This window comes from Shewanella sp. WXL01, assembly GCF_012263345.1.
Classification (GTDB): domain Bacteria; phylum Pseudomonadota; class Gammaproteobacteria; order Enterobacterales; family Shewanellaceae; genus Shewanella; species Shewanella maritima.
Genome location: NZ_JAAIKQ010000009.1, coordinates 1 through 115,343, shown reverse-complemented (window position 1 = coordinate 115,343; position 115,343 = coordinate 1). Strand labels below are relative to the sequence as shown.

The window sequence follows — 115,343 nt, the reverse complement described above, 5'->3', positions numbered from 1 at the left end:
GTTGGTCCTAGAGTAGCTGTAAAGTAGCAGCGAAATAGGAACAAGCATTTCTTGCTTGCCTAGAAAGCTCTCATCACAAATCACTCATAAAAAAGGCGCCATCGGCGCCTTTTTCAATTAATATCCGCGAATTAACCTTGCGGTGCAACGCGCTCAACTTTTTGTACCCAGCCCTCAGGTGCTGCCATCAAGCCTTTTTGCATATCAGTATAAACCTGATAGATACGCTTAATTCGTGGGCCAACACTGCCATCACCAACGGTCACGATACGGCCATCTTCGAAGATATACGAGCTCACTGGAGAAACCACAGCTGCAGTGCCAAAACCGCCAGCTTCAACAATCTCACCAGCTTCAATATCAGCGATAAACTTATCGAGCATGACTGTTTCCTGGCGCACTTCGCAGCCAAGTTGCTCACCAAGCTCCATGATAGATTGCGAGGTAATAGATTTTAAAATGGTGTCAGTAAACTCAGGAATAATGACAGTGCCATCTTTTAAGATGTGGAAGTGATTCATCGCGCCCACTTCTTCAATCTGAGTATTGGTTGAGTCCAAATACAATACCTGCGCTGCGCCGTACTCTGCAGCAGCCTTGCCAGCACGTAGTGATGCCGCATAGTTACCGGCAGCTTTAGAAGCGCCCGTGCCACCAGAAACAGCGCGGTGGAACTCAGTGCTGATAAGTAAGCGAATGCCTTCATTAACGCCATCAGCTGAGTAATACGCGCCAGATGGACTTAACATGACGCAGAAGGTGTACTGCTCACTTGGGCTAACAGATAGACGATCTTCTGTTGCAAAGATGAATGGGCGAATGTACAAGCATGCACCGTCTTGCTCTGGGAACCATAAGCGATCAACATCAATCAAAGCATTGATGGCATCCACTTGTAATTGCTCGTCAATATTCGGAATACATACGATATCTGCCGAGCGATTCATACGCTGAGCATTTTTGTTTAGGCGGAAGGTATAGATTTCGCCGTCATCATGCTTAAAGGCTTTTGCACCTTCAAAAATTGATTGGCCATAATGCAATGTCATTGCCCCTGGCGCCATTTCAAATGGTCCATAAGGCACAATACGCGGGTCGACCCACTCACCGTCACGATAATCCATCAAAAACATGTGATCAGTTCTAAGCTTACCAAAGCCAACATTACCTTCTGGCTTGAATTGCTCAGTGCGGCGCTCTGAAGCGGGTTTTAAATTATATTTTATTTCCATTGCATACCACCTTTAAAACAGAGCTTGCAGACTATGGAGGCTAGCTAACAAAGTCAAGTTGTCGTGTTTAATCTTCAACTAAAATACGTCAATTGAAATGAACAAGCACCCAGATTCTACTCAAGTCGCTAATGCTGATTACTTGAACGAGCTTGCACTTACATATACCCAAACAACCTCAAGATGCATGTTCAGCGAGAATAGATTGGTTTTCAGGCTCGGCGAGGATTTGATACATAGTTACTCTAGGTTAATAATCAGCAGCAAAGCATGAAAGACAATCAAAATCGCCGTTTGGGAGCGACTCATTAGGCCCATTTCTTTGTTGAAACGCCTAGAAAGAGAATGCCATTACGTCGACTTTTCGCCTCGAACTGAACCGAATGAGATGCTCTGCACCCTGTATATCGAAGTTGCTTGGGTATAAAGTCATTATTTTAGATTAATTTATCGTCACTTAACGTTTTCTGCTGTTCCTATCAGGGCTGGCACTGATAGAATCAAGGCTCCACCATGAAACTGACAGGACGCGCCATGAGCCTTGAACTATTGTCCCAACTGGAAAGCAAGATCCAAGCAACACTTGAAAGTGTAGAGCTACTAAAAATGGAGCTCGAAGAAGAGAAACAAAAGAACGAACAGCTTACTGCTAAAAATGAGCAGCTTCAGCAAGATCTAAACTCATGGAATGACAAGGTGAACGGCCTTGTTGGATTGCTAAATAGCGAAACCTAATTAGCTGATTTCTAGCACTTGTGTCATACCCTCAGCTACTGAAATAGCGTGAGTAGTCAAAGCAACGACTGAGTGCCTAGCTAACCCTTTGCAGTGAGGGCGAGATTAATATAAAAAGAGCAGGCAATGGCCTGCTCTTTTTATATTTACGAATTGTTATTTATGAAGACTAACATGCTAAAAGCTGCGTGAAGCTCTCATATTATCTAAGCAGGGCCCGGACTCACCTTTTGCGACTCAAGTAGCGAGTTAAGCTCAGAAATAGCTTTTCTTACCTGTGGCAGACTACGTTTAGGCATCAAAAAGCGCCCATTTGAAAACTCAAGTTGACCGAGATCCTTGACCCAAATCACCCCAGTTAAGAAAATTCTGACATGCTTAGCGATGAGTTTAGGAGAATAAACGGGAAACATGCGCATACTGCCTCCGGCTGTATAATTGTTCTATGTTTTTCCAATACTCAAATTAGACAGTATTGGTTTTCACAAGTTTCACGAAGCTTACGACTTTTTTATGAATTTGAGCTTAATCACAAGGCGACAATAAAATGTCACTTGCCAAAAAATTGACACACTGTTACTATCTGTATCGTTACTCAGGGTAAAAACCGAGTCAATTGACTCTATTCCGTATCGCTTCGGCATACGGTTTTTTTTTTCCTAATGATTTATATCTAACTAAATCATTGATCTAGTCTCAAGATATTAGGCTCCACCACTCCATCTGCCTATTAGCATAACTTACTAAGACTATTCCAAAGTCGTAACGACTATAAACAACAATTAATGTTTGAGGCGATAAAAAAAGCAGCCATTTGGCTGCTTTTAATTAGTTAGATATCACTACTTGAGACTACTTGTTCTCAGCTAGGTAGTATGCAATCGCTAACAGCTCGTCGTAACTTTTCACTGCACCGGTTTCAACACGGTACTTACCATTAACCACTAAAGCCGGTACGCCACGAATTTGCGCGTTTTCAGTTTCCCGCTTCATTTTCGACATCTGCGCTTTCACCATGAAAGAGTCCGCTGCTGCATCGAAGTCTTTACCGTCAACACCGTAAGCGATAAATAGTTTACGAATATCGTCACGTGTAACAAAACGCTGCTTCTTATCGTGAATAGCCTGGAACAGTGCGTGTTCAATCTTCTTTTCCACTTTAAGCTGATGCGCTACTGCGAAAGCACGAGACATTTCAATACCCATGTCACGACCAATAAACTCAACGTGATTTTGATTGAACTTCACACCTTTAGGCAGAGTTTTCTCAATTGTTGGGATAACGTTTTTAGCAAAGTTGTAGCAGTGACCACAGTAGAAAGAGAAAAACTCAGTAATTTCAGGCTTGCTTGAACCTGGGCCATTGTTAATGACGGTGTAATGTACACCTTCTTCGTACTGAGCGGCATTGGCAGCTAGTGGCGCGAATAATAGTGCAGCCATGACCAATAAAACTTTTTTCATTTTAGTTCCTTAGTGTGTTCTACTGTTCGATTAGTAGCGGTTCGTGACTGTATCATAATAGAGCCGAGTCACTGAGCTCAATCGCTTTTTAAGAGTATTTGTAACAAAATACCCGCTTGCGGTTAAGTAAATTTTTATTAACCCTTTCATTGCAAGTTAGCAACTGAGCTCTACAAATTTGCGATTAGTATAAGGTTAAACATGGCTCCTGCAGTGCACTTAATTGCTCTTTAAAAGCCAGTGTTTGCTGTTCCCAGTATTTGACATCACCGAACCAGGGGAAGTTCATTGGAAATGCAGGATCTTGCCAACGTTTAGCCAGCCAAGCGTTGTAGTTAAGCATTCGCAAAGCCCTTAGCGGTTCAATCAGTGCTAATTCACGTTTATCAAAGTCGCTAAATTCTTGATAACCTTCAAGCAGAATATCTAACTGCAATGTTTGCTGCTGCCTATCACCCGTTAACATCATCCATAAATCTTGTACTGCTGGGCCTTGCTTGGCGTCATCAAGGTCAACAAAGCCTGGGCCGTCTGGGGTCCACAAAATATTGCCAGGATGTAAGTCACCGTGTAGGCGTAATGTCGTGCCTTGATAATTACGCCACTGCTGCTGAGTCAACTCAAGCACCTGATCTGTTACCGTAAAAAATGCCTGTTGCATGGCTTTGGCAACCATGTTCGATTGCTTTAAATATTCAAGCGGCTGCACACCTAAAATTTCAGGTGTCAGTGACTCGCGATAGTTAAATGGATTTTGCGCGCCGTATTGATGAATACGACCAATAAAGCGCCCTACTGATTCGAGCTGGTCAAGGTTATCCACTTCAAATGAGCGGCCGCCAATCGATGGGAACAAGGTAAATCGGTAACCTTGATAATGGTGCAATGTCTTGCCATCAACGCTAACCGGCACAGCGATAGGAACTTCGTTATCTGCCAGTGCCTGAGTATATTGATGTTCTTCTAATATTTGCTCGTCGCTCCAACGCTGCGGGCGATAAAACTTCACCACATAGCGATTACCGCGATCGCAACGAAACTGGTAAACCCGATTCTCGTAGCTATTAAGCGCCAATAATCCTGTTTCGGGATAAATATAGAGACTCTCAATGGCATCTAAAATCAAGTCAGGAGTGAGCGCCTGAAAATCAAAAGCGGCTGTCGATTCAGCCGTATTTGCACCGTTTCTTTCGGTCATAGTGTTATCTTCAATCATGCTATGATTTGACCTCAACTAGGCTTTCATCTCTAACAAGTAGGGTTGCAGCAAGCTCGCGAGGTAACTTACTACTTCAAAGTCTTGCTCACGCTCTGCTTTGAGCCAGCACACATTACCATAAAACTCGTATTCTAACGTTAGCGCGCAAGATTCAAAATCTAAACGCCATTGATGTCTGTCTGCACCCCATTGGCGCTGGAGGATTTGGCAATCAAGCGCTTTTGCCAGCGGCTCAGCAAATTGCTCAAAGCGATCGAAATCGACATCGGCTTCTAAAATCAAACTTTGGCTATCGGTATCTAGCTTTAATGCGTGAATGGTTAACATATGTGGTAGTTACATCTTAATTAATCTAGAGATGCTCAAGTGAGAAGCACCTCGGGGTAAAAACATCGGCGTTAAGTAGTGCTAACTACTGCAAGACAAAATCAGCCCTTCGCCCCACTGTGGCGGTCGCTGAGCAAAATGTTCAAACTCAGCCCGCTCGGTAAATGGCGTGGCTAATGCTCGCTGCAGTTGTTTTAGCTTACGGTTATCACCATGCTGCTCAATATCAATAATGGCTTCTTGGGCTAAATAGTTACGTAAAATATAGGCGGGGTTGCAGTTATCTCGCGCCTGTTGCCACAAAGCTAAATCATCCACGCAGCCTACTCGTTTTTGATAGGCTTGATACCAATCATCAAATCCAGCGAGATCAACAAAGTCATCCCTAAGACTGCTGTGCTGACTAGCTATATCAAGCTTGCCAAACTGACGAAACGCTAAGGTGTAATCAAGATGATTACGCTCAAGTAGCTCAGTAAATTGACCGATTAATTTTAAATCTTCGCTTTGCTGCTTTGTAAGCTCACTGCTTTTGCTGCTAGCGTTTTCAGAATTAGCATCACTGCCACCATCTAAGCCACTGAAGCCAAACTTATTCCCCATCAGCGCAAGATAGTGTTTCACTAACTCTGCTTGATAGGTGTTAAGGGCGGCGACTAAATCATCTGAGGTTAAGTCGTCTGAGCTAATGAGTGGTGTCAGTGCCTGAGCAAGGCGCTGCAGGTTCCACAGCCCAATGCCTGGCTGCTGACCAAACGCATAGCGTCCATTATGGTCGGAGTGATTACAAATAAAGTCTTCTTTGAAAGTGTCGAGAAATGAAAACGGTCCAAAGTCAAAACTGTCGCCAATAATCGACATATTGTCGGTATTCATGACCCCGTGAGCAAAACCGACAGATTGCCAATGAGCTATCATTTTTGCTGTTAGCGCGACAACTTCATTAAACCATTGCACGTAGCCTGCTCTATCACAGCTTAAGTGGGGAAAGTGCTGCTTAATAGTGAAGTCCACCAGCTGCTTTAACTTGGTGGCACTACCCTGCTCGCTATGACAAAAATACTCAAAGTGACCGAAACGAATATGAGTTTTGGCCAGCCTTACCGTTATTGCCGCGGTTTCTTGATCTTCACGATAAACAGGTAGGTCTGAACCAATTACCGCCAGCGCACGAGTCGTGGGTACGTTTAAAGCCGCTAACGCCTCGGAAATTAAGAACTCGCGCACAGCAGAGCGCATTACCGCGCGTCCGTCGCCATGGCGCGAATAAGGCGTCGGGCCGCCACCTTTTATAGCTACATCCCAAGCGCCAGCATCACCGAGTGCTTCACCTAGTATGATGGAGCGCCCATCGCCTAATCTCGGCGTATAACCGCCAAATTGGTGACCGCTGTAGACCTGAGCATAATAACTCGCGCCTGGGGCCGCGATATTGCCAGACAGTTGCATCAATAAGTCATCATCCGCAACTGGGTTACCAATCAACTTGGCAGCCTCCGCGCTCCAGCCTAACCAATGTGGATTAGAAATCGACGTGGGATAAACTTGCGAGTAGAAGCCTTCAAGCTGCTCAAAAAAATCTTGTTTAAATTCCATCAAACGCACTCGCTTCAACTAGCTGCTGACAGCGCATGTTACCTGAGTCATCGGTTTGACATTGATGGCCACACACATAGGCTTGCTCTAGAGGCAGCTTACTCATTTTCAGCTTAACTAAACCTCGGCCTTTGGCCTGACATTGCTCGACAGTATCGTAATAGCCAGCGATAAATTTTTGCTCAAGATACTGAGCTGGCGCTTGCTGCTCATCACCAGCATAAAACAATGTCCATTCAGGAGTGCGAATACAGCCAGATAAACTCACAAGCCCTGCGATAACAACACCAAGGGTTAACTTTGATAACCATTGCGTTCGAGCATTGTCTGGTGTACTTGCAAACTGCTTCATAAACTTATCACCTTGTCGCATTTTTAGAGCTACTGAATTGTCATGGTGCAGATTATACGTAACACATATCAATAAACTGCAAATAAAAAACGCGAACCTAATGTTCGCGTTTTAGGGTTAGGTATTATCATACCTTATAGGTCAACTATTGTTGCATGAAACTCTGTAAATACTTGCGTCTTGCCCTAGAGTTGGTGCGACCTCAGCTAAGCACCCGCTTTAGCCTGAGCTTTTTCAATACGATTAATTCGACCTTCAAAGCCCGTTACTGTGCCATCGGTTAACTTATGGCTTAGTGCTTGCTGACAAACCTCAATCGCCTGGGAAAATTTAGCGGTATCAGTGAGTAGTGTCGCTAAGTGCATATGTACTAAGGATTTAGTATCTGCTTTATCACCGGCTTTATTAAGCTGGTCGTAGCTATCGATATAACCCTGAGCTAAGTCTGCACCAAACTGGCAATAATCAGCTTGCTTACGCATTTTATAGCAATGGGCGATTACGCTCGCTAAAGCTTGTTGTTGAGCTTCCGTGCCAGACTCAGCCTGCTGATACTGGGCAAAGGTTGCATTAAACGCATCACTCGCCCAATCGCCAGGGGTAGCAAGTGCATTGGTCTGGGTTTGTGGCTCTGGCTCTGGCTCTGGCTCTGGCTCTGGCTCTGGCTCTGGCTCTGGCTCTGGCTCTGGCTCTGGCTCTGGCTCTGGCTCTGGCTCTGGCTCTGCAGATTTAACCACATCCTCTGACGTTGCAACGTCTTGTTCTACTGCATGTTCAACAGAATCAGATTCAGCAGGTTCAGATTCCAGCTCAACCGCTTTATGCTCAGTTGCAGGTGCTTTTGGCGCCATTGGCGCTGGCTTGTCTTGTTGCTCTTGCTCTGCCACTTTTTTGGTGCGCTTAAATAGGTAAAACGCCACCACAACCAGAACAAGGATAAAAATAAATTTCATTGTTTCACCAATTCATCCAGATTGATTTGATTCTAAGACCCTAACCATAACGCTCGGTAATTAAGCACGTATTATTAATCTCGCGATGATAAGCATTACCAATGAATATCAACGTATCCGTTAGGCAGATGTTTTTTTAATCAAGCAACTCAGTTTTAAAGCATTTGCGGCTACTAAATCAAGTATTTACCCCCAACAACCAAGGAATTTACTTAAATACAGTGATCTAGCCCCTATCAGTAACACTTTAAGTGCTTTTGTGCGTTAGCTCATAAATCTACAAGGTTTAATTTGAGGCGACGATTTATCCCGCATAAACTGACAATAACCTAGTACTACGCTAGGTTATTTACAGAACGGTTCAACGACATTCTGATGAATAACCAGCATATCAAGTACTAGCATGTATGAGAGGTAGATGATGGCAGACACACAAGTACTTAGCGGCAAATTACTTTATGAATTCAATACCATTTCAGCGATGGTAGAGATTTACTGCAAGGCCCATCATAAAACCAACTCCAAATCAGGTGTGTGCGAGCAATGTCAGGACTTTTTAGCCTACGCAAATACCCGTTTAGATCGCTGCCCTTACGGGCAAGATAAACCTACTTGCAATAAATGTCCGGTACACTGCTACAAGCCACATATGAAACAAATGGCCAAAGAAATCATGATTTACTCAGGTCCTCGTATGTTGCTACCCCACCCAATCATGGCAATTAAGCATCTGCTCGCAGAACGCAAACCAGCACCTGGTAAACCACCAGCAGGCCAGTCTAATCGCCACATTCGCAAAGCAAGTCAGGCCTAGGCAAGTTTCATCATTAAGGTAATTGTCTTAAAGCTTAAGTTGCCAGCATAGAGTTGTTATTTCCCTTAGCCAATTTATGGTATCTTGAAGCAAACTATTCACAACGAGGTTGTTATGACACGAATCGTTAAACTTATCTCAGCGGCAGTGTTGATGACTGTTGCTGTATTTAGCTCTTACACCTGGGCAGACGACTATAGCGATGCCTTAAAGAACTTCAAAAAAGCAGAAGAATCACGCGAGTTTTTTGGTAACGCATATGGCTATGCCATCTTCCCAACAGTAGGTAAAGGCGGCTTCGGAATTGGCGCGGCTTACGGTAAAGGCCGGGTTTATCGTGGCGGTACACATACGGGCGACTCTACGCTGTCGCAAGTTTCTATTGGTTTTCAGTTAGGCGGACAGGCCTATAGCGAAATCATCTTCTTTAAAAACGCTGAGGCATACAATGACTTCACCAGCGGCAGCTTTGAGTTTAGTGCCCAGGCTTCAGCGGTAGCGATTAACGTTGGTGCTAGCGCTCAGGCGGGCACAACCGGTAACTCAGCAGGCGCAGGGCAAGCGGGTAGCAATCACAATGCTGCCGCGCAATATGTCAACGGCATGGCAATTTTTACCGCAGCTAAAGGCGGCCTAATGTATGAAGCTGCACTTGCAGGACAATCATTTACCTTTGACGCTAAATAACCTGATCACGGGATAACAAACCGAACTCCCGCAACTAAACGAGCAAAACAAGAGGCGACTCATTGAGTCGCCTTGTTATTTCTGCTTACTACCAAGTAGCTAACTACTCATGTCCCCAAGGTGTCGGCGGCGTGGAAACAGGCTTAGTTAAATCAAACTCGACTTTAAAATTTCTATTCTCACGAGTTAGTTGATAGGTAAATACCTTGTCATTAATGCCCATGTGCCACACATTGGTCACCGACTGAGTTAAACCGTTTTCTTTAAAGTTGTTGATTGAATAATCATCGACTGGAAATGACTGCCAGCTAGCACTTCCGCTATCAGCTGTGTCACCACCATACATAGTCACTTTATCTTCACTACCATCTTTGTGGCGGTGATCATGCTTTAGCTGTAAGCCTGATTCAGTTTTGGTTAACACCCAAGTGCGCGAGTGATCTTCCCCCACATGAAACGGCACTTTGATTTGCTTGTCACCACATTCACGTACATGCATCACCAAATAGTTGTTGGCGAAATCTGCATCAGCAGCATCGGTAGACACAACTTTGCCAGCATAGGCTTTACCACAATGCTTAGCAATCGCCGCCATAAACGCATCTTGCTCACTTGATTGTGCTAAAGCTTGAGTCGGTAATAATGCGCTCACCAATAGTGCAGCACCTGTCGCTGCGGTTAAAGTTTGACTGAATGTCATGACACTTCCTTGAAGTAGTTATACCAATTAGCACAAATATGTGAGCATTCTTACTGGTTAAAATCGCTTATAACTTCGTTATAAATTTTGTAGGTAGAATAATAGCTAGCTGCAATTTCTGCCTTGTTCTAAGCGATTTTTCCTGCGTAATCTCTGATCACTAACTTATCCCAATTGATATTATTCTAATTATTGGTTGCAGCATAATGGCACAAGATTAACCATGACTGAAAGTCGTTACTGCACAAACGACGATAAAAAATGAGAACAAAGAGTAAATTTGAGCGGAAGCATAAAAAAGGCCTGTAAATACGATAAGTAGTTACAGGCCTCTTGAAATGTGCGCTAATAAGATTATTTAGTCGCTCTACGTTTGGCACTAGCACCAGAGCTGTATTTGGATTTTGTCGCCCAGCCATTGCCAGCTTTACCTGACCCTTTGCTTTTATTGCTTGATCCGCCTTTACCGCTAGCACCTTGCCCATTGCTTTTGGCAGGAGAGCCCTTGCCATGTGAGCTTTTGGTATGTGACCCCTTGGCATTTGAACTTTTGCCGTTACTCGCTTTACCTTGACCTTTACGATCATCAAATTGGTTATCACTAAAGCGAGTTAAGCCTTTCTTAGCACCTTTAGCCGACCCAGCTTTAGCTGATGACTTAGGTTTTTGCCCCCACTTCGCGCGATTTTGTTCGTTACGAGTTTCAGGCGGCACCAGATGTTGCGGGCCATTACCGATTAAATGGGCTTTACCCATATTGGTCAACGCCTCACGGATCATCGGCCAACCTGCTGGGTCGTGGTAGCGCAGTAAGAACTTATGTAGTTTACGCTGACGTCCTTTTTTCGGCACACTGACTTGCTCACTGTCATGCTTAACATTACGCAGTGAGTTTAATTCAGTGTGATAAATGGTGGTGGCATTGGCCATTGGCGATGGGTAGAAGTTTTGCACCTGATCAAGCTTGAACTTTTCACTCTTAAGCCACAGCGCCAAATTCACCATGTCTTCATCGGTCGTACCAGGATGAGCAGAGATAAAATACGGAATTAAGAATTGCTCTTTACCCGCTTCCTTAGAGAACTTATCAAATAACTCTTTAAAGCGATCATAAGTGCCCATCCCCGGCTTCATCATCTTAGATAATGGGCCTTCTTCGGTATGCTCTGGGGCAATTTTTAAATAACCACCAACATGATGACGCGCAAGCTCACGCACATAATCAGGATCTTCAGTGGCTAAGTCGTAACGCACACCCGATGCAATAAGCACTTTCTTAATACCCGGCACGTCACGCGCAGCGCGATACAAGTCAATGGTGTGCTTATGGTCGGTATCAAGGTGACCACAAATTGATGGGTAAACACAAGATAAACGGCGGCAAGTAGTTTCAGCCTTTTCACTTGAACAGCCTAAGCGATACATGTTGGCCGTTGGGCCCCCAAGATCAGAAATCACCCCAGTAAAACCTGGCACTTTATCTTGAATATCTTTGATTTCTTTAATAATCGATTCTTGTGAGCGGCTTTGAATAATCCGTCCTTCATGCTCAGTGATTGAACAGAACGAGCAACCGCCAAAGCAGCCACGCATAATGTTTATCGAGGTTTTGATCATGTCGTAGGCAGGGATCTTTTCCTTACCATAACTTGGGTGCGGCACACGCTGGTAGGCTAAATCAAATACCGCGTCCATTTCATCGGTATTTAACGGCCATGCAGGCGGATTAACCCAAACGCCGCGATGCTGGTCGTGCGGCTGGAACAAAGCACGAGCACAGCCAGGGTTTTGCTCCTGATGCAAAATCCTCGAGGCATGGGCATATAAGTACTTATCGTCTTTTACCTTGTCATAAGCAGGCAATAGCACATAGGTTTTCTCCCAAGGCTTAGGCCGATGCGGCTGCACACTAATGGCTTTAGGCGCATCATTATCAAAAATCTTTTTATCCGTTGGCCCAGATAGCTTTTCACAGCCCACATCATCTGCGCCATAAGGGTTGGGAATGGGGTCAATCTTATGCAGCTGGTCAATTTTACGCGAGTCGACACCTTTCCACTCAGGCAGTGCTTCGCGGCGCATGACAGTTGTACCGCGCACATCTTGCATCTGTTTAATGCTCTCGCCCTTACCTAAGCGGTGAGCAATTTCCACAAGTGGACGCTCTGCATTACCGTAAACCAAGATGTCTGCTTTGGAGTCTGATATGACACTTTTACGCACTTTATCAGACCAGTAATCATAGTGAGCGATACGGCGCAAACTCGCCTCGATACCACCAATCACCACTGGCACTTCTTTAAAGGCTTCTTTACAGCGCTGGGTGTAAACGGTTACCGCACGGTCGGGGCGTTTACCGCCTATATTGCCTGGAGTATATGCATCGTCATGACGCAGCTTGCGATCAGCCGTGTAGCGGTTGATCATTGAGTCCATATTGCCCGCAGTTACACCAAAGAACAGGTTCGGGCGACCAAGGCGCATAAAGTCTTGCTTACTAGACCAATCCGGCTGAGAAATTATCCCCACTCTAAAACCTTGCGCTTCAAGCAAACGGCCAATCACTGCCATGCCAAAGCTTGGATGATCGACATAAGCATCACCGGTAACAAGAATAATGTCGCAGCTATCCCAGCCTAATTTTTTCATCTCTTTTACAGACATAGGCAAGAAAGGCGCAGCGTTAACGCTATGCGCCCAATACTTGGGATACTTAAATAATGTCGACTCAACTTGCATGAAATAACCTACCGCTGACACATGCTGTAAAAACAGCCAATCTAACAAACAGCGCGCGAGTATATAACTTAGCTAACAAATAAGCGAATTAGATTGCAGCGCTTAACCGCAGCACCTGTGCCTGCAAAGCTAATCCAATACGTGACCAAGATAGAAACCAACGTTAACACCCGCTAGCGCCAACACCACAATCCAGGTCAGCGCCATGCCATAGTAACGCCCCCAATGAATGCCGCCGTTACTCTTCACTAACCCATAAGGATGAATAATACGCGCAAACAACCAAACACAACCTAATAGGTGTAACCAAAGTATAGAAAGCCCATTGGCTTCTGCTAGCACAATGAGTAGCAGCACGATGGGCGCATTTTCAATCAGATTTGCCTGAGTGCGGATAGCAATCGACAACTCCCTATGCTCACCATCACCAATCCCTACTCTATGTTTGCGGCGCATCTTAATCACATATAAAGACAGCGCAATAATTAACAGCGCTGTAAGCGACACATATAACCCACTAACTAAAAATGACATACTCTTCCTTTGTTATTGTTCTAATACCAAATAGCTAACAGCACTTTCTCAAAGGTTGAAAACACGCTTGCTTGATTGGCATAACTCCCGTTTCTTAACTATCGTGACAACTAGCGAGCAAATAATCTACAGTTTTTGGTCAAATTATCTATTTATCGACTATAAACAAATGCAGGATTCAGATAGAATCGCCGCCAAGATTTAACCCTATCGTCATCACATCACAATAAGAGTGTAAAACGCCAAGTGGACAATCAGGACTTTCTCGTAAAACGCAGATTTATCATTAAATTAGGTAAAGCGTTGCACAAGTTTGGTACGCCAGCATATCGACTAGAATCTCACCTGCAGTCGGTATCTAGCACCCTAGGTATTGAGGGTTATTTTCTGATCTCGCCAACTTCGATGACATTCGTGCTGCAACATGACACCGAGCAAGAATATAACCACGTCGCTAGGGTAAAACCGGGCGAGCTTGACCTAGGCTCACTTGCCCGCGCTTTCGATCTTGTTGAAGAGGTTAGCTCGGGTCAGCGCTCAGTTGATGAAGCCCTTGAGCGCTTAGATGAAATTATCAACAAGCCGAACCCTTATGGCCATGGTCTTAGCTTGCTCGCCTTTGGTGCTGGCTCCGGCGCCTTTGCCATGTTGATGGGCACAGGCTGGCATGATGTTATCTGGTCAGGACTATTAGGTCTAATGGTGTATGGACTGGTGTTTTGGGCAGAGCGCTCCAAGCGCGTGGCGGAAATGCTTGAGCCATTGTCAGCAATTGTTTGTGCCATTACCGCCTGTGGTATTGCGACTTTTGACCCCAGCATTAACATTCCTGTTGTTATTTTATCTGGCATCATCATCTTTATTCCGGGCCTCGCGCTAACGCTAGGGCTTGCAGAGCTGGCCTCACGAGATTTGATCTCCGGCACCGCGCGAATTATGGACGCCGCCATGTTGCTGTTTAAGCTCTATTTTGGTGCGATTCTCGGCATGACGATCGGTTACGCCATATTCGGCAAAGTGCCATTTGTAGAGCCGCAAAAGCTGCCAACCTGGGCCATGTGGAGCGCAGTACCTATCCTGTCTATGTCGCTGGTAATTTTGTTTAAAGCGCGCCTTAAAGACTCTCCTTGGGGCATTTTTGCCGGCATTGTCGCCTTCTTCTCAGCTATGCTTGGCGGCATCTATTTAGGTGAATCGATTGGTATTTTTGTCGGCGCATTAGCTGTGGGGATTTATTCCAACCTGTATGCGCGCTGGATGAAGGCACCCGTCTCAATAGCACTGCTGCAAGGTATCGTAATTCTAGTGCCAGGCAGTAAAACCTATATTGGCCTAAACGCTTTGGTGTCTGGCGAGGTGATGCTTAATCAAATCCATATTGGCGCACAAATTTTCCTGATTTTCATGTCACTGGTGGCTGGACTTATCTTCGCCAACGTCGTGGTACCACCGCGTAAAACCCTGTAGTCGCCCTAACTAAAGCAAGCCTAGCGCTAACCAATCCAATTTAGCAATTGCTTATAAGTCATTGAGCCAATTAAGTTTGGCTCAAGCGACTATACTTAACTCAACCACTTATATTGCTTGACTCAAACCATTTTCACGTGTGTTATTAATGAACACCTTTTAAGCGTGTAATGGAATAACGACAATAATAAAAGGATGAGTAATGCTTCGATTAATTGCCCAATTAAGCTGTTTGGCTCTAGGTTTTAGCCAGCTTTCTGTGAAGGCTAACGACGCACAAACACAAGCAAAAACTCAACCTGACGACCTAATAAAATCCAAGGTTGGCAATATTATTGTGGTTAGCCACCCTATTTTTGACCTGTCAGATCCCGACACGTTTTTCATCCACGAATGGGCTAATTTCCTTCATATCAACACTCTTGAAAGCACGACTCTAGCCAACCTGCCCTTTGAAGAGGGAGATGAGGTTAACCAAAGACAAATTGAAGAAGCCCAAAGGCTATTGCGAGCAGAGGCATATATTCGTGACGCCAAAGTCACTATGAGTGATGTGGATGATCCTGATGCTGAAGAGTCAGCCAAGGCGCAAAAACAAGTCGTGGTAGAAACCTGGGATAACTGGTCGCTATTACCCACAGCCAGTTTTGGTACTAGTGGCGGAGAGACCAAATTCTCAATTGGGATCAAGGAAGACAACCTTCTCGGCACAGGTATTGCCACTCGCATTAAGTACAAATCTAACGCTGACCGCACTGGTTACTTGTTTTCTGCCAAAGCACCATTTCGCTGGATAAAACACGCTAAAGTCGGCTTTAACTTTCAAGATAACAGCGACGGTACCTCCACCCACTTCACCTTTAACAAGCCGTTTTATGCCCTCGACACTCAGTACATGTATGGCGGGCAAGTGTTCGACAACACACAAACCGATACCGTTAGGCAAAATGGTGTCGAAGTGAATCAATTTGAGCACCAGCAGCAATACCTAGATGCCAAGTTTGGCTACTTATTACAAAAGAGTCAGCAAGACTTACACAGACTATCGTTTGGTGTCACCTACGATAAAAACACTTTTAGCAATCTAGAAACTCTGCCTGATAGTGAGCTACCGAAAGATCGTGATTTTGCCTATCCTTGGATGGGCTATGAATATATTGAAGATGACTTTAAAGTCTTGAATAACATTTACCTTATTAACAATAACGAGGACTTCAATTTAGGTTGGTATCACTACTTTCGCTTAGGGTTAGAGCTAAATGATACCCGCAAAGACAACCAGCCTGGCTACCATCTTAACTGGTATTCCAGTAAAGGTTATGCCAGTGGCGATCACCTACTACTTAGCTCACTAAATGCTGAAGCTGTGCTGCAAACCACCCAAGATGATTACTACAAGCTGATTTTAAAGAGTGAGTATTTTTATCAAATCAACCCTAAGTGGACCGCTTACGCCAAAGCCAAATTGGCTAGCTCGCAAAATAACTTCCTCGACGAGACTTTCGCCCTAGGAGACGATACAGGTATTCGCGGCTATCCAAATGATTACCAGCATGGCGACAATCAATGGGCATTAACAGGGGAAATTCGTAACTATCCCAACATCAATCTCTGGCAGCTAGCAAGCTTAGGTTGGGCGGTGTTTACCGATGTAGGGCAAGCATTTGGCGGCACAGATGAAAACAATGAAATTAATGATGTGATTGGCAGTATTGGTATTGGCGCCCGTATTTACTCATCTAAATCCAGCTATGGCAACATCGCCCATATCGACTTTGCCAGACCATTCACCCAAGGTGAGCAGATCAACAGCTGGGAGTTTCGCTTCCAGGTGCGTAACCATTTCTAATAGAATCTAACAGCATTAGCTAAAGCCCTTATACAAACAAAGCGTCATTTCAATCAGCTTTATTAAGGGCTATAGCGCTACCATCACAGCGCACTTGATGATAGCTGCAGCAGTAACAGATCAAGACATGAAAGCACTAGCCTTTGAGCGCCTTAGCCGCAACCGCTAGTTCAGTGGCGATGGCATCATCTTTAATTGACTGAGTAGCCACATCAAAGTTGTCGTAAAAACTTGGCAAAGAAATGCTCGCTTTAACATCAGCAGCAAAATAAGGGGCTGAAGTCGTCGCGGCATCTAGCACGGATTTAGCACCACCAGGCCCAGGCGAAGTCGCAAGCAGCAGTGTTGGTTTACCTTGATACACCTTCATATCAATGCGCGATGTCCAATCAAATAGGTTTTTATACGCCGCAGTATATGAACCATTATGTTCGGCAAAGCTGATCACCAACGCATCGGCCTCACTAATTTTGTCGTAAAAGGCTTGGGCTAACGCTGGTTTTCCTAGCTCTTTCTCTCTATCTTCACTAAACAGTGGGATTTCAAAATCGTTGATATCCAGTACCTCAACCTCGGCACCTTCAACTAAATTTGCAGCATAAGTTGCAAAGGTTTTATTAATTGACTGACGGCTGCTGCTGGCAGCAAAAGCTAAAATTTTCATGGCGTGTCCTTATCTGTAACGGTTAACCCTAAGCTCTTATCACCTGAGTCTTAGTAGCCTGAGTAACCAAGGCTGGTAACACCCAAACGGGCTGGAGTTGAATCGATATGTGTCTACTTTAACCACAATTATCGCGCTGATTAACCCAGTGATAAGAAAATAATTATTTCCATTTAACTAACAATGACTCACAATAAGTTAAGTTTATTTCCATACATTGCTATCTGAACAAACGAGAAGCTGTACCTGAAAGCTTGGTAAAACGGGGTTAATTAGAATGCAAGAAACGCAATTATTTGATGGCATGGTTATTTTTACCAAGATAGTCGAATTACAAAGCTTCTCTGCTGCCGCAGAAGCCACCGGACACTCAACCTCACATATCAGCAAAACCTTCAATAAGCTGGAGCAAAGAATTGGCACCCGCCTGCTCAACCGCACGACTCGCTCGCAAAGCTTAACCCCTGAAGGTGAGGTGTTTTATCGCCAATGCCAGCAAATGGTTAATGATGCCAAAACAGCGCTAGGGATGTTAGACAACAAGCTGCAACAACCTAGCGGCAAGCTTAAGATTAGTTGCCCAGTGTCACTGGGACTAAGGTACTTACAACCTGTACTGTCTAAATACTTGAACCTGTATCCAGATGTGACCCTCGACTTAGATTTAAGCGATCGCCATGTCGATGTCATTCAAGATGGATTTGACTTGGTCATCCGCGCCACAGCGCAGCTCGATGACTCGACTTTAGTTTGCAAGCGCCTACGCTCATTCAAAGGTTATACGGTGGCAACGCCTGAGTACCTCAAGCAATACGGCACCCCAACCGAGCCAGCGCAATTAGTCGATCATAAATGTATTTGTTATAGCAATCTCAAGCAGCCTACTCGCTGGCAATTTAGTCATGCCAATAAGCAAGATACCTTTGTAGACGTTGAGCAGTACGTTGGTTGTAACAGCTCAGCAATGGAAGTGGCGATGGTGTTAGATCACCACGGCATTTGCAGGTTACCCGAGTTCACCTTGGGCAACTTATTGGATACAGGTCAATTAGTCACCCTGTTCGACGACTACCATCACACACATATCGATGTGTTTGCCATCTACCCGAGTAAGACTTATTTATCGGCTAAGGTTCGCGCCATGGTCGATTTGTTGGTCACAGATATGGCGAAAGAACAGCCCTAGTGAGCATTGCTCTCGCTAAAGCATAACTAGTTCTTCAAGATTCACTGCGATTAGATAATCAAATACATGAGAAGGATTGGTCAGCATGGAGGCAAAGGTGATGTGATAGCAGCGAGATGCCTGGTTAGAGTTTCCAAGACAGTTTTAATCAACTAAAAAGGCTCATTTGTTTCTGATGAGTCCTTTGTCTTGATACCTATTGCAGATTAAATTTTAAGTATTAGCTCACAGAGCCATGGTTAACATCTTGCTTCAACGCCAAAAACGCCAAAAACGCCACGTAAATCAATCCTGCAAATGGAATAAAACTCACGAACATACCAATCACCGCAGTAATTATTGGGTGGTTTGTTTTTCGTCTACCGAGAAAATAACTAATAAGCCCAATTATCACCATGAACAGCAGGATAAATGAGCCAAAAACCGATACATCCAAAGCCATTATTAAAAGTCCTTTTTATGCAAAATTCCGTGAACACTTCATACGACAATACAATGCTGCTGCGATACCAACTCAGCTGAAAACAGCTAAACACAACAGTTATGCAACATACCAAAGCAACGACTGTGTTCTCAAGATCCTGCTACATTATGTAACATTCAAGCCAGACTCCAAGCAAATCAACACAAGCCCAAATATCCAACTCCTACACGCAATCCAAAACGCAAAGATCACATAAACTTACATTAACAATGTTACCTTGTATCATTTTACTGTTATACTCCCGCCGTTTTTGTCAAAACCTGAAATAAATCTCATTTAGCAAATTCAATGCTCAGTAGAATTAGGGCGTTGGAATCGACAAATCATTGAAGCAACAACCTTTGCTTCAATGACACAAACTGAGTTTGCCCAGGCAAACCAAATAAGGAAGTTCGTCAAATGAAACATGCTTTCAAGAGCCCACTCAAGACACTCAGTCTTTGTATCGGCGCCGCGCTAGCGATACCCGGCACCACCTTTGCCGCAGAAACCACAACCAATGTAGATCAAGATGTTGAAGTCATTGAAGTGACAGGCTTACGTCAAGCGTATCGCGGTAACGTGCAAGAGAAAGATCTGCCTCAAGCCATTTCAAAAGTGACCTTTGAAAAGCTAGAAGCTGTGGGGATCACCAGTTTACAAGACTCATTAGAGCTAGTGAGTGGTGTTACGCGTCAAAATGACTTTGGTGGCTTATGGGACATGTTTGCAATCCGCGGCTTCGCGGGCGATGAAAATCTACCATCAGGTTATTTAATTAACGGTTTCAGCGCAGGTCGCGGCTTTAGCGGTAACCGTGATATGTCTAACGTTGAAGTCATGGAAGTCATGAAAGGCCCAAGCTCAGCGCTATACGGGCGCGGTGAGCCAGGCGGTACCGTCAACATCATTACCAAGAAACCGCAGTTTTTCGAGGAGGGATACTTCAAATTAACCGGTGGTAGCTTTAATACCTACCGTGCTGAAGGTGATTACACCAACGAGATAACTAAAGATTTAGCATTTCGTATTAACGGTGCTTATGAAGATGCTGAAAGCTACCGTGACACGGTCACCAAAAAGAAAACCGTGCTTACACCTTCATTCTTGTATCAGCTAGGTAAAGACACCATCGTCAGCTATGAACTTGAATACCTCAATCAAGAAGCTGATATGGACCGTGGTATTGTGCACGTAGAAGGCAAAGACTTCTCAAGCTCACGTTTTTATGGCGAGCCAGCTGATGGTCCTGTTGAAATTAAAGCCCTTGGCCACCAGTTACAAATGCAGCATGACTTCTCCAACGATTGGGCATTAATGGCAGGGTTAAGCTACCGCACCTCATCATTTGAAGGCAGTGTGACTGAGCCTAGATGGTACGATGCAGACACTAACACAGTAGTGCGTCAACGCCGTTACCGTGAATTTGACGCCAATGATTTGTCCGCTCGCTTTGAATTTAGTGGCTCGGCAGAGCTGTTTGGTCTAACCCACAATCTATTAATTGGTGGTGATGCATACGAGTATGAATTAGACCGCTACATCTTACGTTACCGCCACGGCAAAGGTAATGATGATACTGCTGCAGATTACGCAGTAGATTACGATAACCCAGTATATCGTGACGTTTTGCCAGATATGATCGACAACACCTCTGACGTTGAAGAGCAAAGCGGTCAAGGCCTTTATGTTCAAGATCAAATCGACTTATCAGATGATTGGAAAGTTATGCTTGGCATGCGCTATGACCATTTCACGCAAGATATTACCTATCGATTAGATAACAACCGCAAAACCAGCACCTCAAAATCATACTTCAACCCTCGTCTAGGTTTGGTTTATGAGCTATCTGAACAGGCACGCATTTACGCTAGCTACTCTGAAGGTGCCCGCCCGAACTCTGGTACCAATGCACAAGGTAATGGTCACGACCCAGAGGAAAGTAAGTCTTACGAAATCGGAATGAAGTGGGATCTTGGTAGCCATGGGTTCTCTGGCACCGCATCGCTATTCACCACTGAAAAACGCAATATTCTTGCGAGTAGCCCAAATGGTGATGGCACAACCGAAGCCATTGGTGAGGCCACCAGTGAAGGTTTTGAGTTCGACATGGTTTATAACCTTACCGACAATACTGAAGTGTCGATGGCTTATGCTTACATTGATGCTAAGAACGCCAAAGAAATCACCCTTTGGGACTGGTATGTAATTGAAGAAGGCGCACGCCTTGGCAACGTACCTAAGCACAGCGGTAACATCATGGTGCGTCACTATACTGATATCGCCAGCTATGAAGGTAGCGGTGGTTTCTTGGTTAAATACGTTGGCAAGCAATTAGGTGACTTCCTCGAGCAGGATTTTGATTTACCTAGCTACACTGTGGTTAACCTATTTGCCAACCTACAGATCACAGATAATCTAGAAGTTAACCTCAACATCGACAATATTCTTAACGAAGAATACTACGCCAACTCTTACTCAGACGCATGGGTAATGCCTGGCGCACCACGCTCATTTAAAGCAAGCGTCAAGTACGCTTTTTAAAGCGCGCTTGCTGACAAGCTAAAAACAAAAAGCCCTCGCATTGCTGCGAAGGCTTTCATTTGAATTTAGTGAGTTGGCCGAAAGCCGCCAGTTCTTGATCAAGGGTGGAGTGGACAGTTATTCGTCTATCTCTTCTTTACAACCCCATTAAGATTGAGAAACAAAAAGCCCTCGCATTGCTGCGAGGGCTTTCGTTTGAATTTAGTGAGTTGGCCGATAAGCCGGGTCCTGTCGTGGACAGTTATTCGTCTAGGCCTGCAATCGCTCACAGGCTCAAGCGACCTACCCGGTTCCAACGCGAGCCACGCATTAACTATAAATAGTAGTGGAACCCTATTTGGTCTTGCTTCGGGTAGAGTTTACCTTGCAACCAACTGTTACCAGTGGCCCGGTGCGCTCTTACCGCACCCTTTCACCCTTACCAACCCTGTAAAAACAGTGCTGGCGGTCTTCTCTCTGCTGCACTTGTCGTCGGCTCACGCCGCCCAGGCGTTACCTGGTACCCTGCTCTATGAAGCCCGGACTTTCCTCCCCGTTCTTGCGAACGCAGCAACTGTCTGGCCAACTCGGCGCGGATTATAGCTTAAGCCTTGCCATCACACCAACTTAATCTGTGGTTTGTGATAATTTTCAGTCGTAACCTAGTTTTATAGGCCGATTTCTAAACCGTATTTATACAAGGCATTCTTCTTAATGTCGTACATCTGCCCTGCTAGCGCTGCAGCTTTTTTCAATGGCAATTCCTGACAAAGAATTTTTAAAGTATCAATTACCACAGGCGAGAACTCGCTGGTTTCTTCACTGCGGTAACCATGACACATAAGTACAATTTCGCCGCGCTGTTGATTAGCATCATCTTTCACAGTTTGTAGAACATCTGCCGCACTACCTGACAAAAAGGTCTCAAAGGTTTTGGTCAGCTCACGGGCCATCACAATTTCACGTTCGCTGCCAAAAGCGGTAACGATGGACTCTAGACTATGAACAATGCGGTGCGGAGATTCATAGAAAATCAAGGTGCGAGGATCTTCTTTAAGGGCATTTAGCTTATCTAAGCGGCTTTTTTCTTTAGCTGGCAAAAAGCCCTCAAACGAGAACCTATCAGAGGGTAAGCCTGAGCCGCTTAATGCAGTGATCGCTGCGCAAGCACCCGGCAGTGGGATGACTCTATGCCCAGCCTCACGTACATGATTCACTAAATGATAGCCAGGGTCTGAAATGAGGGGCGTGCCGGCATCAGAAATTAGGGCAACCGAGTGTCCCTCGGCTAATTGCGACACAATCCACTTGGCGCGGTCACGCTCGTTATGATCATGTAAGGCGGTTTTGCGAGTTTCAATACCAAAATGGCTCAACAACTTACCGCTGTGGCGCGTGTCTTCACAGGCAATGAGGTTAACATGCTTTAATACATCTAAAGCGCGAGTGCTGATATCATCTAAATTACCGATCGGAGTCGGCACAATGTAAAGAGCGGTGGTGAGCTCCATAACTACCTCATAATCAATGGACCTGAGACTTTCGCCAATTGAAAGAGCAGGTTAAACTATTGCCAGCATTTTAACAGAGTGAAGCCTTGTGTTGAAAAGACCAACAACAGCAAAAATCGTTTGTGTGGCGCTATTATCAGTGTTTTTAGCTGCCTGTGCTAGCAAAACCCAGCAGCCAACCGTTAAGATTGATACGTCTTTGGTATCAGTTGAACATTCTGCCAACGTTTATTTAAACCAGGCCAAGCTCACTCAAGTCGCTGAAGAGCGCGACCGTTATTTGCTGCTTGCGGCACATGCCTATATTAATGATGGCAATGTGGCGGCAGCTAAATCTATTCTAGCTTCAATGCGTGCAACCATGGTCAAGGTTGACACCATTAACGCTGAGCACTTGTATCTAAGCACGCGCATTATCGATAAAACCGAGTCTCCAGCTGCGGCGCTTCAGCAATTTAATTACCCAAGTCAGTGGCGCTTACCTAAATGGCAGATGGCGACTTACCATCAATACAAAGCCAAGCTTTACCAACAAAACCAGCAGCCTATTGATCAAGTGCGCCAACTGAGCCTGTTAAGCCAATACCTGCCTAAGTCAGAAGCCGTATTAGTTAATGATGATATTTGGCACCGCTTGCAGCCACTACATGAAGAAACTTTAAAAGCCTTTATGAATGACACTAGCAATCCGATTTTTTCAGGCTGGTTGCAACTAACTTATATTGCTAAACACTATGCTGTGGCGCCAAGCCAATTAGTAAAATACCTAGGTGAATGGCAACAACAAAACCCAAGCCATCCTGGGGCAATTAAGCTGCCGACTGATCTGGAAAATGCACTAAGCGCCAGACCTTTTAACCCACAACATGTCGCTGTAATGCTGCCGCTTTCAGGTAAGCGTGCGCGTGTTGCTGAGCCGATTCGCCAAGGCATTCTTGCCAGCTATTTAGCTGAGCATAATCAAGGCGTGGAAGTACGTTTTTACGATACCGAAAACGGCATCGCTAACGCTTATCAGCAAGCTCAGGAAAACGGCAGCGACTTTATCATTGGGCCGCTATTTAATCAGGACGTTGAGCAAGCACTTAATATCACTCAAGAGCTTGAAATTACCACCCCACAACTGTTTTTGAACCAGCCAGATGAAGCAAGCCAAAACCCAAATCAGTTCTTCTATTCACTATCTCCGACTCAAGAGGCAAGTGATGCGGCGCTGAAAATGGTGAATGACGGCATTAAAAAACCGCTAATTTTTGCCAGTAATGACAGCATTGGTAAACGCATGGCCGATAGCTTTATTCAAGAGTGGCAGGAGCAAACCGAAGAGCAGGTTGAAGTACACTATTTTGATTCTGGCGATAAAATGAAGGTTACCGTGCAGGCAGCTCTAGGCGTCAAAGACAGCCAAGATCGCATCTCACGTATGAAGCAAATTTTAGGCAGTAAGCTTGAAGCTGACTTCCGCTCTCGCCAGGATATCGACGCAATTTATATGATTTCAGGCGCTAAAGACCTTATCTTGCTTAAGCCATTTTTAGATGTGAATTTTAGCGTATTTTCACGCCCAATTGCCTTGTATACCAGCAGTCGAGGCCGAGTGACGACTCGCGGCAGTCAAAATGTCCCTGAGTTAAATGGCACCTTATTAAGTGACATTCCATGGCTGATGCAAAGCAGCAACGAAACCCGCATGGTGTCTGAATTATGGGGCAGTTGGAATAACAGCAAAAAACGTTTGTACGTAATGGGTTATGACGCTTTTGAACTCATTAATCGCCTGGCACAAATGCGCGCCTTCCCTGGGTATCAACACAATGGTCGCAGCGGTATATTAACCGTCACACCTGAAGGCGTATTAGAGCGTCAGCTATCCTGGGGCAAGTACCGTAACGGCCAGTTAAAGCCGCTTTAAAGCACAAGCATAAATATAAGGCTAATAGGTGAATCAAGGACAAGCGGCGGAGCAACAAGCTCGACATTACCTTGAGCAACAAGGCCTAAGCTTTGTTGCAGCCAATGTGTGTTATCCGTTTGGTGAAATAGACCTTATCATGCGGGAACAACAAACCTTAGTGTTTGTCGAAGTTAAGTATCGCTCTTCAAGCCAATTTGGCGGTGCGATTCAGGCATTAAGCCAGGCACAAATCCGCCGAATTAGAATGGCTGCAAGCCACTATTTGCAGCAAAACAAGATTAACCCTAGCTGCCGTTTTGATGTTATGGCTATCACTGCTAATGACATTAATTGGCTAAAAGGGTGCTTTTAAGCTCAAATTGCTAACGCAAGGCGTAAAATATAGTCACAATTTGTGGCATCATAGCGCCATTATGCTCGCATATCGCAGTTTTAGATATGCTCAATAAAGGACAATCAAATGTTAGATCGAATTAAAGATAGCTTTACTGAATCAATTCAAACCAAAATCGATGCAGCCGAAGCACTACCTGAGTCTATTGAAAAAGCTGCCGAAATGATGGTGCAGTGCCTACTCAATGGCAAGAAAATTCTATCTTGTGGTAACGGCGGTAGCGCTGGCGATGCGCAGCATTTCTCAGCTGAATTACTTAACCGCTATGAAATTGAGCGTCCACCGCTACCAGCAATCGCCTTAAGCTGTGACACTTCAACTATTACAGCTATCGCCAACGACTACAGCTATGATGAAATCTTCTCTAAGCAGATTTTAGCACTGGGCCAACCTGGCGATATCTTGCTTGCCATTTCAACTAGTGGTAATTCTGGCAACGTCATCAAAGCAATGGAAGCAGCACTTAGCCGCGATATGACCATTGTTGCCCTAACCGGTAAAGATGGCGGTGCGATGGCTGGCTTAATGAGTGATAGCGACGTTGAAATCCGTGTGCCGTCTAATGTGACTGCGCGTATTCAGGAAGTTCACCTATTAGCTATTCACTGCCTATGTGACAACATCGACCGCACACTATTCCCGCAAGGCGAGCAAGCATGATAAAACCTGCTGCACTCATTACGATTGCTTTATTGCTGCAAGGCTGTGCGGGCGCGCTAATGGTTGGCGCTGTCGGCGGCGCAAAAATGGCAAACGATGAGCGCAGCATGATGACCCAGTTTAACGATACCGATGCTGGGTTTAATATCATTAACGCTTTATCGCAAGATAAAGAGCTTAGCGAGCGCACTAATATCTCTGGCGTAGTGGTTAACACCAATGTACTGCTAATTGGTCAAGCACCGAGTTCAGCATTGCGTGACCGCGCAGTAAACATAGTTCAAGGCTTAGAGATTGGCGGTAAGCTGCATAATCAAATCCGCATTGGTAATCCAACCTCATTTACCAGTCGCAGTAACGATGCCTGGATCACCACCAAGGTGAAAACCAGAATGCTCAATAACAATGATTTGGATATCACTAGAGTTAAAGTGGTTACCGAAAATGGCGAAGTGTTTTTACTTGGCCTAATTGAGCGCTCACAAGCGGATATTGCGGTTGATATAGCACGTAACACTACTGGTGTGCGTAAAGTGATTAAAGTATTCGAGTACGTTGAACCGACGAGCTAATTGCTATGCAGTTAAGACGCTGTTGCTAAGGTATATAGCGCTAAGACATACAACAGACAACAAAAAGGCACCTTGCGGTGCCTTTTTAGTAGCTATCGCTTTTAGATGAAGCTAGCTCTTGTGAAGAGGTTCGTGCGAAGCTAGTCAACAGTTTTCGCTAAGCTCACCTCAGTTTCAGGCAATACATCTAACGCTTTTGCTTGCTTAGATAACTTACGCGCCTTAGCGACCAACCAAGGCAGTACCAGTGACGGTAACACGATTAGCGCTGCGCCAAACCAGCTCAATGCATCTAACCATTCATCAAACCACAACCAACCAAGGAATACACAAAACAGTAATCCAGTGTACTCAGCAATGGCAATATCACTCGCCTGCGCTTGACGATAAGCTAACACGCAAAACCAATGGTAGGTAAGCAAGAAAGTGTTACTTAGCAAGGCTACGCCAACCATTTCCCAAGATATTGAAATACCGCCAAATAGCTGGGTCATCACTAGCACTAACGGAATACTCAGTAGGTTGTAATACATTAGCGCGTTGGTTGGGCACTCGGTTTTTGGCAGCCCTTTCAGCGTTAATTGACCAACAGCAAAGGTAAAAGCAGCAACGAGCACGATAACACCATACCAGTTAATTTCACTTGGGCGCAGCAAAATCAAAATACCAATAAAACCTAAGGTAATGGTTGCCCACTGCACTGGTGATACCTTTTCTTTTAAAAACAACGCGCCCATGACCATAATCATAATAGGGCCAGAAAAGAACAAGGCACTCGCGGTAGCAAGCGGCAACATCATTAATCCCATGATGAAACACACTGCGCCAATACAACCTAAATTTGAGCGGAAGAAATGCAGCTTAAAGTGTTTAGTCGCGGTATTTTTACTCGCCAACCAAAATGGCAACACCATTAATACCGACAAACATTGTCGTACTAATAAGAAACTCGCGGCATCGGCGCCATCAGGCAACCACTTGACCGATACGTCATATAATGCGCTAAATACATTGCCTAGGATTAACAATCCCATGCCCATCATTACAGCCTTGTTCATCTTTACCCCCAACTCAATCAGGCGGCTATAGTAGCGATCAACCAAGCACTAAAAAAATGATGATTTTTGCCAGAGTATGAATTAGATTAATACTTAAATAACTTGTTATTAGAAAAGTTAAAAAACAACAAAAAGTCAACACATCATGCGTAAACTGCCACCACTAAGAGCGCTGCAAGTATTCGAAGCTGCAGCAAGACATCTCAACTTTTCCCACGCAGCAACTGAGCTGTGTGTCACCCAAAGTGCGGTGTCACATCAAATTAAGCAGCTAGAGAACTACTTTGGCGAAGTGTTATTTATTCGCGATGGCAAAGGGTTCAAGTTGTCAGAAAAAGGCGCGCTGCTGTTTAGTGAGCTTGAAAGCATATTCAATCAGCTTAATGACTTAAGCATGAAGGTGACGGGTGAACAGAATCTAAACCTGCGTTTAGCCGTATTTAGCTCATTTGCGATTAAATGGCTGATCCCGCGTTTAGGTGAATTCAAAAAAAGCTATCCGCAGTACAATATCCGCCTCAATATGATCACCGACGAGCCACAGCTGACGGATTCAGTAGCAGATATGTTTATCTGCGGGCGCAGCAACCAAGCCGGCTTTTGGCAAACCACCTTACACAATGAAAGACTGATCCCTGTTTGTAGCCCAGAATTGATTGAAACTGTCACTCAAGTGGATACCAACTGGTTAGGCGAGCAGTCGTTGCTGGTCGTCGATGAGCCAGATCAGGGGTTAGATTGGGACACCTGGCAGCAGCAAAATCAAATTAGCCTGCCAGACGAGCAGCAAAGGCATATTTTCAGCCATGTGCTGTTAGCGATTGAGGCGGCAACTGCAGGTCAAGGCATCGCACTGGCGTCAGACTTTATGGTCGAAACTGACATCAAATCAGGCAAGCTAGTGGCGCTGAATTTACCCGATGTATTCACTGACTTTCAATTTAACTTCTTGTGTAAGCATAGGCATAAAAAACATCCGGCCATTGCGGCATTTATTCAATGGCTTGAACAACAAGTTGCAGACGAAAAAAAAGCCAACATCTTGTAGATGCTGGCTTGATATCTCTTTAGCTCACTTCAGTTGAGTCGAAATGCTTGAGCCGAATAAGTTGAACCCAAATAGTTGAACCCAAATACCTGGGCTCAAATGATTAGCTGACTATACGATTAAACCAATTTTCTCATAAACGGTTTTTAGCGTAGCGGCTGCACGAACGCGTGCCTGCTCAGAGCCTTGCTTCATCACTTGATCAAGGTAAGCGGTATCTGCACGCAGCTCTTTATAACGTGCTTGAATTGGCTCTAGCATAGCAACAACGGCTTCACCAGTTGCCACTTTCAAGTGACCGTACATCTTGCCTTCAAAGTCTTTCTCAATCTGCTCGATTGATTGACCATTACAGCCCGACATTAAGCTCATTAGGTTAGAAACACCTGGCTTTTGCTCTTGGTCAAAGCGCACGACTGGCGGCTCTTCACTGTCGGTCATCGCTTTTTTCACTTTCTTTAGAATAGCTTTAGGATCTTCCAGCAGACCGATCACATTGTTGCGGTTATCGTCTGACTTAGACATCTTCTTCATTGGATCTTGCAGCGACATCACCTTAGCACCTTGCTTTGGCATAAACGCTTGTGGGATGGTGAAGGTGTCACCGTAAGCATTGTTAAAGCGGTTAGCGATATCACGGGTTAGTTCAAGATGCTGCATTTGATCTTGCCCAACTGGGATTTCATTCGCTTGATATAACAAGATATCAGCCGCCATCAATACAGGATAACCAAATAGACCCACGTTAATGTTGTTAGCGTGCTTTTGTGATTTGTCTTTAAACTGGGTCATGCGGTTAAGCTCGCCCATTTGGGTGTAGCAGTTTAATGCCCAGCTAAGTTGTGCATGCTCAGGTACATGAGACTGAATAAATACCGTGCTCTTTTGTGGGTCAACACCACAAGCAAGGTACAGTGCTAAGGTATCTAAACAGGCTTCACGCAGTGCTTTTGGGTCTTGGCGCACGGTAATGGCGTGTAGGTCAACCACACAGTAGATACAATCATGACTATCTTGCATTGATACCCATTGACGTAGTGCGCCCATATAGTTACCTATGGTTAACTCGCCTGAAGGCTGCGCGCCGCTGAAAACGATGGGTTTAGTCATGAAAGTCTTGCTCCAATAAAATTAATCTAAAAGTAACTCGCCAACTTGTGCAAAATCTTCGCACACGGCTGTTGGTGAACTTAATCCAATATGTTCGCCGTAGTTATAGCCATAGGTCAAGCCTATCGCCGCTACATTTGCTGCTTGGGCGGCTAGAATATCATTTTTCGAGTCGCCAACCATCAAAAGCTGCTCATTTGTCATCTGCCAATGCGCTATTAAGTGCTCAAGAGGCAGCGGATCCGGCTTCATCTTCTCAAGCGAGTCGCCACCAAGCACCACTTCAAAGAAGTCATCAATAGCAAATGACTTCAATAGTGGAATGGTAAACTGATATGGCTTGTTAGTGACAATGGCCATCTTATAGCCAGCTTGCTTGAGCTTAGTTAGCGTATCAAACACGTTAGGGTAAAGATTGCTGTGCTTTTCTAGGTGCAGACCATAATGATGCATAAAACGCGGCATTACGGCATCTAACATATCTTCAAGCTGGGTTTTATTTTGCTCAAGCGCTAACTCATGCTTGGCAAATTGTAGCGCGCGCTGCATTAATACCCGAGCACCGTTACCAACCCAGGAACGCACCTGCTGCTCGCTCGCTGTTGGTAACGATAATTCAACCAATGTGGCATTGGTTGCCGCGGCTAAATCCGGCACGCTATCAACCAGAGTGCCGTCTAAATCAAATGCGATGGCTTTAATGTTATTAAACTGAGTCATTGTCTACCTCTTAAAGCTTTAGCTTTAAAGACAACAAAGCTGTGGCGGCGCGTTGGCAGCAACAGCTTTGAGAACCGATAAAATTATCCGACTTTTGCAAGCTCAGCGCGCATATCGTCAATCACAGCTTTATAGTCAGGCTGATTGAAAATAGCGCTGCCCGCAACAAACATATCAGCACCAGCGGCGGCGATTTCAGCAATATTGTCGGTCTTAACACCGCCATCAACTTCAAGGCGAATGTCATAGCCGCTGGCGTCAATACGCTCGCGTACTTGACGCAGCTTATCTAACGTCGATGGAATAAATGACTGTCCGCCAAAACCAGGGTTAACTGACATAAGTAAAATCACGTCTAACTTGTCCATAACATGGTCAAGGTAATGTAGCGAAGTTGCTGGGTTAAGCACTAAACCCGCTTTACAGCCTGATTCTTTAATCAGTTGCAACGTACGATCAATGTGCTCAGAAGCTTCAGGGTGGAAAGTAATGATGGATGCGCCAGCTTTAGCGAAATCAGGAATGATGCGATCAACCGGCTTTACCATTAAGTGCACGTCAATATCAGCTGTCACACCGTAATCACGAAGCGCCTTGCACACCATAGGGCCGATAGTTAAGTTTGGCACATAGTGATTATCCATCACGTCAAAGTGCACAACATCTGCACCGGCTTTGAGTACAGCATCAACGTCCTCGCCCAAACGAGCAAAGTCTGCAGATAAAATTGATGGAGCAATTAAGTATGGACGCATGGTGTTCCCCTAAAGGCTTGAAATAAGTAACGCGGCTCTGAGCATAGCGCTGTAAATTGCGCGCTATTTTACCCTTTGCGCCCCAAGTGCTCTAGTAGAGATTGCCGTTTTTATTACACAACACTCTTTCCCGTGGTGAGCTAATCGCATATTTATGCACAGTGACATGAAAAAAATTGAACCGATTCATATACTGGCAACGTACTGGACATTCGAGTGAATTGTTTAAAGTAAGACGCAATAATCTATGGTGTACCGGATAAAAAACTACAAAACGTAAACAGATAGCGAATTCGACCAAAGAGTATCTACGCAAAAAGTACAATATATGCAACAAACTGTGTTCATTCTCTATACGGCTTTGCTATAATATGCCTACTTTATATAGGTTTATTCTGTATTGAACGTTTGCCAACAACACAGCAAGGATTTCGCTATGGAACAACATAACAAGAACACGAAATTATCAAAGCTTAGTAATCAATTACTTAAGCCCGCTTTCGCGTTTGCGGCTGTTGGCAGCGTGGTAGCATTTAGCTTCAATAATGCTCAAAGTGAAAACCTACAAACCAAAGCTTGTGTGTGTGATTCTGGTACAACCTACAACACTAGCTTACCAAGCAGTCACCCTAATAACCGCTGCGCATCTGAAGTGACCGACTTAAGTTGGGGTAGCTGGTTAACAGGCAACAGCCGTTCGACTCAGTTCCACTTTATCGATCTTATCGAATTACTGCACGGCCACGAAGATAAACCCCTTTCAGATCTACCAAGTAACACAAACCACGCTGAATAGCGCACAGCTATAATGAGCTTTTGGCAAGTGTTGACTAGCACTCTTGCGGCATTTTTTGGTGTGCAAACCGAGCAAAGACGCGAACGCGACTTCAGCAGTCAATCCCCAGTTCCCTTTATTGTTATGGGAATTATCCTTGCGCTGTGTTTTGTATTAGGGTTGATTTTAGTGGTTAAGTTAGTGCTAGCTAATTAGCTGCCAAGACGCAGCTTTAACTGAGCTAGATAGGGTAAAATCGCTAAGCTTAATACTCTTCATCCTGATAATGGTGGTCGTATAAAGCAATGATTTCATCAACTTTATTACGCCCGCTTCCCTTTTGACTAATATTACGCTGTACAGCAACTGTGGCGTGATTTGCTCCGCGATACAGCTCTCGTGTTAACGGAATATCATGGTTGCTAATCACCACAGGAATGTTACTTCTATGGGCAATATGGCGTGAATGACGCGCTAACAAAGCCTGATCATCAAGGGAGAAGCCTTTACCCACATAGGTAGTAAAGCTTGCTGTCGTCGACAAGGGAGCATATGGCGGGTCGCAATAAATAACATCACCATTTTGAGCTAACTCAAAAGCTTGTTCGTAGCCAATACACTTAAATTCGGCTTTTTGTGCTTTTTCAGCAAAGTAGCGAATTTCTTGCTCAGGGAAGTAAGGTTTCTTATATGAACCAAACGGTACGTTAAAACCACCTTTACGGTTATAACGGCATAAACCATTAAAGCCATGACGGTTCATATATAGGAAGTAAACTGAGCGCAGGAAAGGATCGCTGGATTGATTAAACTCTTCACGAATTTTGTAGTAAGCCTCTTTGTTATTCATTCTATCAACAAACAAGGCTTTCGCTGCCGCGATATATTCATCCGGTCGCGACTTTACAATTTCGTATAGGTGGATTAAATCTTGGTTAATATCGCAAAGTAGATAACTGTCATAGTCAGTGTTTAAAAATACCGAGCCAGCACCCACAAATGGCTCCACCAAACGCTCACCATTAGGTAAGTGTTTAGCTAACTCATCGACCAGTTTGTATTTACCACCTGCCCATTTAAGGAAGGCTCTGTGCTTAGTATTCATTAAATGGGGCTGCGCCAAAAACGGTTTTTTACAAAATTCAAAGGTGACGATTGTACTCTGTTTACCCTGATTTATCACCGCTAAATATCAATTAAATTGCTTGGTATTACAGCTGATTGGACGAAATTTGATAATCTGATAAATCTTGCCACTTACGCACCCAAGGCGCAGCAAAGCCAAACTCACTTTGCAGTTGCTTAGCTTTTTCGCTGGCATCACTCATGGAGGAAAAATTACCGACAAACAACACAAACATAGACTTATGCTCGCTTAAGTACCAGTTGGTATCACTTGCCAGCGCTGACAAAAATGGCTTAAGTGATTTTTGCTGAGTCACACTGGCCAACTGCAAAGTATAACCATTACGTGGCACACGATTATCTTGCTCAGTTAGTGTTTCAATCGGCTCAGCACTTGCTAGCTCAACCTCAGCAAGATCTGCTTGTGAGATTTGGGCAGAGTTAGCTGTGATGACTGAGCTTTCTTCAGCTGTACCGTGCTGCATTTCAATTTCCTGACTCTCACTATTAACCAGATCATTAACTGAGTTATTCATGGCACTCTCTGCATTCGCCAACTCATGCTTAACCGGTTCAGCACCAAAGAGATGAGCGCCAACGTGCTTGCTCTCCTCTACATACTCATGCTCGACTATAGGTGCGTTTACCGTGGCAATGACTTGCGCTTGAACCTTCTCACTTGAGTCAAACCTAGACTGAACATTCAATAAGCCAAGCAGCAGCGTTTGAGTAGATAAACTCGCCTGCTCATGTTGAACCTCAAAAAAGCGGCTTGCCCAGTTAACGTTCGCTTGCTGCGCCCGCTTGTGTTGCAGAGTTTGTAGTGCAGTGAGCTCAATGCTGTTTTTTACAGGCTGATTTGCAGCACTATCTACAGGTAAGGAACTAAGCTCATTTAAACCCAGCGCTGTTTTATACTGATATCCAAATATAGCAATGACTGTAATAACCAATATGATGGCCACATTGAGCATTGGTTTTATCCACTGACGCCATTTTGCCACCTCGAGCTCTGGCTCAGCTAAAGCAACACCTAGTAACTCAATCACCTCAGCAGGGCTGCCCAATTGCTTCTCTAGTTTGCCACTGACAATCTCTCTAGGGATAAATGGTGATTGCCCACTTTGTGTTAGCAAAGTTCGATACAAGCCTTCGCGCTCAGCAATGGGCAAAGGGTCAACATCTACCTGCAGTAGATGCTCAGCCATTGATTGCCCAAGCTGAGTGGATAGCGCACTCCAAGGCTCGTATAAGCAAGTCAAAGTTACGGTAACCAGCTTACCTGCGCAGCATAGCTGGCTTAACAGAATACATTCCACCCATATTTCTAGCGGCAGCAGATGAGCATCATCAATAATAATGTGCAGTGGTTTTTGCAGGCTAGATTGAACTTTGAGTAGGGTTTCGGGCAATGGAACTTCGTCATCAAAAATTGGCGCACTGAGTAACTGCACCAATATTTTGCGTCTGATCTCTGCGGCATCTACATGAGCAGGACACACAATCAAAGCCGAATTGTGGTCGTCTAGTTCTGTCGCTAATACTGTTGCTAGGGTAGATTTTCCCGAACCTTTGGCGCCACAAAGCACGGTGACTTGCTCACCATAGCTTGCCAAATGCTGTAAGCGGTTAACTACCGATTCTTGAGTGGGTAACAGTAAAAAATGTTCAGCCGACACATGCTCACCAATAAGGTTTATGCGCCGTGCTCAATCACCTGTTGAAGTAGAGATTCTGCAACATCACCAAATACGTCAGCGGTGCCGATGGATGTCGGCAAAATCAAGCGTATTTGACCCGCGAGTACTTTTTTGTCGCGGCGCATATGTTTTATAAAGCTGTCAAAATTCATTGAATCTGGCGCTAGGACCGGAAGATCAAACGCACTGTGAATGTCTCGAATACGACAAACAATTGACTCATCAATGAGATTTAAACGATTCGCCGTTTGTGCAGCAAGAACCGTACCGACAGCAACAGCTTCACCATGCAACCACACGCCATAGCCCATTTCAGCTTCAATGGCATGACCAAAGGTGTGCCCTAAGTTTAGCAAAGCACGCACACCACGCTCGGTTTCATCTTGTGCTACGACTTCCGCCTTAATTTGGCAGCAACGTTCTATCGCATAACTTAGCGCCTTAGCATCCAAGGATTGCAAAAGTTGAACGTTATCTTCTAGCCATTGGAAAAAGTCTGCATCCCAAATGACACCATACTTGATCACTTCTGCCATTCCCGCAGCAAATTCGCGCTTTGGTAAGGTTTTTAAGCAATCTGTATCTATGATGACTTGTTTAGGCTGGTAAAACGCACCAATCATATTCTTGCCAAGCGCATGATTGACCGCTGTTTTTCCACCTACTGAGGAGTCAACTTGAGACAATAATGTGGTTGGAATTTGAATAAAATCCACACCGCGTTGATAGCTTGCAGCAGCAAAACCTGCCATGTCACCAACGACGCCGCCGCCTAAGGCAACGATGACACAGTCTCGAGCAAAATTGTGCTCTAACAATGCAGTAAAGATATGGTTTAAGTGAATTAAGTCTTTGAACTGTTCACCGTCAGGTAAAATTACAGACTCAACACTAGAGCATGCCACCAAAGCCGCTTTGAGTTGTTCTACATACAAAGGGGCAATGGTGTCATTAGTGACAATCAGCGCTTTTTTATTCGCTAGGGTTTGCGAATACAGCTCACTTTGATGCATCAAACCTTGGCCAATAAAAATGGGATAACTTCTCTCACCTAAATCGACCTTAATTTGTTGCATAAAACCGTTCCTAAAAGCCTAATTGGTCAATGATTTGATTTGCGACGACTTTCGCACTTTGCTCGTCAGTCTTAACAATAACGTCTGCAATCTCTTCATACAGAGGGTTACGGACTTCAGCTAAGTTCTCTAGTACTTCTCTTGGGTCGTCAACCTGAAGAAGTGGGCGACGTTTGTCACGTTGAGTACGTGCAACTTGCTTATCAATGGTTGTTTCAAGGTATACCACGATACCGCGAGCAGAGAGAAAGTTGCGGATATCTTTGCTTTGTACAGAGCCACCGCCGGTTGCTAGTACAATACCTTGTTTTTCAGATAAATCTGCGATGACTTGCGCCTCGCGACGTCTAAAGCCTTCTTCGCCTTCGACATCGAAAACCCAGGCGATATCTGCGCCTGTACGCTTCTCAATCTCTTGATCTGAATCGTGGAAATCTAAATGCAGCATTTGCGCCAAGTGGCGACCAATTGTGCTCTTGCCTGCGCCCATAGGGCCTACCAGAAAAATATTACGTTTTTCAGCCATTTCGGATACGTCTGAATCTTATTTTGAAAAGAGTGCCTTATCGACTTTTCGATGAAAGCCGACCTATATATTACCTTGCTCTATTGAGACTTGACGGGGGATTATCTCAGTTATGCCCTATTGCTGGCAAGTCATCATCCGAATTATGTGAAATTTTTATTAGTAGCCTTGTACAAGGCGTTGATAGGCAAAAGATTAATGGCGCTTAACTGTATTGGATGCTAGTTATCAAACCTTGCATTGCGTGAGTCTTTGCCAGCAAAAAGCCAACCCTAAGGTTGGCTTTACTCTGTCATTCATTTAGCCGAGGTGGCTAGTCATTCGTTACAGCTCTTCAGATACAATCTTAGGCGTGACGAAAATTAATAATTCCTGACGCTCATTTTTATCTGAGGTATTTCTAAACAAGAATCCGACTAGTGGAATATCGCCTAGTACAGGTACCTTGCTAACACTGCTAATCAGGTTCTGTTGGTAAATACCACCAAGAACAATAGTTTCACCATTATCAACCAGAACTTGGGTACCGATACGTTGAGTATCGATAGCAACAGCTTCACCTGTTGCCGTTTGCACCGTTTCACCTTGCGAGTCTTGAGTAATCTCTAAATCAAGGATTACACGGTTATCTGGTGTAATCTGCGGTGTCACCTTAAGTGAAAGCACCGCTTTTTTAAAGGTTACTGACGTTGCACCGCTCGAAGCAGACTCAACATATGGAATTTCGACACCTTGCTCAATGTAAGCTGACTTTTGGTTAGAAGTAGTAATACGTGGGCTTGCAATAATCTCACCCTTGTTTTCCTGCTCTAACGCACTTAGCTCCATGTCTAAAACCGTACCATCTGATAACTTAGCAACATGGAATGCAATACTTGCTGAGTTAGTTGCAGCCGATGGCAGATTAACATTCAAACGGTCATTCAAGGCTGGAACTAGACCTGCAGCAATTGATTCAGCACCTTCTAGCGAACCAGATGTACCTTTAGTACCTTGCTGATCGGTAATCCCCCAGCGAATACCTAAATCTTCAGAGATATTGTCTTTTACAGTCACCATGCGTGACTCGATCAATACCTGACGAATTGGAATATCCAATACGTCTGTAAGTCGATGAACATTCTCTAGAATCTCAGCAGTGTCCTTCACCAATAATGTATTGGTACGCTCATCCACAGCCACACTACCACGGCTAGAGAGTAAGCTTGAGCCTTCACTCTTAAGTAGCTCTGCAATGTCAGCCGCTTTGGCATAGTTAATCTGAATATACTCAGAATACAGTGGTGCTAGCTCTTTTACTTCTTGTTGATTCTTAAGGTCGTTGCTCTCGCGCAGCGCAAGCTCTTCAGCTGGCGCAACCATCAAGATGTTACCTTCAATACGCTTATCTAACCCTTTAGTTTGCAGAATTAAATCCAGCGCTTGATCCCAAGGCACATCGTCTAAACGCAGGGTAATGTTACCCTCAACAGTATCGCTGGTTACCAGGTTGAAATTGTTGTAATCAGCAATAATCTGCAGCACGGTACGAACAGAAATATTTTGGAAGTTTAGCGATAGCGATTTACCGTTGTACTTCTTATCTTCTTTAGTAACCGAGACGCGCTCAACCTTGTTAATGCTTACTTGGAAAACGTTACCATCTTGCTTTGAGTTAAACTCATAATTACCTTCAACATCAATTAAGATGCGCGAAGTTAGATCTTCTTTAAAGGTTTCAAAACTAGTGACAGGCGTAGCGAAATCCTGAACGTCCATAACATAAAGTAGGTCGTCACTAATGCCTGTGTTGTATAGCTTAACCTGAAGTTTCGCACCAACCTGCTCAACATTAGCTGCAACGGTTGGATTGTTCAGATTAATGAGTAGTTCACCACCACCGGTTTGGTTGCGACGAAAATCGATGCTATCAATAGCATTAACGAACGGGTTAGGACCTGCAGACTGATCAATCACATCGTCATTAATCGTCAAACGATAAGTATTGCCTACAACCTTACCTTGATATGGCTTGATACTATTTAGTGCAACTGTCACCTTCAGATCATCAGCGACCTGTTTAGTGGTAATAGACTCCACACCGATTAAATCAATCGGCAGGTCGTCTTTTGCTAAGTTTGAGATTGTATCGTCAAAACTTAGGCTGATTTCAGTTGGCTTTGCAGATAGGTCTAATTGAGGATCGCCAATATCCGACTCGAACACCAATTCAACTTCAAATTGATGATCAACAACAGTGTGATATTTAACGTCAAGTAAACGATTCGCAGCAAGTGCATTTGGTAACACGCCAACAGCTAAAAAGACACTAAACAGTGTTTTAAGGATAGTTGCGCTCTTGCGTGTTTTTGTCGTGGCAGAAGATTTCATTATTCCCTCATCCTTCGCACGTTATTGTCCAGAAAGCTCTAAGCTACTTGGACGCTCTGCCCAGCAACCTGAACCATCAGGAATTAATTCTAGAATCTCAATGTATTTAGGTGTCACTTTTGCGATACGACCATGGTAAAGACCTAAATACTCTCCCTGGCCAACTCGATAAACACTTGAGTCAGCGGTTTCAACCAGCGCCCAGATTTCATCATCTTCGCTCAAAGTGCCTCGCATTCTTAAGTTATCCAATGCGTAGGTTTCAAGGCGACTCTTACGACGCTTCAAATCAGGTTGTAAGCAATCCTTTGATGTATCAATGACTTCTTCAGTTAATTCCCTTGAAGGTGGAACAAACGGGCTGCGCATTAACTCTGCTTGATATGCAAAATGCTCAAACTTAGGCGTTTCTTTAAGCGGTGGAATACGTGCCACATGCTGCGCTTTAGTTGTGGTTACAAACAATTCCAGATCACTATGATCACCAATACAGCCGGTTAAAAATACCAGTGGGGCGACTAAAAGAGGCTTAAATTTCACTATTTACCCCCCTTTTTCGCTTCTGTTGATAACTCAGCACCTTCTTTGAATCGGTAGGTCTTTGCCAAGATGTCCATGGATAAACTGCCGCTTTCACCACGCTTAATTACAAAGTCATGCAAGCTCACAATACGTGGCAATTTCGCAATACCACTAACCATATGTCCAAGCTGGTGATAATCACCCTCAACAATCATTTTGATAGGGAATTCGATATAGAAATCACGTACGATCTCTTCTTCCCAATCAAGACTATTGATCCGCAAACCTGAATCTGTCGCCACAAAGGTCACGTCGTCTAACAGGCCAGGCATCTCATTTTCAGATGGCAACATCTTTAATAGCTCAGCGAACTGCGCTTCCATGATGACCAACTGCTCACGGTATAACTTTAGATTAGCTGCGAGTCGATATTTATTTTCGAAATCTGTGCGTAACTCTTGCTCTTTACGTTGCTCAGTTTCCATCACGTCAATTGCATCTGAAATAAACAGATAGTAACTAGCAGCAATAACACAAATCGATAAAAACGCAGCAAAAACTATTTTAACTAGCTTTGGCCAAGAACCTATGTTCTCAAAATCAATATCATTAAACTGGTCTAGATCGAGATTCATTTTCTCGCTCCTTTAGCATCACTCCCTTGCCCAGATTCCAGTTCTTTAATGGTTACTCTGAGTCTAAAACGTTGTAACTGTCTCAAGTTTTCGTTCTGAGTTACAATCGACTGCATACTCGGGTCGTGCAGATAATTAGAGGTTTTCACTTTACGCATCATGTTAGCGACATTGTTATTTGATTCACTGCGACCTTCTATCCACAGTAAGCTACCTTTCTTCTCAATACTCGAAAGATAAATGCCCGTAGGCACAATACGCACTAACTCATCTAATACATGTGTCGGCAAATTACTCGATTGCTGAAGGTCTAAGATAATCTCAGTTCGACGCTCAATGTCCTTCTTACGTTCGGTAATCTTGCGGATTTCAGCAATCTGCTTATCTAACAAGCGAATCTCTGAGTTTAGGTATTCATTACGTTGGCGCTGATCATCAGTTACAAGTTCAATAAAGCCTAAAAACAGGTAAATAGCTAATGATGTAAGCAAAAAAACTAGCGCTAAAACACCAATATAATCGCGTTTTTGCTTCTCTCTGGCCTCTTCACGCCAAGGCAGTAAGTTTATGTTCGCCATTGAGCATAACTCCTTAACGCAAGTCCGCAGGCCACCATATATTTACCGATATGTGGCTGCACATCATTTTTAACACTGTCTTCAGCATGCAGGCAGCCCTGGAAAGGATCTGCGACAATGGTATGAACGCCGAGTTCGGAAGTGATAAGTCCCGCCATACCTTCAAGGGTAGCAGTACCGCCAGAAAGCACGATGTAATCGACCTTCTCTTTACCGCTTGAAGTACAGTAAATCTGAATAGTGCGCTTAATTTGCTGCAGTAACTGAGTTTGAAATGGAGATAACACTTCAAACATATAGTTGCGCGGCAGCTCTCCGGCAAGCTTAGCCGACTCGGCTTCGTCGTAAGTCATGCCGTAAAACGACAAAATAGATTGGGTATAGAGCTCACCACCAAACGCTTGCTCGCGAATAAAGCTGGTCTCACCATTTTCAACAACTGCAAACGTGGTCATATTGGCACCTACGTCTACCATGGCTATTGAGGACTCTTTCGCGCCATCTGGTAATTGAGCGTAAATAAGCTCAGCCGAGCGTCCTAACGCATACGCCTCGACATCCACTACTTTTGTATCGAGTTCAACCATATCAAGCACATCGATACGTGAATCAATGTTCTCGGTGCGACACGCACTCAACAACACATCTACCTTGGTTGGATCTGATGCATTTTGGTTTAAGGTTTCAAAATCGATACTAACTTCATCGAGGGAATAAGGAATGAGGTTATCTGCTTCAATTTCAATTTGCGCTTCCATTTCTTCCTCATTTAATGAGGCATCCATGTAAATCACTTTGGTCATCACTGCAGATCCAGAAACTGCTACAGCGGCAAATTTGGCAGATTTAGGTAGGCCGCGCCTTATTTGTTCTAATGACTCTTGTACGGCTTCGGCATCACGAATTTCATGATCGACAACAGCGCCTTTTCTCACTGGCGCGGTCAAGTAATTTTGAATCTTGTATCCATCCGCAGTCTTACTCAACAAAATGGCTTTGATCTCATGGGATCCGATATCGATCCCCACCATTTGTGGAGCCTGACGCTTCCATAATTTAGAAAGCATAGTCCTTCATCACATTTTTTCTCTTTTTTAAAAGAGATTAGCACAAAATCAACTCGTTATAAGTATTTGTATAAAATGTTTCAACAATTTACAAATACTATTTCAAGTATACATGTTTTTGCTTCAACTAAAACTATCTCGCTTATATACTATTGCCTTTCTTTAAGTTTTTGGGATTTTGCCGTGAAATGGTTTAAACGTTTTCTAATTGCTTCGTTCAGTCTCGCCCTTTTGGGTGTGGGAGCGATCGCAGCTGCTTATTTTTACGTATTACCAGACCTTCCTGACGTCAATACTCTAAAAACCGTAAAGCTACAAACACCACTTCGAATATACAGTCAAGATGGATTGCTTATTTCGCAGTTTGGTGAAAAAAGACGGATCCCGGTTGAATATGAAGATGTACCGCAACAGTTAATCAATGCAGTTTTAGACACTGAAGATGCACGCTTTTTTGAGCATAAAGGTATTGATCCAATTGGTATTGTTCGTGCCGCAACCATTCTAATTACAACCGGTAAGAAAAGCCAAGGTGCCAGTACCATTACTCAGCAAGTAGCACGAGGATTCTTTTTATCTAACGAAAAAACCTATATTCGTAAAATTAAAGAAATTTTTCTGGCACTAAAAATTGAAAAAGCACTAACAAAGAAAGAGATTTTAACTCTTTACTTAAATCGTTCATTTCTTGGTAACCGTGCCTATGGTGTGGGAGCTGCTGCCCAAGTCTATTATGGTAAAGAACTCGATGAGCTAACATTACCTGAGATGGCAATGATAGCCGGTTTACCTCAGGCACCATCTGCTGCAAACCCTATCCGCAACCCTCAGCGCGCAACCAATCGTCGTAACTGGGTGTTGAGCCGCATGCTTGAAAAACGCAACATTACCCAAGCCGAATATGAAGAAGCGGCAGCGGCGCCAGTAACTGCGCGTTACCACGGCGCCGAAATAGACCTTTATGCTCCTTATATTTCGGAAATGGCGCGTGATTATATGATTCAAAAATATGGTCGCGAGGAAGCTTATACACATGGCTACAACGTTTATACCACGATAAATTCAGACTTACAGCGCAAAGCACAGACTGCGTTGCGTAACAATGTATTTGCCTATGACCAACGCCACGGCTATCGCGGCCCTGGTAAAGTGTTGTGGACAGAAACCCCAATTAACAACGAGCAAATCCTAGAGGCTTTAAAAGCTAAGCCTGTTATTCAAGGTATTATTCCCGCAGCAGTAATGGCAGTGTCTGAGCAGTCTGCTGAATTTTTAACAAAACATGGCGAGCGAGTGACAGTTGAATGGAGCGGCTTAAAATGGGCGCGTAAATTTATCACTGACAAGCGCCAAGGACGAGTACCAAAAACAGCGAGTGATATCCTCAACGTCGGCGAACAAGTCTGGGTTCGTCATAACGGTGACGAATGGCAACTATCGCAAGTACCGCAAGTATCAAGCGCAACTGTATCGCTTGACCCAGTCGATGGCGCAATTCAAACATTAGTCGGTGGCTTTAGCTTTAGTCAAAGCCAGTTCAACCGAGTAACGCAAGCTAAGCGTCAACTCGGTTCAAATATTAAGCCATTCATTTATGCCAGTGCGTTGGAGCATGACTACACGCTTGCAACGTTAATTAATAATGCACCAATCAATAAGCCTGACACCCGACAAGGCACAGCTTGGCGCCCGAAAAACTCACCGGATGTATATGGCGGTCCAACAAGATTAAGAGTCGGCCTAGCACAATCGATTAACGTTATGTCGGTACGTGCCCTGCGCCACATTGGTATTGATGATGCTGTCGATACGCTAGTTAGCTTTGGTTTTGATGCACAAGATTTACCGCGCAACGAATCACTGGCACTAGGTTCACCGTCAGTCACCCCGCTGCAAGTTGCGAGCGCTTTTAACGTGTTTGCTAATGGCGGCTACCTAGTTGAGCCTTATTACATTACTAAGATTACTGACTCTTATGACAATGTGATTGAACAAGCTGAACCAACGTATGCCTGCAAACCTATGCCGGTCGACGTTGAAGCTTCACAAGATCTCAACTCTGACGACCCATTTACAGCCATTCCACAAGACTTTGAGCAGGTAGCAGAGTTAGATATTAACGATACTGACAGCATGGCTGCCAATGTTGATGAGCCTCAAGTTGAAGGGCCTAAGGTTATCGACGGCTACTGCCAGCAAGATAATTTGCGTAAGGCCAAACAAGTGATTTCAAAACAAACCGCTTTCTTAATTACTGAAGCACTAAAATCAGTAATTTGGGGCGGTGGTGACTGGAGTAAAGGTACTGGCTGGAACGGCACTGCATGGCGCGCAGCGAGATTAATTAAACGACGTGATATTGCCGGTAAAACAGGTACTACAAACGAATCAAGAGACACCTGGTTTAGTGGTTATAATCCAAGTTTAACCTCAACGTTTTGGGTTGGGTTTGATGACCATACCCGTCAACTAGGGCGAACAACCTGGATTGCTGATGGACCAGAAGGGCAAATTTCTGGTGCCGAAGCAGGTGCAAAAACAGCAGGACCCGGCTGGAACCACTTCTTCAATGAAGCGTTAAAAGGCACTCCAGAAATTATTAAAGAGCCACCTCAAGGAATTGTTAGCGCTCGAATAGATCTTACAACCGGTAAGCTCACACGCAAAACCGATCACACTACCTCGTTTGAGTACTTTATTGATGGTACTCAGCCGACAGAGTTTGTTGCTGATGCGCCAGAAACTGAAGATATCTTTATCGACAACTCTGAAGAAGATTTATTTCAGTAGCGCCCCTAACTAGGCTAAAGCTTTAACTTTAGCTTGAGCTAAAAACAACAACGCCTCGGATAGTACCGAGGCGTTTTTATTTTCAACTTGCTTGTTGTCTGTTTTTGCCGAATGAATCATACCAATTGGGATAAATAAGTGATCAGAGATTACGCAGGAAAAATCGCTTAGAACAAGGCAGAAATTGCAGCTAGCTAGTTGTTCTAACTACAAAATTTCTAACTAAGTTATAAGCGATTTTAACCAGTAAGAATGATCAAATACTTGTGTCAATTGGTATTATCTGTTGGAAAACAACCATTGATGCAGCTGACTGATATTACGCACTTGCAGCGTAGGTTCAATACCTTGCTCTGTTAACGCACCATGATGATTGAGCCAGCAGGTTTGCATCCCAGCTTGTTGGCCACCAATGATATCTGAATGCAGGTTGTCACCAACCATGAGTACTTGCTCAGGCTCAACTTCTCCCATCAAGCTTTGTGCATGGCGGAATATCTTTTTATCGGGTTTAGCTGCCCCTACCTGCTCTGAAATCACCACATGGCTGAAATATTTATCTAAACCGGTTTTTTGTAGGCGAACAGCTTGAAGCTCGGTAAAGCCATTAGTAATAATCGCCAGCTCCGCATATTCTTTTGCCTGCTCTAATAACTCAACCACGCCGCACATCGGCTGACAAATATCCGCCATCGCATACAAAAAGCCTTGATTCAACTCTTGAGTGCTACAACCAATGTTATCCGCCCATTGTGAAAAGCGATTTTGCTGTAAGGTTTGCGCGTCAATATGACCTTCTTGATAAGCCACCCATAATGGCTTGTTGACGGTTTGATATTGGATAAAGTCGTCGCGGGAGAAGTCAATTTGATAATTAGCAAACAGTGCGCGCAACCCAGCGAAAACATCAAAGTGGAATAGGGTTTCGTCTGCGTCAAATAACAGCCAGGAAAATTGCTTAATGTTCATTTAAACGACTACTCAAACTTATGTGGTTAGCTAAAAACCTAACTAAACAGGGCTTGTAGTTGCGACTCTTGCGCTAACAACGATTGATAAATGGTTAACTGATTGGCAGCGCGGTCTAAATTATGCTGCGGTCTGTGCACAGCAAAATACACATCGCCATTAAGGTGATCAGTTAAAAAGCGGCAACCTAACATCAGCGCCATTGCCTTTAAACCCACCCATAAACTTTGCTTTTCAAGAGCGGTCATCACTCCATCGAGCTGCTCAATGTAACTATTCGCCGCTGCAGTGATAACCTCAGGCCTTGCTATTACACGAGCCAAGTTGGTGGAGTCTTCTGCTTCTGGCGAGCAAAAAGCACGTACCATGTCGCCAAAGTCATACATCAAATACCCTGGCATACAGGTATCTAAATCAATCACAGCCAGGCTACTCATATCCTGTTTGTTAAACAGCATATTGTTGATTTTGGTATCGTTGTGGCAAATACGCAGTGGCAATTGCGCCTCTAACTCAGCGACATGTTTAACAAAACCTTGCTGAGACAACACAAAGTCAGCCCAAGGTTGGCATTGTGCTAGCCGACCAGCAGCATCATTTTCTATCGCTTGTTTTAACTGCTCAATGCGATTGCCTAAGTTGAGAAAGTTAACAATCACTTCATCAATTAAGCTCGGGTCTAAGTCACTTAACGCTGCCGCAAAATGACCAAAGGCTTTGGCAGCGGTTTGCGCATCTTGCTGGTCTTTAACCACCTCAATGGTGTGACTGCCAGGCAAGAAGGTAATGGCTCGCCAAAAACCTTGCTGATTAAAGTCTAAGTAAGCCTGGCCATCGACCGTCAATACAGGCTTAATGATCGCTAATTGATACTCGTTATTAGCTTGTTTTTTGGTGAGGTGAGCAGCAATGCTCAAGGCATTCTTCACCAGGAGTTCAGGCTGAGGAAAAACCTGAGTATTGATATGCTGCAGCACTATGGTGCGTTGGTCACTTTTCACCAAGTAAGTACGGTTAATATGACCATTACCCAGCGGGGATACGCTGGCATCGGCCAAATCGTACATTGGTAAAACGTGCTTGCGAATAAATTCCATTAACCTGTCACCCTTAGCTTACCCGAGTAACAGCTTTTTATAGCGCTCACTGGATTTCCTGTAACTTTTGCGGCTATTACACACCTTTTACAACAACTTGGCAAACTCAGGTTGCCTCATCAACGCAGCTTGACTGCCTTTTAAGCTAAAGTCATAACCACATAGCTTAAAACTGCCGCGAAGTGCGATGTCTTTAATAATTGCACCATTATCTAACGGTGAGAAACGCGCTTCAGTGCCAGAGTCATCGACTAAATCTACGGTCATTGGACGATACTGATTACCGTTATTAAACCTAAGATGACTGCAGCTGCTATCCCCTGATGCCGCAGCTAATTGCCATAGATTTTGCGGTGTGCCCTCAGCACCCAGCCAGCGAATAATTAGTATCTCACCTTCTTGTACCACCCAAAAACCATCAGGCACTTTTACAGACACCCGCGGCTGAATCTGGGTTTGTTGTTGATTTGTCGCTTGCTCTAGGCTGTCGGTTTGTCCCTCATTATCAGATGATAAAAACTGCACCGCGACGAAGGTAATAATGCCAATAACCATCACCCCACTACATACTTGCGCCGCAAGCGTAAGTGACTTTTGATGCTCACGAGCCCATACCAACCAAGTCTTTGCTAATTCGGTAACCGAGCCAGACTCTTTTGCTTCATGGTCAATATAAAATCCGCGAGGTTCAGCACTCTCGGCTTCAGGGCTTATTTCTTGCTCATCATTATCTACCCCGACGTGTTCAAAGCTGGCTTCTGCAGACTTCTGCCCGGCTTCGTAGCTAACTCCTTCACCGCCAATTTCTGCACCTAAAGTAGGGTCGCGCCTCACACTTGGTGAGCTGACTAGCTGCTCAAGTTTAGGGCCAAAGTAGCCTTGGACGTAATTGCGCTGCTGGGCACTGGGCTTGATTGCCAGTAAGATAATACAAACGACAGCCAAGACCACCAAAATCGCTAGCAGCACATTTGGCGATGCAGTAAATTGCAGCAAGGATACCAAAAGCAATAGTACTGGTAAGGGAGCACTGTAAAATTTTGCCCCTTGGTAATCATTTAAGCGGCGCAAACTAGCTAGACCGGACGTAAACGCAAACACCATACTCACAAGTACCGCAAATAAACTCTGAGGAAAGATAACGCCGCACAATAAGGTCAACACTAAGCAACCTAGGCTTATCGCGGCAAAACGTCCGCGGCTATCAAAGCCTTTTATGCAAAATAGTGTCGACAACATACTTAGCGCTCCTTAATGGTAACTTTCACTTGTTCAAACTCCATCAAATACAGGGAGTTTGGATTTTTAGGATTTATTTTTAAGATTTTTGATGCAATTTCTTATTGCAGGGCAAAGCCTACACAAAACAGGCCTCACAATACCAGTGGCATAAGGCAAAATCTTGCACTTAGGCAGATGCCAACTCTACTTCGCCCCGAATTCAACTCTCAGGTGCAATGCCCGCTAACTATTTGCAGGTCACTCAAAGAGTCCATATAGATGGATTACAGCAATTGGCCGAATCCTTAACTGGCTAAACACTACAAACTATTAACTCATGTATTGTTTATCTAGCCTTACTAAGGTGCAACAGACTATAATATTAAGTTTTCTTCATCCGAATAATATCCAACCTAAAGACGCTCAATATATGAACACTCGTGGTAATTTATTTATTGTTTCAGCGCCAAGTGGCGCCGGTAAATCTTCGCTTATCTCGGCTTTGTTAAAAGACAAGCCTGCAGACAAGCAAGTCTCTGTCTCGCACACCACACGCCAGCCGCGTCCAGGTGAAGAGAATGGTGTGCATTACCACTTTGTCTCTGTTGACGAGTTTAAAGCGCTAATTGCTGACAACGCATTTTTTGAGTGGGCAGAAGTATTCGGTAATTACTACGGCACTTCGCGCCAAGTGATTGAGCAAACACTCGCGCAAGGCATCGATGTGTTTTTAGATATCGACTGGCAAGGCGGCGAACAAGTTAAAAAACTCATGCCAGAAGCAGTTGGCATCTTTATTTTACCGCCGTCAAAAGTAGAACTTGAGCGCCGCCTAACTGGTCGTGGTCAAGATTCACAAGAAGTGATCGACAAGCGTATGGCACAAGCCGTGTCAGAAATGTCGCACTATAAACAGTATGATTTCGTCATTGTAAATGATGATTTTGACACTGCCTTGCAACAATTTGAGACTATCATTGCCAGCCAACGACTAACCTGTGCTAGTCAGAGCTATACTCACAATGATATGATTGTCGATCTATTGGCAGAATAAACGCCTTAGTGTACAATTTTGCGTCATTTTTTCACTGTAAGAGATAACTGGAGTTTTAAGATATGGCTCGCGTAACTGTAGAAGACGCCGTAGAACAAATCGGCAACCGTTTTGACATGATCTTGGTTGCAGCGCGTCGTGCACGCCAAATCGCCGTTCAAGGTAAAGACCCAATGGTTGAAGAGATGAACGATAAGCCAACTGTACTTGCGCTGCGCGAAATCGAGTTAGGCTTAGTGACCTCAAGCACACTAGATGCTGATGAGCGTCAATCTGTTCGTGAACGTGAAGCTGCAGAAATCGCAGCTGTAGCAGCCATTGCTGAAGGTCGTACAATCTAAGGAGTAGCACCACTTGTATCTGTTTGAAGGTCTAAAGGAGTCTGCATCCAGTTATTTAGAACCGGAGCAAGTAGAATTACTCAAGCAGGCCTATAAGGTTGCGCGAGATGCCCACGAAGGTCAAATGCGCACAAGTGGTGAGCCTTACATTACCCATCCTGTTGCCGTTGCCCGCATTCTAGCGGACATGCGTCTTGATTATGAGACGCTAATGGCAGCATTGCTGCACGACACCATTGAAGACACCCCAGTCACCAAAGAAGAACTCGCCGAACTGTTTGGTATGACAGTCGCAGAGTTGGTAGAGGGTGTCTCCAAGCTCGACAAGCTAAAATTCCGCGACAAGAAAGAAGCGCAAGCAGAAAACTTCCGCAAAATGATGATGGCGATGACCCAAGACATTCGCGTCATTTTAATTAAGCTTGCCGATCGCACCCACAATATGCGCACCCTAGGTGCTCTGCGCCCAGATAAGCGTCGCCGTATTGCCCGCGAAACCCTCGAAATTTACGCACCTATTGCTAACCGCCTTGGTATTCACAATATTAAGACTGAGCTTGAAGACCTAGGTTTTCAGGCATACTACCCGATGCGTTATCGCGTCATTAAAGAGGTAGTAAAAGCGGCGCGCGGCAATCGTAAAGAGCTGATCAACAGCATCGAAACGGCTATTGAAAGTCGACTCGAAGAAGCTGGCATCAAAGGCTCAGTAAAAGGCCGCGAGAAAAACCTCTATTCCATCTACCGTAAGATGCGCAGTAAAGAGCTGCAATTCCAAGAAGTAATGGACATTTATGCATTCCGGGTCATTGTCGATACCATCGACACTTGCTACCGAGTGCTTGGCGCAATGCATGGCTTATATAAGCCGCACCCTGGGCGCTTTAAAGACTATATCGCCATTCCCAAAGCTAATGGCTACCAGTCTTTGCATACCTCACTGTTTGGCCCGCATGCGGTGCCAGTTGAAGTACAAATTCGTACTGATGAAATGGACCAAATGGCAGACAAGGGTGTTGCCGCGCACTGGATGTATAAGAGCAATACTGATGCTCAAGTGCAATCAACAACTCAGGTTCGTGCGCGTAAGTGGATGCAAAGCCTGCTTGAGTTGCAGCAAAGTGCCAGCAGCTCATTTGAATTTGTTGAGAACGTAAAAACCGAGCTATTCCCTGACGAAATTTACGTATTCACCCCAGAGGGGCGAATTCTCGAACTGCCGGTTAATGCCACCCCAGTTGATTTTGCCTACGAAGTACACACAGACGTCGGTAACACTTGTGTAGGTGCAAGAGTTAACCGTCAAGCTTATCCGCTCAGTCAGCCGCTAATCTCAGGGCAAACTGTTGAGATTATTACCGCCAAAGGCGCAAGGCCAAATGCAGCCTGGCTTAACTTTGTGGTGACAGGTAAAGCCCGTGGTAAGATTCGCCAGGTGCTTAAGAGCATGAAAGGCGATAATGCAGTCGGTCTTGGTAAACGCCTGCTAAACCATGCGTTAGGCGATAAAGATTTAAGCGACTTGCCAGCAGAGCAAATTCAAAAGGTCATTGAAGAAACTAAGCATGATTCACTTGAGTCACTGCTGTCCGATATTGGCCTAGGCAATGCCATGAGCATTGTTATTGCTCAGCGCCTCCTTGGGCAAGACTTACAATCAAGTGATGACAAAGATGCCAAGGTTATGCCTATTCGCGGCGCCGAAGGCATGCTGGTTACCTATGCTAACTGCTGTCGCCCAATTCCAGGTGATGCGGTCATCGCCCATGTGAGTCCAGGTAAAGGCTTAGTGGTGCACATGGAAAACTGTGCCAATATTCGCGGTTATCAAGGCGAGCCAGACAAGTACATTTCTGTGCATTGGGATAATGTTGAAGGCCTTGAGTATCAAGCCAACCTTAGAGTTGAGATTGTTAACCATCAGGGCGCACTAGCAAAAATCACCTCAATTATCGCGTCGGCTGACTCCAATATTCATAACCTCAGCACCGAAGAGCGCGATGGTCGAGTCTACTTAATTAACTTACGTATTTCGGTCAAAGATCGAGTACATCTTGCAAATGTGATGCGTCGAATTCGTGTACTTCCTGAAGTATTACGAACCTCGAGAAACAGATAATAAAAGTCAGCAAAGACTGGCAATAAGACCAAACCTTAACGCCCCTATCGAAAGAGAGAAACAACATGGCAAATAAAACCATTATCGCAACAGACAAAGCGCCGCAAGCTATTGGTACCTATTCACAAGCAGTTAAAGTAGACAATACCGTGTACCTTTCAGGCCAAATCCCGCTTGTGCCAAGCACAATGGAAATGGTATCTGAGCAGTTTGAAGAGCAAGTCGTGCAGGTTTTCGAAAACCTAAAAGCGGTATGTGAAGCAGCAGGCGGTAGCTTAGAAGATATCGTTAAGCTAAACATCTTCTTAATCGACTTAGCTAACTTTGCCACGGTAAATGAAATCATGAGCCGTTATTTCTCTCAACCATACCCAGCACGTGCAGCAATTGGCGTTCGTCAACTACCTAAAGGTTCATTGGTTGAAATGGACGGTGTAATGGAGCTGTAACCGCTCGTGTAAGTGAGCTTTCACTCACTCCTACATTTATATCTTTAAAGGCGCATAATGCGCCTTTTTGTTTGCCTTTTTCTGCCACTCAATAGAGCTTTTACTCAATCAAAGCCCAATATCCAATATAAATCCCTCTTTAGATTGATTAAATCTTGCTTAATAAGCTGGGCAAAAGTTTGCGCCAGCTCACAAAAATCGCCATACTGGATTTAGAAACTCTGCAAACGTATTCAACCAAATCGCCTGAAGTCGAATCTCGAAAACGGGTGAAATAAAAACAAGAACATGGAATTGTCGATGGAAAATGCAATCAAAAATCCCCTCGAGATGCTGTCCCATTGGGTAGATACACAAGGCGATAAAGTCTATTTACGCCAGCCAATCAACGGACAATATGTTGAGTTCACCTGGAAGCAAGTTAAGCAACAAGTTGAGCTTATTGCTGGTGCGCTGCATCACCTAGGTCTAAAACGTGGCGACAAAGTCGCTATCTTGTCAAAAAACTGTGCTGAGTGGTTTATTACCGACCTTGCCCTTATGCATGGCGGCTTTATTAGCGTACCGATTTACCCAACAGCCAACGCTGACACCATTCGTTACGTACTTGAGCACAGTGGTAGTAAAGCCATTTTCTCAGGTAAATTAGACTATTGGGCCGAGCAAGAAACAGGTGTTGGTGGCGATATTCTGCGTTTATCCATGCCTTATGACACCATGCCGTGCCAATATAGCTGGCAGCAACTTTTAGACTTTAACGACCCACTATTAGACGCGCCAAATCCTGAGCCAGAACAACCCATGACGCTGATTTACACCTCTGGTTCAACTGGTAAACCTAAAGGTGCGATTCAAACCTTCGCCAGCTACGCCTGGACATGTAATGCCGTTGTGCGTGACTTGAAAACCACGGTGGATGATCGCTTATTGTCTTATCTGCCGCTTGCTCATATTACAGAACGCGTAGCAATGGAAGGTTCATCATATTACTCAGGCTCGAGTGTCGCCTTTGTAGAAAGCCTAGATAGCTTTGTTGAAGACGTACAACGTTGCCGCCCAACGGTATTTTTCTCAGTACCGCGATTATGGACACTATTCCATCTCAACATCGTCAACAAAGTCGGCGAGAGCAAGCTTAACTTCTTGCTTAAAATCCCGATTATTTCGAGCCTGGTTAAACGCAAAATCCACAAGGGTTTAGGGCTTGAACATTGTCGCCTACTGGGTTCTGGTTCAGCACCAGTACCAGCATCATTATTACAATGGTATAGCGATATTGGGCTTAATATTTGCGAAGCCTGGGGCATGACAGAAAACTGCGCTTACTCCATCATCAATCATCCATTTAATGCCAACAAAATTGGCAGTGTGGGTCGCCCAATTGAAGGCTGCCAAGTTCGCCGCACAGATGAAGGTGAGCTAATGGTGAAAAGCCCAGGCCTGATGCAAGGCTATTACTTGCAAGAAGAAGCCACCGCTGCCGCATTTGATGAAGATGGCTTTTTCTACACAGGTGATATATGTGAGATTGATGATGACGGGTACATCAGCATCACTGGCCGCGTAAAAGACAACTTTAAGACCTCTAAGGGTAAATATGTTGCACCAGTGCCGATTGAGCGTAAGCTTGCGCAAGATTCACACCTTGAATTGATTTGCGTAATTGGTTCAGGGCTGCCACACCCAGTCGCTTTGGTGCAGTTGTCTGAAGGTGCAGCAAAACAGCCTCGTGAAGAGGTGCGCGCGTCACTTAAAGCAACGCTTGATAGCGTCAACCCTAATCTAGAGTCTCATGAGCACGTTGATGCCATGATTGTCACTACAGATACCTGGACGGTTGAGAACGATATTCTCACCCCAACGCTTAAAATCAAGCGCCATGTGCTTGAAAAGCAATTCAACGCTAAAGCCGAGGGTATTCGCGGCGCTAAAGTGATGTGGGAAGACGAAATCTAATCAGACGATTTCGTTCACAACGCCTCAGTGCTAAACACTAATAACGCCAGCAAACTGCTGGCGTTATTTTTATATATCAACCAATTAGCCAGGTTATGTTCTCCAACATTTTCTAGTAATGACAAGTGTCGATTCCCATTCATGACATTTGTCACCTGCATCTCATTACCTTTGTCCATACGTTTAGTTAGTGCATTTTTCAATAATGAACTCATCCCAACAAGGTGTTGGGCAAACAAATGGAGATGATTGAGATGAAACACTTACTTTTACTATCAAGCCTAACTTTCGCTACTTTTACTGCACAGGCAAACATTGAACAAATTGATCTGGCAGCGAGTCAAGTAAGCACAACTAAACTGGCGCAGCTAGTTGAGCAAACCAGCAGTTATGAACAGGCCTATGCTAACTATCGCCTAGCTATCACGGCCAACATTACCGGGCAGTCTCAGCTAACTAAAACCGCACTTAAAGACGCCCGTGAAAGCCTTGAAGCAATGAATCAACAACAGGCAACAGCTGATTCACTAGCACTGTTGGCATCGGTGTACGGCATGGTTATCGCAACCGACTACTCACAAGCTGCGATTTTAGGCCCGCAATCTGCAGTGTTGCTTGAACAAGCTCAAGAGCTTGAGCCTGAGAATCCAAGAGTATGGTTAGTCAAAGCCATTAGTGCCTTTAACACACCAAGTATGTATGGCGGCGGCAAAGAAAAAGCACAAACACTGGCGACCCAAGCCATCAGTTACTTCGAGCAACCATGTAGTGATATTTGTTGGGGACATGCTGAAGCTTATGCTTGGCGCGGTCTAGCTAAACAGGAGCAAGGAGATATCGCTGGTGCACAGGCCGATTGGCAACAAGCACTGCAAGTTGAAGCTGACTATGGCTGGGCTAAGTTCCTTTTATCTCAGCAAACCGCTAATCACTAATCACTGGTAAGTGATCATTCATCCCAAGCAAGACTTGCGGGTGTCAGTCAAGCACGGTTAAGCTAACTTAGCCGTGCAAGGAGGCTTCATGAATCAAAGCTTGACCAAAAATAAGCTCAGAGAAAAACCTAAAGCAAACCATAATATCTCAACAGGGAGTACAGCTGAGCCTAAATCTTATGAGCAAAAAATCGCCTGGGTTTACTTACTTAACCTAGTGTTCTTTTTTGTGCCCCTGTATTTTGTGCGTGAACAATGGCTAAACGTCGCGGTCAGCCTAACCTTACTTATCCCATTTATTTACAGCTATTTCTGGGCGTATACGTCCACTGCTGACAAAGCTAAATACCCACTGTTACTCATGCTAGCAAGCGCTGTCGCAGCGGCGCCATTTTCCAGCGGCAGCTTGTCATTCTTTAGTTTTCTCAGCTTTTTTATTGGTTTTTTCTACCCACTAAAACGCGCCATTTCACTTTACCTAGGTTTGGTCGCTATCCTATTCACGCTCAATTATTTAATAGGTTATCCCCAATTATACTTCGCGCTTTATGGCAGCGGCATCTGCCTGGTGGTGGGCATGTTTGGTGTGATTGAGCATAATCGGCAGAAAAATATTCGTGAGCAACGTCAATCACAAGATGAAATTGCCCAGTTAGCTAAGTCGTTAGAGCGCGAGCGTATTGGCCGCGACCTGCACGATATTGTCGGCCATCAGCTAGCGTCCATTGCTCTCAAAGCCGAGCTGGCTGACAAACTCATCAATGCCGGTAAAACTAAGCAAGCACAAACGCAAATCCAACAACTAGCCGATATCAGCCGCGAAAGCCTATCGCAAATTCGCCAGGCGGTTTCAGACTATAAGCTACAAGGGCTGCAACAAGTCATCCTCAACCTGATTGCGATTTTGCGCGATAAAGGCATCGCGGTGACATTAAATGGCGAGCTGCCTAACCTAACTGAGCTACAACAAAGCCAACTAGGTTTAATCATGACAGAAGCGGTTAATAACATGCTTAAACACAGTCGAAGTGAAAGCTGTGTTATCAACTGCCAAGTGATAGAAGATACTCTGATACTTGAACTTATCGAGTCAGCAGCAGCTAAGTCCATTGCTGCAGGTAATGGGGTTAATGGCATGCATGAGCGTGCACAAATGATAGGCGCAGAATTGGTGATTGAAGCTAAACCCGTCATGCGACTAACTGTGTCGTTGCCATTGCAAGCGAGTTAACGTCAATCGATTGCCTACAGTGGTCTAGGTTCGCAGCTTAGCTAACAAATTTATCAGCAAGGAAGATAAACACATGAGTCAAACAATTAAAGTGTTACTAGCAGAAGATCAAGCTATGGTGCGCGGCGCCCTAGCTGCATTGCTTGAGCTAGGCGCTGATGATTTTAGTCAACTTGAAGTGACTGAAGCTGAGGATGGCACTCAAGCGTTGGCCGCGCTCAAACAAACTCAGTTTGATTTGCTACTCACCGATATTGAAATGCCAGGCAAAACAGGGCTTGAGCTGGCCCAATACATTCAGCAAAACCAACTAAGCACTAAAATCATTATTTTGACTACCTTTGGCCGAGCAGGCTACATCAAACGCGCCTTAGAATATGGTGTCGGCGGCTTTTTATTAAAAGATGCTCCAAGTGATGACTTACTGGCAGCCATTACTAAGGTGATGCAAGGTAAAAAGGTCATCGACCCAGAGTTAGCCATTAGCGCAATTGGCGACAGCGACCCGCTAAACGATAAAGAACGTCAAGCACTTCGTCTCGCGGGTGACGGGCGTAGCACCTCTGATATCGCTCAAACACTATTCATTGCCGAAGGTACAGTGCGCAACTACCTGTCAGAAGCGATCAGTAAATTAGGCGCAAGTAATCGCATTGATGCCGCTAGAATCGCTAAACAAAAAGGCTGGCTGTAAATTGTTAGCGCATTTGCTAACACATGAAACTCTGATAAGATAAAAACACATGTATAAATTTACAGTAATCAGGTCTAACTAATTGTCACAGCTTGATCTTACACCCGTTACCGAGTTGAAAGGCGTTGCCAAAAAAATGGCCGAACGTCTAAATAAACTTGGCATTCACACAGTGCAAGACTTGCTATTTCATTTGCCGCTTCGCTACGAAGACAGAACGCAAATCTATCCGATTGCGGCGCTGCAATTTGGTGGCTACGGCACCATAGAAGCCGAGATCCAATCCACACAAGTTATTCCAGGTCGCAGGCGTATGCTGACCTGCACAGTACGCGACAACACAGGTTCACTGACGCTGCGCTTCTTTAATTTCTCTATGGCGCAGCGTAACGCCATGCAGGCAGGTTCAATTATCCGCGCCTACGGTGAGATCCGCCGCGGTAAGCATCAAGCTGAGATTATTCACCCAGAATACAAGATTATAAAAGCCGGTGAGCATGCTGCGCTTAGCGAAACCTTAACGCCGATTTACCCAACGACCGAGGGCTTAAAACAAGCAAGCTGGATAAAACTGACCGATCAAGCATTAAGCTTGCTCAGCCACGGCGGCCTACCTGAATTATTGCCAAGTCATCTACATCCAAATAATTTAAGCCTGCAGCAGGCTTTGCAAATGGTGCATCGCCCACCAAGTAACACCGACCCGACTGAATTTGAGCTAGGTAGCCACCCAGCCCAACAACGATTAATTCAAGAAGAACTGCTAGCCCATAACCTGAGCATGTTAAAACTCAGAGCTCGCAGCAATAAAGACAGTGCGATCGCCCTTAATGCCAGCGACAAGCTAATCAAACCATTTCTAGCGTCGCTGCCCTTTAGTCCTACTGGCGCGCAAGCGCGAGTGGTGCAAGACATTAGCGCAGATATCGCTAAACCACTGCCAATGATGCGCCTGGTTCAAGGTGACGTGGGTTCGGGTAAAACCCTAGTTGCCGCCCTTGCTGCATTAAGAGCAATTGAAAATGGCTATCAGGTCGCCATGATGGCGCCAACCGAGCTGCTCGCTGAGCAACATGCAGCAAACTTTGCCAGCTGGTTTGAGCCACTTGGGCTAAAAGTAGGCTGGCTCGCAGGCAAACTAAAAGGCAAAGCCAGAGCGCAAGCGTTAGAAGATATCGCATCGGGCGATGCTCATATGGTGATTGGCACCCATGCTATTTTCCAAGAGCAAGTATTATTCAATAAACTGGCGCTGATTATCATTGATGAGCAGCACAGGTTTGGTGTCCATCAACGTTTGGAGCTGCGAGAAAAAGGCGTGAAACAAGGCTTTCATCCGCATCAATTGATCATGACAGCAACCCCCATTCCGCGAACTCTGGCAATGACAGCTTATGCTGACCTCGATACTTCAATTATTGATGAGCTGCCACCGGGGCGAACACCTGTTACTACAGTCGCATTGCCAGATAGCCGCAGACAACAGGTGATTGATCGCGTACGCCAGGCTGCATTAGAAGATAAGCGTCAGACTTACTGGGTTTGCACCCTTATTGAAGAGTCTGAGGTGTTAGAGTGTCAGGCGGCAGAAGATACTGCGCAGGAGCTTGCACAAGCACTGCCCGAGCTAAAAGTTGGCCTAGTTCATGGGCGCATGAAAAGCACTGAAAAGCAGGACATTATGGCGCGCTTTAAATCTGGCGAATTGCATCTGCTAGTTGCTACGACCGTTATCGAAGTAGGTGTTGATGTCCCTAACGCGAGCTTAATGGTGATAGAGAACCCCGAACGGCTCGGACTTGCTCAGTTGCACCAGTTACGAGGACGAGTTGGCCGTGGTGCCGTGGCGAGCCATTGCGTACTTATGTATAAAGCTCCCCTATCGCAAACCGCGACCAAACGTCTTGGGGTTTTACGCCAAAGCAATGATGGCTTTGTTATCGCGCAAAAAGATTTAGAAATCCGCGGTCCTGGTGAAGTGCTTGGCACCAGGCAAACAGGCTTAGCCGAGCTAAAAATTGCTGACCTTGTGCGCGATCAACACCTTATCTCTGGAATCCAAAAATTGGCGGTACATGTAAAGCAACAAGCACCTGAAAACGTCGACGCTATTATTCACCGCTGGCTCGGCGATCGCGAGCAATTTGTGCAAGCATAGCGATATCACCTGTGAAGCTATGCAATCTTGCATAATCTGCGGTTTTCAGGGTGATCAAGATTATATATTTTTAATTTAGCTAGCTAAGAGCTAGACAAGCCTTATGAATATTGCAGAATGAACAAGCTGTCGCTGATTTGAATAAAAATCAAACAGACACAAATATGTAGTGAGGCACAATTGGCTCTTATAAATATGTCGTTGAAAAGGAAGTAGTATGCAAGTCAATCAAGATGACAGAATATCACCGAGTTCTCCATCAAGCAGCGGTAATAACCTCGCCTTAGTTATTGTTGCCATTGTGGTCATCGCAGTCGCAAGCTTTTTCTTCTTCTCCAGCGATGATGAGCAAAGCGCCCCGGAGCCTGTTGAGCCAACTCCCATTCAGTTACCTGAAATAGCACCAGAGCAGCCAATTGAGCAACAGCCGATTGAAGAAGTGATAGAGCCTGTTGACGAAGTGGTGCCACTTGGCGAGCCCGAAGTTGACGAACCTCAGATTACTGAACCTCAAGAACCAGAGCTACCTGCTCTGAGTGAATCAGATGACTTCTTAGCTCAGAAAACAGTCGAAGTCGCCGATGGTATGGACATTGCGCCACTGCTACTAAAAAAAGACTTAGCTCGCCAGTTTGTGGTGTTTGTTGATAACCTTGCTCAAGGTGAGTTAATCCGTAAAGCTAGCCCACTTAAAGGCCCTGAACGCCAGTTCATTGTGAGTGATGTCACCAACAAAACTTACCTAAACCCAGATAGCTACCGCCGCTATGATGTGTATGCAGACTTTATTAGTGAACTGGACCCACAAACGCTGGTAGCGACCTACAAACAAATCACGCCTTTATTTAACGATGCCTTTGACGAACTAGGCTATGGCGATCAACTCAGCTTTGATGAGCGCCTGCAGCAAGCCTTTAGCCAAATGCTAGATGCACCGATCATTGAAGACCCAATTGAGCTTTCGACCATTAGCGTTAACTATGAGTTTGTTGACCCTAACCTGGAAGCGCTGCCGAATGCACAAAAACTGATGATCCGCATGGGACCTGAAAATACCCGCAAGATTAAACAAGCAATTCGCACCCTGCGCTCACAGCTGAACTAACAGCCCTTAATAAAGCGCAGATTGCTCACGCTAATAAATACAAAGCCCGCAAATGCGGGCTTTCATTCTGATTACTAGCTTGAAACGCTACTTTGGCAAAGACACGTAACGCCCAGAGAATCTAGCGCAAACGTTACCATCACAACTAAGCTCTACCTCAAGATTAACTCGCAGGCGCTTACCTCGGCTCAATGCGCCAACATCAACACCACTAGGCCAACTAACCTTCGCCACGGGCTGAGCCGTCACTGGCGCTAAATATTTCACGTCGGCATCTGCCAGTACAATATCCCCGCCAACGCCAGCAAGACGTTGCTGCAGCCACACCATTCCCCAACCTGTAAGCGTCATCAGGGTATAGATGCTGCCCGCAAACATAGTTTGGTGCAGATTAATGTTGGGCGCTAATGGTGCAGTGACCGTTAGCAACTGAGTATCTTCCTGGTAACCCTGTGGCGTGACTTGCATGAACTGACTTAAAGGAATGGTTTGATGCCAGGTGTTGGTGAGCTCTGTCAGCGCTTGTTCAATCTGTAATGTCATAAGGTAATCAACTTAGCCTTGCTACGCCGTTAGATTAAAAGTCACTGGGCCATCATTGACTAAACTTACCTGCATATCAGCAGCAAAACTTCCGGTGGCAACTTCAATACCTTGAGCTCGACATTCAGCCACAAACGCTTGATATAAGTCTTTAGCTTGTTCTGGGGTCGCCGCTTTAGAAAAGCTCGGCCGCAGCCCACGAGTCGTATCAGCAGCTAATGTAAATTGCGATACCACCAACAACTTACCGCCAATCTGCTGCACATTAAGGTTCATCTTGCCATTTTCGTCACTAAATACCCGATACTTCAGCACCTTTGCTGCTAGCTTGCGCATACTCTCATGATCATCTTGCTTTTCTACCCCTAGCAGCACCAGCAGCCCCTGGTCGATGGCACCAATCAGCGATTGCTGAGCGGTGTCATCTTGATGAGTCCCATCAAGCTCAGTGCCAACGGCGACGCTGACACTTGCTTGTTTTACTCTTTGAATCAATGCAATCACAATTTTCCTTAAATATCTTGCGGGTGCTGCATCACAGGAACCGGTTTAATTAGCTCAGCAGCTTGCTCTGGGAATGACTTACCCACCTGGCGTAAACCTTCATCCGTCCAAATCATGAAGCGGCGTAATTCTTCAAGTTCAATTTGCTGAACAAAGGTTGCTGAGCTTTGCACCTGAATAATTGAGCCGTTCTTACGGATAAAGAACTTGGCAAAATTTAGTTTTTGATTTAACTGACCTATGGTCACCAGTAGCTCTTTACTACCGTGAAGCTGCGGATGAACCGCAAAAAAGCGGTTTGCCAGAATACGATCAACCCCTTTTTCATTCATACTCGCTTGAAGTACAAACTGCTGGTCACCAATTTGAATCGCCACGCGATTCGGACCAACCTTAGTCACCAAGTAATTTGCTTTTAGTAACGACTGATAAAGCTCGTCAGCAGCTTGCTCATTGGTCATACCGCTAAGGTTGATAGTACTTGGCACTTGATTTGCCACTTCAGCAGCTTCCGTGTCGGTTGACTCACCAGTGGCGCTACATGCTGTTAACCCTAAAATGCAGCTTGCCAATATCAGTTTTCTCATTGTTTTTCCTCATCTATTTATGCATTCCCCCAGCGCTCTAGAAACTGCATTAGGGGTTTATTTCGTCTAGTAAACTAACCACTTCATTGGTCGCTAGCTCTGTTATGACCACACTTAGATGCCTCTCATCTTATATGGTTGCAATTGAATCAGCGCTGAACGAATCCTCAGTTCCAATCAGCGACTAGCTTTTTTGTTATTGACGCCTAACTGTTAGCTAATAGCTATTAACGTTTAGATGTTAGCGATAAGACTGCGCAGCTAAAACAAGTCTTGTCTGCTCGCCCGAATTACTCGGCAGCTTTGGCATCACCTGTCATAGGTTTATCAGATCCACTTCGTCCGGCTAAATATTCGGGTACAGATGCCGTGATTTCAGCGCCAAGCAGCACAATAAGCCAAGATAAATACACCCAAACAAACAAAATCGGTATAACCGCTAATGCCCCGTAAATCGCCTCATAACTTGGGAATTGGGTAACATAAAACGCAAACGCCTTTTTACCGCCTTCAAACAATGCTGCGGCGACAATGGCTCCAGAGAACGCATGCAAAAATTTAACCTTGCAGTTAGGTACTACCATATAAAGCAGCAAGATTGACGCTAACGAAAACAGCATAGGTAAACGCTCAACCAACCAGGTCACTACACCTGATAACTCTGAGCCAGCAAAGAATTTCAGCGACACCACGTAAGATGTGGCAGCCAGACTTGCGCCAACCAACACAGGACCAAGTGTTAGCACCATCCAATACATAGAGAACGACACAACATATGGGCGCTTTTCAGTGACCCGCCAAATACTATTTAACCCTTTATCTATGGCTGAAATCAGCATGATGGCGACCACACCTAACGCGACAATACCGACGAACGTCCCTTTAGACGCATTGGCGACAAACTCGTTAATGTATACCTGCACCGTATCACCTGCTGCAGGTAGAAAATTGTTGTAAATCAGATCTTCAATCTTCTCGCGCACGCCTCTAAATACCGGGAACGCCGACAACATCGACATCATTACTGCCACCATAGGCACAAGCGACAACAGAGTCACATACGCAAGGTGACCGGCACGAATGTTAATCTGATCTTCTTTTAGCCTTTGTTTGAGGTGAAGAAAAAACTGCCACAATCCCTGCCCTAGCTGGCGGTAGGCGGCAACATCAAACTTGTACGGCATACGAATCCTTTGTATTGATAAAGTGAATTAAACATTTGTAATCACTGGGTAACTTCGTACAATGTTATAACACAATTTGCACGACTATAGGGAGTTACTCCATGTCGCAACAAGGTTCTGCTGGTAATGTGCTGGCAGCTGTCGCAAGCATTTTCTGGCCAGGTCTAGGCCAATTACTACAAGGGCGTATTTTAGCGGCACTGATGTTCTTCGTGATCACTGTGGTTGGCTACTTCTTCTGGGTTCTGATTATCCCGGCAATCATCGGCGGTATTTTCCACCTATGGTCAATCATTGACGCAGCTAAGTTTCGCTCACCAACCAGTCAATAGTTAAGAGAGCATAATATGAAAAAATGGATTTCAGTGGCGCTAATTTCTAGCAGTTTACTTCTAGCAGGCTGCCAAAGTGCTTACTACGGCGCGATGGAAAAAGTCGGCTACCACAAGCGCGATATTATGGTTGACCGCGTTCAAGACGCAAAAGAATCTCAAGAAGAAGCCCAGGAGCAATTCAGCTCAGCCCTTGAAGAAATGCAAGCACTCCTCGCCTTTGATGGTGGCGATTTAGAAGCCGCCTACAACAAAGCAAAAGACGAGTATGAATCTGCGCAATCAGCAGCTGATGATGTAAGCAGCCGTATTGGCAAAGTCGAAGATGTCGCTGAAGCACTATTTGATGAATGGGAAACTGAAATTCAAGAGATCAGCAAAGCCAGTCTGCGCCGTAATAGTACCAATAAACTTAATGAGACCAAACGTTCATACAATTCGCTGGTAAAAAGTATGCGCCGCGCAGAATCAAAAATGCCGCCAATCTTAACCGCCATGAAAGACAATATGCTGTACCTAAAACATAACCTTAATGCCCAGGCGATTGGCGCAATTAAAGGTGAATTTGCTAGCTTACAGACCGACATTTCTAGCCTAATTAAAGAAATGAACAAATCGATTGCTGAATCAAACAAGTTTATCGAGTCGATGGAAGGTAAAGGAAGTTAGTCTTGATTCAAACCTGATCACATATCAATTGGTATAAAACAAAACCGCAGCCAGTAAGCTGTGGTTTTTTGTTTGCATAACAGTTTGAATGACGGCTAGCTAGCTTTTTAACACTGACTGGTATCAATCTCAATAAGCGGCGTATCACCTGCCGATTGAGGCTGCGAGTAGCGTACCTCACACTCGTTAGTTCCATAATCACCGTTTGGGCGAATACGCAGCCCTGGCCTGCTTGCCAGCGTATAGCTAGTAATTCTAAACTCGCCGCCATCGCTTATATCAGCAATATTAATCGCGCGGGCGATGCCTGCTTCAGTATGTCTTGGGTAGCCATATGCTAGGGTGACCAGTTTATCTTGTACCAAAATGCTGTTACCTAAGCCGTTTCCTGCAGCCGCTGGCGCGGTTTCATCACACTGAGAACTCACCAAGCAGCCTGAGTGAACTAGGTCTTTTGCGCTTTTAATCGCCCCCTGCACACCTTCAATGGCACTCTTATTGGCATCAGAGCTCAAATTAATGAACTTAGACGCAGCTACCACAGCAAGAATAGCCAGCACAATAATCACCACCACTAGCTCAATTAAGGTAAAGCCAGCTGCAGTTTTGCTTGTGCGAGTAAATGCCATAACGACTCCTTATTTTGGCAACAATAACTAGACAGAACTTGGAAAACGTAAGTTCTATAGAATACAGTAACTAAAACATAACACAGCGATAAACAAGTTAATATACAGCAAAGACTTAACTCGCTTTCATAGTACAATACCAATTGGGATAACTTGGTGATCAGAGATTACGCAGGAAAAATCGTTTAGAACAAGGCGGAAATTGCAGCTAGCTAGTTGCTCTACCTACAAAATTTCTAACGAAGTTATAAGCGATTTTTACCAGTAAGAATGCTCACATAGTTATGCTGATTGGTATACATCCATACAAACAGAAAAAAGCCCCGGCAACTGCCAGGGCTAATAGGAAGTCTCAACTCAGCTTATAGACTGTAGTAAAGTTCAAATTCCATTGGGTGAGTAGTACGAGATACTTTCTCACATTCAGCAGACTTGATTTCAATGTAAGACTCGATGAAGTCTTTAGTGAAGACGCCACCTTTCATTAGGAACTCGTGGTCAGCTTCTAGGCTTTCCAGTGCGTTCTCTAGTGAAGTTGCAACTTGTGGGATCTCAGCTGCTTCTTCTGCTGGTAGGTCATATAAGTCTTTGTCCATTGCATCACCAGGGTGGATCTTGTTTTGGATACCGTCAAGACCAGCCATTAGCAATGCAGAGAATGCTAAGTATGGGTTAGCAGTTGGGTCTGGGAAACGAGTTTCAATACGGCGCGCTTTCGGGCTTGGTACCACTGGGATACGGATTGAAGCACTACGGTTACGCGCAGAGTAAGCTAGCATTACTGGCGCTTCGAAGTGAGGAACTAGACGCTTGTACGAGTTAGTACTTGGGTTAGTGAATGCGTTTAGTGCGCGAGCGTGCTTAATGATACCACCGATGTAGTAAAGTGCAGTTTCACTTAGGCCAGCGTACTTATCACCAGAGAATAGGTTAACACCGTCTTTCGCTAGAGATTGGTGAACATGCATACCGCTACCGTTGTCACCAACGATTGGCTTAGGCATAAAGGTTGCTGTTTTACCGTAAGCGTGTGCAGTGTTATGTACTACATACTTAAGAATTTGGATTTCATCAGCCTTGTTTGAAAGCGTGTTGAAACGAGTTGCGATTTCGTTTTGACCACCAGTAGCTACTTCATGGTGATGCGCTTCAACAACTTGACCCATTTCTTCAAGAATCAAACACATTGCGCTACGTAAATCTTGTGAAGAGTCAACTGGAGCAACTGGGAAGTAACCACCTTTAACGAAAGGACGGTGACCAGTGTTGCCATCTTCATAACTAGTAGATGAGTTCCAAGCTGCTTCTTTCGCATCAACTTTTACGAAAGTACCTGACATGTCAGTACCAAACTTAACATCGTCAAATAAGAAGAACTCTGGCTCAGGACCAATTAATACAGTGTCAGCAATACCCGTAGACTTTAGGTACTCTTCAGCTTTCTTAGCGATTGAACGTGGGTCACGCTCGTAGCCAGTCATAGTGCTTGGCTCAAGAATGTCACAACGGATAAGACCAGTGACTTCTTCAGTGAAAGGGTCGAGAAGGAAAGAAGAAGGGTCAGGCATTAGCACCATGTCAGATTCGTTAATACCTTTCCAACCATTAATAGATGAACCATCAAACATCTTACCGTTTTCGAAGAAGTCTTCGTCAACTTGGTGTGAAGGAACAGAAACGTGCTGCTCTTTACCTTTAGTGTCGGTAAAACGTAAATCTACAAACTTTACTTCTAGTTCTTCAATTTGTTTTAGTATTGCTTCAACTGACATTATCAAGCCTCCAGTAGGGTGTAGGGTATTCCCCAAATGTAATCTTTTTAGTGCGATAAGCTGACTGTTTCAACTTATCTGGAATCGATTTCATAATTTGCACACTTTAAAGCGAGTATCATGCCAACATAATAAGATACTGAAATATATACCATTAAATTTACACAACTCACCACAATGCAGCGTATTGCACAACTTCAGTGCATCAATATGCGCCCATTTGGTGCAAAAGTCCATTTGTGTGCACCTTATTAAATCAGTCATCAAAATCGCATCACCAAACTGTCATCAGTTATGGAGTAAAATGCGCAAATATCTGCCAAGTCCCTGCCAAAAAAGGTTTATTTTTTGTAAAAAATTGAGTGTTCAAAAATAATCCTATCTACTGGAGTCACTCTAGAGTAGAATGGCACGCTTTTTTATGACAGCTATACTTGTGACAGCTGATTTTCGCTTGGTTTTTACCGTGCGAATCACCTGACCTAAAGCTGCATTAAACTCATAATTTTTATTTGATGGTATAGAGGTTTTATCCGTGTTAGAGAATTTACGTAACATCGCCATTATTGCTCACGTTGACCATGGCAAAACGACCTTGGTAGACAAGCTATTGGCTCAATCAGGCACCCTTGAAAGCCGAGGCGAAGCCGAAGAACGTGTAATGGATTCTAACGATCTTGAAAAAGAGCGTGGTATCACCATTCTGGCAAAGAACACTGCCATCAAATGGAACGACTACCGCATTAACATCGTAGATACTCCAGGCCATGCCGACTTCGGTGGTGAGGTTGAACGTGTACTATCTATGGTTGATTCAGTACTACTACTGGTTGACGCTGTTGACGGTCCAATGCCGCAAACGCGCTTTGTAACGAAAAAAGCATTCGCTCAAGGCCTAAAGCCAATCGTTGTTATCAACAAGATTGACCGTCCAGGCGCACGTCCTGACTGGGTTATCGACCAAGTATTCGACCTATTCGACAACTTAGGCGCAACTGACGAACAGTTAGACTTCCCAATTGTTTACGCATCTGCACTAAACGGTTTCGCAAGCTTAGATCCAGATGAGACTAGCGAAGACATGACGCCACTGTTCCAGTCAATCGTAGAAAAAGTTTCTTCACCAGATGCTGACGCTGAAGGTGAATTCCAAATGCAGATCACCCAGCTTGACTACAACTCTTATGTAGGTGTTATCGGTGTAGGCCGTATCAAGCGCGGTAGCGTGAAAGTAAACCAACAGGTAACTGTTGTTGGTGCTGACGGCAAAACTCGTAATGGTAAAGTCGGTCAGGTACTTGGTTACATGGGTCTAGACCGTCACGAAGTTGCTGAAGCTAATGCGGGTGACATTGTGGCAATTACTGGTTTAGGTAACCTACAAATCTCAGACACTGTTTGTGGTGTTAACCAGGTTGAAGCGCTACCTGCACTATCTGTAGATGAGCCTACACTCACCATGACCTTCCAAGTAAACACTTCTCCGTTTGCTGGTAAAGAAGGTAAGTATGTTACTTCACGTAATATTCTTGAACGTCTAGAGCAAGAGCTGGTTCACAACGTAGCACTGCGCGTTGAAGAAACTGACTCACCAGACCGTTTCCGCGTATCAGGCCGTGGTGAGCTTCACCTAGGTATCTTGATTGAGAATATGCGCCGTGAAGGTTACGAGCTAGCAGTATCACGCCCAGAAGTTATCACCAAAGAAATCGACGGTGAAATGTGCGAGCCATACGAAACCCTAACGGTTGACGTAGAAGAAGATCACCAAGGTACTGTGATTGAAAAATTAGGTATCCGTAAAGGTGATATGAAAGATCTACAACTTGATGGTAAAGGTCGCGTGCGTATCGACTTTATCATTCCAAGCCGTGGTCTAATCGGTTTCCAAACTGAGTTCATGACAGCGACGTCTGGTACTGGTCTTATCTACCACTCATTCGATCACTATGGCCCAGTAAAAGGCGGTGACATCGGTCAACGTCAAAACGGTGTGCTTATCTCGAATGCAACCGGTAAAGCACTAACATTCGCACTATTTGGTCTGCAAGACCGTGGTCGCCTAATGATTGGTCACGCTGCAGAAGTATATGAAGGCCAAGTCATTGGTATTCATGCTCGCGCTAACGACCTCACAGTTAACTGTTTGAAAGGTAAGCAGCTAACCAACATGCGTGCATCAGGTACTGACGAAGCACAGGTACTGACTCCACACATCCAAATGACGCTTGAGCAAGCGCTTGAGTTCATCGACGATGACGAGCTAGTAGAAGTGACACCTGAGAACATCCGTGTTCGTAAGAAGCTACTTACTGAAAGCGAGCGTAAACGCGCTAGCCGCGAGCCAAAGTAATTAACCCAGTTAATTATTCGCTTATCAAGCCCGCATTATGCGGGCTTTTTGTTGGTTTAGTTTTTACTAACTCAACTTCCAAGGCTCGAAACCCTTAGAGGTACTGTGCTTACTTTTAACATGCTCAATGCTAAACACTAGGCATTGGCCGCAATGGCTGATTTTTAATCGAGAAAGCGCTAATATAGACCTGAGAGCATCAACTTAGGACAGACTATGCGACTTCTACTATTAATCAGCTTAATCACAATTAGCCTTAGCAGTGTTGCCGCCGTATACCGATGGGTAGATGAAAATGGCAAGGTTCACTATTCTGACGAGCCGAGAGAAAATGCCACCGAAGTCCAGCTAAACGACAATACCCAAAACAATATTACCGTGGTGCAGCCCACACCTATCACCCGCTCCACCAAACCAAGTCCAGATGCACAGCCAAACTACAAAGTCGTTATCGCCTCCCCTGCCGAGGAAGCCACGATTCGTGACAATAACGGTAATATTACGGTCACCGCTAATATTGAGCCTAAATTACCTAAAGGCGCATTTTTCACTCTGTCACTCAATGGCCAGCTAAAAGTGCAGCCGCAAACCTCAAGCATTTTCCGCCTAACCAATATTGATCGCGGCGCACATACCATTGTGGTGAATGTCGTGACCCAAAACGGCAAAGTCCTTGCATCTAGTCCAGCTAGAACTGTTTTTCTGCATCGGGCATCAGTTATCGGTCGTGGTTAACAAATTAAAGATCTCTTTTTAAATCTTTAATTTCATATAGTTAAGCCAGCAAACCTCAGATAATGATTTAAATTCATGTCCGGTGAAGTCAGTTGCGCGACGCACCAAGTTGGTGCACCATAGTGGTGCAACCCAATAAATGGACGATGAATGGACAGCCAAAATCTACTCAATCACCTAGTTACCGCCGTCTTGGTCATTGATAAGGACTTAAAGCCTTGCTATGCCAATGCTGCGGCTGAGCAGCTGTTAGGGATCAGCCAGCATAAGTTACTGGAGTTATCGCTCCCTGAGCACTATCAGCTGATGGGCGTAGAAAGCCAAATATTGATTGATGCAGTAGACTCCAGCCAGGGGCTTACCGTTAATACCGCGCCACTTATTACCCTTGATGGCCAGCATCACACCATAGATTTAACCTTAATCCCATTAGAGGACGAGCGTCATTTAAGCTTGCTTGAATTGCGCCAAGTCGATCAGCAACGACGCATTCATCAGCAGCTTAACCAAGATGCCCAGCAACAAGCAGCACAGTTTTTAGTGCGTAATCTGGCCCATGAAATCAAGAACCCATTGGGAGGCCTTCGTGGCGCAGCGCAATTACTTTCACGAGAGCTAAAGTCTCCTGACTTAAAAGAATTTACCAGCTTGATTATTGAGCAAGCTGACCGTATGCGCAGCCTGGTTGACCGCTTACTCGGCCCTCAGCGCCCAACAGAGCATACTCAACACAATATTCATGAAGTGATCCAAAAGGTGATGGCACTGGTTGAGTTTACCCTACCAAATAATGTCACCTTGAGCCGCGACTATGATCCGTCGATTCCCGACATCGCCATGGACGCAGATCAGATGCAGCAAGCGGTGCTCAACATAGTGCAAAACGCCATTCAAGCGCTCGAAAGCAATGGCGGCGACATAGTGATTAAAACACGCACCCAGCACCAAATCACCATAGGCAACAAGCGTCATAAGCTCGTACTAACGCTGTCAATTATCGACAACGGCCCTGGTATTCCGCCTGAGCTAATGGACACCTTGTTTTACCCTATGGTCACAGGCAGGGAAGATGGCTCAGGCTTAGGGCTGTCAATCGCCCACAACATTGCACGCCTACACGATGGCCGAGTTGACTGCACATCTGCGCCAGGGCACACAGAGTTTACTATTACCCTACCTTTGCAAGCTGGCAACACTTGCTAAAGTAACCCGAGATTTTGAGGAAGTAGAATGAATATCAGCGAAAAAGTATGGATCCTCGATGACGATAGCTCGATACGTTGGGTACTTGAAAAAGCCCTAAAAGGCGCACGAATCACGACAGCAAGCTTTGCCGCAGCAGAGTCGCTTTGGCAAGCGCTTGAGTCATCACAGCCACAAGTGATCGTTTCTGATATTCGTATGCCAGGCACAGATGGGTTAACCCTGCTTGAGCGCCTGCAGATGCATTACCCACATATTCCAGTGATCATCATGACAGCGCATTCCGATCTCGATAGCGCAGTCAGTGCCTATCAGGCTGGTGCATTTGAATACCTGCCCAAACCTTTTGATATTGACGAAGCCATTGCCTTAGTCGAGCGCGCACTAACTCATGCCAATGAGCAAACGCCGACTAGCGACCCTGACGAGACGGTAGTCAAAGCACCAGAGATCATTGGTGAAGCGCCAGCAATGCAAGAAGTGTTTCGCGCCATTGGCCGCCTATCGCGCTCATCAATAAGCGTGCTGATTAATGGCCAATCCGGTACAGGTAAAGAGTTAGTTGCAGGCGCACTGCATAAACATAGCCCGCGCAAAGACAAACCCTTTATTGCCCTTAATATGGCGGCAATTCCAAAAGATTTGATTGAATCAGAGTTATTTGGCCATGAAAAAGGTGCATTTACCGGGGCAGGTAACGTGCGTCAGGGCAGATTCGAGCAAGCAAATGGTGGCACGCTATTTTTAGATGAAATTGGCGACATGCCGCTTGATGTACAGACTCGACTATTGAGGGTATTAGCGGACGGTCAGTTTTATCGCGTCGGCGGCCATCAAGGCGTACAAGTGGACGTGCGCATTATCGCCGCCACCCATCAAAACCTTGAGAATCTAGTACAAAAAGGCGAGTTTCGTGAAGATTTGTTCCACCGTTTAAATGTAATTCGTGTTCACCTGCCGCCACTTTCCCAGCGCCGTGAAGATATTCCACAGTTGGCAAGTCACTTCTTAACCTCAGCCGCCCAAGAAATTGGCGTTGAAACCAAGATTCTTACCAAAGAAACCGCCACTAAGCTGTCGCAACTACCTTGGCCAGGCAATGTAAGGCAACTTGAAAACACTTGCCGCTGGCTAACGGTCATGGCATCAGGGCAAGAGATTTTGCCGCAAGACTTACCACCAGAATTGCTAGAAGACAAAACAAACCCAAGCCATGCGCCCGTGGAGCACGGCAGTTGGCAATCGGCGTTAGCTGCACTTGTCGATGAGAAACTCTCGGCTGGTGAGTCGGATCTACTCACTGAAATTCAACCCGCATTCGAGCGCACCTTGTTAGAAACCGCCCTAAAACACACTCAAGGTCACAAACAAGAAGCGGCCAAGCGCCTTGGCTGGGGGCGAAATACGTTAACTCGTAAGCTCAAAGAACTGGCAATGGACTAGCAGTGATGAAGTTAGGCAATCAAGTCATTATCGTTATGGGTGTCAGCGGCAGTGGCAAATCAACTTATGCTCAAAGGCTCGCGCAACACTGTCAGGCAAAGTTTATTGATGGTGACGACCTACACCCTAGAGCTAACATCGACAAGATGACGGCAGGCATGCCGCTTACTGATCAAGACCGCGAGGAGTGGCTAACTCGCATCAACGATGCCGTTTACAGTTTGCAGCATAAAAACGAGTCAGGGGTAATTGTGTGTTCAGCGCTCAAACAAGCCTATCGCGAGCAAATTAGGCTTAATAATCAGCCGTTATTGCTACTATACCTAAAAGCCGACAAGCAACTGATTGAAAAGCGCCTTACTGAGCGGCAGGGACACTTCATGAAATCTAGCATGTTAGCAAGCCAGTTTGACACACTAGAGTCACCAGAAGCTGAAGCGCTAACAATAACCGTTAGCGCTGACTTGCCAACTGATGAGCAAATACAGGTAACGCTAGAGGCGATAGCTAAACTAACCTAAGCTCGGGTTAACAAGCAATTAATCCACAAGAATGCGGCCATATCTCTAGCTGCGCGAGCCTAATACTCTCGCGTGATCAGTTGAATAATTGAGAATACTGCGCCTTGTGGGTCATTAATTACTGCAAAGCGGCCCACTTGCGGAATGTCGGTTGGCGGCACACACACCTTGCCGCCTAATTCAGCAGCTCTAGCAGCCATGGCATCACAGTCATCCACATCAAAATAACTCATCCAATGGGTTGGCATATCGCCCCACTCTTCTGTCATCGCCATCATACCGCCAATAGGCGTGTCTTTTGCGTGCCACTCGGTATATTCAAAATCAACACTATCATTAAGCTTGGTGTTTAACCCTAGCGCCTGACTATAGAACTGTTTCTCAACACCGGTGTCAGAACAGGCCAGCTCCACCCAGCACAGAGTATTTGCCATTTGCCTATGTTGAATACCTGAATGTTCCATGGCCTGCCACACTGCAAAGCTCGCGCCTTCTGGGTCAAGAAACACTGCCATACGCCCTGCATCACCGACATTATGCGGCCCAATAACCAGCTGACCTCCAGCTTGTTTGACGCGCTCAATGGTTTCATCAACGTTATCGACTGCAAAGTAGATGGTCCAATGGCTTGGGGTGTCTTTAGCAATCTCTGCCGACATTTGATACATGGCCGCTACATCACCGCCATCAATTTGCATTGTGGTGTAATGACCATCAGGCGTTTCCATATCGACAAGTTGCCAGTTAAACAGTTGCTGATAAAACGACTTTCCCGCTTGCCAATCATGGGATGCGAGCTCAACCCAACATGGCTGGCCTTGAATATATGACTCAACTTTCATCAACCTCTCCTTAGGTAGGTAGCCTGAAATCTGGCTATATAACCTGAAATCACCGTGTGAAATAGCGCAATCAAAGTGCTGATACAAACAAGCTAAACATAGACTAATTTACCCATTTTAGCAGCCAACTTTCATCCGTAATTCTTATGTTTTTGTGTCTGCTGACAGTAAAGAATCCACCTTTTGAAAAAGGTGGGTTTCAATTATTTAGTATTCTCAATAGCATCTATAAGTAATGATATTTAAAGCCTTTGAAAACATGGATGTTTTCGTTGAGCCCACAAGGATGTGCTTGCTGCGTGCTTTAAATATCATTACATAGCAGGCTCAACCTAAACATGTCATGTAAACAAAAATACAAGCAAAGCCTATACGATGATAACCTAATGAAGTTGGTAGCTTAGGAAAACAAAAAAGGCCTTCCGTAGAAGACCTTTACTATTCATACAAATCTGTAAATTCGCTATTTGTATACTGGCAAAATATCCGCCATCGCTAACAAGTGGCACGCAGCCGTAATCACACCAAAGGCAATCACTAGCCAGATAATGCCATTACCACCTGGCACCTTAAAGCCGTCGCTATTTGGATACAGTTTACGTACCTTGTATGCCAATAACCCCGGCACAATAACCGCCCAAATAGTTGCTGCCAACGCGGCAAAACCAATCGCAATCAAAAAGCCATTAGGAAACAGTAAGCCTAGAATGGTTGGTGGAATGAAGGTCACAGCCGCGGTTTTAGCACGGCCTGTTGCTGAATCATCAAAACCGAATAAATCCGCTAAGAAGTCAAACAAACCAAGAGTTACACCAAGGAACGAAGACGCCACAGCTAGGTTTGCAAACAAGGTAAGTAAGTTATTCAACCAAGTGCTTTCAATCACATCAGACAGCGCAGCAACTAGCACGCCCATGTTACCGCCTTTAGCGATAATATCAGGGAAAATACTACGGTCGATATTGCCCATAGTGGCGACTAACCAACACACATAAATCAGCAAGGCGATACCGGTACCAATAAATATCGCCTTAGTGATCTTAGCACCATCTTTACCATAATATTTAACTAGGCTTGGCACGTTACCGTGATAACCAAAGCTGGTTAAACCAAACGGTAAAGCGGCCAACATAAAGGGGAGATAACTTGCTTGAGAATCACTTTGAGCAAGCTTGCTAAAGTCTACTTCAATGAGCAGATTACCAATCGCCAGGAAAAAGGTAATCACCATACCACCAAGCATAATGGTGGTAATTCGATCGACAGCTTTAGTACTGATAATCACAATCGCTGCCAATACCAAAGCAAACACCAGACCTGCGACACTTTGCGGCAATTCAACACCGATTGAATTTAGGCTGTGATTGACAATAGAGCCGCCGCCACTAATGTAAGCGTACGACAAGATATACAACACAAACGCGATAGACAGGCCATTGACCACTCGCCAAAATTGCCCAAGAGTCTCTTTGGTCAGCGTGTCAAAGCTCGCACCAGGCTTAAAATGCAAATTAGCTTCAAGCAAATACAAGCCAGACATCAGCATGCAAAACCAAATGCCGACAAGCATGACCAATGACCATCCAAACCACATACCTGCGCCCACAACTGGCAGAGAAAACATACCTGCGCCAACTGTGGTGCCTGCAATAATCATGGCACCACCTAGTAGTGATTTAGCTTGTGGGCTAGCCGTTTGGCCGCCTTCATGTTGAGTTGTCATTGGGTTTAACCATGCTCCGCAGCAACGCTGTCTACAATTGTTTGTTTTACCGATGAGCGCTGCAATTGATTGACATGCTCACGAATTCGAATCACATCTTCATTAGCTTGCTCTGCACTCAAATAGCCAAGATCTTTAAGCTTAACACTTAGGGTGTTGTACAGTTTCTTGTCATAGAATTCAGGTGCCGTTACCCCATGTAACTTACCTAAACGTTGCGCAAGTTGATAGCTGTCGCTTTCGAGTTCGCTACGCTCAAGATCAGGTTTAATAGCAAGCAAGTTGAAAATGATGGCGTAACGTTGCATGGTTTCGCTGACAGTTTCAGCAAGCAAGTTTAACTGTGTGACGTGTGCCTCATTGACTTTAAACAGCTCTGTGCCATCTATTAATTGTTCTGCCGTCATTAGCGCTAAAATGTTATCGATGTAAGCATCAAGATCATCAATATTCATAAACAGTTCAGCTTTCAATAGCGGGTATAAGTCCGCCACAATCGCTTTTATTTGTTCACGCTTACAGTTTTCGATGTACACTAGGCAACTGGCGATAAGTGAAGGCACAATCAACAGGTGAATGATGTTGTTACGGTAGTAACTCATGGTGATACTTGTTTGCTCATCAAGTGAGATAATCTCACCCATGGTGTCTTTTTCAGAGACAAACTTATTCAGCGCTAATCCTTGGTCGATAACCGAAGCGCCATCACCGTCCACCACCGAGGTGTAGCCTGTGTATGGCACCTTGTTGAGTAGATTGAGATAAAGATTTAACTGCTTCTCTAGCTGGCTGCGCTCTAGTGCATTTTGCTCAGTAGCCAGTAACGCTAGACTACCTAAAGTGACGGCAGAAACCGCCGCGGCGCCGTTAATATTGGTCATCACGCGATTGGCTAAATCATTGACAGCTGGCGTTAACCAGCTTGGCTTTTGTTCTTTATCTTTTGCCATTTCTTCACGCCAATCAGGTGATTGCTGAGTTAAGAAATTTTGCAGGTTAATCGGCTCACCAAAATTAACGTAGCCATGGCCAAAGTTACCCAGTTTGCGAATAATGCCGAATACTTGCCAAACAGACTCTTTCTTTTTCTTCTTGCCGCTTAGCTCTTTATGATAAGTCGCCACTTCCATCACATGGTCGTAACCCAGATAAACTGGCACTAGCGTGACAGGTCTTTCAATGCCGCGCAGCACGCTGTTCACAGTCATAGCTAACATACCGGTTTTAGGCGCTAGCAAGCGCCCGGTGCGTGAGCGACCACCTTCGGTGAAGTACTCTACTGAGTAGCCCTTGGTAAACAGCTGATCTAAATACTCACGAAATACCGCGGTGTATAACTTGTTACCATTAAAGCTGCGGCGAATGAAGAAGGCGCCGCCGCGGCGGAACATAGGGCCAGCTGGCCAGAAGTTAAGGTTAATACCTGCTGCAATGTGCGGCGGCACCATACCTTGGTAATAAAGAATGTAAGACAGCAGTAGGTAGTCCATGTGGCTGCGATGACAAGGCACATATACAATCTCGTGGCCATCATGGTGCAACTGACGAATTTGCTCCGCGCCGCGAATTTTAATACCGCTGTATAGCTTATTCCACAGCCAGGTTAAAAAGCGCTCAGCGATACGAATTAAACTGTCTGAATAACCTGCCGCTATCTCATCAATATATTTAACCGCAGTTTCCTTTGCCTTCTCCTCTGTGACTTTCTTGTTGGCAGCTTCTTCCTTAATCGCTTTTTGTACTGCTTCAGACTTCAGTAATGAGTCAAACAATGAGTTACGATTTGGCAGTTGCGGCCCGGTCATCACCTTGCGTTGACGACCAAAGTGTACACGGGCAACACGGGTAAGCTTTTGCGCGATGGCTTTATCACTGCCATGCTCGTCTGCCATAAATCTAAGTGATACAGCATTTGAGAACTGCACGAAGTTATGACGACCTAAAAACATAATCATCAGCCACTTGCGCAACCAGGTTGGGTTCTGACGCTCTAGCACAGCCGCTTTCATGGTGTCATCTTCTTTGCCCGGGGTACGCCCCCAATACAAGCTCACTGGCACCAGCTGAATATCTAATTCAGGACGCTGGCGATGCACAGTTAACAGATTGGTAAAATAGCTCAGAAACTTGTCGCCACTTTCGCGGCGACCAAAAATCGGCTTACGTCCTTCAAGGCAAACAACCCTAGGCACCGTCAAACCGTCGATTTCTAGCGGCTCATACGGGCTTGGCATACCAAAGCCTGAGGTGATTTCACTTAATGCAGCGGTGTCGCTAATCGACTCCGTCTTCATCACGTAAACAATGGGCTTATCTTTATCGAGATTTAAGTCATCAAAAGGGTCTTCAGGAACAACAATCGTGTGTACCATCCACTTTTGAACCCAGCGCAACGCGCGTAATACTAGCGAATCTGGTTTTGACATAGTTGTGATTATGAATTCTACGGACAAATAATGCCGCATAGGATAACAGAATATCGTCGGCTAACACTATGAGTTATCAATCGTTAATCAAACCACCAGCACACAGTAGTTTTCAGAGCACACTGACTCAGAGTTCGCTAACTCACTAATAGCCTTTCGAAAAAATAATATTGGTTAATACTTGCACGAACCCAAACACTGTATATAATGACAGTCACTGTATAAAAAAACAGGATTCAACATGAGACCATTAACGCCGCGCCAAGCAGAAATTTTAGAGCTAATTAAAACCAATATTGCAGAAACTGGCATGCCACCTACTCGTGCAGAGATTGCCAAGCGTCTTGGGTTTAAAAGTGCCAACGCTGCTGAGGAGCACTTAAAAGCGTTAGCTCGTAAAGGCTGTATTGAAATCATGCCTGGCACGTCTCGCGGTATTCGCCTCCCTCAAGACGAAGAAGCACAAAACGATGGTCTGCCGTTAATTGGTCAAGTTGCTGCGGGTGAACCGATTTTGGCGCAGGAACATGTTGAACAGCATTACCAAGTTGACCCAGATATGTTTAAACCTTCTGCTGACTTTTTACTACGCGTGCGCGGCGACAGTATGAAAGACATTGGTATTTTAGAAGGTGACTTACTTGCGGTGCATAAAATGCAACAAGCAAGAAATGGTCAAGTGGTTGTCGCTCGCGTTGAAGATGATGTCACAGTAAAACGTTTTGAAAAGAAAGGTAATACAGTACTGCTACATGCTGAAAATGAAGACTACTCACCAATTAAGGTCGACTTAACCTGTGAGAGCTTAACCATTGAAGGCTTGGCAGTTGGTGTGATTAGAAATGGAGATTGGTCATGAATAACTTAATGGGAAATGCACCTCGCCACCCTGGTATGTGGACTGATGGCTCAACAGGCTGCACCGATCTTCAAGCACAACCTAGCATTAATACTGTGCGCTCAAAAACTCAAGGCGAGCAAGAGCTAAAAGCATTGGCACCTCAACTCGCTACGCTGAGTTTTCAAGGTCGCTGGATTGTACTGATCAATCCTCCACATATTAGCTACAAACAACTTCTTGCTAACGCAGGCGTCCGTACTGACCGGGTATTGTTGGTGCATGCAAAAGATGAAATTGAAACCCTGTGGGCCACTGAGAAAGCCCTTACCAGTGGTACATCTAGCGCAGTCGTTAGCTGGACCAGCAATCTAGATGACCGTGACAGTCGCCGCCTACAACTAGTAGCAAAAAGTGCTCGCGCTCTAGGTCTAGTTATCCAAGAGCAACAAGCAAGCGAACTTGCTAATCAAGCTGTTAACCCTGCAAGTATCACTGGCAAAATGAATAATTTCGCAGCAATTCATTAATTTTTTATTGCGAGTAGGGCCTGTTGCTCTTTGCTGATTAGAATTTGTTCGAATTAAAAGCACTTTAATCGAGGCGTGAGCGATGACGTCTAGTCACCTACACAAATTCGCTCACAACAAAGAGTAAAGTGCTTTTAAACGAACCTTTCAGGCAGCGCTTGTTGTCATTTCTACTGTGTTAACGACTTATCATGTGGAACAACCACACATCAAAGTCGTTGCCTTGTATAAATTTCCAACAAGCAGCTGCAAAAATAATCTTGAAAGATTAACAGGCCCTACAACTCAAGCCCTGCCATAGTTGCAGGGCTTTTTGTTACTTTTTTAAGCCATTTTTCAAGCTATTACCGATAAAAGTGATCTTGATCAATATTTAAACTGCAAGTAATGTTAAATCAAGGTGGCTGATTTTTACGCGCCATCTAAATATAAAAAACGTGAATCCACATAGATTGGAACACGTCAAATCAGAGTTGATAAATTCAGTCGTAGGTATCTCGAGCGGTAAACACCCGTAGTCGTGCAGCAGTAATGCTAACCAAGCCATAGTGCTTATTAGCATCGAAGTATTCTCACCGCCACCGATACTTTGAAGTCATCAAGCTTTTTTGGGAACCGAAGAGTTTGCATAGAGCAGAGACTTACTGTGTGACTCTTCTTTGTAGTTGCTATTCGCAATTGGCAGAGGAGAAGTCTTGTGAAGCAATGGTTGTATTGTGCGCTATTGGGGTTACTAGCTGTAGTAGCACCGCGCCTTGTGGCAAGCGAAATGCCCCTAAACATGACCCAAGGTGTCACTAATATTAGTGGTCAAGTGTATGACCTACACATGATCATTTTGTATATTTGCTGCGCCATTGGTTTTTTGGTGTTTGGAGTAATGATTTACTCCATGATATTCCACCGCAAATCAAAAGGCGTTGAACCCGCTAAATTTCACCATAGCACCAAAGTTGAGGTGATATGGACGGTTATCCCTTTCCTTATCCTTATCGGTATGGCTATTCCTGCGACCAAGACTTTGATCGCCATGGAAGACCCATCGAATGCTGACTTAACGATTAAGGTAACGGGTTCACAATGGAAGTGGCATTACAGCTACTTTAACGAAGACGTCGAGTTTTTCAGCGTGCTATCGACCCCAAGAGATCAAATCGAGGGCGACGCCACTAAAACCGATACCTACTTACTGGAAGTAGACAAGCCTCTCGTCATCCCCACCAATCGTAAAGTGCGCTTTTTAATGACTTCAGATGATGTGATTCACTCCTGGTGGGTACCCGCATTTGCAGTAAAAAAAGACGCTAATCCAGGGTTTATTAATGAAGCCTGGACCAAGGTTGATAAGCCTGGCACGTATCGCGGTCAATGCGCCGAGCTATGTGGTAAAGACCACGGCTTTATGCCGGTGGTGGTTGAAGTTTTACCAGAAGCTGAATTTGACGCTTGGTTAGCTGACCAAAAGCAAGCTGCTAAACAGGCCGAAGCAGATGCCGCCGCATCGCTCAATAAAACCTTGTCGATGGAAGAGCTGATGGCTCAAGGCGAGCAGGTTTACCTTGCTAGCTGCGCGGCTTGTCACCAACCTAACGGTGCTGGTCTCCCTGGAGTGTTCCCATCACTTATTGGCAGTCCGCTGATTAAGGGCGATGTGTCAGATCACATTGATATCGTAGTTAACGGTAAACCCGGCACGGCTATGCAGGCATTCAATAAGCAGCTAAGTGCAACTCAAATTGCCGCTGTCGTCACTTATGAGCGTAATGCTTGGGGCAATAACAGTGGTGAATCAGTGCAGGCGATCGATGTTAGCAACCTTACTACAGGAGCTGCCACCAGCTCGAGCGCTGAAACTGAAGCAACCCAAGCGGTACCTGACGCAACCTCGGCTGTCGAAACCATAGAGCAAGCAGCTGAAGCTGTGGTTAGTGAAGTCCAAGAGGCTGCCAGCGAAGTTGCTCAGGCAGTTGAAGCCGACCTTTCCGAACTCACCCATGAACAGCTAATGAGTGAAGGTGAACAAGTTTACATGGCAAGCTGTGTTGCCTGTCACCAAGCCAATGGCGCAGGTCTTCCTGGTGCTTTCCCATCTCTGATTGGCAGCCCTATCATCAAAGGTGATGTAAGCGGTCATATTGAAGTAGTCAAAAACGGTGCTCCTGGCACGGCAATGCAAGCGTTTGGCGCATTACTGACGCCAAGACAAATCGCTGCGGTAGTGACTTATGAGCGCAACGCTTGGGGTAATAACTCAGGCGATACCGTGCAAGCGAAAGACGTTGACAGTCATGGTCAGTAGGAGAGTGGAACAATGAGCACAATGACACACGAACAAACTGCCGACCATGTACACCATGATGATCATCATGGCGCCCCAAAAGGGCTCATGCGTTGGGTTTTAACCACCAACCACAAAGACATAGGCTCACTCTATCTGTGGTTTAGTTTTTTAATGTTTTTAACTGGCGGCGCAATGGCGATGGTTATTCGCGCCGAACTATTCCAGCCAGGTTTACAACTAGTCGACCCCAACTTCTTCAACCAGATGACAACGGTTCACGGTCTCATCATGGTATTTGGCGCAGTGATGCCAGCCTTTACTGGGTTAGCAAACTGGCTGATCCCTATGATGATTGGCGCGCCAGACATGGCGTTGCCGCGAATGAACAACTGGAGTTTTTGGATCCTACCATTCGCGTTTTCTCTGTTGATAGGCTCGCTATTTATGGAGGGCGGCGGACCTAACTTTGGTTGGACCTTCTACGCCCCGCTGTCGACAACCTATAGTCCAGATACCACGGCGCTATTTGTGTTCTCTGTGCATATTATGGGTATCAGTTCGATCATGGGTGCAATTAACGTAATTGTCACCATCGTCAATATGCGTGCTCCAGGCATGACCTGGATGAAGCTGCCACTGTTTGTGTGGACTTGGTTAATCACGGCATTCTTGCTTATTGCCGTTATGCCTGTCCTCGCCGGTGTTGTCACCATGGTATTGACCGATAAATACTTCGCCACCAGCTTCTTCGATGCCGCCGGCGGCGGTGACCCTGTAATGTTCCAGCATATTTTCTGGTTCTTTGGTCACCCAGAGGTATACATCATGATTCTGCCATCCTTTGGCATTATCTCAGCCATTGTCCCAGCGTTTTGTCGCAAACCGCTGTTTGGTTACGCATCAATGGTCTACGCCACCGCCAGTATCGCAATCTTGTCATTCCTAGTGTGGGCGCATCACATGTTCACTACAGGTATGCCAGTATTTGCAGAGCTATTTTTCATGTATTGCACCATGTTGATTGCAGTGCCGACTGGCGTGAAGGTATTTAACTGGGTAGCCACCATGTGGCGCGGCGCGATGACCTTTGAAACACCTATGTTATTTGCACTGGCATTCATCATCCTGTTTACCATTGGCGGTTTTTCAGGACTGATGCTGGCAATTACACCAGCGGACTTCCAATACCATGACACCTACTTTGTAGTGGCTCACTTCCACTATGTACTGGTATCTGGCGCGGTCTTCTCCATTATGGCAGCCGCTTATTACTGGCTACCTAAATGGACTGGCCACATGTACAGCGAGACCTTAGGCCGCTGGCATTTCTGGTGCTCAGTAATCTCAGTCAACGTGCTGTTCTTCCCGATGCACTTCTTGGGTCTTGCAGGTATGCCAAGACGTATCCCTGATTACGCTATTCAGTTTGCAGACGTTAACCAAATCGTATCAATTGGCGGCTTCGCCTTTGGTCTGTCGCAGTTAATTTTCTTAGCTGTAGTAATTAAGTGCGTACGCGGCGGAGAAAAAGCACCAGCCAAACCTTGGGAAGGTGCCGAAGGACTTGAATGGGAAATCCCAAGCCCAGCACCGTATCACTCGTTCACGACTCCACCAGAGGTGAAATGATATGACAGCAAGCCCAAAGTCAAATCGTAAACTACTCACGCTACTGGTGCTTGGCTCAGTGGGTATGTTCGGCTTTGGATTTGCACTGGTGCCACTTTATGACGTGCTTTGTGATGCGCTAGGCATCAATGGTAAACCTCAAGGCACGGCAAGTACTTATGAAGCTGTGGTTGTCGATGAGAGCCGCACTGTCACTGTCGAGTTTATCGCACATGTACAGTCAGGCATGGCGTGGGACTTTACTCCGCAAGTTAATCGGATTGAGGTACATCCGGGCAAACTTACTCACGCCAAATTCATCGCCCACAATAAGTCTGCTAAAGACACCGTCGGTCAAGCAATTCCATCTGTGTCACCCGGTCAAGGCGCGGCTTACTTTAATAAAACCGAGTGTTTTTGCTTTAACCAGCAACCACTAGCCGCGCAAGCAAGCGCCGAGTTACCTCTGATTTTTTATGTGGACCCAGATCTTCCTGAGTCCATCACCACATTGACTCTCTCTTATACCCTCTATGACATCACAGGAAAGGTGGTGAGTGCGATAGAGCAAGGAGCAGCAAAATGACAACAAAACATGAAACCTATTATGTACCCGCCCAGAGTATTTGGCCGATTGTCGGCGCCATAGGGCTATTTTTAATCGCGTTTGGTGCAGGCAGTTATATTCAACAGTTATCAACTGAGCAAAGCTCAGGCGGCTATATCCTGATCGCCGGTATTGGCGTGATTATATTTATGCTATTTGGCTGGTTTAAAAATGTTATCGACGAGTCGATGGCTGGCCTATATTCAGCGCAAATGGATAGATCATTTCGTCAAGGCATGAGCTGGTTTATCTTCTCAGAAGTGATGTTCTTTGGCGCGTTCTTTGGCGCGCTGTTTTACGCGCGCATGATTTCAGTCCCTTGGCTTGGCGGCGCATCAAATAACGCCATGACCCACGAAGTACTGTGGCCGACATTCGAAGCGATGTGGCCGCTAATTAAAACCCCTGATGGCACCACAACTGAGGCTATGCCTTGGACAGGCTTGCCGCTAATTAACACCATCATTCTGGTGACCTCGTCAGTCACTTTGCATTTTGCCCACACAAGTCTTGAGAAAATGAAGCGCACACCACTTATCGTGTGGCTGGCAATCACCATTATTCTTGGCTCAGTGTTCTTATACCTGCAGGTGCTGGAGTATACCCACGCATATCATGATATGGGACTGACGCTAGAGTCGGGCATATATGGCAATACCTTCTTCTTGCTAACCGGATTTCACGGCATGCACGTGACCTTAGGTACCTTGTTCTTACTCATTTTGTTCTTACGAGTATTGAAAGGCCACTTTACTCCAGACAAGCAGTTCGCCTTCGAGGCAGGAAGTTGGTACTGGCACTTTGTTGATGTGGTGTGGCTAGGACTATTTATCTTCGTCTACGTGCTGTAAATGCTTGGTGGATGATTAATTACTAATACGGCCTTGGGTTAGGTGCAATAACACCAAACCCAAGCGCCAGAAGCAACAAGATGACGGCGATAGCTGAAAACAGCACGCGTTTTCCCAAAAATGGCGCCATTGATTGTTTATTTTCGCCTTTAACCAAAATAAACAGCGCCCTAGCTAAGTTAAACATAATGAATATGAGCAGTAGCACTAACACTAACTTAACGATGAATGGGGTTGTCACAGGCAGTCCTTGGAAACGTTATGGGTGGTCAATTGTCGCGTTCATATTAATTACTGTGGCGGTATTTAGCGCTCTGGTCAAGCTAGGCTTATGGCAGTTAGACAGAGCTAAACAAAAGCAAACATGGCAACAAACTTTGAGTGAGCGTCAGCAGCAACGCCAATTAAGCTACAGCGAAATACTGGCGCAGCTGGCTGAGCAACAAGCTGATGAGTTTAGCCTACTAAGTGGCTACCAACTTGCCCTTACGGCGACACCAGTAAACGAGCAAATCTTGCTACTCGATAATCAAGTCTACCAAGGACAGGTGGGGTATTTAGTATTTCAGCTGCTAACTGTATCGCCATCACAACCTAGATTGTTGCTTGAGTTAGGGTTTGTTGCAGGCAGTAAAGATCGCCGCATATTACCAAGCGTGCAGCCGCTACCTATAGAGCAAGTTGAGCTAACTGGTCGGGTTTATCAAAAACAAATCAACCCCATGAGCCAACAACTGCAAGCCGAGATGGGCAACCCGCTACGATTTCAAAACCTTAATATTGCTGAGCTAAGTGAATTGTTGCAAACACCAATTGCCAATCTAGTACTGCAGCCAAATTCACTTGCTAACCAACAATTACCTCAGCCGTGGCAGCCTATTCCACTAGGGGCGCAAAAGCATCAAGGTTATGCCCTGCAGTGGTTCACTATGGCAGCCGTGTTCTTAAGTTTGATGCTATGGCTAGCTGTTAGGTTTATTCGTAAACAACAGGTTTCCGTAAATAAAAAGTACTCGTAAACAACAAGCATTAACCCAAAACTAAATTTGATATAAAGAGGAGCAAATATGAACTCCCCAACAACACCGACTAGCGCTAATGTAAAACGCAGCAGAAAAACACTCATCATTGTTTTAGCGGCTTTTATTGTGCCCGTTTTGGCCGCCAAACTTGTACTGTATTTTGACTGGTATCAAGGCGGCGTCACCAACCAAGGGCAACTGCTCGATAGCAACATGAGCTATCAAAGCATGCAGATGACCAACCCAGCACCTCAGCTATGGCAAATGGCCTATTTATTACCCGAGCAATGTGACCAGTCGTGCTTATCACGCCTATATGTACTTAATCAAACTCATGTTGCACTGGGTCGTCACAGAGACCGCGTGACTCCGGTAATTATCACCACCAAACGCAGCGACACTAAAGCATTAAGCCAGTTTGATGTCGACTTTGAAACCGTACGTGCCTCAAAAGATATGACGGCTCATCTCACCAGTAATCAATTTGTCATTATAGACCCACTTGGCAGCATGGTAATGCAATACCCTGGCGTTGTTGGCCAGCAGCAAAATATCGCCCTAGGTAAAGCCATGATTGCCGATCTACGTAAGATGTTAAAACTTTCGAGGGTTGGCTAATGACGATTAATCGACTACTCAAATTCACCTTAGTTTTTACTCTGGCAGTGATTTTAATGGGCGCCTACACTCGCCTGTCTGACGCTGGTCTTGGATGCCCTGATTGGCCAGGCTGCTACGGTCACCTAACCGTGCCATCTACCGCCCAGGATGTTGCCAGTGCAAACCAGCAGTTTCCAGAGCGCGCATTAGAGCAAGATAAAGCCTGGCTAGAGATGATCCACAGATATATAGCCGGCTTATTAGGCTTGATGGTTTTAGCCATTTTAATTATCAGCTTACGTACTCAAAATGCCCCAAAAAAACTCCCTATGGCCATCGCAGCTTTAATTCTATTTCAGGCAGCCCTTGGTATGTGGACGGTCACCATGAAGCTAATGCCGGTGATTGTAATGGCGCATCTAATTGGTGGTTTTAGCTTATTTTGCCTGTTGTTTTTACTCTATTTACGTCATCAGCCACTCGAAGCTGCTCACGCAGATATTCATGCAAATCCGAATCTAACAACCAACGCCCGCAAGCTTGCACCGCTGGCTCTAGCGAGTCTGGCAATCTTGGTTATCCAAATCATTCTTGGTGGCTGGACATCATCAAACTATGCTGCGCTGGCCTGTACCAGCTTGCCCATATGTGAAGGAAATTGGATGGATAACCTGTCACCAATACAGGCGTTTTCACTATGGCAAGGCGAACATGAAAGCTATGAATTCGGCGTACTTGACTACGCGGCGCGGATGACTATTCATGTGAGTCATCGCATCTGGGCTGTAGTCACCGCTGTAACCCTTGGTTATCTAGCATTCAAATTGATCAGCACTGGCTCAACTACCTTGCGAAAAAGTGCCTGGGTATTGCTTGCTCTATTAACTTTGCAACTGCTGCTGGGTGTGTCGAATATCGTAATGCATTTACCTTTAGGTATTGCGGTATCACATAACGGCGGCGCCGCATTACTGCTGCTTTCAGTGGTCTTTATCAACTATTCACTTTGGCGCAAAGCCTAGGCCGAATTTGAGGAAATAACTATGTCGAAACCTATCGCACTTTCTCAGGCAAGCTTATCCAACTCTCTGCAATGGCGTGCCTATTTTGAAATGACTAAACCTAAAGTTGTGGCGCTCATGCTGCTCACTGTAGTTGTTGGCATGTGCCTGGCAGTGCCAGGAGCTGTACCACTGCAACCGCTAATTGTCGGACTTGTGGGTATTGGCTTAATGTCAGGCTCAGCAGCAGCGTTTAATCACTTAATTGATCGCCGCATCGATGGCTTAATGGCGCGCACCTATAATCGCCCGCTTCCCAAAGGGAAAATCTCATCAATGCGTGCAGGCATATTTGCCACAGGAATAGGCTTACTTGGCTTTATCTTACTTTACGCCTTGGTGAATCCGTTAACAGCTTGGCTGACCTTTGCCAGTCTCATTGGTTACGCGGTGATTTATACCGCTTACCTTAAACGGGCAACTTCGCAAAACATCGTCATTGGTGGTCTAGCTGGCGCCATGCCACCGCTACTGGGCTGGACAGCTGTGACCAATGAGCTCCACGGCAATGCCCTATTGTTGGTGATTATCATCTTTGCCTGGACCCCACCGCACTTTTGGGCGCTAGCAATTCATCGTCAGAAAGAGTACGCCAAAGTCGATATTCCAATGCTACCGGTCACTCACGGAGTGGAACTCACCAAAACCTGCATCTTGCTATATACAGTGTTGCTGGCATTAGCTTGCTTATTGCCAGTGTTGGTTGGCATGTGTGGCCCGGTTTATTTGGTTGGCTCAACCATGCTCAGCTGCGGTTTTATTTATAAAGCCTGGCAACTCAAGTTTCATGACGAGCCAGGGTTAGCAATGAAGGTATTTAAGTTCTCTATCTATCACCTAATGCTGCTGTTTATTGTGCTGCTCGTGGACCACTACTTGTGGTAGCAAGGACAAGTCAAATGACAATGAGGTTATCAATGAAGAAGTTACTGTTATTGGCAATGGTGATGTGTGGACTAGGAGCCTGGTTTGCGACTCAGGCTTCAAAACAAACAATTCCAAATTTGAGTACCAGCTATATCTTTGATAACCCAAGAGGCTTAGCGCCATTTGCGCTACGCGACCAATATGGCAATAAATTTGATAATCAGGATCTACAAGACAAGTGGAGCCTATTTTTTATTGGTTTTACTTCTTGTCCTGATATCTGCCCCACTACACTTAATAAGCTGTCTGCAGCCTATCCGCAACTGCAACAAATTGCTCCAAACCTGCAAGTGGTATTTGTCTCGGCCGACCCTAAGCGCGACACCCAGGCTAAAATGCTCGATTACATCAACTTCTTCAACAAAGACTTCAAGGCCATCACGGCCGATCACGCCCAGCTATTTCCATTTAGCCGCGATCTAGGTTTTACCTATGCCATGGTGGGTGACGATGCCAATTATCAGGTCGATCACAGCGCCTCTTATGTACTGGTTTCACCTCAAGGCGAAAAATTTGCCGTATTTAAAACTCAACAACAGCCGGGTAAAGCGCCACAAATCATCAATGCACAGCTGATCAGCGACTTTGAAAGAATTGTCCGTTTCCAACAAGGATAGGCGCGAGTGTTAAACAGCAAAACACTTTGCTACAACTTTCGGTTTACATACTACTTGTTGCTAAGGTAATTTAATCCAATATTTTTGTTAGTTTTCAATAAATCACCACAATATAGGTCTATATTTAGCAAAGTGGAGATAAACCCTAACTGGATTGAGCATGGCAACAACGACGATTGATTTAGGCTCTGAGATAACTATCAGGAATATTCAGCCTATATACAAGCAGTTACTGTCCCAACAGCAACAAGCCTCTCCAGTCACGCTCGATGCCAGCCAGCTTAATAAAGTTGATACTGCTGGTGCGCAAATGCTGTTCTTTTTTGACCGAACATGCGCTGATAAAAACATCGAACTAACCTGGTTAAATCTCCAGTCCAGCTTAATGCAGCAACTCGCCCATTTAGGGATACGTCTTGTGGATGTAGACGCGTAAGAATGAATGCAAAGGATGAATGCAAAGGATGAAGTCTAATGAAGAAAATTCTCGCCGTAGATGATTCGACCTCAATGCGACAAATGGTTAGTTTCACGCTTAAAACGGCTGGTTATGAAGTAGCTGAAGCTGCAGACGGTCAAGAAGCGCTGTTATTGGCAAAAGCAAATCAGTTCGATCTCGTCATCTCTGACATTAATATGCCAGTAATGGACGGTATCACCTTGATCAAGGAGCTCAGAGCATTAGATGCCTACAAGTTTGTGCCTTTGCTCATGTTAACCACAGAATCTAGTCCCGAGAAAAAACAAGAAGGCCGCGCCGCAGGAGCAACAGGATGGATAGTAAAACCTTTTAATCCAGATCAGCTCCTTGCCACTGCTCGTAAAGTTTTAGGATAGGTAAATCAAATGGATATTGATTTAAGCCAGTTCAGTCAGGTTTTTTTTGAGGAAAGCCTCGAGGGGCTGGATATCATGGAATCTGAGCTGCTTGAAATTAATATCGACAACCTAAATCACGAGTCCATTAATACCATTTTCCGCGCGGCGCACTCCATCAAAGGCGGCAGCGCAACCTTTGGCTTTAACCAAGTCGCTAACTTTACTCATCTGCTCGAAACCCTGCTAGATGACATTCGCGATGGCAAACGCCAACTTAGCGCCTTGCACGTAGACATGTTATTGCAATCAGTCGACATTCTGCGTGCGATGATCGATGCGCTAATGAACGACAGTGAATACCAAAGTGAGCAGTTACAGAGTTTATCAGCACAATTTGAACAACAACTGGCTCAGCAGCCAACATCAGAACAATCAGAACAACTTCTTGAAGCGAATACTCAAGAATCAGAGGCTCAGGAAACTAACACTCAGGAAACTAGCACTGAAGAAAAGGCGCAACTAGATGCCGCCGATACACAGGCAACCCTGTGGCAAATCAGGTTTGTTCCAGGTGTTGATATTCTGCGCTGCGGTAACGACCCTAGCTATATGTTCACCGAGTTGCAGCAGCTCGGAAAATACCACATTAAGCTCAACGATGTGAGTTACCCAGGTTTTGATGACTTCGACCCAGAAGTTTGCTCACTGCAATGGACGATTACCCTGCTGACAGACAGCCCGCTTGATAGGCTCAAAGAAGTGTTTGAGTGGGTTGAAGATGAATGCCAGCTTGATTACCTCACCCTAGAGCGCAACCCTGAGCAAGAAGCGATTTGGTTTAGTCTGCAGCCAAGCCAGACTGCTGAAGCAAGCAACAATGAACAAGCTACCGAGCAATTGGATCTGGGCGCAACAGAAACCTCAAATGCAAATACAGATGGCATTGCAGAATTTGATTTCAGCCAAGCAGTTGCCGAAGCCTTTAATTTTGACGATGAGATAACCAGCAGCCTCAATGATGCGATAGAGCCTTCAGCGCCAATAAAAGAGCCCTCAGCTCCGATAAAAGAGCCCTCAGCTAAATTGAGTAAGCCTTCAGCTCAACAAGAGCAAACGAGTACAGCACCAGCAAACAACTCGCTACTTGCAGAAGTTGCTGACTTAACAGCCATTCAAGCAATCGATGCCGATAACCCTACACAAGCTACGCCTACAAATGATGGGGCGGCAAAACAAACGAGCACAGCAACAAAACAAGCTGTCACTAAAACGAGCGAATCTAGCAGTACTATTCGCGTTGGCATCAATAAAGTCGACCAGCTGATCAATATGGTTGGTGAACTAATTATTACTCAAGCAATGCTAGGTCAAATCGGTCAACAGGAAACCATTGACGACGACATGATGCTTGATTTGCGTATGGGTCTCGAGCAGCTATCGAACCACACCCGTGAGCTACAAGAAAGCGTCATGAAAATCCGCATGTTGCCAATCTCATTCGCTTTTAACCGCTTTCCTCGGCTTATCCATGACATAAGCAAACAGCTGGGTAAAAAAGTCGATCTGATATTTAACGGTGAAGAAACCGAACTCGACAAAACCGTGATGGAAAAAATTGTCGATCCATTGGTGCACCTTGTGCGTAACGCGCTTGACCACGGTATTGAAATGCCTGAGGTAAGGCGCGCTCAAGGTAAGTCAGAAATGGGCACCATTAGTCTCAATGCCTATCATCGCGGCGGCGCGATCATCATTGAAATTATTGATGATGGCGCTGGCTTAAATACCAAAAAAATCCGCGCTATTGCCCAGCAAAAGCAGCTTATTAGCGCCAGCGATAATCTCACTGATGATGAAATTAATCAGCTTATTTTCCACCCAGGTTTTACCACCGCAGACGAGGTGTCAGACCTGTCTGGACGCGGCGTGGGGATGGATGTAGTTAAACGTAACATCACCGACCTTAATGGCACTATTAACCTGCAATCGCAATCAGGTCAAGGCTGCAAAATCACCATTAACCTACCGCTGACCCTAGCCATTCTTGACGGTCAGCTAGTACGAATTGGCGAACACATTTATGTGGTGCCTTTAGTTGCCATCCATGAGTCTTTGCAAGTTACAGCCAATCAAGTTAATCAGCTCGGCAATAATCAAGAAGTGATCCACCTGCGAGAAGAGTTCATTCCACTGGTAAGAATTTATCAGCAGTTTAATCACGCCCCAGATGCCAAGCAGCCACAAGATGGCATTGTAATGATTGTCGACAACAACGACAAAAAGGTCGGGTTACTGGTAGATGAACTGCTATCTCAACAGCAGGTAGTGATTAAAAACTTAGAAGATAATTACACCAAAATTGCCGGCGTTTCTGGCGCGACCATTTTAGGTGATGGCACTGTAGCACTTATTATCGACGTAAACAGCCTGGCACAACTGGCTGGCATTGGCGTCAACAAAGATCATGCTGCGTAGGAGAACAAAGCATTGGAAATGACACATCAACAATCTCAAGCATCACAGGGCAATGTTAATCAGCAGTATTTAACATTTGTTATGGGACGCGAGGAGTATGGCGTTGAGATCTTATGTGTACAAGAAATTCGCGGCTGGCAAAACACCACAGTATTGCCTAATGCACCTGCGCATATCAAAGGCGTAATCAACCTGCGCGGCATTATTGTGCCCATTATCGACTTAAGGCAACGCTTTGGTATTGAGGAGCTAAGTTATGGCCCAACTACCGTCGTCATCGTGGTCAAAATTGCTGTCGAAAAGCAATTCAAAGTCATTGGTATCGTGGTTGATGCAGTATCAGATGTGATTATTGTCGATGACGATGAGCTTAGAGCCACCCCAGACTTTGGTCTTGAAACCGATATCCGCTTTATTAAAGGCTTAACGAGCATTAACGACAACATGGTTATCTTGCTCGATGTACACATGCTTTTAGGCAACGAGATGCTCCCAAGTGCATCTCAGTTATCCAGTATTATCAACCAATTAGAAATTGATTCGTCCGCGACTGAATCAGAATAACTTTACGCGTTACTCGCCGAGGAAGAGAGTATGGAACCAACTCAGTCACACCAAAAAGGATACGTCCCCTTTGCCGCATTTGGTGCCCTAGGAACAGGGGTGATTGCTATCGCAGTGACCTTATCCGATGTCAGCAGCGGCCTTAGCGCGATACTTATGACCGCCTGTGTCGCCCTTATTGTGATGCAAATGTATGTTAGTGGTCAGCGTCAGGCTAACTTAAGTCGTATTATTGACGAGATAACTAACGCCTACTCTTCTGTCGATGAGCCTGAGCTACCAAGCTTGCAAAACCCTGAGTGGCAAAAGATGGACACACTGGTCAAAGCCTGGTGGCAGGATACTCAAAACAGTCGTTTTTACAAACAAGCGATTGATGCCTGTCAGGGCAATGTAATGGTGGCAGATTCTCAATTTGATATTGTCTATTGCAACCCATCGCTTTCTGCCATGTTTAAGGCCAATGAGACAAAGCTTAAGGCTAGTCTCACTCAACTTGACGCCGATAACCTGGTTGGCTGCAACATGGATATCTTCCATAAAAACCCAAACCACCAGCGAAAATTAGTCTCAGCAATGACAAAGGCATTCCAAAGTATCTTTAGCGTTGAAGGGCTCACCTTTCGTCTCACAGCGACCCCTATTACCCGCGATGGAAAACGCATAGGCACAGTGGTTGAGTGGCTAGATATGACAGAGCAAGTCGAGCGCGAAAAACAGGAAAAAGCCCAAGCTGCTGAAACGGCGCGCATTAAGCAGGCACTGGATTGTGTAAGCGCCAATACCATGGTTGCAGACAATAATAACGATATTATTTACACCAACCGTGCACTACAAGCCATGTTCGAAGAAGCTCAAGAAGATGTGCGCGAAGGCTTACCCGCATTTAACGCTAAAAATCTAGTGGGCGAGAATATTGACGTATTCCACAAGAACCCAGTGCATCAACACAATATTTTGGCAAGCCTGCAAGACACTCACCATGCACAATTTAGAGTGGGCAAACGCTTCTTTAAATTCACCGCTAACCCAATTAAGAATGCCGACGATGAACGTATTGGTACTGTGGTTGAGTGGGAAGACCGCACCTCAGAGGTGCGCATCGAGAAAGAGGTGAGTCGCTTAGTTGAAGCCGCGAACCGCGGCGATTTAAGTCAACGTTTAAGTCTGGACGATAAAGACGGCTTCTTCCTGTCATTATCTCAAGGGTTAAATAGCCTGCTCAAGGTATCTGACTCAGTGATTTCTGATGTTGTGGCGCTATTTGATGGCCTTGCGAAAGGAGATTTGAGTACAACGTTATCGGGTGAATATGAAGGTGAATTCAGTAAACTACAGCGCGACGCCAACGCAACCGTTAGCCGATTGACAGAAGTGCTAAGCGAGATCCGTGAAACCGCGAATACCGTCACCGCGAATGCGGAAGAAATTGCTCAGGGCAATATTGATTTGAGTCAGCGCACTGAAGAGCAAGCCGCATCACTTGAAGAAACCGCTGCCAGCATGGAGCAAATGACAGGCACAGTTAAACAAAGCGAAAACAACGCGGCACTTGCTAATAAACTGGCTCAGGAAGCTAGTAGTCGCGCGGAGCTTGGCGGCAGCGTCGTCAAGCAAGCAGTTAGCGCCATGGATGAAATAACAGAATCAAGTAAGCGTATTGCCGACATTATTACCGTAATTGATGAAATTGCCTTCCAAACCAATCTGCTGGCGCTAAATGCTGCAGTAGAAGCTGCAAGAGCAGGCGAGCAAGGACGCGGTTTTGCCGTAGTTGCTGGTGAAGTGCGTAACCTTGCCCAGCGCAGTGCGGGCGCAGCCAAAGAGATTAAAGAGCTTATCCGCGACAGTGTTAGCAAGGTTACTGACGGTACTACGCTTGTAAATCAATCGGGTGACACCCTGAAAGACATTATGAGCTCTGTAAGTAAAGTGGCGGAAATGATCTCTAACATCAGTATTGCCGCTGAACAGCAGTCTGTTGGTATCTTGGAAGTTAACAAGTCTATTTCACAAATGGATCAAATGACCCAGCAAAATGCCGCCTTGGTAGAAGAGATCTCCGCAGCTGGTGACACAATGACAGAACAAGCACGCAATATGCGTGGGAAGCTCAACTTCTTTAATACTGGACAAGAATTTGAACCCCACAAAGTCAAAGGTATGAAAGCCAGCGCACAGAAACTGCCTTTTGATGTAAGCCAAGAGGACTGGCATGAGTTCTAATTTGAGCTCACAACTTCAACAACAAACCGACACTGCATTCGACATGGACAAAGAGTTCCCTATGTCGAGTGCAGATTTTGAGGCTATCCGTCAACTTGCATATAAAAGTACCGGGATTGTGCTACCTGCACGCAAAAAACATATGGTTTACTCAAGGTTATCTAGGCGCTTGCGCCAGCTTGGTGAAACAAGTTTTGCTGATTATGTGCAACGCTTACAACGGGATGAAACCGAGCTACCTGTATTCATAAATGCACTCACCACTAACCTCACCTACTTTTTCCGCGAGGGGCATCATTTTGAATATCTTAAAGATAAAATTACTCAGCAATGGCTATCTCGCCCCAATAAACGCCTGCGAGTTTGGTCAGCGGCTTGCTCTACAGGAGAAGAACCATACAGTATCGCAATGACTCTAGCTCACCCATTTGCGACTAACGAATGGGACTTAAAAATTCTGGCGACAGATTTGGATACCAACGTACTAAACACTGCCAAACGTGGCATTTATAGCGATGAAAAGCTGTCTTCAATCCCATCTGAATATGCCAATAAATATGCAAAAAGACAGGGTGAGCATGACTTCACACTAAGCCCACTTATTAGGCAGCTCGTGCATTTTAAACAACTTAACTTGCTAGATGCATGGCCAATGAAAGGTCCGTTTGACGTCATCTTTTGTCGCAATGTATTTATCTATTTTGACCATGAAACGAAAAAGCGCATCATCGCCAAGTTCAAACAACTACTTGCCGACGATGGCTACCTGGTCGTTGGCCATTCAGAAACATTGATGCAGCTGAGTGACGAGTTTGTATTTGAAGGGCAAACGATTTATCGCCCAAAGCTTTGAGCAACAGAATGCTTTTAAATAACAAAGAGCTCTAAACAACAAAGAGCGCTAAACCAAGCAGAGCGTTAGATCGCCTCGAATTTTACACAACAGCATTAGGCCAAACAGCGGTGCAGCAACCATAGGAGAGCGAAAAAATGATCAAAGTGCTAGTCATTGACGACTCGGCTCTTATGCGCAAACTGCTGAGCCATATGCTGGAGCAGGCTGAAGATATTGAGGTGGTTGGCACTGCTGAAGATGCCTATCAAGCCCGCGAGCAAATTAAAAAGCTTAATCCTGACGTCATTACTCTAGATGTAGAAATGCCCAAAATGGATGGGCTGGCATTTTTGCGTAACCTAATGCGCCTAAGGCCAATGCCTGTGGTGATGGTGTCATCGTTAACCGAGAAAGGTGCAGCTGTCACCTTAGAGGCGATGGAGCTAGGCGCGGTAGACTTTATTGCCAAACCCAAAAACAATCAGCCACAAGATTTAACTCAGTTCCACCACTATTTGGTACATAAGGTTCGCGGAGCTAGCCAGGCTAAATATCAAATTAAGCCCAAGCATAAAACGCCGATAAAGCCTCCACGCAAACGTTTTCATAACCGCCTGATAGCCATTGGCGCGTCAACTGGAGGCACTGAGGCAATTCAATATTTGCTAAAGCAAATGCCGCTCACTTGCCCACCTATTTTAATTGCCCAGCACATTCCGCCAGTCTTTAGCGCCTCATTCGCGAAACGGCTTAACAGCAACTGTGAAATTGAGATTATTGAAGCTCAAGGCGGCGAAATGCTCACTCCTGGTACAGCCTATATAGCCCCCGGAGATAAACACCTCACCATAGATGTGCGCCTAGGGTTTGCTTATTGTAAGCTCATCGACAGTGATCCCGTTAACCGCCATAAACCTTCTGTAGATGTATTGTTTGACAGTATCGCTGAGGTACAGGCTAAGTCTGCGGTCGGTGTGTTGCTTACAGGCATGGGGCAAGATGGCAGTAAAGGCTTACTTAAGCTCAATAAAGCCGGAGCCTATACAATTGCTCAAGACGAAGCATCCTCGGTTGTATGGGGCATGCCTGGAGCAGCTGTGGCATTGGGAGCCTGCAATGAGCAACTCAATTTAGAAGACATTGCACCTAAGCTATTTGAGCTACTCGCAATTGAGTAGCTCATAAAGTTGAGATTTGATTGGTGCTAAACAAACGCTAGAACTTATTCTGCAACCCAGGTACCATCATTTTTAGGTCTAACCCAGGCTTGAGAAAACCAATAGTAGCCTTTACCTGATTTACTCGGTGCAGTGCAGTTGTATCGCGAGCGCCCCGCAGGTAAGTCTGTCACCGCCTGAATCGTAAACTCATCTTCATTCAACCACTCAGGCTTGTTTGCACCCTGCCCTTGCACAAAACACATCAACTGATGAGGATGGATATCACTCATATCTAATTTGACCGTTAACCTAGGTCGCCACTGACCTTGCTCTAAAAGCGGATCGGTTTTGTTTTGGGTAATTACGGGCATATTCAAGCTAGTAAACTTCACTTTCAGCTCGTTAATATCAGCGTAAGCATGTGCCACAGGAAAACGCGGCAGCGCAGTTAAAATTGAATGTGGGCCAGCTGCGCCTGACTGCTGACCAAAGCCAATATAACCAAGATCTTTTATCAAGCTTGCCACTTGACTGTTATATTCTCCGTAAGGATAAGCTAGCATTTTCACGCTTTGCCCAGTTTCTTTGAGGATTTTCTCTTCAGTATCAACAATACTCTTCTCAACTCGCTGCAACCATTGTGAATCACTTTCACCATCAAGCTTACGAATTAAATGCTCATGCTCCCAAGTGTGGTTAGCTATCGTCGCGCCGCCTTGGGCAAGCTCACGAATTTGCTGCCAACTCATCATGCCTTTATAACCCGCAGCAATGGGCTCAGCTGCAACAAATACAGTATAAGGAAACTGGTATTTATCAAGAATCGGCGCAGCGTTGTTGATTATATTGTCATAGCCATCATCGAAGGTGATCACAATCGATTTAGCTGGCATCGCCTTGCGAAATTTAATAGCTTCAACGGCATCAGTAATGCTAACAACATTAAAATCATTATCTGCCAGATACGCCATTTGCTCGGCAAATTGCGCTGGGGTAACACTGGTACTTTTAGGTGTAGTGTCAGAGACGTGATGATACTGTAAAATAACCACCGCATGCGCTGAATAGCTCAGCAGCATACCAATACTGCAAAGCAATAAACCTAACTTTTTGAGCATGACTTTCACCCTATGTCTGTAACGTCTATTTTGTTCGACCGCCAAAAGAATCGCCAGCTCCTGCTGCTAGCGACACCGATGATTTTGTCTAATATCACTGTCCCATTACTTGGACTGATTGATACAGCGGTCATTGGTCATCTAGAGCACGCATATTACCTTGGCGGCGTGGCGCTAGGTAGTACTATGCTCACTTTGATTATTTGGTTGCTTGGCTTTTTACGCATGTCGACCACAGGGTTGGTCGCCCAAGCTTATGGCGCCAATGATAATGCGGCACAGCAACAATTATTAGCGCAAGGCAGTTTGATTGCCATCATTCTGGGTATATGCGCCATTATTTTGCAACAACCCTTGCTTGAATTGGCACTGAGCTTAAGTGATGCCAGCGACAAGGTACAGTTTTATGCGCAGCAATATGTCGAAATTCGTATCTGGTCGACTCCTTTTGCACTACTCAATTTAGTGCTACTAGGTTGGTTGCTGGGGCGCCAGGCACCAAAAGCAGCCATGTGGCAATTGATTATTGCCAACTCGGTCAATATCGCACTCGATTTATTGTTTGTCATCGGCTTTGGCTGGCAGGTACAAGGGGCAGCTTGGGCATCGGTGTGCGCCGACATTAGTGCCTTTGCCGTGGCAGCAACACTAGTGCGCCAGCAACTCCTGCTCGATAAACAATTTTCATGGCAGCAACTCATTAAATATTGCCGCTTTAAAGGTATGTCAGGACTGTTGTCACTCAATCGCGATATCTTTATTCGCAGCTTATGCTTACAAGCCGCGTTTAGTTTTATGGTGTTTTACGGGGCAGGTATTGGCGATAATACCATTGCTGCCAATGCGGTGCTGCTCAACCTAGTATTGCTGATCTCATACGCCCTAGACGGCATAGCATACTACGCTGAAGCTGAAGTAGGTAAAGCTTATGGCGCAAAAAAACCTAAATTGATGACCGACTCAGTCACACTCGCATTTTTTTGGTCGGCGTTGACAGCAATATTGTTTAGTTGCAGCTTTTTACTGTTTAAGCAGCCCTTGATTGCCATGCTCACCAATATAGAGCAAGTGCAAACCACCGCGATGCAATACAGTATCTACTTGGTATTGATGCCGATTGTCGCATTTAATTGCTACCTGTTTGACGGCGTTTATATTGGCGCAGCCAAAGGCAAGATTATGCGCAACAGCATGATGCTCGCTACTTTTGGTGTCTACTTTCCGCTGTGGTATTTGCTAAAAGACATGGGCAATCACGCACTTTGGCTTGCTCTAGCTGCTTTTATGTTAATGCGAAGCATAAGCTTAGGTGCTCACTACCTGCTGCGACTCAGGCATCAGCTGCAAGGGTAATTTCTGCAAGATAAATCGTGAACCTACAACACCATATATTTTAGAAATCTTACCGATACCGTGCATCATGCGATTGAATCTTACTGCCAAACCAAATAAAGTAAGCAATTCATAAATATGAAAAAAGTGGAGTAATATGAAACGGAACTTCCTTGGGTTATTGGCAGCAATAGCCAGCACAGTTATGTGCGCTTATCACACTCAAATCGCTCATGCTGAGCAACCCACATCAAACCAAACTGTACAACAACTCCCAGCAGAGGCCTTTGGAAGTCTTCCGGATGTAAGTAATGTAAGACTCTCCCCTGATGGAAATCATATTGCCTTTGTGCAGCGCTTAGATGGCAAAGAGCCAGGCAGCGTAATCAGCATTTTTAATGTGGCTGATAAAAGCCAAATCTACCCTATTCGCACCGACAACAAACGTTTTCGCATTACCAATCTAACTTGGGCAAATAACGATATTTTGCTGGTAAAAGCCAACTTCCCAGCAACTCGCTATGGCACACCAGTAACTGAATCACGCTTGGTTAAGTACTCACTTACAGAAAAGAAGATGAGTAATGTGCTGAAAAAGTCAGTAATGAAGCGCTTTAAGTGGATACCACAATTTCAATCTAACGTGATTGATTACCTGCCTGAAGATGACGAGCATATCCTGATGCAGTTTCGCGGCATGGGTAATACGCCGGAATATCCATCAGTAATGAAGGTAAACTTAGCTGGCGGACGCTCGCACTGGGTACAACCATCTCGCCGCGATGTCTGGGATTGGATAACCGACCGTCAGCACACTGTACGTATTGGTATCTACCGCGATGACACTGCTTATCGCATCTATGAGCAATCTGAGAACAAAGGCGATATGCGAGTGCTGTGGGAGTTTGAGGCATTTGAAGAGAACGTAATTTGGCCAGTAGGCTTTGATCACGACCCAAACATCTTATACGTCAATTCCTACGTTGATGGTTATAAGGCCTTATCTAAAGTTGATCTGCGCGATCCTGAACTGAAGCTTGAACTAGTATTTAGCCGAGATGGTCGTGATGTAAACCCATCACTTGTCTATTCGCGGGCGAAAAAGAAAGTCGTTGGCTTTACCGATGGTGATGACTCTGATTACACCTTCTGGGACAACGACCTAACAAAACTCGCCAATGGTCTAGACAAAGCACTACCTGATTTTAATAACGAGATTATCAGTTTAAGTGATGATAACCGCCGCTATATTCTACTTACCACCAACCAAACAGAATCTGGCACCTTCTTCTTTGGTGATCGCGATACCCAAGACCTAGCGCCATTTGCCTATCGCTACCAGGCACTGCCACCAGAGCTAATGGCTGAAACTAACAGCCACTTTTACAAAGCAAGAGATGGCCAAGAAATCCAAGCCTTCTTAACAACACCAAAAAACATTGAAGCTAAAAACTTGCCATTAATTGTTCATCCTCACGGCGGACCAATTAGCTTCAGCAATGGTGGTTTTGATAATTGGAGTCAATTCTTTGCAAACCAGGGTTATGCCGTACTGCAAATGAACTTTCGCGGCTCAGCAGGCTATGGTTTTGATTTTATGAAAGCCGGTATTGCCAAATGGGGCCAGCAAATGCAAACCGACGTTGAGGATGCGACTCGCTGGGCAATCGAGCAAGGCATTGCTGACCCTAAACGCATTTGTATTGTGGGCGCCAGTTATGGCGGCTATGCAGCCTTGATGGAAGTGGCAACCACTAATAACCTCTACCAGTGTGCGGTCAGTTTTGGTGGGGTAATGGATGTGGAAGATTTAGTCAAAAATCATCGCAATTACACCAGCTATGACATAGTCAAAAAACAAATTGGTGATGACTTTGACGTGCTCTACGAAAACTCGCCTGTTTATCATGCTAAAAATGTCAACGTACCTGTGTTACTCATTCACGGAGAAAAAGACCGCGTGGTGCGAGTCGATCACAGTGAAGACATGTACGACGCGCTCAAAAAGCATAATAAGGACGTAGAGTATATCGAATTGAAAAACGGCACTCATTACCTCACCAACAATAAAAATCGAGTTGCCACCTTTAAGGCAATGGAACGCTTTCTAGCTGAAAACCTAAAGTCCACGACCCAGCTGTAGTTCGCTGCGAGTCTATTAAACAAGATTCGCGAAATGGCCTGGTCACTGACCAGGCCATTTTATTTCCCTTGTACACAGCCCAAGTAAGCAAGAACAGCTTGATACTTGTGTGATCTCACTAACACCTTAAGTAAATAAAGCCAATCTTTACACTTCTTTAATTGAACACACAAATAGGAGTAATTATCATTCTCGGAATTTATTGTGGTTGGATTGCCACAAGTCTCGTTAATTACTGATTCATATTGGGAATAATCAGAATAACCTAGGTAGTAATATGAACATTGTCGCAGCGCTAAAGTGGTTCCATAACTGGGTAGGGTTTGTCATCACCTTAACCATGTTAATCGTCCTGTCCACCGGGGTTTATCTCGGTGCTATGGATATTTTAAAACGTATTGATGATAAAGGTCAGGTTTACGCACCTATGACAACTGAGCAAAAAGCTCAATCTGTCGCGGCAATTTTTGAGCGCTACCCTGAAATGAGTTCGGTGAACTTCCCAACTGAATATCGTCCTTATCTACAAGCCAGCACCCGTGGTAAAGCTATTTTCCTTGACCAAGAGCTCAATGAAATTGGCGATTACAACATGCGGGAAATACCATTTTACAGCACCATTTTCTGGCTGCACCGTAACTTCTTGCTGGATGATTTTGGTAAATACACCAATGGCATCGCATCTTTATTAGGTGGCGTGATCACCCTAGTCGGTATTTACCTGTGGTGGCGAGTACGTAAAGGCTTTCGCCTTAAACAGTCTATTCCAAGTAACACCCGCTCAAGCAGCCTGGTAAAAAGCCATATTCAACTGGGCTTATTTATTTCAGTACCGCTATTTATCTTATGTATTTCAGGCTTTTTAATTACTTATAAAGGCCTATGGTTTGGTGCACTAAAACACACGCCAGCAGTGGAAATGCAATACCCAACTGCTACGGCGAAAGATTGGCATAGTCAGCTGACCCTAGCACAAGCGCAATGGCCGGAATCAGACCTAGTGAGTGTCAGCAAGCAGCGCGCTAAAAAACCAAAAGACGGTGAAAAGCCAAAGCCGCAACCTCTGCGCTATAACGTACGTTTTGACGAGCATAGTGGTGTGTGGTTACGTAACGCTGACAATATCGCAATGAACTTTGATACAGGCGCCATGACCTCAAAGCTTAAACACAGTGAGCGTGACTTAAGCGGTCGTGTAGCAACCTTTGTTCGCCCTCTGCATGATGCGATGAACATGCCGCTTAGCTACTCAATCTTCATTACCCTGATTGCAGTTGTGGGCACAGTTATCTTGCTGTTTAGTACTGTTACCTTCTACCGCCGCACCTTTAAAAAGCGTAAAAGCTGATTGAGAAAGTAATATATAAATAAAAAAGTGGCTCTCCGTGAGCCACTTTTTATTGGGATATAGCTAATTTGTTGAGGTACAGATAAGGGCTGCAATAGGAGAGCCTTTAACAGGCTAGTGCAAGCGCATGAGATCTCACCCGCTTAACAGCTACATAAACTTACCAATCATTTATTACTGAACAATCAGCTTCGCCGTTCCGCCAACTGAGTCATATTGAATTTTGATTTCGGCATTGCGCCGCCCACGAGTTTCACCCAATGTGCGCAGCACATAAGTACATTGCGAAGCATGACCAGAATTAGAGTTATCATCCTGATGACGATAAGACTGGTAGTCACTACCATCATCATTACGCGATACGCTTGGTGGGTCAGTAAGTAGGTTATTCCACAAATCAATGCAGCCTTGTTGCCCACGGCCGATATTATCAGGCTGCCCCATAGGGTTGCCCTTGTCGATACCTAATGGGTATCCATTAGCATTGACATCAAAATCATCATTACCAAATCCGGGCAAATCATTAGTAAAGGTGTTAATACCTAACATTTGCCAGCGCGTGTGCACAAACGACACTGACTGCTGATACGCTGCAGCGACAGCCTTAGCGCGGCTAATTTCAGCATCACGCTTCACATCGAGAAACTTAGGCGCAGCAATCACTGCTATCACCGCCAAAATAATGATAACGACAACAAGCTCGATTAAGGTAAAGCCGCGCTCAACATCTTGCCTAGATTTCATTGCACCTACTTAAATTTAACCTGAACTCTGTACTAGAGGTCTCAACACTTCCTTATTCAGAGTTAAGGTTATTAAACATCCATATAATAAGATTAGCATATTACGCTCATAAGTTAACGAACGTGATCTGCCACAAAAAAACCGCCAACTGGCGGTTTTTATAATTATCTCAGCGAGTTATTGCTGAGCTTACCAATGCAATTAAGCGTAAGAATGAGCACCGTGCTGATGGTCAGTTACGTCGCGCACGCCAGTTAGCTCATTCGGAAAGCGTTCTAGTAACTGCTTTTCAATACCATCTTTTAGAGTGATATCAACTTGTGAGCAACCATTACAGCCACCACCAAATTGCAGCACTGCAGTGCCTTCATCAATTTCAACCAGCATGATGTTACCACCATGGCTAGCTAGCTGAGGGTTAATCTCAGACTGAATAATGTACTCAATACGCTCAGCAAGTGGTGCATCGTCAGCCACTTTACGCATTTTGGCGTTTGGCGCTTTAAGCGTTAACTGCGAACCCAGTTGGTCGGTAACGAAATCAATTGATGCTTCTTCCAAAAATGGCGCGCTTTTTTCATCAACCATAGCGCTGAAACCATTAAATGGTAATTCAGTATCGTCAGCTTCAACGGCATCAGGTGGACAGTAAGAAACGCCGCACTCTGCTTGAGCTGTACCTGGACTAATCACAAACACACGAATGTGCGTACCTTCTGGTTGATCTGCCAGTAGCTTAACAAAATGAGCTTGAGCGGCTTCGGTAATGCTGATCATAAAACGTGCTCCGTCAGGGGATACCTGAGTGAATTAGTAAGAATTAGGCTAATGATACTCCTAGTTGCCATGGCTTTGTAGCCCTTAAGCCAACTTGGCGATGAAAATATAGCCCATATCGCATTTCTTAATGGTAGTTTCAGGTTAATAGCAGTATGGTTATGCTCATAATTAATAACAAATATCTCAGTGATGGGCAGGTAATGAGTATTAATCTTAAGCAATTAGCAAACCAGTGTATTTCTCATGTTATTCGCTCATTTTTTGCCGTAACTCTACTTTTTGGCGTCGCAGCTGTCCAAGCCAATAGCGATACACGCATTAATCAGCTGTTAGCCAACTCGGCAATTGATCAAACGATCACTACGCCTGAACAACACTTAGGCTACTCACTTGGCGAGTGGCATCTACGCCACGACCAAATCAATCAATACCTGCGTAAACTTGATGAGCAAAGTGAGCGTACATCATTAGACACTGCAGGCTTCAGCGCCGAGCGCCGAGAGCAGCTGTCTCTGGTGCTCACCAGTAAATCTAATCAACAAAACCTAGCGCAGATACTGGCTCAACGCGCCAAAGTAAAACAAGGCGACGAAAGTCAGGCACCACTGGTGATTTGGCTTGCCTACTCTATTCACGGTGATGAACCTAGCGGAGCACACGCGGCAATGGCTATCAGCCACTACTTAACCGCCAGTAACGATGCCTGGGTAAAACAATTATTAGAGCAAGCTATCGTTCTTATCACGCCAGTACAGAATCCAGATGGATTCGATCGTTTCTCGACCTGGGCTAACAATCATCGTGGACAAACTCTGGTAAGCGATCCACAGCATAGAGAGCACAAACAAAATTGGCCTAGTGGCCGTGGCAACCATTACTGGGCTGATATGAACCGCGACTGGCTTTTCTTACGCCATGACTCAAGTCAGGGGCGAGTAGCATTTTTCCATAAATGGCAGCCACATCTCGTAGGTGATTTTCACGAGATGGGACACAATCGCTCTTACTTCTTCCAACCAGGGGTGCCAACTCGCGTGCACCCATTAACCCAGGATAAAAATCAACAGCTGACCAACGAGCTAGCTAACTTCCACCGTAAAGCACTCGATGAAGTAAAACAGGTGTACTTTTCTAAACAAAGATTTGATGACTTCTTTTACGGCAAAGGCTCAACCTACCCAGACATTAATGGCGCCATTGGTGTACTGTTCGAGCAAGCTAGTGCTAGAGGGCAGCAGCAACATACAGATTCGGGCTTGCTTACCTTTAGTCATGCCATCGACAATCAATTCACTACCTCAATCTCTAGCTTAAAAGGTGCAATGGCACTAAAAACAAAGCTAGTGGATTACCAAAGAGATTTTTATCAAGGTAAGCAAACTAAAACTGCCAGCAAACCTAAAGGCCGCTTAGTATCAACTAAAGGTGACTCGCTGCGACTTATTGAGCTTGCAAACTTGCTCGAGCAGCATCAAATTCAATTCCACTATTTAAAGCAAACTCAGCAGCATGCTCAGCATCAATACTTGCCACAAGACAGCCTGTTCATTCCTGTTAAGCAACCACAATCTGATTTAGTAAAAGCCTTATTTGATAAGCGTACTGAATTTGAAGATGCTACCTTCTACGATGTATCGAGCTGGGATATGAGCGCGGCCTTTGATCTAGCTAGCGTAACCAATGTTGCCATTAGCCAAAAACAATTGACCGATACGCTCGCGCCATGGAGCAGTGCTACTGAGCCATGGCGCGAAAATACGGTTGCCCTACTCATTGACTGGCAACAGTCAGGAGCCGCGATGCTAGTTAGCCAACTGCATAAGGCAAAGATAAAAGTGAAGTTCGCCAGTCAGCCCTTTGCCATCAACACTGCAGCAGGCGAGCGCAGCTTTGGTGCAGGAACATTGCAAATACCAGTGAAGCAACCTGAGTTAACATCACAAGCACTACTAGAGACGGTAGCCAAGCTGGTCGATAAGCAGCGACTTGAAGTGGTAGCTGTCACTACAGCGATGGCGAACACCAATATGGATTTAGGCAGCGATGACTTTAAATACATCGCCGAAGTAAAACCACTATTAATCACGGGTCGCAGCGTCAGCTCAACTGAATCGGGTGAGATTTGGTATTACATGGACAAAACGCTCGGACAACCACTGTCGATGATCAATGCAGATCGCCTGCTTGAAAGCGACTTAAGCCGTTACAGCCACATCTATATCGCTGACGGTAGCCTAAATCACTTTGGTGACCAAGCCGCCAGCAAATTGGAGCGCTTTGTCAAAGACGGCGGTGTGATTGTGGCGCAAAAGCGCGCCTTAAGATGGCTTGATGCCCATAACCTATTAGATGCTAAACCCCAATCTACTGGTTTTTATCGCAAACTTTTTGATACCGAAGGTCTTAACTTCAATCAGCGCAGCGAGCTGCGCGCCAAGCAATCTATTGGCGGCGCAATTGTGTCACTGGATCTTGATTTATCACACCCAATAAACTTTGGTTTAAGCTCGCCATTGTCGGTGTTAAAGAATCGCCCAATGGCATTTAGCACAGTCACGACACCTTTTACTCTTGCCGCGAGTTATAGCGATAATGTGTTGAAGAGTGGCTATATGGCGAAAGAATACCAGGGCGCGTTTTCGAATCAGGGTGCCATTGTGGTTGAGCGTAAAGGTAAAGGTGCAGTAGTTGCGTTAAGTGACAACCTGGTATTTCGTAATATTTGGCTCGGCAGCGAGAAGATTTACGCAAACGCGCTGTACTTTATGCCAGGTGGCTTACGTTAGCTTAAAATCCGCTTGCTAAATCGGTTACTAAAATCAGCCTTTTTAAAACTTGAGCAAGGGCGCTTCAGCCCTTGCTAGACACCAAGCCTGACAATAAATACCTTTGGTATAGAGTAAATCTGCAATCGCCTCTACTGTGCTCCCAGTCGTTACCACATCATCAATAATCGCCACTCGCTGCATCGATAACTCGCCAACAACTTGATAGGCTTTTGCGTTCAATTGCCGGCGCTGCTTACCGTCTAGCTGAGCTTGTGGCGGTGTATCGAGCACCTTAATAACGCAATCGTCTATTACTGGAATTGACAACCTAGCACCAAGTTTTTCGGCAATCATATGTGCCTGATTAAAACCTCGGTGGCGCTGACGATTTTGATGCAGTGGTACCGGGATCAGTACTTGTGGTAGTTTGATCAGATCACAGCTCAGCAAATATTCAACTCTTGCAGCTAACAGCTCAACTAAAGCATCGAGTGCGGCAAAGTTTTGTTGATACTTTATCGCGGTAATAAGCGGCGCAATACCATCATGGTAACTACAAGGCGCAACAACCGGAATCGGCATGGTTCGCTGGCACTTACCACAATAATCAGCGGTCGTTGTGAGCTCGTAACCACAACCTAAACATGCATCATACTGATAGCGACAAGCGCTGAGGCATTCATGGCAAATCCCGCTGCCAAGCTTATATGATTGCGACGGGTGAAAATGCGAGGAGTGTAAGTGCACTTGGTGAGAATGGGGTTGATGCAGATGATGCGCTGAACTGACAGATTCAATCTGCTGCTGGCACAGCATGCAGCGGTTGGGTAAACTAACGCGAAGCCAATAACTGAGTTGACGCCAACCTTTGGTTAATCCCTTAGTCACTCTGTTGGCAAATATCTTGGCGATAGTGCGGCTTTCTTCCGATACATGCGAGTCCATACATTAGCCCTTAACCTTATCTCTTCCTTGAAATACGAGCGTTATTTTATGCCAACACAGTCTCAGCAACACTCTGCTTTAACCCCACAACTTGCAATTGAAAGCATAGGTTCGGGAAAAGATGTGATATTACTGCACGGTTGGGGCGTAAACAGCGCGGTATTCAACCGCCTTGCAAAAGCCTTAACGCAATTAAACTATAGAGTACATTTGGTCGATTTGCCTGGTTTTGGTGACAGCCAATTCGAAGGTCAAGAGTTTAATCAACAAAGTTTCGCCGCCTGGGCACAAACCTTAGTCAATCAATTACCACAAGATGCGATTTGGGTAGGCTGGTCATTAGGTGGTTTACTGGCAAGCCATATTGCAATTAACCATCCAGATTCAGTTAGCGCACTAGTGACTGTGGCTTCATCACCTTGCTTTATGGCGCGTGAGCAACAAGATGAGCGAAGCTGGCCTGGCATACAGACGAAAGTGTTAAAGCAATTCTCTCACTCACTACAACAAGACCTAGCCAAAACGGTAGAGCAGTTCCTGGCAATTCAGGCCATGGGCAGCCCTCATGCAAAGGCTGACATCAAGCAACTAAAGCAACTGGTTTTAGCCAAGCCTTTACCTAACCCACAAGCTTTGAGCATAGGGCTGACGTTTTTAGCTGAGGTGGACTTACGCGCGCAGCTTGAGCGAATTGATCAGCCATGGCTGCGACTGTGGGGAAAATTAGATGGTTTAGTGCCTTTTAAAATGGTGCCTATGCTAACAACGCGTCCTAACATCAAAGATATTAGCTTTGCTAAAGCCTCCCACGCGCCGTTTATTTCTCATGCCGAAGAGTTTGAATCTGAGCTAGCTAATTGGCTACAAACACAAACTTAACTGGCTACAAACACAAAGTTAACTAGCTACAAACGCGCAGCTATTCTGTAGTATCCAAGCAAATATTTGGTTATAATTTAAGCGAAGTACAAGTTTGAATTAAGTTAGCTTTGGCTAAGTGAGCAAACATTTATGCTGATTAATACCAATTATCCTCAGGTGCCAATCGCAACCAGCAATGTTGCGACAGACCTTGCACGCACGGATAATCAGCAAAGACCACCAATCATTCCTCCCCAAGAGCCGACCAAAGGCCACGAAGAGCGCGCTTTTAACCCGCAACATGAACGAGCTCCAGCCCACAGCATCGCTGAGAAACAACAACAGCAATCAGCCAAACAGCAGTCGCAAGAGCAAGGGGCGCAGCAACAAGCGGCCAAACACAACCCATTAGTGGCGAAAGCGCAAGCGCAGGCCAGAGCTCTAAAAGCCAACCGTAATGCACCAGCACTGCAGCGAAAAGATATTTTTGTCGCAAATCAAAACCCGCAATCACAGCAAAAAGCGCCTGCGCAGCGGCAATTGAACAGCCAAAACTTGCGCGGGCAATCTCCGCAGGTGATTAAGCAGCTAGCGCAGCACGTGCAGAGCTTTTATCAGCAGCAAACTGTTACCAGCTTGCCTGCCAACATTAGCGCGACAATTTAGGGCGCACTTGTTTAACCCTCTTGTCTAACCTGAGCTTATTTAGCTAACACCTGACTGCTTTCGCTTAATTCAGATGTCGAATCCTGGGATTTATACAGATAATTGTTATAGGCATGACTGCCCCAAAGAATCCATGCCAATGCTCTTTCAGCTTGTTGCTCATCCACAGGTAAACTCGTTAGCTGTTCAGTGTCTCTTTCATAAGTATAGGTTTCTGCCGGGCCCTGAGGTTGCAACATAGTCACCTGATTACCTTCCATCAAGCCAAAGTTTTGCCCGTACTGCATCAAGGCTCTACCAGGCCAATCTTGCGGCTGTTTGGTTAAATCACGCCCCAGCATTGGATAATTGCCAGATGCACCGATAAGCGATAGCAATGTAGGCCCCATATCAATTTGACTCACAACGCGTTCATCAAGTTTGGGCTCAACGCCGCCACCAATAATTAGCCCCGGAATACGAAAACGCGGAATGGGCACTAAATTATTACCACCAACTCGGTTATCGTGATCGGCAACTATCACAAATACAGTGTCCTTCCAATAATCGGCTTGCTTAGCTTTTTTGAAAAACTCACCCACAGCATAGTCTGCATATTTCACCGCATTTTTGACCGTAAACGCTGGCTCTTCATAAGGTTCAATACGCCCCTCAGGATAGTCATATGGCTCATGATTGGTTGAGGTAAACACTAAGCTGAAGAAAGGCTGACCTTGCTGATGCTTCTGCTCAAATTCTTCATGAGCTCTAAACAGTAAATCTTCATCTGACACGCCCCATGAGGCGACATAGGCTGGGTTTGGATAATCATCTTGATCAACAATCTCGGTAAAGCCGTTACCCAAAAAGAAACTGCGCATGTTATCGAAATGGCTTTCACCGCCATAAATGAATTGGGTCGAATAACCTTTGTCAGCTAGAAACTCTGCCAAGCTGAAAAAGCCAGTTTGACTCTTACCTAACTTCACTACCGCAGCCGCAGGTGTCGGCGTAAAGCCTGTGACAACGGCCTCAATACCGCGCACACTGCGAGTACCTGTGGCGTAGAGGTTATCGAAAAACCAACCCTCTTTAGATAATTCATCGATATTCGGCGTTAGTGGTAAGCCGCCCAAACTACCAACATATTGCGCGCCCATACTCTCTTGCAGAATAATCACTAAATTCTTTGGTTTACCCTGATAGCTTGCCTCATTATATGTCAGTGTAGGAATAGACTCAGAAACAAACGCACTTGCTGGGCGGCCGCTTTCTTGGCGCACAATATCAATAATGTCTTGAGTCGGCATACTTGAATAAACATTGCTGGCATCTTTTTCACCACTCATTTGCTTAATCGCGAAGAATAGTGAGTAATTTGAATTGACCACTAAAGAGTTAACTAACGGATCGCTAGAAAATGACACCAGTGCGGGGTTAAGCGGTCTGTGGCCTAAAGTCGAGCGCGCACCAAGCAGGGACACTGCAATGACTAAAATAGCGAGAACTGGTCGCCAGTGCCATTTAGGGAACGAGAGTTTGCTGGTAAATTTTCCAGACAAGTGCCAACCAGCCCAAAGAGTAAGCACCGTTATCACCCCGGATAAAATCATCTCCAGCTTGCGACTCGTCCACAGCATAGAGAACACTTCTTTTGGATAAATTAGGTATTCCACGTACAAGCGGTTAGGTCTAAACCCATACTCTTCTAGAAACGACGGTGTCGACGCTTCAAGAAACACCACTAACCACAAAAGTGCCACTAACCAAATTCTCAAAACCCAGTTCCATACTCGGCCTACTAGATGATCGCCAGAGAATAAAGCTGTACCTAAAGCTGCAATACCAAAAGCCCAGCAAAGTGATGCAAAATCGACCCTTAGACCTTGGGTAAACAAATGCAGCCAACCATCAGCTTCGCTTATACGATCGGCATACAAAAACGCTAAACCTAAACGGCTCACGGTCATGACAGTTAGAGCGATAATGGCAAAATAGAAAATAACGGCAAACGGGTTGCGCGAAGGACTGTCACCAAAGGCAACAGTGCTGGGTTTATTACCAAGCAGCATAAGATCTCCAAGACAGAGTAAAAGTACAGCAAACTATCGTTTTTATTATGCTGAGACCAATTAGCTGCTATTCATTATTTATATATGAGCACTTATGAGCAGCCAGGTATGGTTTCAGCTGTTAGGTGTAATCACTGTTTCGCCGCTCACATCTTGCAACGTAAAACTTGAAACAAGGCAGTTACAACACCGCAACTACAACATAATGATTACAATTCGGTTAAGATACAGTTACAACATTAAGAATTCAATCAATGCATCTAAACTGAAATTTTATTGTGTGAACTCTGGTCTAGTTTTGCAGGTAAGTAAATTTATGAGGCAACAATGAACAAACTACTAATCGGATTTATCGCACTATTATTAATGGGCTGTACCAGTTTGGCTAAGGAGCCTGTTTATAACGACGAAGGTGTAGCGGTAAATGGCTATGATGTTGTCGCGTATTTCACTCAAGATAAAGCAGTGAAAGGCTCCAGCGATTTTGCCAGCAGTTATAATGGCAATCAGTGGTATTTCGCCTCTGCACAGCACAAAGCCTTATTTGATAAAACGCCAGAAAAGTATGCGCCGCAGTATGGTGGCTACTGCGCTTATGCGATGAGTAGTGGTTTTGTTGTCAGTACAGATCCTGAAGCATTCACTGTATTTCAAGACAAGTTGTACTTGAACTACAGCCTCAGCGTGCGTGAGAACTGGTTAAAGAATAAAGTGCAGTTTATTGAAGAAGCTGACGGCCACTGGCAGGAAAAGCTCAGCAAGTAAGAGATTACATACTTCTCAGTCAAACACATCAACAACTAAAGCAAGTGTCATAGCAAATGCACAGAGCTATAGCACTAACGCTGAGCCTAGAAACACTGAGCTTAGAAAACACAGATCCTAAAAACTAAAAACGGCCACTAATTTAATTAGCGGCCGTTTTATTGTACTGATTGCATAAGCAATCTGGCTTGCTACTTCGCCAGATTTTACTTCTTTGGGCTTTTTACTTCTTCAGCTTAGCAAACGCATCAGCAAAGGCATTGCCCATGGCTGCGTTGGCTGGGGCTTTTTGCGCCTTATAGTTAGACTTCTTACCATGAGCTTTATGCTGAGGTTTGCTCTTATTGGCACCTGTTTTCGCCCCAGGTTTTGCGGCAGATTTGGCAGCGCTAGCTTTATCATCTAAGCGCATACTTAGACCAACACGCTTACGCTCAATGTCCACTTCCATCACTTTCACTTTCACCACATCACCCGCTTTCACTATGGTGTGTGGGTCACTTACAAACTTGTCAGTTAGCGATGAAATATGCACTAAACCATCTTGATGCACTCCGACATCGACAAAAGCACCAAAGTTAGTCACATTGGTAACCACGCCTTCTAAAATCATATCGAGTTTTAGATCAGCTAGGGTTTCAACGCCTTCTTTAAACGCCGCAGTTTTAAACTCACCACGTGGGTCGCGCCCAGGCTTATCTAGCTCGGCTAAGATGTCACTAATAGTCGGCAAACCAAACTGCTCGGTTACGTACGCTTTAGCATCAATAGCGCTTAAGGTTTGGCTATCACCAATCAATTTGGCCAAAGGCAGCTGTTTATCCGCAGCAATCGACTCGACTACACTGTAAGCTTCAGGGTGCACAGCAGAGGCATCAAGTGGGTTTTGCGCATTTGGGATACGCAAGAAGCCAGCGGCTTGCTCATAAGCTTTAGGGCCTAAGCGGGTCACTTTTAGCAGTTGCTTGCGCTCGCTAAAGCGGCCATTTTGGTCACGGTAATCTACAATGTTTTTCGCCAGTGTCTTATTAAGGCCTGCCACTTGTGCAAGTAGTGGTGCTGACGCCATGTTTACATCTACGCCTACGCGGTTAACACAATCTTCAACCACACCTTCAAGTGACTGGGATAACTGACTTTGGCTAACATCGTGCTGATACTGCCCCACACCGATTGACTTAGGCTCAATTTTAACCAACTCAGCAAGCGGGTCTTGCAAACGGCGGGCAATAGATACCGCGCCGCGAATAGAGACATCTAAATCTGGGAACTCATTGGCGGCAAATTCTGATGCTGAGTACACAGATGCGCCCGCCTCGCTTACCATCACCTTGTTTAATTGGGGCTGCTTGTCTTTGACCATCGCCATTAGCTCACTAGCTAACTTATCTGTCTCACGCGAGCCAGTACCATTACCCACAGCAATTAAATCAACCTTATGCATGCCGACTAAATTAGCTAAGGTACGCAGTGATTTGTCCCATTGATTTTGCGGTGCATGAGGGAAAATAGTCGTGTGAGCCACTAGCTTGCCTGTGGTGTCGACAATCGCCACTTTCACGCCAGTACGCAACCCTGGGTCTAAGCCCATGGTCGCTTTGGCGCCTGCAGGTGCGGCCATCAACAGGTCATTAAGGTTGCGGGCAAATACATTAATCGCTTCAACTTCTGCTTGCTCGCGCATTTTGCTAACAAACTCAGTTTCCATCTGCAGCGCAATCTTAATGCGCCAGGTGCCATTAACCACTTGTTTTAGCCACTGATCAACACTGGAGTCAGTAAACTTAAGATTAAAGTGTTCAGCAATAATTACTTCGCAGTAGCTGCCCTCACCTTCATAGTTAGGATCGGCATTCAGAGACAAACTTAACACGCCTTCATTGCGGCCACGCAACATCGCCAGCGCACGGTGAGATGGCACCTTAGTAATGGCTTCGTCGTGCTCAAAGTAATCGCGGAATTTAGCGCCTTCTTTGTCTTTGCCTTTCACCATGCGGCTTTTAAGCTGAGCTTGAGAGTTTAGATGCTTACGGATTTTGGCAATAAGCTCCGCATCTTCTGCGTAGCGTTCCATCAAAATAAAACGTGCACCGTCTTTTACTGCCTGCACATCTGCAAAGCCTGCTTGCTCATTGAGATAGTTTACTGCTACTGCATCAATATCTGCACTGCGATCTTGCAGCAGATCATCAACCAAAGGCTCAATGCCCGCTTCTATCGCAATTTGCCCTTTAGTGCGGCGCTTTGGCTTATATGGCAGGTATAAATCTTCTAATCGGGTTTTACTATCTGCGCTTAAAATGGCTTGCTTTAACTCTGGGGCTAGCTTTCCTTGCGCCTCAATGCTCGACAAAATCACCTGACGACGATCTTCCATGTCACGTAAATAGGTCAGGCGTGAATCTAATTGACGCAGTTGCGTATCATCCAAGCCGCCAGTTGCTTCTTTACGATAACGCGCCACAAACGGCACGGTTGCGCCATCATCCAAGAGGGCGATTGCAGACTCAACTTGCTGCTGACGAACTTGCAACTCAGTTGCAATTAGGTGCGAGATAGATTGCATATATAAAAAGAATGTCTCGTGAAATAGTGGCGTAAAAGATAGCACAGACAAAGCTAATAAATTAACCCGCCTCTATAGCCAAACCTGCGCTTTTTAGTAAAAAGAGTGACCTAGAGTTACATCAGTTTAATTTGGCGCACTTGGCAAGCGACAAGGTTTAAGCTTTAACTCAGCTTTTGGGTATAAAGTAGCCGATAGTTTAGGTGATAACTTTAGTAACAACTCGCAGATACAGCTCAATAGTTTGGGCAGTTAATGACAGTTCTTAGCTGTAATAGTCAGTTAACTAGCCAGCATGTAGAAGCCAAATGAAAACTAATTACAAATAACAACCACTCTCATTAAAACCAGTTGTAGTAAGGGTTTAAGCGTAATTTTAATGCGCACGCTTGAAGGTATTGTTCGACATATAGACAAGCAGCCAGCCAACTAGATCACAATTTTGAAAGTTAATAACCAGCATCAAAAATACCTCTTTATAGCTAGAGATACATTCCTTAACATTTGCCTCACCCAACAGTTACATGCATTAAATAACACAAATAAAACTTCGCACACAAGCTACTGAATATATTAATTAAAACTTAAAAACGCCTACCTTTACAATTTCAATATCGACCATTCCAAAATGTGGTTTATATCACTTTTTGGATATTATTCTGCGCAAGCAAACAAAAAAGGTCGCCCATATTGTAACAATCCAGGTTTTTAGCATTTATCTCTTAATATATAGCCATTACAAAGTACACGCTTTTCGTATTGCTATAGACCTATAGGCAAATGCACCATGAAATCAATCGTTAAATCACTCGCAGTTACTGCCCTACTTGGCCTTGGCCTGGTTAGCAGTGCCCACGCAACACCGTGGAAAAATCTAGATGCTGAACAGTTAGAGGCCACTTTGGTTAAAAAGTTCAGCGAAGGTAAATATTCCTCTAAAGGGGCAGACTCCTGCTTAATGTGTCACAAGAAAAACGACACAGTGACCGCCATCTTTGATGGTGTCCACGGTCAAATCAATAACAGCAA

At 45.1% G+C, this 115,343-nt stretch carries 104 protein-coding genes, 1 other RNA gene and 1 pseudogene (1 of these 106 running past the window's edge); 59 read left to right on the top strand and 47 right to left on the bottom strand.

The features are described from left to right. Positions 1–16: the 3' end of an EAL domain-containing protein gene (locus G3R49_RS16845; protein WP_245335391.1), read on the top strand. 4,490 nt of this gene lie to the left of the window's left edge; 16 of the gene's 4,506 nt are visible here — the last part of the coding sequence; its start codon lies off the left edge, out of view; it ends in the stop codon at positions 14–16. Positions 17–131: 115 nt separating this feature from the next. Here the strand turns inward: G3R49_RS16845 and G3R49_RS16840 are convergent, their stop codons facing one another. Then, positions 132–1,232: a branched-chain amino acid aminotransferase gene (locus tag G3R49_RS16840; protein WP_130600635.1), complete on the bottom strand. Its 1,101-nt coding sequence runs from the start codon at positions 1,230–1,232 to the stop codon at positions 132–134. 534 nt (positions 1,233–1,766) lie between these two features. Here G3R49_RS16840 and G3R49_RS16835 point away from each other — a divergent pair. Further along, on the top strand, positions 1,767–1,967 hold the full coding sequence (locus tag G3R49_RS16835) for a cell division protein ZapB (protein ID WP_130603465.1): 201 nt from the start codon (positions 1,767–1,769) through the stop codon (positions 1,965–1,967). 206 nt (positions 1,968–2,173) lie between these two features. Here the strand turns inward: G3R49_RS16835 and G3R49_RS16830 are convergent, their stop codons facing one another. The 7 genes from G3R49_RS16830 to G3R49_RS20010 form a co-directional block, all read right to left on the bottom strand. After that, entirely contained in the window at positions 2,174–2,386 is a 213-nt protein-coding gene (locus tag G3R49_RS16830; RefSeq protein ID WP_167870433.1) for a DUF1107 domain-containing protein, read from the bottom strand. Positions 2,387–2,819: 433 nt separating this feature from the next. Further along, entirely contained in the window at positions 2,820–3,431 is a 612-nt protein-coding gene (locus tag G3R49_RS16825; RefSeq protein ID WP_130600631.1) for a thiol:disulfide interchange protein DsbA/DsbL, read from the bottom strand. A gap of 184 nt (positions 3,432–3,615) precedes the next feature. Then, complete coding sequence (locus G3R49_RS16820; protein WP_130600629.1) at positions 3,616–4,629, bottom strand: serine/threonine protein kinase; 1,014 nt, start codon at positions 4,627–4,629, stop codon at positions 3,616–3,618. Positions 4,630–4,665: 36 nt separating this feature from the next. Continuing rightward, positions 4,666–4,977, bottom strand: coding sequence for a DUF3630 family protein (locus G3R49_RS16815; RefSeq protein WP_130600627.1), 312 nt, complete (start codon positions 4,975–4,977; stop codon positions 4,666–4,668). 81 nt (positions 4,978–5,058) lie between these two features. Further along, positions 5,059–6,573 carry a YdiU family protein gene (locus tag G3R49_RS16810; RefSeq protein ID WP_167870432.1) on the bottom strand — a complete coding sequence of 505 codons (1,515 nt, stop codon included), beginning with the start codon at positions 6,571–6,573 and terminating at the stop codon, positions 5,059–5,061. Next, positions 6,563–6,925, bottom strand: a complete 363-nt coding sequence (locus G3R49_RS16805) for a hypothetical protein (RefSeq protein ID WP_130600623.1) — start codon at positions 6,923–6,925, stop codon at positions 6,563–6,565. The genes G3R49_RS16810 and G3R49_RS16805 overlap by 11 nt, the downstream gene beginning before the upstream one ends. Before the next feature lie 206 nt (positions 6,926–7,131). After that, the gene (locus G3R49_RS20010; RefSeq protein ID WP_210147260.1) at positions 7,132–7,878 is read right to left on the bottom strand and encodes a hypothetical protein; all 747 of its coding nucleotides are present in this window, start codon (positions 7,876–7,878) and stop codon (positions 7,132–7,134) included. A gap of 421 nt (positions 7,879–8,299) precedes the next feature. Here G3R49_RS20010 and G3R49_RS16790 point away from each other — a divergent pair, with 421 nt between their 5' ends. Then, positions 8,300–8,692, top strand: a complete 393-nt coding sequence (locus tag G3R49_RS16790; protein ID WP_130603463.1) for a nitrous oxide-stimulated promoter family protein — start codon at positions 8,300–8,302, stop codon at positions 8,690–8,692. A 114-nt stretch (positions 8,693–8,806) separates the two neighbouring features. Then, the gene (locus G3R49_RS16785; protein WP_130600619.1) at positions 8,807–9,379 is read left to right on the top strand and encodes a YSC84-related protein; all 573 of its coding nucleotides are present in this window, start codon (positions 8,807–8,809) and stop codon (positions 9,377–9,379) included. Positions 9,380–9,482: 103 nt separating this feature from the next. Here the strand turns inward: G3R49_RS16785 and G3R49_RS16780 are convergent, their stop codons facing one another. From G3R49_RS16780 to G3R49_RS16770, 3 genes are all read right to left on the bottom strand, one after another. Further along, positions 9,483–10,079 carry a hypothetical protein gene (locus tag G3R49_RS16780; RefSeq protein WP_130600617.1) on the bottom strand — a complete coding sequence of 199 codons (597 nt, stop codon included), beginning with the start codon at positions 10,077–10,079 and terminating at the stop codon, positions 9,483–9,485. Between the two features lie 354 nt (positions 10,080–10,433). After that, a complete protein-coding gene (locus tag G3R49_RS16775) occupies positions 10,434–12,818 on the bottom strand; it encodes a YgiQ family radical SAM protein (RefSeq protein ID WP_167870431.1) in 2,385 nt (794 codons plus the stop codon). A 129-nt stretch (positions 12,819–12,947) separates the two neighbouring features. Beyond that, positions 12,948–13,352 (bottom strand): MAPEG family protein, encoded by a 405-nt coding sequence (locus G3R49_RS16770; RefSeq protein ID WP_167870430.1) that lies wholly within the window; start codon positions 13,350–13,352, stop codon positions 12,948–12,950. Between the two features lie 246 nt (positions 13,353–13,598). Here G3R49_RS16770 and G3R49_RS16765 point away from each other — a divergent pair, with 246 nt between their 5' ends. Together G3R49_RS16765 and G3R49_RS16760 are read left to right on the top strand one after the other, a co-directional pair. Then, positions 13,599–14,819: a threonine/serine exporter family protein gene (locus G3R49_RS16765; protein ID WP_167870429.1), complete on the top strand. Its 1,221-nt coding sequence runs from the start codon at positions 13,599–13,601 to the stop codon at positions 14,817–14,819. 202 nt (positions 14,820–15,021) lie between these two features. Further along, the gene (locus G3R49_RS16760) at positions 15,022–16,668 is read left to right on the top strand and encodes a hypothetical protein (protein WP_210147258.1); all 1,647 of its coding nucleotides are present in this window, start codon (positions 15,022–15,024) and stop codon (positions 16,666–16,668) included. Between the two features lie 136 nt (positions 16,669–16,804). Here G3R49_RS16760 and G3R49_RS16755 read toward each other — a convergent pair whose 3' ends face one another. Then, positions 16,805–17,332, bottom strand: a complete 528-nt coding sequence (locus G3R49_RS16755) for an NADPH-dependent FMN reductase (RefSeq protein ID WP_167870428.1) — start codon at positions 17,330–17,332, stop codon at positions 16,805–16,807. 277 nt (positions 17,333–17,609) lie between these two features. On the opposite strand from G3R49_RS16755, the gene G3R49_RS16750 reads away from it, so the two are divergent. Next, on the top strand, positions 17,610–18,518 hold the full coding sequence (locus G3R49_RS16750) for a LysR family transcriptional regulator (RefSeq protein WP_167870427.1): 909 nt from the start codon (positions 17,610–17,612) through the stop codon (positions 18,516–18,518). 220 nt (positions 18,519–18,738) lie between these two features. Here the strand turns inward: G3R49_RS16750 and G3R49_RS16745 are convergent, their stop codons facing one another. After that, the gene (locus G3R49_RS16745; RefSeq protein ID WP_167870426.1) at positions 18,739–18,960 is read right to left on the bottom strand and encodes a hypothetical protein; all 222 of its coding nucleotides are present in this window, start codon (positions 18,958–18,960) and stop codon (positions 18,739–18,741) included. 441 nt (positions 18,961–19,401) lie between these two features. Between G3R49_RS16745 and G3R49_RS16740 the strand changes: the two genes are divergently transcribed. Further along, positions 19,402–21,525, top strand: a complete 2,124-nt coding sequence (locus tag G3R49_RS16740; RefSeq protein ID WP_167870425.1) for a TonB-dependent siderophore receptor — start codon at positions 19,402–19,404, stop codon at positions 21,523–21,525. A gap of 201 nt (positions 21,526–21,726) precedes the next feature. Here G3R49_RS16740 and rnpB read toward each other — a convergent pair. Together rnpB and rsmI are read right to left on the bottom strand one after the other, a co-directional pair. After that, positions 21,727–22,094: RNase P RNA component class A (gene rnpB, locus G3R49_RS16735), an RNA gene on the bottom strand. Positions 22,095–22,172: 78 nt separating this feature from the next. Then, a complete protein-coding gene (gene rsmI / locus G3R49_RS16730) occupies positions 22,173–23,015 on the bottom strand; it encodes a 16S rRNA (cytidine(1402)-2'-O)-methyltransferase (RefSeq protein ID WP_130600603.1) in 843 nt (280 codons plus the stop codon). An 88-nt stretch (positions 23,016–23,103) separates the two neighbouring features. Between rsmI and G3R49_RS16725 the strand changes: the two genes are divergently transcribed. The 4 genes from G3R49_RS16725 (at position 23,104) to dolP (ending at position 26,556) form a co-directional block, all read left to right on the top strand. Next, the gene (locus G3R49_RS16725; RefSeq protein ID WP_167870424.1) at positions 23,104–24,927 is read left to right on the top strand and encodes a penicillin-binding protein activator; all 1,824 of its coding nucleotides are present in this window, start codon (positions 23,104–23,106) and stop codon (positions 24,925–24,927) included. Between the two features lie 28 nt (positions 24,928–24,955). Next, entirely contained in the window at positions 24,956–25,282 is a 327-nt protein-coding gene (locus G3R49_RS16720; RefSeq protein ID WP_167870423.1) for a YraN family protein, read from the top strand. Between the two features lie 108 nt (positions 25,283–25,390). Continuing rightward, positions 25,391–25,984, top strand: a complete 594-nt coding sequence (locus tag G3R49_RS16715) for a phosphoheptose isomerase (protein WP_130600597.1) — start codon at positions 25,391–25,393, stop codon at positions 25,982–25,984. Then, positions 25,981–26,556: a division/outer membrane stress-associated lipid-binding lipoprotein gene (dolP, locus tag G3R49_RS16710; protein ID WP_130600595.1), complete on the top strand. Its 576-nt coding sequence runs from the start codon at positions 25,981–25,983 to the stop codon at positions 26,554–26,556. Before G3R49_RS16715 ends, dolP begins: the two co-directional genes overlap by 4 nt. A gap of 140 nt (positions 26,557–26,696) precedes the next feature. Here the strand turns inward: dolP and G3R49_RS16705 are convergent, their stop codons facing one another. Continuing rightward, on the bottom strand, positions 26,697–27,614 hold the full coding sequence (locus G3R49_RS16705) for a DMT family transporter (RefSeq protein WP_167870422.1): 918 nt from the start codon (positions 27,612–27,614) through the stop codon (positions 26,697–26,699). A 145-nt stretch (positions 27,615–27,759) separates the two neighbouring features. On the opposite strand from G3R49_RS16705, the gene G3R49_RS16700 reads away from it, so the two are divergent. After that, positions 27,760–28,662, top strand: a complete 903-nt coding sequence (locus G3R49_RS16700; RefSeq protein ID WP_167870421.1) for a LysR substrate-binding domain-containing protein — start codon at positions 27,760–27,762, stop codon at positions 28,660–28,662. Between the two features lie 111 nt (positions 28,663–28,773). Here G3R49_RS16700 and trpS read toward each other — a convergent pair whose 3' ends face one another. The 3 genes from trpS to rpe all read right to left on the bottom strand — a co-directional run bounded on the left by trpS (position 28,774) and on the right by rpe (position 31,247). Beyond that, a complete protein-coding gene (trpS, locus tag G3R49_RS16695) occupies positions 28,774–29,772 on the bottom strand; it encodes a tryptophan--tRNA ligase (protein ID WP_130600589.1) in 999 nt (332 codons plus the stop codon). A 21-nt stretch (positions 29,773–29,793) separates the two neighbouring features. Then, the gene (locus G3R49_RS16690) at positions 29,794–30,492 is read right to left on the bottom strand and encodes a phosphoglycolate phosphatase (RefSeq protein WP_167870420.1); all 699 of its coding nucleotides are present in this window, start codon (positions 30,490–30,492) and stop codon (positions 29,794–29,796) included. An 83-nt stretch (positions 30,493–30,575) separates the two neighbouring features. Beyond that, positions 30,576–31,247: a ribulose-phosphate 3-epimerase gene (rpe, locus tag G3R49_RS16685; RefSeq protein ID WP_167870419.1), complete on the bottom strand. Its 672-nt coding sequence runs from the start codon at positions 31,245–31,247 to the stop codon at positions 30,576–30,578. 436 nt (positions 31,248–31,683) lie between these two features. On the opposite strand from rpe, the gene G3R49_RS20005 reads away from it, so the two are divergent. Together G3R49_RS20005 and G3R49_RS16675 are read left to right on the top strand one after the other, a co-directional pair. Then, positions 31,684–32,043 carry a hypothetical protein gene (locus tag G3R49_RS20005; RefSeq protein ID WP_207234068.1) on the top strand — a complete coding sequence of 120 codons (360 nt, stop codon included), beginning with the start codon at positions 31,684–31,686 and terminating at the stop codon, positions 32,041–32,043. Positions 32,044–32,055: 12 nt separating this feature from the next. Beyond that, on the top strand, positions 32,056–32,238 hold the full coding sequence (locus G3R49_RS16675; RefSeq protein ID WP_167870418.1) for a DUF2970 domain-containing protein: 183 nt from the start codon (positions 32,056–32,058) through the stop codon (positions 32,236–32,238). Between the two features lie 49 nt (positions 32,239–32,287). Here G3R49_RS16675 and G3R49_RS16670 read toward each other — a convergent pair whose 3' ends face one another. The 9 genes from G3R49_RS16670 to G3R49_RS16630 all read right to left on the bottom strand — a co-directional run bounded on the left by G3R49_RS16670 (position 32,288) and on the right by G3R49_RS16630 (position 41,621). Then, a complete protein-coding gene (locus tag G3R49_RS16670; RefSeq protein WP_167870417.1) occupies positions 32,288–33,127 on the bottom strand; it encodes a Dam family site-specific DNA-(adenine-N6)-methyltransferase in 840 nt (279 codons plus the stop codon). 106 nt (positions 33,128–33,233) lie between these two features. Beyond that, a complete protein-coding gene (locus G3R49_RS16665; protein WP_167870416.1) occupies positions 33,234–34,826 on the bottom strand; it encodes an AAA family ATPase in 1,593 nt (530 codons plus the stop codon). 17 nt (positions 34,827–34,843) lie between these two features. After that, positions 34,844–35,923, bottom strand: a complete 1,080-nt coding sequence (gene aroB, locus G3R49_RS16660) for a 3-dehydroquinate synthase (protein ID WP_167870415.1) — start codon at positions 35,921–35,923, stop codon at positions 34,844–34,846. Positions 35,924–35,933: 10 nt separating this feature from the next. Further along, entirely contained in the window at positions 35,934–36,449 is a 516-nt protein-coding gene (aroK, locus tag G3R49_RS16655) for a shikimate kinase AroK (RefSeq protein ID WP_130600575.1), read from the bottom strand. A 324-nt stretch (positions 36,450–36,773) separates the two neighbouring features. Further along, on the bottom strand, positions 36,774–38,819 hold the full coding sequence (locus G3R49_RS16650; protein ID WP_167870414.1) for a type IV pilus secretin PilQ: 2,046 nt from the start codon (positions 38,817–38,819) through the stop codon (positions 36,774–36,776). Positions 38,820–38,840: 21 nt separating this feature from the next. Beyond that, entirely contained in the window at positions 38,841–39,359 is a 519-nt protein-coding gene (locus G3R49_RS16645) for a pilus assembly protein PilP (RefSeq protein WP_207234067.1), read from the bottom strand. Beyond that, entirely contained in the window at positions 39,359–39,976 is a 618-nt protein-coding gene (locus tag G3R49_RS16640) for a type 4a pilus biogenesis protein PilO (protein ID WP_167870413.1), read from the bottom strand. The genes G3R49_RS16645 and G3R49_RS16640 overlap by 1 nt, the downstream gene beginning before the upstream one ends. Next, a complete protein-coding gene (locus tag G3R49_RS16635; RefSeq protein WP_130600569.1) occupies positions 39,973–40,554 on the bottom strand; it encodes a PilN domain-containing protein in 582 nt (193 codons plus the stop codon). Before G3R49_RS16635 ends, G3R49_RS16640 begins: the two co-directional genes overlap by 4 nt. Continuing rightward, the gene (locus tag G3R49_RS16630; protein ID WP_130600567.1) at positions 40,542–41,621 is read right to left on the bottom strand and encodes a pilus assembly protein PilM; all 1,080 of its coding nucleotides are present in this window, start codon (positions 41,619–41,621) and stop codon (positions 40,542–40,544) included. The genes G3R49_RS16635 and G3R49_RS16630 overlap by 13 nt, the downstream gene beginning before the upstream one ends. A 183-nt stretch (positions 41,622–41,804) precedes the next feature. Between G3R49_RS16630 and G3R49_RS16625 the strand changes: the two genes are divergently transcribed. After that, on the top strand, positions 41,805–44,411 hold the full coding sequence (locus tag G3R49_RS16625) for a PBP1A family penicillin-binding protein (RefSeq protein WP_167870412.1): 2,607 nt from the start codon (positions 41,805–41,807) through the stop codon (positions 44,409–44,411). Between the two features lie 279 nt (positions 44,412–44,690). On the opposite strand, the gene yjjG is transcribed toward G3R49_RS16625, so the two are convergent. From yjjG to G3R49_RS16610, 3 genes are all read right to left on the bottom strand, one after another. Then, complete coding sequence (gene yjjG / locus G3R49_RS16620) at positions 44,691–45,380, bottom strand: pyrimidine 5'-nucleotidase (protein ID WP_167870411.1); 690 nt, start codon at positions 45,378–45,380, stop codon at positions 44,691–44,693. A gap of 38 nt (positions 45,381–45,418) precedes the next feature. Beyond that, positions 45,419–46,477 carry a phosphotransferase enzyme family protein gene (locus tag G3R49_RS16615; RefSeq protein ID WP_167870410.1) on the bottom strand — a complete coding sequence of 353 codons (1,059 nt, stop codon included), beginning with the start codon at positions 46,475–46,477 and terminating at the stop codon, positions 45,419–45,421. Between the two features lie 87 nt (positions 46,478–46,564). Continuing rightward, a complete protein-coding gene (locus G3R49_RS16610; protein WP_167870409.1) occupies positions 46,565–47,716 on the bottom strand; it encodes a hypothetical protein in 1,152 nt (383 codons plus the stop codon). Positions 47,717–48,128: 412 nt separating this feature from the next. On the opposite strand from G3R49_RS16610, the gene gmk reads away from it, so the two are divergent. The 10 genes from gmk to G3R49_RS16560 all read left to right on the top strand — a co-directional run bounded on the left by gmk (position 48,129) and on the right by G3R49_RS16560 (position 59,740). Further along, positions 48,129–48,752, top strand: coding sequence for a guanylate kinase (gene gmk, locus G3R49_RS16605; protein ID WP_167870408.1), 624 nt, complete (start codon positions 48,129–48,131; stop codon positions 48,750–48,752). A 62-nt stretch (positions 48,753–48,814) separates the two neighbouring features. Next, a complete protein-coding gene (gene rpoZ, locus G3R49_RS16600; RefSeq protein ID WP_130600555.1) occupies positions 48,815–49,093 on the top strand; it encodes a DNA-directed RNA polymerase subunit omega in 279 nt (92 codons plus the stop codon). A 13-nt stretch (positions 49,094–49,106) separates the two neighbouring features. Then, positions 49,107–51,212, top strand: a complete 2,106-nt coding sequence (gene spoT, locus G3R49_RS16595; RefSeq protein WP_167870407.1) for a bifunctional GTP diphosphokinase/guanosine-3',5'-bis pyrophosphate 3'-pyrophosphohydrolase — start codon at positions 49,107–49,109, stop codon at positions 51,210–51,212. Positions 51,213–51,277: 65 nt separating this feature from the next. Then, positions 51,278–51,661, top strand: coding sequence for a RidA family protein (locus G3R49_RS16590; protein WP_130600551.1), 384 nt, complete (start codon positions 51,278–51,280; stop codon positions 51,659–51,661). Between the two features lie 300 nt (positions 51,662–51,961). Beyond that, a complete protein-coding gene (locus tag G3R49_RS16585) occupies positions 51,962–53,617 on the top strand; it encodes an AMP-binding protein (RefSeq protein ID WP_167870406.1) in 1,656 nt (551 codons plus the stop codon). A gap of 254 nt (positions 53,618–53,871) precedes the next feature. Next, positions 53,872–54,552 carry a hypothetical protein gene (locus tag G3R49_RS16580; protein WP_167870405.1) on the top strand — a complete coding sequence of 227 codons (681 nt, stop codon included), beginning with the start codon at positions 53,872–53,874 and terminating at the stop codon, positions 54,550–54,552. Between the two features lie 88 nt (positions 54,553–54,640). Further along, positions 54,641–55,783, top strand: coding sequence for a sensor histidine kinase (locus G3R49_RS16575; protein WP_167870404.1), 1,143 nt, complete (start codon positions 54,641–54,643; stop codon positions 55,781–55,783). 85 nt (positions 55,784–55,868) lie between these two features. Further along, positions 55,869–56,477 (top strand): response regulator transcription factor, encoded by a 609-nt coding sequence (locus G3R49_RS16570; protein WP_167870451.1) that lies wholly within the window; start codon positions 55,869–55,871, stop codon positions 56,475–56,477. An 82-nt stretch (positions 56,478–56,559) separates the two neighbouring features. Continuing rightward, complete coding sequence (gene recG, locus G3R49_RS16565) at positions 56,560–58,635, top strand: ATP-dependent DNA helicase RecG (RefSeq protein ID WP_167870403.1); 2,076 nt, start codon at positions 56,560–56,562, stop codon at positions 58,633–58,635. Positions 58,636–58,852: 217 nt separating this feature from the next. Then, a complete protein-coding gene (locus G3R49_RS16560) occupies positions 58,853–59,740 on the top strand; it encodes a DUF3014 domain-containing protein (protein ID WP_130600541.1) in 888 nt (295 codons plus the stop codon). A gap of 87 nt (positions 59,741–59,827) precedes the next feature. Here the strand turns inward: G3R49_RS16560 and G3R49_RS16555 are convergent, their stop codons facing one another. The 4 genes from G3R49_RS16555 to G3R49_RS16540 all read right to left on the bottom strand — a co-directional run bounded on the left by G3R49_RS16555 (position 59,828) and on the right by G3R49_RS16540 (position 62,558). Next, entirely contained in the window at positions 59,828–60,283 is a 456-nt protein-coding gene (locus G3R49_RS16555; RefSeq protein WP_130600539.1) for a thioesterase domain-containing protein, read from the bottom strand. 21 nt (positions 60,284–60,304) lie between these two features. Next, positions 60,305–60,787, bottom strand: coding sequence for a D-aminoacyl-tRNA deacylase (dtd, locus tag G3R49_RS16550; protein WP_167870402.1), 483 nt, complete (start codon positions 60,785–60,787; stop codon positions 60,305–60,307). A gap of 8 nt (positions 60,788–60,795) precedes the next feature. Continuing rightward, positions 60,796–61,374, bottom strand: a complete 579-nt coding sequence (locus G3R49_RS16545; protein WP_167870401.1) for a hypothetical protein — start codon at positions 61,372–61,374, stop codon at positions 60,796–60,798. Positions 61,375–61,664: 290 nt separating this feature from the next. After that, on the bottom strand, positions 61,665–62,558 hold the full coding sequence (locus tag G3R49_RS16540) for a virulence factor BrkB family protein (protein WP_167870400.1): 894 nt from the start codon (positions 62,556–62,558) through the stop codon (positions 61,665–61,667). 101 nt (positions 62,559–62,659) lie between these two features. Between G3R49_RS16540 and G3R49_RS16535 the strand changes: the two genes are divergently transcribed. Next, the gene (locus G3R49_RS16535; protein WP_130600531.1) at positions 62,660–62,890 is read left to right on the top strand and encodes a hypothetical protein; all 231 of its coding nucleotides are present in this window, start codon (positions 62,660–62,662) and stop codon (positions 62,888–62,890) included. Between the two features lie 15 nt (positions 62,891–62,905). Continuing rightward, positions 62,906–63,559, top strand: coding sequence for a DUF2959 domain-containing protein (locus G3R49_RS16530; protein ID WP_130600529.1), 654 nt, complete (start codon positions 62,906–62,908; stop codon positions 63,557–63,559). A 107-nt stretch (positions 63,560–63,666) separates the two neighbouring features. Here G3R49_RS16530 and G3R49_RS20250 read toward each other — a convergent pair whose 3' ends face one another. Together G3R49_RS20250 and glnA are read right to left on the bottom strand one after the other, a co-directional pair. Next, positions 63,667–64,188, bottom strand: coding sequence for a type II secretion system protein (locus tag G3R49_RS20250; protein ID WP_167870399.1), 522 nt, complete (start codon positions 64,186–64,188; stop codon positions 63,667–63,669). 362 nt (positions 64,189–64,550) lie between these two features. Continuing rightward, on the bottom strand, positions 64,551–65,960 hold the full coding sequence (gene glnA, locus G3R49_RS16520; protein WP_130600517.1) for a glutamate--ammonia ligase: 1,410 nt from the start codon (positions 65,958–65,960) through the stop codon (positions 64,551–64,553). Between the two features lie 535 nt (positions 65,961–66,495). On the opposite strand from glnA, the gene typA reads away from it, so the two are divergent. The 5 genes from typA to G3R49_RS16495 all read left to right on the top strand — a co-directional run bounded on the left by typA (position 66,496) and on the right by G3R49_RS16495 (position 72,215). Continuing rightward, a complete protein-coding gene (typA, locus tag G3R49_RS16515) occupies positions 66,496–68,313 on the top strand; it encodes a translational GTPase TypA (RefSeq protein WP_130600515.1) in 1,818 nt (605 codons plus the stop codon). Positions 68,314–68,529: 216 nt separating this feature from the next. After that, positions 68,530–69,048 carry a DUF4124 domain-containing protein gene (locus tag G3R49_RS16510; RefSeq protein WP_167870398.1) on the top strand — a complete coding sequence of 173 codons (519 nt, stop codon included), beginning with the start codon at positions 68,530–68,532 and terminating at the stop codon, positions 69,046–69,048. 150 nt (positions 69,049–69,198) lie between these two features. Next, complete coding sequence (gene glnL / locus G3R49_RS16505; protein ID WP_167870397.1) at positions 69,199–70,251, top strand: nitrogen regulation protein NR(II); 1,053 nt, start codon at positions 69,199–69,201, stop codon at positions 70,249–70,251. Positions 70,252–70,278: 27 nt separating this feature from the next. Next, the gene (gene glnG / locus G3R49_RS16500) at positions 70,279–71,694 is read left to right on the top strand and encodes a nitrogen regulation protein NR(I) (RefSeq protein ID WP_167870396.1); all 1,416 of its coding nucleotides are present in this window, start codon (positions 70,279–70,281) and stop codon (positions 71,692–71,694) included. A 5-nt stretch (positions 71,695–71,699) separates the two neighbouring features. After that, positions 71,700–72,215 carry a gluconokinase gene (locus G3R49_RS16495; RefSeq protein ID WP_245335393.1) on the top strand — a complete coding sequence of 172 codons (516 nt, stop codon included), beginning with the start codon at positions 71,700–71,702 and terminating at the stop codon, positions 72,213–72,215. A 59-nt stretch (positions 72,216–72,274) separates the two neighbouring features. Here G3R49_RS16495 and G3R49_RS16490 read toward each other — a convergent pair whose 3' ends face one another. The 3 genes from G3R49_RS16490 to plsB all read right to left on the bottom strand — a co-directional run bounded on the left by G3R49_RS16490 (position 72,275) and on the right by plsB (position 77,206). Next, on the bottom strand, positions 72,275–73,057 hold the full coding sequence (locus G3R49_RS16490; protein ID WP_167870395.1) for a VOC family protein: 783 nt from the start codon (positions 73,055–73,057) through the stop codon (positions 72,275–72,277). 463 nt (positions 73,058–73,520) lie between these two features. Continuing rightward, positions 73,521–74,780, bottom strand: a complete 1,260-nt coding sequence (mtr, locus tag G3R49_RS16485) for a tryptophan permease (RefSeq protein WP_167870394.1) — start codon at positions 74,778–74,780, stop codon at positions 73,521–73,523. A gap of 5 nt (positions 74,781–74,785) precedes the next feature. Then, positions 74,786–77,206 (bottom strand): glycerol-3-phosphate 1-O-acyltransferase PlsB, encoded by a 2,421-nt coding sequence (plsB, locus tag G3R49_RS16480; RefSeq protein WP_167870393.1) that lies wholly within the window; start codon positions 77,204–77,206, stop codon positions 74,786–74,788. 241 nt (positions 77,207–77,447) lie between these two features. On the opposite strand from plsB, the gene lexA reads away from it, so the two are divergent. From lexA to G3R49_RS16450, 6 genes are all read left to right on the top strand, one after another. Further along, complete coding sequence (gene lexA, locus G3R49_RS16475; RefSeq protein ID WP_130600501.1) at positions 77,448–78,065, top strand: transcriptional repressor LexA; 618 nt, start codon at positions 77,448–77,450, stop codon at positions 78,063–78,065. Then, positions 78,062–78,574 carry a SulA-like leucine-rich domain-containing protein gene (locus tag G3R49_RS16470; RefSeq protein ID WP_167870392.1) on the top strand — a complete coding sequence of 171 codons (513 nt, stop codon included), beginning with the start codon at positions 78,062–78,064 and terminating at the stop codon, positions 78,572–78,574. The genes lexA and G3R49_RS16470 overlap by 4 nt, the downstream gene beginning before the upstream one ends. Before the next feature lie 697 nt (positions 78,575–79,271). After that, positions 79,272–80,873, top strand: a complete 1,602-nt coding sequence (gene coxB, locus G3R49_RS16465; RefSeq protein ID WP_167870391.1) for a cytochrome c oxidase subunit II — start codon at positions 79,272–79,274, stop codon at positions 80,871–80,873. Between the two features lie 12 nt (positions 80,874–80,885). After that, on the top strand, positions 80,886–82,484 hold the full coding sequence (ctaD, locus tag G3R49_RS16460; protein WP_130600495.1) for a cytochrome c oxidase subunit I: 1,599 nt from the start codon (positions 80,886–80,888) through the stop codon (positions 82,482–82,484). A gap of 1 nt (position 82,485) precedes the next feature. Next, positions 82,486–83,049 carry a cytochrome c oxidase assembly protein gene (locus G3R49_RS16455; RefSeq protein ID WP_130600493.1) on the top strand — a complete coding sequence of 188 codons (564 nt, stop codon included), beginning with the start codon at positions 82,486–82,488 and terminating at the stop codon, positions 83,047–83,049. Continuing rightward, complete coding sequence (locus G3R49_RS16450; RefSeq protein ID WP_130600491.1) at positions 83,046–83,921, top strand: cytochrome c oxidase subunit 3; 876 nt, start codon at positions 83,046–83,048, stop codon at positions 83,919–83,921. Before G3R49_RS16455 ends, G3R49_RS16450 begins: the two co-directional genes overlap by 4 nt. Before the next feature lie 22 nt (positions 83,922–83,943). On the opposite strand, the gene G3R49_RS16445 is transcribed toward G3R49_RS16450, so the two are convergent. Beyond that, complete coding sequence (locus G3R49_RS16445) at positions 83,944–84,162, bottom strand: DUF2909 family protein (RefSeq protein ID WP_167870390.1); 219 nt, start codon at positions 84,160–84,162, stop codon at positions 83,944–83,946. A 55-nt stretch (positions 84,163–84,217) separates the two neighbouring features. Between G3R49_RS16445 and G3R49_RS16440 the strand changes: the two genes are divergently transcribed. The 12 genes from G3R49_RS16440 (at position 84,218) to G3R49_RS16385 (ending at position 96,245) form a co-directional block, all read left to right on the top strand. Then, complete coding sequence (locus G3R49_RS16440) at positions 84,218–84,940, top strand: SURF1 family protein (protein WP_348633939.1); 723 nt, start codon at positions 84,218–84,220, stop codon at positions 84,938–84,940. Positions 84,941–84,988: 48 nt separating this feature from the next. Then, positions 84,989–85,561 (top strand): hypothetical protein, encoded by a 573-nt coding sequence (locus tag G3R49_RS16435; RefSeq protein WP_167870389.1) that lies wholly within the window; start codon positions 84,989–84,991, stop codon positions 85,559–85,561. Further along, complete coding sequence (locus G3R49_RS16430; RefSeq protein WP_167870388.1) at positions 85,561–86,565, top strand: heme A synthase; 1,005 nt, start codon at positions 85,561–85,563, stop codon at positions 86,563–86,565. Before G3R49_RS16435 ends, G3R49_RS16430 begins: the two co-directional genes overlap by 1 nt. 21 nt (positions 86,566–86,586) lie before the next feature. Next, a complete protein-coding gene (gene cyoE, locus G3R49_RS16425) occupies positions 86,587–87,489 on the top strand; it encodes a heme o synthase (protein ID WP_167870387.1) in 903 nt (300 codons plus the stop codon). A 14-nt stretch (positions 87,490–87,503) separates the two neighbouring features. Further along, positions 87,504–88,148 carry an SCO family protein gene (locus G3R49_RS16420; protein WP_167870386.1) on the top strand — a complete coding sequence of 215 codons (645 nt, stop codon included), beginning with the start codon at positions 87,504–87,506 and terminating at the stop codon, positions 88,146–88,148. Positions 88,149–88,308: 160 nt separating this feature from the next. Beyond that, positions 88,309–88,584 (top strand): STAS domain-containing protein, encoded by a 276-nt coding sequence (locus G3R49_RS16415; RefSeq protein ID WP_130600479.1) that lies wholly within the window; start codon positions 88,309–88,311, stop codon positions 88,582–88,584. Between the two features lie 38 nt (positions 88,585–88,622). Then, positions 88,623–88,985, top strand: coding sequence for a response regulator (locus G3R49_RS16410; protein WP_130600477.1), 363 nt, complete (start codon positions 88,623–88,625; stop codon positions 88,983–88,985). Positions 88,986–88,994: 9 nt separating this feature from the next. Then, on the top strand, positions 88,995–91,442 hold the full coding sequence (locus G3R49_RS16405; RefSeq protein ID WP_167870385.1) for a chemotaxis protein CheA: 2,448 nt from the start codon (positions 88,995–88,997) through the stop codon (positions 91,440–91,442). Between the two features lie 18 nt (positions 91,443–91,460). Further along, complete coding sequence (locus G3R49_RS16400; RefSeq protein ID WP_130600475.1) at positions 91,461–92,006, top strand: chemotaxis protein CheW; 546 nt, start codon at positions 91,461–91,463, stop codon at positions 92,004–92,006. Between the two features lie 30 nt (positions 92,007–92,036). After that, positions 92,037–94,232: a methyl-accepting chemotaxis protein gene (locus tag G3R49_RS16395; RefSeq protein WP_130600473.1), complete on the top strand. Its 2,196-nt coding sequence runs from the start codon at positions 92,037–92,039 to the stop codon at positions 94,230–94,232. Continuing rightward, positions 94,222–95,085 carry a protein-glutamate O-methyltransferase CheR gene (locus G3R49_RS16390; RefSeq protein ID WP_348633938.1) on the top strand — a complete coding sequence of 288 codons (864 nt, stop codon included), beginning with the start codon at positions 94,222–94,224 and terminating at the stop codon, positions 95,083–95,085. The genes G3R49_RS16395 and G3R49_RS16390 overlap by 11 nt, the downstream gene beginning before the upstream one ends. A 137-nt stretch (positions 95,086–95,222) precedes the next feature. Beyond that, positions 95,223–96,245 carry a chemotaxis response regulator protein-glutamate methylesterase gene (locus tag G3R49_RS16385; RefSeq protein WP_167870384.1) on the top strand — a complete coding sequence of 341 codons (1,023 nt, stop codon included), beginning with the start codon at positions 95,223–95,225 and terminating at the stop codon, positions 96,243–96,245. Between the two features lie 44 nt (positions 96,246–96,289). Here the strand turns inward: G3R49_RS16385 and G3R49_RS16380 are convergent, their stop codons facing one another. Beyond that, positions 96,290–97,345: a polysaccharide deacetylase family protein gene (locus G3R49_RS16380; RefSeq protein ID WP_130600469.1), complete on the bottom strand. Its 1,056-nt coding sequence runs from the start codon at positions 97,343–97,345 to the stop codon at positions 96,290–96,292. Positions 97,346–97,357: 12 nt separating this feature from the next. On the opposite strand from G3R49_RS16380, the gene G3R49_RS16375 reads away from it, so the two are divergent. The 3 genes from G3R49_RS16375 to G3R49_RS16365 all read left to right on the top strand — a co-directional run bounded on the left by G3R49_RS16375 (position 97,358) and on the right by G3R49_RS16365 (position 102,168). Next, a complete protein-coding gene (locus tag G3R49_RS16375; protein WP_167870383.1) occupies positions 97,358–98,698 on the top strand; it encodes an MATE family efflux transporter in 1,341 nt (446 codons plus the stop codon). A 136-nt stretch (positions 98,699–98,834) separates the two neighbouring features. Beyond that, positions 98,835–100,820, top strand: a complete 1,986-nt coding sequence (locus G3R49_RS16370; RefSeq protein ID WP_245335390.1) for a S9 family peptidase — start codon at positions 98,835–98,837, stop codon at positions 100,818–100,820. Between the two features lie 277 nt (positions 100,821–101,097). Next, a complete protein-coding gene (locus G3R49_RS16365; RefSeq protein ID WP_130600465.1) occupies positions 101,098–102,168 on the top strand; it encodes a PepSY domain-containing protein in 1,071 nt (356 codons plus the stop codon). Positions 102,169–102,342: 174 nt separating this feature from the next. On the opposite strand, the gene G3R49_RS16360 is transcribed toward G3R49_RS16365, so the two are convergent. Continuing rightward, a complete protein-coding gene (locus G3R49_RS16360) occupies positions 102,343–102,912 on the bottom strand; it encodes a prepilin-type N-terminal cleavage/methylation domain-containing protein (RefSeq protein WP_167870382.1) in 570 nt (189 codons plus the stop codon). Between the two features lie 201 nt (positions 102,913–103,113). Continuing rightward, positions 103,114–103,689 carry a Fe-S biogenesis protein NfuA gene (gene nfuA / locus G3R49_RS16355; RefSeq protein ID WP_130600461.1) on the bottom strand — a complete coding sequence of 192 codons (576 nt, stop codon included), beginning with the start codon at positions 103,687–103,689 and terminating at the stop codon, positions 103,114–103,116. 203 nt (positions 103,690–103,892) lie between these two features. Here nfuA and G3R49_RS16350 point away from each other — a divergent pair, with 203 nt between their 5' ends. Beyond that, positions 103,893–106,478 (top strand): M14 family zinc carboxypeptidase, encoded by a 2,586-nt coding sequence (locus G3R49_RS16350; protein ID WP_167870381.1) that lies wholly within the window; start codon positions 103,893–103,895, stop codon positions 106,476–106,478. A gap of 42 nt (positions 106,479–106,520) precedes the next feature. Here the strand turns inward: G3R49_RS16350 and G3R49_RS16345 are convergent, their stop codons facing one another. After that, positions 106,521–107,405: a ComF family protein gene (locus G3R49_RS16345; protein WP_210147253.1), complete on the bottom strand. Its 885-nt coding sequence runs from the start codon at positions 107,403–107,405 to the stop codon at positions 106,521–106,523. A 48-nt stretch (positions 107,406–107,453) separates the two neighbouring features. On the opposite strand from G3R49_RS16345, the gene bioH reads away from it, so the two are divergent. After that, the gene (gene bioH / locus G3R49_RS16340) at positions 107,454–108,284 is read left to right on the top strand and encodes a pimeloyl-ACP methyl ester esterase BioH (RefSeq protein WP_167870380.1); all 831 of its coding nucleotides are present in this window, start codon (positions 107,454–107,456) and stop codon (positions 108,282–108,284) included. Positions 108,285–108,416: 132 nt separating this feature from the next. Next, entirely contained in the window at positions 108,417–108,932 is a 516-nt protein-coding gene (locus G3R49_RS16335) for a hypothetical protein (RefSeq protein ID WP_167870379.1), read from the top strand. Positions 108,933–108,967: 35 nt separating this feature from the next. On the opposite strand, the gene G3R49_RS16330 is transcribed toward G3R49_RS16335, so the two are convergent. Continuing rightward, complete coding sequence (locus G3R49_RS16330) at positions 108,968–110,881, bottom strand: LTA synthase family protein (RefSeq protein ID WP_242620410.1); 1,914 nt, start codon at positions 110,879–110,881, stop codon at positions 108,968–108,970. A gap of 429 nt (positions 110,882–111,310) precedes the next feature. On the opposite strand from G3R49_RS16330, the gene G3R49_RS16325 reads away from it, so the two are divergent. Further along, a complete protein-coding gene (locus G3R49_RS16325; protein ID WP_130600451.1) occupies positions 111,311–111,748 on the top strand; it encodes a YHS domain-containing (seleno)protein in 438 nt (145 codons plus the stop codon). Positions 111,749–111,971: 223 nt separating this feature from the next. Here the strand turns inward: G3R49_RS16325 and G3R49_RS16320 are convergent, their stop codons facing one another. After that, positions 111,972–114,314, bottom strand: coding sequence for a Tex family protein (locus tag G3R49_RS16320; RefSeq protein ID WP_167870377.1), 2,343 nt, complete (start codon positions 114,312–114,314; stop codon positions 111,972–111,974). 787 nt (positions 114,315–115,101) lie between these two features. On the opposite strand from G3R49_RS16320, the pseudogene G3R49_RS16315 reads away from it, so the two are divergent. Continuing rightward, positions 115,102–115,343 (top strand): annotated as a pseudogene (locus tag G3R49_RS16315) (cystathionine beta-synthase); the annotation flags it as partial.

Coding starts and splice junctions, on each gene's coding strand:
- G3R49_RS16840 (WP_130600635.1), bottom strand. CDS start 1,232: ATGGAAATAAAATATAATTTAAAACCCGCTTCAGAGCGCCGCACTGAG.
- G3R49_RS16835 (WP_130603465.1), top strand. CDS start 1,767: ATGAGCCTTGAACTATTGTCCCAACTGGAAAGCAAGATCCAAGCAACA.
- G3R49_RS16830 (WP_167870433.1), bottom strand. CDS start 2,386: ATGCGCATGTTTCCCGTTTATTCTCCTAAACTCATCGCTAAGCATGTC.
- G3R49_RS16825 (WP_130600631.1), bottom strand. CDS start 3,431: ATGAAAAAAGTTTTATTGGTCATGGCTGCACTATTATTCGCGCCACTA.
- G3R49_RS16820 (WP_130600629.1), bottom strand. CDS start 4,629: ATGACCGAAAGAAACGGTGCAAATACGGCTGAATCGACAGCCGCTTTT.
- G3R49_RS16815 (WP_130600627.1), bottom strand. CDS start 4,977: ATGTTAACCATTCACGCATTAAAGCTAGATACCGATAGCCAAAGTTTG.
- G3R49_RS16810 (WP_167870432.1), bottom strand. CDS start 6,573: ATGGAATTTAAACAAGATTTTTTTGAGCAGCTTGAAGGCTTCTACTCG.
- G3R49_RS16805 (WP_130600623.1), bottom strand. CDS start 6,925: ATGAAGCAGTTTGCAAGTACACCAGACAATGCTCGAACGCAATGGTTA.
- G3R49_RS20010 (WP_210147260.1), bottom strand. CDS start 7,878: ATGAAATTTATTTTTATCCTTGTTCTGGTTGTGGTGGCGTTTTACCTA.
- G3R49_RS16790 (WP_130603463.1), top strand. CDS start 8,300: ATGGCAGACACACAAGTACTTAGCGGCAAATTACTTTATGAATTCAAT.
- G3R49_RS16785 (WP_130600619.1), top strand. CDS start 8,807: ATGACACGAATCGTTAAACTTATCTCAGCGGCAGTGTTGATGACTGTT.
- G3R49_RS16780 (WP_130600617.1), bottom strand. CDS start 10,079: ATGACATTCAGTCAAACTTTAACCGCAGCGACAGGTGCTGCACTATTG.
- G3R49_RS16775 (WP_167870431.1), bottom strand. CDS start 12,818: ATGCAAGTTGAGTCGACATTATTTAAGTATCCCAAGTATTGGGCGCAT.
- G3R49_RS16770 (WP_167870430.1), bottom strand. CDS start 13,352: ATGTCATTTTTAGTTAGTGGGTTATATGTGTCGCTTACAGCGCTGTTA.
- G3R49_RS16760 (WP_210147258.1), top strand. CDS start 15,022: ATGCTTCGATTAATTGCCCAATTAAGCTGTTTGGCTCTAGGTTTTAGC.
- G3R49_RS16755 (WP_167870428.1), bottom strand. CDS start 17,332: ATGAAAATTTTAGCTTTTGCTGCCAGCAGCAGCCGTCAGTCAATTAAT.
- G3R49_RS16750 (WP_167870427.1), top strand. CDS start 17,610: ATGCAAGAAACGCAATTATTTGATGGCATGGTTATTTTTACCAAGATA.
- G3R49_RS16745 (WP_167870426.1), bottom strand. CDS start 18,960: ATGGCTTTGGATGTATCGGTTTTTGGCTCATTTATCCTGCTGTTCATG.
- G3R49_RS16740 (WP_167870425.1), top strand. CDS start 19,402: ATGAAACATGCTTTCAAGAGCCCACTCAAGACACTCAGTCTTTGTATC.
- rsmI (WP_130600603.1), bottom strand. CDS start 23,015: ATGGAGCTCACCACCGCTCTTTACATTGTGCCGACTCCGATCGGTAAT.
- G3R49_RS16715 (WP_130600597.1), top strand. CDS start 25,391: ATGTTAGATCGAATTAAAGATAGCTTTACTGAATCAATTCAAACCAAA.
- dolP (WP_130600595.1), top strand. CDS start 25,981: ATGATAAAACCTGCTGCACTCATTACGATTGCTTTATTGCTGCAAGGC.
- G3R49_RS16705 (WP_167870422.1), bottom strand. CDS start 27,614: ATGAACAAGGCTGTAATGATGGGCATGGGATTGTTAATCCTAGGCAAT.
- G3R49_RS16700 (WP_167870421.1), top strand. CDS start 27,760: ATGCGTAAACTGCCACCACTAAGAGCGCTGCAAGTATTCGAAGCTGCA.
- trpS (WP_130600589.1), bottom strand. CDS start 29,772: ATGACTAAACCCATCGTTTTCAGCGGCGCGCAGCCTTCAGGCGAGTTA.
- G3R49_RS16690 (WP_167870420.1), bottom strand. CDS start 30,492: ATGACTCAGTTTAATAACATTAAAGCCATCGCATTTGATTTAGACGGC.
- rpe (WP_167870419.1), bottom strand. CDS start 31,247: ATGCGTCCATACTTAATTGCTCCATCAATTTTATCTGCAGACTTTGCT.
- G3R49_RS20005 (WP_207234068.1), top strand. CDS start 31,684: ATGGAACAACATAACAAGAACACGAAATTATCAAAGCTTAGTAATCAA.
- G3R49_RS16675 (WP_167870418.1), top strand. CDS start 32,056: ATGAGCTTTTGGCAAGTGTTGACTAGCACTCTTGCGGCATTTTTTGGT.
- G3R49_RS16670 (WP_167870417.1), bottom strand. CDS start 33,127: ATGAATACTAAGCACAGAGCCTTCCTTAAATGGGCAGGTGGTAAATAC.
- aroB (WP_167870415.1), bottom strand. CDS start 35,923: ATGCAACAAATTAAGGTCGATTTAGGTGAGAGAAGTTATCCCATTTTT.
- aroK (WP_130600575.1), bottom strand. CDS start 36,449: ATGGCTGAAAAACGTAATATTTTTCTGGTAGGCCCTATGGGCGCAGGC.
- G3R49_RS16650 (WP_167870414.1), bottom strand. CDS start 38,819: ATGAAATCTTCTGCCACGACAAAAACACGCAAGAGCGCAACTATCCTT.
- G3R49_RS16640 (WP_167870413.1), bottom strand. CDS start 39,976: ATGAATCTCGATCTAGACCAGTTTAATGATATTGATTTTGAGAACATA.
- G3R49_RS16635 (WP_130600569.1), bottom strand. CDS start 40,554: ATGGCGAACATAAACTTACTGCCTTGGCGTGAAGAGGCCAGAGAGAAG.
- G3R49_RS16630 (WP_130600567.1), bottom strand. CDS start 41,621: ATGCTTTCTAAATTATGGAAGCGTCAGGCTCCACAAATGGTGGGGATC.
- yjjG (WP_167870411.1), bottom strand. CDS start 45,380: ATGAACATTAAGCAATTTTCCTGGCTGTTATTTGACGCAGACGAAACC.
- G3R49_RS16615 (WP_167870410.1), bottom strand. CDS start 46,477: ATGGAATTTATTCGCAAGCACGTTTTACCAATGTACGATTTGGCCGAT.
- G3R49_RS16610 (WP_167870409.1), bottom strand. CDS start 47,716: ATGTTGTCGACACTATTTTGCATAAAAGGCTTTGATAGCCGCGGACGT.
- gmk (WP_167870408.1), top strand. CDS start 48,129: ATGAACACTCGTGGTAATTTATTTATTGTTTCAGCGCCAAGTGGCGCC.
- rpoZ (WP_130600555.1), top strand. CDS start 48,815: ATGGCTCGCGTAACTGTAGAAGACGCCGTAGAACAAATCGGCAACCGT.
- G3R49_RS16590 (WP_130600551.1), top strand. CDS start 51,278: ATGGCAAATAAAACCATTATCGCAACAGACAAAGCGCCGCAAGCTATT.
- G3R49_RS16585 (WP_167870406.1), top strand. CDS start 51,962: ATGGAAAATGCAATCAAAAATCCCCTCGAGATGCTGTCCCATTGGGTA.
- G3R49_RS16580 (WP_167870405.1), top strand. CDS start 53,872: ATGAAACACTTACTTTTACTATCAAGCCTAACTTTCGCTACTTTTACT.
- G3R49_RS16575 (WP_167870404.1), top strand. CDS start 54,641: ATGAATCAAAGCTTGACCAAAAATAAGCTCAGAGAAAAACCTAAAGCA.
- G3R49_RS16560 (WP_130600541.1), top strand. CDS start 58,853: ATGCAAGTCAATCAAGATGACAGAATATCACCGAGTTCTCCATCAAGC.
- G3R49_RS16555 (WP_130600539.1), bottom strand. CDS start 60,283: ATGACATTACAGATTGAACAAGCGCTGACAGAGCTCACCAACACCTGG.
- G3R49_RS16545 (WP_167870401.1), bottom strand. CDS start 61,374: ATGAGAAAACTGATATTGGCAAGCTGCATTTTAGGGTTAACAGCATGT.
- G3R49_RS16540 (WP_167870400.1), bottom strand. CDS start 62,558: ATGCCGTACAAGTTTGATGTTGCCGCCTACCGCCAGCTAGGGCAGGGA.
- G3R49_RS16535 (WP_130600531.1), top strand. CDS start 62,660: ATGTCGCAACAAGGTTCTGCTGGTAATGTGCTGGCAGCTGTCGCAAGC.
- G3R49_RS16530 (WP_130600529.1), top strand. CDS start 62,906: ATGAAAAAATGGATTTCAGTGGCGCTAATTTCTAGCAGTTTACTTCTA.
- G3R49_RS20250 (WP_167870399.1), bottom strand. CDS start 64,188: ATGGCATTTACTCGCACAAGCAAAACTGCAGCTGGCTTTACCTTAATT.
- glnA (WP_130600517.1), bottom strand. CDS start 65,960: ATGTCAGTTGAAGCAATACTAAAACAAATTGAAGAACTAGAAGTAAAG.
- G3R49_RS16510 (WP_167870398.1), top strand. CDS start 68,530: ATGCGACTTCTACTATTAATCAGCTTAATCACAATTAGCCTTAGCAGT.
- glnL (WP_167870397.1), top strand. CDS start 69,199: ATGGACAGCCAAAATCTACTCAATCACCTAGTTACCGCCGTCTTGGTC.
- glnG (WP_167870396.1), top strand. CDS start 70,279: ATGAATATCAGCGAAAAAGTATGGATCCTCGATGACGATAGCTCGATA.
- G3R49_RS16495 (WP_245335393.1), top strand. CDS start 71,700: ATGAAGTTAGGCAATCAAGTCATTATCGTTATGGGTGTCAGCGGCAGT.
- G3R49_RS16490 (WP_167870395.1), bottom strand. CDS start 73,057: ATGAAAGTTGAGTCATATATTCAAGGCCAGCCATGTTGGGTTGAGCTC.
- mtr (WP_167870394.1), bottom strand. CDS start 74,780: ATGACAACTCAACATGAAGGCGGCCAAACGGCTAGCCCACAAGCTAAA.
- plsB (WP_167870393.1), bottom strand. CDS start 77,206: ATGTCAAAACCAGATTCGCTAGTATTACGCGCGTTGCGCTGGGTTCAA.
- lexA (WP_130600501.1), top strand. CDS start 77,448: ATGAGACCATTAACGCCGCGCCAAGCAGAAATTTTAGAGCTAATTAAA.
- G3R49_RS16470 (WP_167870392.1), top strand. CDS start 78,062: ATGAATAACTTAATGGGAAATGCACCTCGCCACCCTGGTATGTGGACT.
- ctaD (WP_130600495.1), top strand. CDS start 80,886: ATGAGCACAATGACACACGAACAAACTGCCGACCATGTACACCATGAT.
- G3R49_RS16455 (WP_130600493.1), top strand. CDS start 82,486: ATGACAGCAAGCCCAAAGTCAAATCGTAAACTACTCACGCTACTGGTG.
- G3R49_RS16450 (WP_130600491.1), top strand. CDS start 83,046: ATGACAACAAAACATGAAACCTATTATGTACCCGCCCAGAGTATTTGG.
- G3R49_RS16435 (WP_167870389.1), top strand. CDS start 84,989: ATGAACTCCCCAACAACACCGACTAGCGCTAATGTAAAACGCAGCAGA.
- G3R49_RS16430 (WP_167870388.1), top strand. CDS start 85,561: ATGACGATTAATCGACTACTCAAATTCACCTTAGTTTTTACTCTGGCA.
- cyoE (WP_167870387.1), top strand. CDS start 86,587: ATGTCGAAACCTATCGCACTTTCTCAGGCAAGCTTATCCAACTCTCTG.
- G3R49_RS16420 (WP_167870386.1), top strand. CDS start 87,504: ATGACAATGAGGTTATCAATGAAGAAGTTACTGTTATTGGCAATGGTG.
- G3R49_RS16415 (WP_130600479.1), top strand. CDS start 88,309: ATGGCAACAACGACGATTGATTTAGGCTCTGAGATAACTATCAGGAAT.
- G3R49_RS16410 (WP_130600477.1), top strand. CDS start 88,623: ATGAAGAAAATTCTCGCCGTAGATGATTCGACCTCAATGCGACAAATG.
- G3R49_RS16405 (WP_167870385.1), top strand. CDS start 88,995: ATGGATATTGATTTAAGCCAGTTCAGTCAGGTTTTTTTTGAGGAAAGC.
- G3R49_RS16400 (WP_130600475.1), top strand. CDS start 91,461: ATGACACATCAACAATCTCAAGCATCACAGGGCAATGTTAATCAGCAG.
- G3R49_RS16395 (WP_130600473.1), top strand. CDS start 92,037: ATGGAACCAACTCAGTCACACCAAAAAGGATACGTCCCCTTTGCCGCA.
- G3R49_RS16390 (WP_348633938.1), top strand. CDS start 94,222: ATGAGTTCTAATTTGAGCTCACAACTTCAACAACAAACCGACACTGCA.
- G3R49_RS16385 (WP_167870384.1), top strand. CDS start 95,223: ATGATCAAAGTGCTAGTCATTGACGACTCGGCTCTTATGCGCAAACTG.
- G3R49_RS16380 (WP_130600469.1), bottom strand. CDS start 97,345: ATGCTCAAAAAGTTAGGTTTATTGCTTTGCAGTATTGGTATGCTGCTG.
- G3R49_RS16375 (WP_167870383.1), top strand. CDS start 97,358: ATGTCTGTAACGTCTATTTTGTTCGACCGCCAAAAGAATCGCCAGCTC.
- G3R49_RS16370 (WP_245335390.1), top strand. CDS start 98,835: ATGAAACGGAACTTCCTTGGGTTATTGGCAGCAATAGCCAGCACAGTT.
- G3R49_RS16365 (WP_130600465.1), top strand. CDS start 101,098: ATGAACATTGTCGCAGCGCTAAAGTGGTTCCATAACTGGGTAGGGTTT.
- G3R49_RS16360 (WP_167870382.1), bottom strand. CDS start 102,912: ATGAAATCTAGGCAAGATGTTGAGCGCGGCTTTACCTTAATCGAGCTT.
- nfuA (WP_130600461.1), bottom strand. CDS start 103,689: ATGATCAGCATTACCGAAGCCGCTCAAGCTCATTTTGTTAAGCTACTG.
- G3R49_RS16350 (WP_167870381.1), top strand. CDS start 103,893: ATGAGTATTAATCTTAAGCAATTAGCAAACCAGTGTATTTCTCATGTT.
- G3R49_RS16345 (WP_210147253.1), bottom strand. CDS start 107,405: ATGGACTCGCATGTATCGGAAGAAAGCCGCACTATCGCCAAGATATTT.
- bioH (WP_167870380.1), top strand. CDS start 107,454: ATGCCAACACAGTCTCAGCAACACTCTGCTTTAACCCCACAACTTGCA.
- G3R49_RS16335 (WP_167870379.1), top strand. CDS start 108,417: ATGCTGATTAATACCAATTATCCTCAGGTGCCAATCGCAACCAGCAAT.
- G3R49_RS16330 (WP_242620410.1), bottom strand. CDS start 110,881: ATGACCGTGAGCCGTTTAGGTTTAGCGTTTTTGTATGCCGATCGTATA.
- G3R49_RS16325 (WP_130600451.1), top strand. CDS start 111,311: ATGAACAAACTACTAATCGGATTTATCGCACTATTATTAATGGGCTGT.
- G3R49_RS16320 (WP_167870377.1), bottom strand. CDS start 114,314: ATGCAATCTATCTCGCACCTAATTGCAACTGAGTTGCAAGTTCGTCAG.